The 112,415-nt window shown below is 65.9% G+C and carries 106 protein-coding genes and 5 pseudogenes (2 of these 111 only partly in view); 52 read left to right on the top strand and 59 right to left on the bottom strand.

Annotated elements, in window-relative coordinates:
* Together ABIE41_RS19010 and ABIE41_RS19005 are read left to right on the top strand one after the other, a co-directional pair.
* On the top strand, positions 1-815 hold the final stretch of the coding sequence (locus tag ABIE41_RS19010) for an AAA family ATPase (protein WP_192641820.1). It extends 1,330 nt beyond the left edge of the window; only the last 815 of its 2,145 coding nucleotides appear in the window; its start codon lies off the left edge, out of view; its stop codon occupies positions 813-815.
* A 204-nt stretch (positions 816-1,019) separates the two neighbouring features.
* Entirely contained in the window at positions 1,020-1,328 is a 309-nt protein-coding gene (locus ABIE41_RS19005; RefSeq protein WP_192641819.1) for a site-specific integrase, read from the top strand.
* A 621-nt stretch (positions 1,329-1,949) separates the two neighbouring features.
* Here the strand turns inward: ABIE41_RS19005 and bla are convergent.
* Positions 1,950-2,846 carry a class A beta-lactamase gene (gene bla / locus ABIE41_RS19000; protein ID WP_192641818.1) on the bottom strand — a complete coding sequence of 299 codons (897 nt, stop codon included), beginning with the start codon at positions 2,844-2,846 and terminating at the stop codon, positions 1,950-1,952.
* A 106-nt stretch (positions 2,847-2,952) separates the two neighbouring features.
* On the opposite strand from bla, the gene ABIE41_RS18995 reads away from it, so the two are divergent.
* Both ABIE41_RS18995 and ABIE41_RS18990 read left to right on the top strand, forming a co-directional pair.
* On the top strand, positions 2,953-3,828 hold the full coding sequence (locus ABIE41_RS18995) for a LysR family transcriptional regulator (RefSeq protein WP_192642875.1): 876 nt from the start codon (positions 2,953-2,955) through the stop codon (positions 3,826-3,828).
* 104 nt (positions 3,829-3,932) lie between these two features.
* Positions 3,933-4,532, top strand: a complete 600-nt coding sequence (locus ABIE41_RS18990) for a uridine kinase family protein (protein WP_192641817.1) — start codon at positions 3,933-3,935, stop codon at positions 4,530-4,532.
* Between the two features lie 161 nt (positions 4,533-4,693).
* Here the strand turns inward: ABIE41_RS18990 and ABIE41_RS18985 are convergent.
* A pseudogene (locus ABIE41_RS18985) lies at positions 4,694-5,833 on the bottom strand (IS3 family transposase).
* Positions 5,834-6,273: 440 nt separating this feature from the next.
* Entirely contained in the window at positions 6,274-7,146 is an 873-nt protein-coding gene (locus tag ABIE41_RS18980) for a LysR family transcriptional regulator (protein WP_354192808.1), read from the bottom strand.
* On the opposite strand from ABIE41_RS18980, the gene ABIE41_RS18975 reads away from it, so the two are divergent.
* Positions 7,114-7,881: an NAD(P)H-dependent oxidoreductase gene (locus ABIE41_RS18975; RefSeq protein WP_354192806.1), complete on the top strand. Its 768-nt coding sequence runs from the start codon at positions 7,114-7,116 to the stop codon at positions 7,879-7,881. The two genes, ABIE41_RS18980 and ABIE41_RS18975, sit on opposite strands and share 33 nt — an antisense overlap.
* Before the next feature lie 137 nt (positions 7,882-8,018).
* Here the strand turns inward: ABIE41_RS18975 and ABIE41_RS18970 are convergent, their stop codons facing one another.
* From ABIE41_RS18970 to ABIE41_RS18960, 3 genes and pseudogenes are all read right to left on the bottom strand, one after another.
* A complete protein-coding gene (locus ABIE41_RS18970; protein ID WP_192641815.1) occupies positions 8,019-9,185 on the bottom strand; it encodes a hypothetical protein in 1,167 nt (388 codons plus the stop codon).
* Positions 9,186-9,651: 466 nt separating this feature from the next.
* Positions 9,652-9,871: pseudogene (locus ABIE41_RS18965) on the bottom strand (isochorismatase family protein); the annotation flags it as partial.
* 138 nt (positions 9,872-10,009) lie between these two features.
* Positions 10,010-10,564 (bottom strand): TetR/AcrR family transcriptional regulator, encoded by a 555-nt coding sequence (locus tag ABIE41_RS18960; RefSeq protein WP_192641814.1) that lies wholly within the window; start codon positions 10,562-10,564, stop codon positions 10,010-10,012.
* A 163-nt stretch (positions 10,565-10,727) separates the two neighbouring features.
* Here ABIE41_RS18960 and ABIE41_RS18955 point away from each other — a divergent pair, with 163 nt between their 5' ends.
* From ABIE41_RS18955 to ABIE41_RS18910, 10 genes are all read left to right on the top strand, one after another.
* Entirely contained in the window at positions 10,728-11,585 is an 858-nt protein-coding gene (locus ABIE41_RS18955) for an alpha/beta fold hydrolase (protein ID WP_192641813.1), read from the top strand.
* A 304-nt stretch (positions 11,586-11,889) separates the two neighbouring features.
* Positions 11,890-12,678 carry an alpha/beta fold hydrolase gene (locus tag ABIE41_RS18950; RefSeq protein ID WP_192641812.1) on the top strand — a complete coding sequence of 263 codons (789 nt, stop codon included), beginning with the start codon at positions 11,890-11,892 and terminating at the stop codon, positions 12,676-12,678.
* 38 nt (positions 12,679-12,716) lie between these two features.
* Positions 12,717-13,670 (top strand): AraC family transcriptional regulator, encoded by a 954-nt coding sequence (locus ABIE41_RS18945; RefSeq protein WP_354192802.1) that lies wholly within the window; start codon positions 12,717-12,719, stop codon positions 13,668-13,670.
* A gap of 131 nt (positions 13,671-13,801) precedes the next feature.
* Positions 13,802-14,179 carry a nuclear transport factor 2 family protein gene (locus tag ABIE41_RS18940; protein ID WP_192641811.1) on the top strand — a complete coding sequence of 126 codons (378 nt, stop codon included), beginning with the start codon at positions 13,802-13,804 and terminating at the stop codon, positions 14,177-14,179.
* A 28-nt stretch (positions 14,180-14,207) separates the two neighbouring features.
* The gene (locus tag ABIE41_RS18935) at positions 14,208-14,858 is read left to right on the top strand and encodes a hydrolase (RefSeq protein ID WP_192641810.1); all 651 of its coding nucleotides are present in this window, start codon (positions 14,208-14,210) and stop codon (positions 14,856-14,858) included.
* 6 nt (positions 14,859-14,864) lie between these two features.
* The gene (locus ABIE41_RS18930) at positions 14,865-16,037 is read left to right on the top strand and encodes an amino acid ABC transporter substrate-binding protein (protein WP_192641809.1); all 1,173 of its coding nucleotides are present in this window, start codon (positions 14,865-14,867) and stop codon (positions 16,035-16,037) included.
* Positions 16,003-16,872: a nuclear transport factor 2 family protein gene (locus ABIE41_RS18925; protein WP_210320835.1), complete on the top strand. Its 870-nt coding sequence runs from the start codon at positions 16,003-16,005 to the stop codon at positions 16,870-16,872. The genes ABIE41_RS18930 and ABIE41_RS18925 overlap by 35 nt, the downstream gene beginning before the upstream one ends.
* Positions 16,873-16,876: 4 nt before the next feature.
* Complete coding sequence (locus ABIE41_RS18920; protein ID WP_192641808.1) at positions 16,877-18,652, top strand: monovalent cation:proton antiporter-2 (CPA2) family protein; 1,776 nt, start codon at positions 16,877-16,879, stop codon at positions 18,650-18,652.
* A 39-nt stretch (positions 18,653-18,691) separates the two neighbouring features.
* Entirely contained in the window at positions 18,692-19,312 is a 621-nt protein-coding gene (locus tag ABIE41_RS18915; protein ID WP_192641807.1) for a glutathione S-transferase family protein, read from the top strand.
* Positions 19,313-19,333: 21 nt separating this feature from the next.
* Positions 19,334-20,860, top strand: a complete 1,527-nt coding sequence (locus tag ABIE41_RS18910; protein ID WP_192641806.1) for a VOC family protein — start codon at positions 19,334-19,336, stop codon at positions 20,858-20,860.
* Positions 20,861-21,008: 148 nt separating this feature from the next.
* Here ABIE41_RS18910 and ABIE41_RS18905 read toward each other — a convergent pair whose 3' ends face one another.
* Positions 21,009-21,608 carry a TetR/AcrR family transcriptional regulator gene (locus ABIE41_RS18905; protein WP_192641805.1) on the bottom strand — a complete coding sequence of 200 codons (600 nt, stop codon included), beginning with the start codon at positions 21,606-21,608 and terminating at the stop codon, positions 21,009-21,011.
* 146 nt (positions 21,609-21,754) lie between these two features.
* Between ABIE41_RS18905 and ABIE41_RS18900 the strand changes: the two genes are divergently transcribed.
* Positions 21,755-22,516, top strand: a complete 762-nt coding sequence (locus tag ABIE41_RS18900) for an SDR family NAD(P)-dependent oxidoreductase (protein WP_192641804.1) — start codon at positions 21,755-21,757, stop codon at positions 22,514-22,516.
* A 176-nt stretch (positions 22,517-22,692) separates the two neighbouring features.
* Here the strand turns inward: ABIE41_RS18900 and ABIE41_RS18895 are convergent, their stop codons facing one another.
* Together ABIE41_RS18895 and ABIE41_RS18890 are read right to left on the bottom strand one after the other, a co-directional pair.
* Entirely contained in the window at positions 22,693-23,043 is a 351-nt protein-coding gene (locus tag ABIE41_RS18895) for an ethanolamine utilization protein (protein WP_192641803.1), read from the bottom strand.
* A 409-nt stretch (positions 23,044-23,452) separates the two neighbouring features.
* Positions 23,453-24,349: a LysR family transcriptional regulator gene (locus tag ABIE41_RS18890; RefSeq protein ID WP_192641802.1), complete on the bottom strand. Its 897-nt coding sequence runs from the start codon at positions 24,347-24,349 to the stop codon at positions 23,453-23,455.
* Positions 24,350-24,480: 131 nt separating this feature from the next.
* Here ABIE41_RS18890 and ABIE41_RS18885 point away from each other — a divergent pair, with 131 nt between their 5' ends.
* A complete protein-coding gene (locus ABIE41_RS18885; protein ID WP_192641801.1) occupies positions 24,481-24,888 on the top strand; it encodes a RidA family protein in 408 nt (135 codons plus the stop codon).
* 111 nt (positions 24,889-24,999) lie between these two features.
* On the opposite strand, the gene ABIE41_RS18880 is transcribed toward ABIE41_RS18885, so the two are convergent.
* On the bottom strand, positions 25,000-25,653 hold the full coding sequence (locus ABIE41_RS18880; RefSeq protein ID WP_192641800.1) for a TetR/AcrR family transcriptional regulator: 654 nt from the start codon (positions 25,651-25,653) through the stop codon (positions 25,000-25,002).
* 136 nt (positions 25,654-25,789) lie between these two features.
* On the opposite strand from ABIE41_RS18880, the gene ABIE41_RS18875 reads away from it, so the two are divergent.
* Both ABIE41_RS18875 and map read left to right on the top strand, forming a co-directional pair.
* Entirely contained in the window at positions 25,790-27,868 is a 2,079-nt protein-coding gene (locus ABIE41_RS18875) for a prolyl oligopeptidase family serine peptidase (RefSeq protein ID WP_192641799.1), read from the top strand.
* Between the two features lie 14 nt (positions 27,869-27,882).
* On the top strand, positions 27,883-28,635 hold the full coding sequence (gene map, locus ABIE41_RS18870) for a type I methionyl aminopeptidase (RefSeq protein ID WP_192641798.1): 753 nt from the start codon (positions 27,883-27,885) through the stop codon (positions 28,633-28,635).
* Between the two features lie 114 nt (positions 28,636-28,749).
* Here the strand turns inward: map and ABIE41_RS18865 are convergent, their stop codons facing one another.
* Positions 28,750-29,649 (bottom strand): LysR family transcriptional regulator, encoded by a 900-nt coding sequence (locus tag ABIE41_RS18865; protein WP_192641797.1) that lies wholly within the window; start codon positions 29,647-29,649, stop codon positions 28,750-28,752.
* A gap of 148 nt (positions 29,650-29,797) precedes the next feature.
* Between ABIE41_RS18865 and ABIE41_RS18860 the strand changes: the two genes are divergently transcribed.
* The 5 genes from ABIE41_RS18860 (at position 29,798) to ABIE41_RS18840 (ending at position 34,212) form a co-directional block, all read left to right on the top strand.
* On the top strand, positions 29,798-30,238 hold the full coding sequence (locus ABIE41_RS18860; protein ID WP_465247095.1) for an Atu4866 domain-containing protein: 441 nt from the start codon (positions 29,798-29,800) through the stop codon (positions 30,236-30,238).
* Between the two features lie 1,212 nt (positions 30,239-31,450).
* On the top strand, positions 31,451-32,173 hold the full coding sequence (locus ABIE41_RS18855; protein ID WP_192642871.1) for an SDR family oxidoreductase: 723 nt from the start codon (positions 31,451-31,453) through the stop codon (positions 32,171-32,173).
* A complete protein-coding gene (locus ABIE41_RS18850; RefSeq protein WP_192641795.1) occupies positions 32,173-32,520 on the top strand; it encodes an Atu4866 domain-containing protein in 348 nt (115 codons plus the stop codon). The genes ABIE41_RS18855 and ABIE41_RS18850 overlap by 1 nt, the downstream gene beginning before the upstream one ends.
* A gap of 79 nt (positions 32,521-32,599) precedes the next feature.
* On the top strand, positions 32,600-33,130 hold the full coding sequence (locus ABIE41_RS18845; RefSeq protein ID WP_192641794.1) for a nuclear transport factor 2 family protein: 531 nt from the start codon (positions 32,600-32,602) through the stop codon (positions 33,128-33,130).
* Positions 33,131-33,324: 194 nt separating this feature from the next.
* The gene (locus tag ABIE41_RS18840; protein WP_210320834.1) at positions 33,325-34,212 is read left to right on the top strand and encodes an alpha/beta hydrolase; all 888 of its coding nucleotides are present in this window, start codon (positions 33,325-33,327) and stop codon (positions 34,210-34,212) included.
* Positions 34,213-34,320: 108 nt separating this feature from the next.
* Here ABIE41_RS18840 and ABIE41_RS18835 read toward each other — a convergent pair whose 3' ends face one another.
* Positions 34,321-34,845, bottom strand: a complete 525-nt coding sequence (locus tag ABIE41_RS18835) for a DUF4269 domain-containing protein (protein WP_192641792.1) — start codon at positions 34,843-34,845, stop codon at positions 34,321-34,323.
* Between the two features lie 539 nt (positions 34,846-35,384).
* Complete coding sequence (locus tag ABIE41_RS18830) at positions 35,385-35,999, bottom strand: TetR-like C-terminal domain-containing protein (protein ID WP_192641791.1); 615 nt, start codon at positions 35,997-35,999, stop codon at positions 35,385-35,387.
* A 57-nt stretch (positions 36,000-36,056) separates the two neighbouring features.
* On the opposite strand from ABIE41_RS18830, the gene ABIE41_RS18825 reads away from it, so the two are divergent.
* The gene (locus ABIE41_RS18825) at positions 36,057-36,503 is read left to right on the top strand and encodes a nuclear transport factor 2 family protein (RefSeq protein ID WP_192641790.1); all 447 of its coding nucleotides are present in this window, start codon (positions 36,057-36,059) and stop codon (positions 36,501-36,503) included.
* A complete protein-coding gene (locus tag ABIE41_RS18820) occupies positions 36,496-37,326 on the top strand; it encodes an ergot alkaloid biosynthesis protein (RefSeq protein ID WP_192641789.1) in 831 nt (276 codons plus the stop codon). Before ABIE41_RS18825 ends, ABIE41_RS18820 begins: the two co-directional genes overlap by 8 nt.
* 132 nt (positions 37,327-37,458) lie before the next feature.
* On the opposite strand, the gene ABIE41_RS18815 is transcribed toward ABIE41_RS18820, so the two are convergent.
* The 24 genes from ABIE41_RS18815 to ABIE41_RS18700 form a co-directional block, all read right to left on the bottom strand.
* On the bottom strand, positions 37,459-39,078 hold the full coding sequence (locus ABIE41_RS18815) for an isochorismatase family protein (RefSeq protein WP_192641788.1): 1,620 nt from the start codon (positions 39,076-39,078) through the stop codon (positions 37,459-37,461).
* Positions 39,079-39,089: 11 nt separating this feature from the next.
* Positions 39,090-39,938: an MBL fold metallo-hydrolase gene (locus ABIE41_RS18810; RefSeq protein WP_192641787.1), complete on the bottom strand. Its 849-nt coding sequence runs from the start codon at positions 39,936-39,938 to the stop codon at positions 39,090-39,092.
* A gap of 14 nt (positions 39,939-39,952) precedes the next feature.
* Positions 39,953-40,837, bottom strand: coding sequence for an amidohydrolase family protein (locus ABIE41_RS18805; protein ID WP_192641786.1), 885 nt, complete (start codon positions 40,835-40,837; stop codon positions 39,953-39,955).
* On the bottom strand, positions 40,834-41,946 hold the full coding sequence (locus ABIE41_RS18800) for a vWA domain-containing protein (protein WP_192641785.1): 1,113 nt from the start codon (positions 41,944-41,946) through the stop codon (positions 40,834-40,836). The genes ABIE41_RS18805 and ABIE41_RS18800 overlap by 4 nt, the downstream gene beginning before the upstream one ends.
* Positions 41,943-42,827 (bottom strand): AAA family ATPase, encoded by an 885-nt coding sequence (locus tag ABIE41_RS18795; RefSeq protein ID WP_192641784.1) that lies wholly within the window; start codon positions 42,825-42,827, stop codon positions 41,943-41,945. Before ABIE41_RS18795 ends, ABIE41_RS18800 begins: the two co-directional genes overlap by 4 nt.
* Positions 42,828-42,831: 4 nt before the next feature.
* Positions 42,832-43,875, bottom strand: coding sequence for a xanthine dehydrogenase family protein molybdopterin-binding subunit (locus ABIE41_RS18790; RefSeq protein WP_192641783.1), 1,044 nt, complete (start codon positions 43,873-43,875; stop codon positions 42,832-42,834).
* 1 nt (position 43,876) lies between these two features.
* Positions 43,877-45,655 (bottom strand): xanthine dehydrogenase family protein molybdopterin-binding subunit, encoded by a 1,779-nt coding sequence (locus ABIE41_RS18785; RefSeq protein WP_192641782.1) that lies wholly within the window; start codon positions 45,653-45,655, stop codon positions 43,877-43,879.
* A gap of 11 nt (positions 45,656-45,666) precedes the next feature.
* The gene (locus tag ABIE41_RS18780; RefSeq protein ID WP_192641781.1) at positions 45,667-46,149 is read right to left on the bottom strand and encodes a (2Fe-2S)-binding protein; all 483 of its coding nucleotides are present in this window, start codon (positions 46,147-46,149) and stop codon (positions 45,667-45,669) included.
* A gap of 10 nt (positions 46,150-46,159) precedes the next feature.
* Positions 46,160-46,981 carry an FAD binding domain-containing protein gene (locus tag ABIE41_RS18775; RefSeq protein WP_192641780.1) on the bottom strand — a complete coding sequence of 274 codons (822 nt, stop codon included), beginning with the start codon at positions 46,979-46,981 and terminating at the stop codon, positions 46,160-46,162.
* Between the two features lies 1 nt (position 46,982).
* Positions 46,983-47,435, bottom strand: coding sequence for an SRPBCC family protein (locus tag ABIE41_RS18770; protein WP_192641779.1), 453 nt, complete (start codon positions 47,433-47,435; stop codon positions 46,983-46,985).
* A 4-nt stretch (positions 47,436-47,439) separates the two neighbouring features.
* Positions 47,440-47,877 carry an SRPBCC family protein gene (locus ABIE41_RS18765; protein WP_192641778.1) on the bottom strand — a complete coding sequence of 146 codons (438 nt, stop codon included), beginning with the start codon at positions 47,875-47,877 and terminating at the stop codon, positions 47,440-47,442.
* 13 nt (positions 47,878-47,890) lie between these two features.
* Positions 47,891-50,797 carry a flotillin domain-containing protein gene (locus ABIE41_RS18760; protein WP_192641777.1) on the bottom strand — a complete coding sequence of 969 codons (2,907 nt, stop codon included), beginning with the start codon at positions 50,795-50,797 and terminating at the stop codon, positions 47,891-47,893.
* Positions 50,798-50,825: 28 nt separating this feature from the next.
* Positions 50,826-51,701, bottom strand: a complete 876-nt coding sequence (locus tag ABIE41_RS18755) for a phosphoenolpyruvate hydrolase family protein (RefSeq protein WP_192641776.1) — start codon at positions 51,699-51,701, stop codon at positions 50,826-50,828.
* The gene (locus ABIE41_RS18750) at positions 51,701-53,950 is read right to left on the bottom strand and encodes an ABC transporter permease (protein ID WP_192641775.1); all 2,250 of its coding nucleotides are present in this window, start codon (positions 53,948-53,950) and stop codon (positions 51,701-51,703) included. The genes ABIE41_RS18755 and ABIE41_RS18750 overlap by 1 nt, the downstream gene beginning before the upstream one ends.
* Entirely contained in the window at positions 53,943-54,746 is an 804-nt protein-coding gene (locus tag ABIE41_RS18745; protein WP_192641774.1) for an ABC transporter ATP-binding protein, read from the bottom strand. The genes ABIE41_RS18750 and ABIE41_RS18745 overlap by 8 nt, the downstream gene beginning before the upstream one ends.
* Positions 54,743-55,825, bottom strand: coding sequence for a branched-chain amino acid ABC transporter permease (locus tag ABIE41_RS18740; RefSeq protein ID WP_192641773.1), 1,083 nt, complete (start codon positions 55,823-55,825; stop codon positions 54,743-54,745). The genes ABIE41_RS18745 and ABIE41_RS18740 overlap by 4 nt, the downstream gene beginning before the upstream one ends.
* Positions 55,826-55,827: 2 nt before the next feature.
* A complete protein-coding gene (locus tag ABIE41_RS18735) occupies positions 55,828-56,838 on the bottom strand; it encodes a branched-chain amino acid ABC transporter permease (protein ID WP_192641772.1) in 1,011 nt (336 codons plus the stop codon).
* Complete coding sequence (locus tag ABIE41_RS18730) at positions 56,831-57,685, bottom strand: AraC family transcriptional regulator (protein ID WP_192641771.1); 855 nt, start codon at positions 57,683-57,685, stop codon at positions 56,831-56,833. Before ABIE41_RS18730 ends, ABIE41_RS18735 begins: the two co-directional genes overlap by 8 nt.
* Before the next feature lie 162 nt (positions 57,686-57,847).
* The gene (locus ABIE41_RS18725) at positions 57,848-59,095 is read right to left on the bottom strand and encodes an ABC transporter substrate-binding protein (protein ID WP_192641770.1); all 1,248 of its coding nucleotides are present in this window, start codon (positions 59,093-59,095) and stop codon (positions 57,848-57,850) included.
* Positions 59,096-60,107: 1,012 nt separating this feature from the next.
* Positions 60,108-61,382 (bottom strand): TRAP transporter large permease, encoded by a 1,275-nt coding sequence (locus tag ABIE41_RS18720; protein ID WP_192641769.1) that lies wholly within the window; start codon positions 61,380-61,382, stop codon positions 60,108-60,110.
* Between the two features lie 12 nt (positions 61,383-61,394).
* On the bottom strand, positions 61,395-61,952 hold the full coding sequence (locus ABIE41_RS18715) for a TRAP transporter small permease (protein ID WP_192641768.1): 558 nt from the start codon (positions 61,950-61,952) through the stop codon (positions 61,395-61,397).
* A gap of 130 nt (positions 61,953-62,082) precedes the next feature.
* Complete coding sequence (locus ABIE41_RS18710) at positions 62,083-63,090, bottom strand: TRAP transporter substrate-binding protein (protein ID WP_192641767.1); 1,008 nt, start codon at positions 63,088-63,090, stop codon at positions 62,083-62,085.
* 47 nt (positions 63,091-63,137) lie between these two features.
* Positions 63,138-63,419: an amidohydrolase family protein gene (locus ABIE41_RS18705; RefSeq protein WP_354193504.1), complete on the bottom strand. Its 282-nt coding sequence runs from the start codon at positions 63,417-63,419 to the stop codon at positions 63,138-63,140.
* A gap of 165 nt (positions 63,420-63,584) precedes the next feature.
* Entirely contained in the window at positions 63,585-63,938 is a 354-nt protein-coding gene (locus ABIE41_RS18700) for a Clp protease/crotonase-like domain-containing protein (RefSeq protein WP_354193502.1), read from the bottom strand.
* Between the two features lie 226 nt (positions 63,939-64,164).
* Here ABIE41_RS18700 and ABIE41_RS18695 point away from each other — a divergent pair, with 226 nt between their 5' ends.
* Both ABIE41_RS18695 and ABIE41_RS18690 read left to right on the top strand, forming a co-directional pair.
* Positions 64,165-65,568: a flagellar biosynthesis protein FlgA gene (locus ABIE41_RS18695; RefSeq protein WP_192641766.1), complete on the top strand. Its 1,404-nt coding sequence runs from the start codon at positions 64,165-64,167 to the stop codon at positions 65,566-65,568.
* 49 nt (positions 65,569-65,617) lie between these two features.
* Entirely contained in the window at positions 65,618-65,833 is a 216-nt protein-coding gene (locus tag ABIE41_RS18690) for a hypothetical protein (RefSeq protein ID WP_192641765.1), read from the top strand.
* Positions 65,834-65,960: 127 nt separating this feature from the next.
* On the opposite strand, the gene ABIE41_RS18685 is transcribed toward ABIE41_RS18690, so the two are convergent.
* Positions 65,961-66,632, bottom strand: a complete 672-nt coding sequence (locus ABIE41_RS18685) for a cyclase family protein (RefSeq protein WP_192641764.1) — start codon at positions 66,630-66,632, stop codon at positions 65,961-65,963.
* A gap of 156 nt (positions 66,633-66,788) precedes the next feature.
* Here ABIE41_RS18685 and ABIE41_RS18680 point away from each other — a divergent pair, with 156 nt between their 5' ends.
* The 5 genes from ABIE41_RS18680 to ABIE41_RS18660 all read left to right on the top strand — a co-directional run bounded on the left by ABIE41_RS18680 (position 66,789) and on the right by ABIE41_RS18660 (position 71,408).
* Positions 66,789-67,547 (top strand): GntR family transcriptional regulator, encoded by a 759-nt coding sequence (locus ABIE41_RS18680; RefSeq protein ID WP_192641763.1) that lies wholly within the window; start codon positions 66,789-66,791, stop codon positions 67,545-67,547.
* A gap of 131 nt (positions 67,548-67,678) precedes the next feature.
* A complete protein-coding gene (locus ABIE41_RS18675; protein WP_192641762.1) occupies positions 67,679-68,692 on the top strand; it encodes a TRAP transporter substrate-binding protein in 1,014 nt (337 codons plus the stop codon).
* 117 nt (positions 68,693-68,809) lie between these two features.
* Positions 68,810-70,108 (top strand): TRAP transporter large permease, encoded by a 1,299-nt coding sequence (locus tag ABIE41_RS18670; RefSeq protein WP_192641761.1) that lies wholly within the window; start codon positions 68,810-68,812, stop codon positions 70,106-70,108.
* Between the two features lie 5 nt (positions 70,109-70,113).
* A complete protein-coding gene (locus ABIE41_RS18665) occupies positions 70,114-70,611 on the top strand; it encodes a TRAP transporter small permease (protein ID WP_192641760.1) in 498 nt (165 codons plus the stop codon).
* A 26-nt stretch (positions 70,612-70,637) separates the two neighbouring features.
* Complete coding sequence (locus ABIE41_RS18660) at positions 70,638-71,408, top strand: SDR family NAD(P)-dependent oxidoreductase (RefSeq protein ID WP_192641759.1); 771 nt, start codon at positions 70,638-70,640, stop codon at positions 71,406-71,408.
* Between the two features lie 260 nt (positions 71,409-71,668).
* Here ABIE41_RS18660 and ABIE41_RS18655 read toward each other — a convergent pair.
* Positions 71,669-72,274, bottom strand: a pseudogene (locus tag ABIE41_RS18655) (cysteine hydrolase family protein); the annotation flags it as partial.
* Between the two features lie 363 nt (positions 72,275-72,637).
* The gene (locus ABIE41_RS18650) at positions 72,638-73,291 is read right to left on the bottom strand and encodes a TetR/AcrR family transcriptional regulator (protein ID WP_192641757.1); all 654 of its coding nucleotides are present in this window, start codon (positions 73,289-73,291) and stop codon (positions 72,638-72,640) included.
* Between the two features lie 111 nt (positions 73,292-73,402).
* Between ABIE41_RS18650 and ABIE41_RS18645 the strand changes: the two genes are divergently transcribed.
* Genes ABIE41_RS18645 through ABIE41_RS18630 form a run of 4 tightly spaced genes read left to right on the top strand, consistent with a single transcriptional unit; the run spans position 73,403 to position 79,819 of the window.
* Positions 73,403-74,512, top strand: coding sequence for an efflux RND transporter periplasmic adaptor subunit (locus ABIE41_RS18645; protein WP_354192777.1), 1,110 nt, complete (start codon positions 73,403-73,405; stop codon positions 74,510-74,512).
* Positions 74,509-75,582, top strand: a complete 1,074-nt coding sequence (locus ABIE41_RS18640) for an efflux RND transporter periplasmic adaptor subunit (protein WP_192641756.1) — start codon at positions 74,509-74,511, stop codon at positions 75,580-75,582. Before ABIE41_RS18645 ends, ABIE41_RS18640 begins: the two co-directional genes overlap by 4 nt.
* A complete protein-coding gene (locus ABIE41_RS18635) occupies positions 75,579-78,707 on the top strand; it encodes an efflux RND transporter permease subunit (RefSeq protein WP_192641755.1) in 3,129 nt (1,042 codons plus the stop codon). The genes ABIE41_RS18640 and ABIE41_RS18635 overlap by 4 nt, the downstream gene beginning before the upstream one ends.
* Positions 78,708-78,745: 38 nt before the next feature.
* The gene (locus tag ABIE41_RS18630; RefSeq protein ID WP_192641754.1) at positions 78,746-79,819 is read left to right on the top strand and encodes an alpha/beta hydrolase; all 1,074 of its coding nucleotides are present in this window, start codon (positions 78,746-78,748) and stop codon (positions 79,817-79,819) included.
* A 31-nt stretch (positions 79,820-79,850) separates the two neighbouring features.
* Here the strand turns inward: ABIE41_RS18630 and ABIE41_RS18625 are convergent, their stop codons facing one another.
* The 4 genes from ABIE41_RS18625 to ABIE41_RS18610 are packed head-to-tail and all read right to left on the bottom strand — an operon-like array spanning position 79,851 to position 81,309.
* Positions 79,851-80,099, bottom strand: a complete 249-nt coding sequence (locus tag ABIE41_RS18625) for a hypothetical protein (RefSeq protein WP_192641753.1) — start codon at positions 80,097-80,099, stop codon at positions 79,851-79,853.
* Between the two features lie 19 nt (positions 80,100-80,118).
* The gene (locus ABIE41_RS18620) at positions 80,119-80,586 is read right to left on the bottom strand and encodes a TerB family tellurite resistance protein (protein ID WP_192641752.1); all 468 of its coding nucleotides are present in this window, start codon (positions 80,584-80,586) and stop codon (positions 80,119-80,121) included.
* Positions 80,587-80,589: 3 nt separating this feature from the next.
* Positions 80,590-80,901, bottom strand: a complete 312-nt coding sequence (locus tag ABIE41_RS18615) for a hypothetical protein (protein WP_192641751.1) — start codon at positions 80,899-80,901, stop codon at positions 80,590-80,592.
* A 3-nt stretch (positions 80,902-80,904) separates the two neighbouring features.
* Positions 80,905-81,309, bottom strand: coding sequence for a DUF4112 domain-containing protein (locus ABIE41_RS18610; RefSeq protein WP_192641750.1), 405 nt, complete (start codon positions 81,307-81,309; stop codon positions 80,905-80,907).
* Between the two features lie 294 nt (positions 81,310-81,603).
* Between ABIE41_RS18610 and ABIE41_RS18605 the strand changes: the two genes are divergently transcribed.
* Positions 81,604-82,596, top strand: coding sequence for a TerC family protein (locus tag ABIE41_RS18605; RefSeq protein WP_192641749.1), 993 nt, complete (start codon positions 81,604-81,606; stop codon positions 82,594-82,596).
* Between the two features lie 21 nt (positions 82,597-82,617).
* Here ABIE41_RS18605 and ABIE41_RS18600 read toward each other — a convergent pair whose 3' ends face one another.
* The 4 genes from ABIE41_RS18600 to ABIE41_RS18585 all read right to left on the bottom strand — a co-directional run bounded on the left by ABIE41_RS18600 (position 82,618) and on the right by ABIE41_RS18585 (position 87,027).
* Positions 82,618-83,298 (bottom strand): aspartate/glutamate racemase family protein, encoded by a 681-nt coding sequence (locus ABIE41_RS18600; protein WP_192641748.1) that lies wholly within the window; start codon positions 83,296-83,298, stop codon positions 82,618-82,620.
* Between the two features lie 16 nt (positions 83,299-83,314).
* Complete coding sequence (locus ABIE41_RS18595) at positions 83,315-84,232, bottom strand: 3-hydroxyacyl-CoA dehydrogenase NAD-binding domain-containing protein (protein WP_192641747.1); 918 nt, start codon at positions 84,230-84,232, stop codon at positions 83,315-83,317.
* Positions 84,233-84,251: 19 nt separating this feature from the next.
* Entirely contained in the window at positions 84,252-85,226 is a 975-nt protein-coding gene (locus ABIE41_RS18590; RefSeq protein WP_192641746.1) for a Bug family tripartite tricarboxylate transporter substrate binding protein, read from the bottom strand.
* Positions 85,227-85,302: 76 nt separating this feature from the next.
* Positions 85,303-87,027 carry an IlvD/Edd family dehydratase gene (locus ABIE41_RS18585; RefSeq protein ID WP_192641745.1) on the bottom strand — a complete coding sequence of 575 codons (1,725 nt, stop codon included), beginning with the start codon at positions 87,025-87,027 and terminating at the stop codon, positions 85,303-85,305.
* 62 nt (positions 87,028-87,089) lie between these two features.
* Here ABIE41_RS18585 and ABIE41_RS18580 point away from each other — a divergent pair, with 62 nt between their 5' ends.
* The gene (locus tag ABIE41_RS18580; RefSeq protein WP_192641744.1) at positions 87,090-87,770 is read left to right on the top strand and encodes a GntR family transcriptional regulator; all 681 of its coding nucleotides are present in this window, start codon (positions 87,090-87,092) and stop codon (positions 87,768-87,770) included.
* A gap of 102 nt (positions 87,771-87,872) precedes the next feature.
* Positions 87,873-89,816, top strand: a complete 1,944-nt coding sequence (locus ABIE41_RS18575) for a heavy metal translocating P-type ATPase (RefSeq protein WP_354192769.1) — start codon at positions 87,873-87,875, stop codon at positions 89,814-89,816.
* Between the two features lie 16 nt (positions 89,817-89,832).
* On the opposite strand, the gene ABIE41_RS18570 is transcribed toward ABIE41_RS18575, so the two are convergent.
* From ABIE41_RS18570 to ABIE41_RS18560, 3 genes and pseudogenes are all read right to left on the bottom strand, one after another.
* Positions 89,833-90,555: an endonuclease/exonuclease/phosphatase family protein gene (locus tag ABIE41_RS18570; RefSeq protein ID WP_192641743.1), complete on the bottom strand. Its 723-nt coding sequence runs from the start codon at positions 90,553-90,555 to the stop codon at positions 89,833-89,835.
* Positions 90,556-90,565: 10 nt separating this feature from the next.
* On the bottom strand, positions 90,566-91,987 hold the full coding sequence (locus ABIE41_RS18565) for a phospholipase D-like domain-containing protein (RefSeq protein ID WP_192641742.1): 1,422 nt from the start codon (positions 91,985-91,987) through the stop codon (positions 90,566-90,568).
* 60 nt (positions 91,988-92,047) lie between these two features.
* Positions 92,048-94,422: pseudogene (locus ABIE41_RS18560) on the bottom strand (phosphoketolase family protein).
* A 194-nt stretch (positions 94,423-94,616) separates the two neighbouring features.
* Here ABIE41_RS18560 and ABIE41_RS18555 point away from each other — a divergent pair.
* Positions 94,617-94,829, top strand: coding sequence for a hypothetical protein (locus ABIE41_RS18555; RefSeq protein ID WP_192641741.1), 213 nt, complete (start codon positions 94,617-94,619; stop codon positions 94,827-94,829).
* A 12-nt stretch (positions 94,830-94,841) separates the two neighbouring features.
* On the opposite strand, the gene ABIE41_RS18550 is transcribed toward ABIE41_RS18555, so the two are convergent.
* Complete coding sequence (locus tag ABIE41_RS18550) at positions 94,842-95,561, bottom strand: GntR family transcriptional regulator (protein ID WP_192641740.1); 720 nt, start codon at positions 95,559-95,561, stop codon at positions 94,842-94,844.
* A 98-nt stretch (positions 95,562-95,659) separates the two neighbouring features.
* Between ABIE41_RS18550 and ABIE41_RS18545 the strand changes: the two genes are divergently transcribed.
* The 4 genes from ABIE41_RS18545 (at position 95,660) to uxuA (ending at position 99,729) form a co-directional block, all read left to right on the top strand.
* The gene (locus ABIE41_RS18545; RefSeq protein WP_192641739.1) at positions 95,660-96,640 is read left to right on the top strand and encodes a C4-dicarboxylate TRAP transporter substrate-binding protein; all 981 of its coding nucleotides are present in this window, start codon (positions 95,660-95,662) and stop codon (positions 96,638-96,640) included.
* A gap of 85 nt (positions 96,641-96,725) precedes the next feature.
* Complete coding sequence (locus ABIE41_RS18540; protein ID WP_192641738.1) at positions 96,726-97,232, top strand: TRAP transporter small permease; 507 nt, start codon at positions 96,726-96,728, stop codon at positions 97,230-97,232.
* Positions 97,233-97,242: 10 nt separating this feature from the next.
* Positions 97,243-98,520, top strand: a complete 1,278-nt coding sequence (locus ABIE41_RS18535; protein WP_192641737.1) for a TRAP transporter large permease — start codon at positions 97,243-97,245, stop codon at positions 98,518-98,520.
* A gap of 15 nt (positions 98,521-98,535) precedes the next feature.
* Positions 98,536-99,729 (top strand): mannonate dehydratase, encoded by a 1,194-nt coding sequence (uxuA, locus tag ABIE41_RS18530; RefSeq protein WP_192641736.1) that lies wholly within the window; start codon positions 98,536-98,538, stop codon positions 99,727-99,729.
* Positions 99,730-99,777: 48 nt separating this feature from the next.
* Here the strand turns inward: uxuA and ABIE41_RS18525 are convergent, their stop codons facing one another.
* Positions 99,778-100,443 carry a GntR family transcriptional regulator gene (locus ABIE41_RS18525; protein WP_354192763.1) on the bottom strand — a complete coding sequence of 222 codons (666 nt, stop codon included), beginning with the start codon at positions 100,441-100,443 and terminating at the stop codon, positions 99,778-99,780.
* Positions 100,444-100,498: 55 nt separating this feature from the next.
* Positions 100,499-101,902, bottom strand: coding sequence for an NAD(P)H-dependent oxidoreductase (locus ABIE41_RS18520; RefSeq protein WP_192641734.1), 1,404 nt, complete (start codon positions 101,900-101,902; stop codon positions 100,499-100,501).
* Between the two features lie 155 nt (positions 101,903-102,057).
* On the opposite strand from ABIE41_RS18520, the gene ABIE41_RS18515 reads away from it, so the two are divergent.
* The 7 genes and pseudogenes from ABIE41_RS18515 (at position 102,058) to ABIE41_RS18485 (ending at position 107,870) form a co-directional block, all read left to right on the top strand.
* The gene (locus tag ABIE41_RS18515; protein ID WP_192641733.1) at positions 102,058-103,092 is read left to right on the top strand and encodes a 4-hydroxythreonine-4-phosphate dehydrogenase PdxA; all 1,035 of its coding nucleotides are present in this window, start codon (positions 102,058-102,060) and stop codon (positions 103,090-103,092) included.
* 68 nt (positions 103,093-103,160) lie between these two features.
* Entirely contained in the window at positions 103,161-104,156 is a 996-nt protein-coding gene (locus tag ABIE41_RS18510; protein ID WP_192641732.1) for a tripartite tricarboxylate transporter substrate binding protein, read from the top strand.
* Between the two features lie 106 nt (positions 104,157-104,262).
* Positions 104,263-104,751 carry a tripartite tricarboxylate transporter TctB family protein gene (locus ABIE41_RS18505; RefSeq protein ID WP_192641731.1) on the top strand — a complete coding sequence of 163 codons (489 nt, stop codon included), beginning with the start codon at positions 104,263-104,265 and terminating at the stop codon, positions 104,749-104,751.
* Between the two features lie 30 nt (positions 104,752-104,781).
* On the top strand, positions 104,782-106,299 hold the full coding sequence (locus ABIE41_RS18500) for a tripartite tricarboxylate transporter permease (RefSeq protein WP_192641730.1): 1,518 nt from the start codon (positions 104,782-104,784) through the stop codon (positions 106,297-106,299).
* A 75-nt stretch (positions 106,300-106,374) separates the two neighbouring features.
* Positions 106,375-106,596, top strand: coding sequence for an antitoxin MazE-like protein (locus ABIE41_RS18495; protein WP_354192759.1), 222 nt, complete (start codon positions 106,375-106,377; stop codon positions 106,594-106,596).
* Positions 106,593-106,922, top strand: a complete 330-nt coding sequence (locus ABIE41_RS18490) for a type II toxin-antitoxin system PemK/MazF family toxin (RefSeq protein WP_192641729.1) — start codon at positions 106,593-106,595, stop codon at positions 106,920-106,922. Before ABIE41_RS18495 ends, ABIE41_RS18490 begins: the two co-directional genes overlap by 4 nt.
* A 29-nt stretch (positions 106,923-106,951) precedes the next feature.
* Positions 106,952-107,870, top strand: a pseudogene (locus ABIE41_RS18485) (dihydrodipicolinate synthase family protein).
* A gap of 184 nt (positions 107,871-108,054) precedes the next feature.
* On the opposite strand, the gene ABIE41_RS18480 reads toward ABIE41_RS18485, so the two are convergent.
* The 5 genes from ABIE41_RS18480 to ABIE41_RS18460 form a co-directional block, all read right to left on the bottom strand.
* Positions 108,055-108,708, bottom strand: a complete 654-nt coding sequence (locus tag ABIE41_RS18480) for a ferritin-like domain-containing protein (protein WP_192641727.1) — start codon at positions 108,706-108,708, stop codon at positions 108,055-108,057.
* A gap of 40 nt (positions 108,709-108,748) precedes the next feature.
* On the bottom strand, positions 108,749-109,333 hold the full coding sequence (locus ABIE41_RS18475) for a ferritin-like domain-containing protein (RefSeq protein ID WP_210320832.1): 585 nt from the start codon (positions 109,331-109,333) through the stop codon (positions 108,749-108,751).
* 482 nt (positions 109,334-109,815) lie between these two features.
* Positions 109,816-110,748: a 3,5-dioxohexanoate:acetyl-CoA acetone transferase gene (kce, locus tag ABIE41_RS18470; protein WP_192641725.1), complete on the bottom strand. Its 933-nt coding sequence runs from the start codon at positions 110,746-110,748 to the stop codon at positions 109,816-109,818.
* Positions 110,749-110,794: 46 nt separating this feature from the next.
* Entirely contained in the window at positions 110,795-111,736 is a 942-nt protein-coding gene (locus tag ABIE41_RS18465) for a 3-hydroxyacyl-CoA dehydrogenase (RefSeq protein WP_192641724.1), read from the bottom strand.
* A gap of 163 nt (positions 111,737-111,899) precedes the next feature.
* Positions 111,900-112,415, bottom strand: the 3' portion of a protein-coding gene (locus tag ABIE41_RS18460) for a branched-chain amino acid ABC transporter ATP-binding protein/permease (RefSeq protein WP_192641723.1). Its footprint extends 2,010 nt past the window's final position; only the last 516 of its 2,526 coding nucleotides appear in the window; its start codon lies off the right edge, out of view; it ends in the stop codon at positions 111,900-111,902.

Below are 112,415 nucleotides of genomic sequence, written 5' to 3'. Positions count from 1 at the left end.
GCTTCGAGATCGCTGACGTCGATCACGCCTATCCTGGCGGCCTTGCGACCTGCACCTACCGACTGCGGATCGATAACGTCGAGGTGGCTTTGGGCGACGGCCGGACGAGCGACGATCGTCAGAGCTTCAAGAACACGCTGAGTGCGGGCGACCGGACGACGCTGGCGATGGCCTTCTTCCTCGCGGAGCTGGAACGCGAGGCAGATATCGCCGAGCGCGTGGTCGTCTTCGACGACCCCTTTAACAGTCAGGATTCCTATCGGCGTCGCAACACGATCCATGAGATCATGGCGGTGGCCCGCCGTGGTGCCCAAGTCATCGTGCTCTCACACGACGCAGCCTTCTTGAAGAGCCTGTGGGACAAATCGCCGCCCGCGGAACGGTCAGCCGCGCAGCTGGACTACCATCCGGCGACGGGCACGCGGCTGACAGAGTTCGATCTCGGCAACGCCTGTAGGGGCAGGGCGCAGAGCGAGCTCGACGATCTTCTGGCCTACCGCAACCTCGGGCAGGGTGAGCCGCGCGATATTATCAAGAAACTGCGGGTGGTCTTAGAGACGAAGATGCGTGATCTCTACCCGGCGAGCTTCGCTCCGGCGGACAATCTCGGCGGGATCCTCGGCAAGATCAGAGGAGGGGGAGCCGACCATCCCGCTGCCGCCCGTTACGAGGAACTCGATAGGATCAACGACTACACGCAGGACTATCACCACGGCGAGGATCCACGCGGGATGCAAGAGCCGCCGCTCGATCAGCAGGAGTTGCTCGGCTTCGTCGACCAGACATTGCGTATTGCGAATGCGGTCGTGGGCTAGACAGGCGGCTTCGTCGGACCCGAACCTTGGCGCAACGCCTTCTAACCGCGTTATCGAGCAAGCAGGCCACAGCGGCCAGGAACCGTCAGATAGCGCAGAAGGGCGACTTGCGGGTGCAGTGCTCATGACCGCTCCTGGCGCCAGTCGGCATTGACCGGAGTAGACTGGCGTTCGGCTGGGAGGCGACCTCCCAGGAGGTTAGCCATGCGCCAGTCAGATCTCTTCATCGCGCCAAGACGCCCGTCGAACGCCGGGCGGCTGATCGGACCAAAAGCTCCGCTTAAGCCGAACCGTGTCTGGGCCATTCGTCAGCAGTTGAAGATGTCTAAACGGGTCCGGAACCTCGCCATGTTCAACGGCGCGCTCGATGCGAAGTTGCGAGGGTTTGACCTGGTCAAGACCCGCGTCAGCGATGTCGCGCCGGTTGGATCCCTGCGCAAGCGATCGACGGTCATCCAGCTGAAGACCGGCCGGCCCGTGCCGTTCGAGATAGCGAAGAAGCTGCCGATGTGAGTTGCCAAGCTATGGCGCAAAGGTGTAGCACAACGCTTGGTCGCGATGTGTCAAGCGACAAGTGAAATCAGTGACTTAGCCGAGAACCGCAAATTGGCTGGGGGTCCTAGTGTCCCAGCCAATATCTCATCTACTTGGGCGTATCACGCCAGGCTGGGGGGAGCCTTGCTGACCCAACTTGCCGCGTCAAACCCGGAAGAGAGTAGGGCGGTTCGGGCGCTCACTTGCCCGATATACGCCTACCGGCTTCGCGTCTTCTGCTTCGCCATGTAGGAGCACGAAAGCGAGATCCATTCACCGACAACGACGTTGGTCTGCTTGTAATGGGCTGGCATTAGCCGCTACCGCTAAAAGAGCGGTTTCGATCGCATCGTTCTCACAGGCCTGCGAGATCCCGCGCGTCGGCCCGCCCGACGTTTCCCGAGCTCTCACGGCGCGCGCAAGGGCCTCGCCGCGCCTGCCACAAAGGCGCGGACGTTGAGCTGCGGCGGAGAGTGATCAGAACCTCTCCTTCACCGTGCTGCGCATCCGGGGCCCAACCCCACCGGAAACCTGCTGACCCAGCTCGGCAGTCGCCGGCTGGAGCATCACTCACGTTCCGACCGCCCCTCTCCCGAGTGCTTAGTCGCGCCCAAATCCGAGAGCTGCCACTGCCTGGCGCGTCGCGTTGGCGATTGCGGCATCAACCGTCTCGGGCGAAGCTTCGACTGCCCCTGTGCAGAAGACGCTGATCAACGCCGATGCTCCCTGCGGCGCCCACATGATGCCGATGTCGTTGTGGGTTTTTCTCGCGCCCGTGCCGGTCTTGTGACCGACCGTGTAACCCGCGGGAACACCTGCCTTGATCCGACCCTGGCCAGTTGGGGTCTGCGTGATCCAGCGATTGAGCAAGCTCAGATGTGCTGGAGTGAGGAGGTTACCGCGCAAGACGCGATCGAGATTGGCGACGTACTGCTCCGCCGTCGTGGTGTCGCGCAGATCTCCTGGTAAGGCGCTGTTAAGATCGGTCTCCATCCGATCGACCCGCGTGACCTCATCCCCGATGCTGCGATACCAACGGCCGAAAGCGGCAAGTCCGCCCATCTCCCGAATAAGGATATTGGCTGCCGGGTTATCGCTGATGTCGACGGTCGCCTTGCACAACTCTTCGATCGTCAAAGTTCGGCCCACCGCCGGCTGCGTCACTGGGCCGTGCGGCACCATGTCGGCAGCCGTGATGACAACCGGCCGGTCGAGGCGGTCGCGCCCTTCCTGGACGGACTGCATCACATAGGCTGCAAGGAACAGCTTGAAGGTCGAGCAGAATGCGAACCGTTCGGTGGAGCGCCAACCGACGCGTCGATCCTGGAACGTGGCGAAAACGCCGAGCCGGCATCTAATCCGGGTTTCGAGAGCCCGAAGGTCGAGTGCGTCGGCCGCTGCTGCTAAGTTGCGTCCAGCAGCCAAAACCGAGAATCCGCCGGCGAGCAAAAGAGAACGCCGATCGGGCGCCCACAAGTTCACTTTCGTCAATGTCATCGCTCTCATCCTTGTCAAGAGCTGCAGGGCTATCTAACTGCCAGGCCCTAGCCAAATGATCGCTGCTCAGCTCTGATATGAGCCAAATTGGGCCTTGGGTTTGATCATGGATGTCTCACGATTGCCTCTGAACGCTCTTCGCGCCTTCGAGGCGGCCGCGCGGCTCGGTAGCCTGACCAAGGCCGGCATGGAGCTCCACGTCGGACAGACGGCGATTAGCCATCAAATCAAATTGCTGGAAAAGGACCTGGGCTTTCCCCTCTTCGAACGCCTGCCCCGCGGCATCGCTTTGACCGAGGAGGCGCAGGCGCTGTTGCCGGTGCTGACTGATGCCTTGCGACGCGTCAGTGAGAAGCTGCATCAAATGCGCGCAGGTGGCACCGCGGAGATGATCACCATCGGTGTCCTGGGGAGCTTCGCGCTGGGATGGCTTTTGCCCCGTTTGCAAGAGTTCGCTCAGCTCCATCCGAATATCGACGTCCGGATCAAGACCAACAACAACCGGGCCGACACGCTGCTCGACGGACTTGATCTCTTCATACGGTTCGGGGACGGTGCCTGGCACGGAACCGAAGCAATCGCGCTGACGCAGGCCCCTCTGACGCCTGTCTGCAGCCCGCGGAGCGCTAACTTGATCCGTGAGCCTGCCGATCTGCTGACGCACCACTTGCTGCGCTCATATCGCCAGGACGAATGGCCGCTCTGGTTTCGCGCGGCTGAGCTAACCCCGCCCGTCGCCCGTGGCTGGATCTTCGACAACTCTCTCGCTCTGGTTGATGCCGCTGCACAAGGCCTCGGCGTCGCGCTCGTGCCAGCTGCGATGTTCACCCGCGACATCGCAGCCGGCCGGATTGTCCAACCGTTCGACCTCGGCGTGCTGACGGGCACTTACTGGCTCACGCGCCTCAAATCCCGGACTGAGACCAACGCCATGGCTGCCTTCAAGACCTGGATCACCGCTGAATTCGACAGCACGACATAGGCCCGACTTGGTTCGTGTTACGCGCCTGTCGCTCCGGCATCTGCCATGGCAAACCGTAGCCGACGGCAATACAGCTCACTGATCAACGCCTACCGGGCCCGCCGATGTCGATCCAATTCTCTGATGCTCTCCAACTCGGTAAGTGCCTTGAGCTCTGGGCTTCACAGACACGACGTTCCTATGTCGTGGCGATCGATGGGCGCAGCGGCGTCGGCAAGTCGACCCTGTCCGCGACGATTGCTGAGCCACTCCAAGCGTCCGTTATCGAGAGCGATGACTTTTTCGCCGGCGGCATCGAGATCCGCTCGGACTCGCCGGCACAACGCGCTGCCGACTGTATCGACTGGACCCGCCAGCGCGCCGTTCTGGACGCTGCCCGACAAGGAGACGATGCTGCTTGGCGTGCCTTCGACTGGGACGCCTTCGACGGCCGCTTGCGCTCGACGGCGACCACGCTGGCGCCGCGGCCCATCATCATTCTCGAAGGCGTTTACGCGGCGCGGCCGGAGCTTGCCGACCTGATCGACTGCAAAGTCATGGTCACACTGGCAGACGAGCTGCGCGAAGAGCGCCTGCTGATGAGGGAGGGAGCCATTGGTCCTTGGGAACGCCAATGGCAGGAGGCCGAAGCATACTACTTCGCGGAGGTCATGCCTGCCCGCCGGTTCGAAGTGATTTTCGATGCCTCAGGTCGCAGGCCCTGAAGGCAGCGCATCAGCTCGACCATGACTTTCAACCGAACAGCTATCTCTGCGCCAGGACAAAACGGACGAAAGCTTCGATCATGAACTGCGCCGGGATTCTAGAGCTGGCTCGGTTTATCTGAACAGTTTTGGGGCTGTCGCTAAGTGGATTTCGGCCCTTGTTATGCTGCAACCGGGATTGGCTGCAGCGCATTGAAGTAGGCCTGATCGGGCGTCTGCCGTCCCAGGCTCTGGTGAGGCCTCCGGCCGTTGTAGAAGCCCAGATACCGGCCGATCGAGGCGCGCGCGTCTGACACGCTGGCGTAGGCGCGCAGGTAGACCTCCTCGTATTTGACCGATTTCCAGATGCGCTCGACGAAGACGTTGTCGCGCCAGGCGCCCTTGCCGTCCATGCTGATCCTGATGCCCGCGCCGATCAGCAGGGCGGTGAACTTGCGGCTGGTGAACTGCGAGCCCTGGTCGGTATTGAAGATCTCCGGCTTGCCGAAGCGCGCCATCGCCTCCTCGACGGCCTCAATGCAGAAGGCGACGTCCATGGTGATCGAGAGCCGCCAGGCCAGGACCTTGCGGCTGAACCAGTCGATGACGGCCGTCAGGTAGACAAAGCCCCGCGCCATCGGGATGTAGGTGATGTCCATCGCCCAGACCTGGTTGGGACGCGTCATCGGCAGCTTGCGCAGCAGATAGGGGAAGATCTTGTGCCCTGGCGCCGGCTTCGAGGTGTTCGGCCGGGGATAGAGCGCCTCAATCCCCATGCGCTTCATCAGCGTGGCGACGTGAAGACGTCCAGCCTTATGGCCATCGGCCCGCAGCAGGCCTTGCAGCATGCGGATGCCGGCGAAGGGGTATTCCAGATGCAGCGCGTCGATCGCGCGCATCAGCGCCAGATCGGCGGCAGGAACCGCGCGGGGCAGATAATAGACGCTGCGCGGGCTGATCCCGAGCACCTTCGCCTGCCGGTTCAGGGGCAGATCATGCGCGCGGTCGATCATCGCTTTGCGCTCAGAAGGCCGGCCTTGCCGAGCGCGCCGGACAAAAAATCATTCTCCAGCGCCAGTTCCCCAATCTTCGCATGCAGCGTCTTCACGTCAATCGAGGGCGCGGTGGATTCCGACTTCGCCTCGGCCCCCAAAGACGCCGGCAGTCCCGTCAAGAAGCTTGCTGCGCCACTGTGTGATCTGGTTGGGGTGGACGTCGAACTGCTGCGCCAGGTCGGCCAGCGTCTTCTCGCCCTTGATGGCAGCCAACGCCACCTTCGCCTTGAAAGCCGGGCTGTGGTTCCGGCGCACACGTCTCGTCATATCCGCTCCTGTTCAGAGAACCTTCTCGTCGCGAAAGCGTTGTGCGACATGATGCAACTAAGCGCCGCCTATGCTCACTACCTTGTTTCGATTTCCTGGCGTCTTGAATTCGCAGGACCTTCTCGTCGCCGCAGCCATTCACGCTCGGGTATGGAGCGCTTTGGCCAACACCGCCTACGTGAGGGACAGCGACGAGACAGCCGCAAAGGCGCGCCTAGGTGGCTTCATCGTGCGCCACATGTTGGATCGATCTAGATCGATTGGAGAATTGCAGGCGGCAGTGCTCTCCGCGTTTGGCGACGGTGAGGCAGCCGTGCGGGCTCAGAGACCGCCGCCTGTCGCCACTTGAGCGGAATGTCCGATAATCGGCTGGCAGACGACGTTGCGTCCTGGCGCTTCACGGCCGCCAGGAACGACAAGGCCTAATGAGCATCATATTCTCAGCCCGGCAGGGCCGAGACCAGCTCCTCGATCAGCCTCGCAACATGCTGCACCGCTGGATCCGCCGCGCGGCGCTTGTGCCAGGCGCTGTGCAGTGCAAAGCCTTCGACGGCGATCGGCGGCTCGAAAGCGACAATCTCACTCCTCACGCGCTCCGGCAGGCAGCGGCTTGGCAGCAGCCCGATCATGTCAGACTCGGCCAGCAGTGGCAGCGCCATGATGAAGCTCGGCACCACCATGCCGACCTGGCGGACGCGGTTGATCCGCGCCAGCGCCTCATCCAGCGGGCCATGGGTATCGCCGCGCCCTGAGACCAGCACGTGCGGATAGGCGAGCCAACGGTCGAGATCGAAGGTATCGGCAGCCGGGTGGTCCCGCCGCATCGCGACTCGATAGCGCTCCTGCAAGAGTTCGCGTCGGGTGAAATCCGGATCGACCTTGGGGAAGACCGAAACGGCAAGATCGATGCTCCCGCGCCCGAGCCCGTCCAGCGCCGCGGCTGCGCCATGCCAAGGCATGATCGCGACGGTGATACTGGGCGCCGTCTGTGCCAACCGGCGTTGCAGCGCCGGGCCAGTCGCGACGGCCGGAAGATCGGCCATGACGACACGAACCGTTCGGCGGATAGTGGCCAACTCCGGCTCGCTCCTGTCGAGCAGCGCCGCCATGCCGGCAAGGACTTCCTTGACGGGGGCAGCGAGCGCCTGGGCCTTAGGTGTCAGCACCATCCCGCCGGCTCCGCGCTCCAGCAGCCTGTCCGCAAAGAGATGGCGGCAGCGCTCCAGCGCACTCGACATGGCCGGCTGCGACAAGCCGATCCGCTCGGCTGCGCGCGAGACATGCGCCTCATCAAGAAGGGCATCGAGCACCACGAGCAGGTTGAGATCGATCGACCGCAAATTCATGAAATGAATGATACGTTATATCGAACATCCATTGGAGTGATTTTATCGCAGCCGTCATGCTTCGCTTGTTCCCTGAAGGAGGATGCCGTGACCAAGACCCTGATCCTGCTGTTCCACCCGCATTTCGCCGACTCGCGGGCCAATCGCGCGCTTATCGACGCGGCCGCCACCCTGCCAGAAGCCGAGATCGTCGACATGCAGGCGCTCTACCCGGATGGGCGCTTCGACGCCGATGCGGAGGTCACCAGGCTCGTTGCCGCCGACCGCATCGTGCTGCAGTTCCCGGTGCAGTGGTATTCGACGCCGCCGCTGCTAAAGGCCTGGCAGGACGCTGTCCTGACGCGGATGTTCTACGTCGCCTATGAGGCGGAAGGCGCGAAGCTCGCCGGCAAGCCCCTATTGATCGTGGCAACCGCCGGGAACGTCGAGACAGCCTATGCGCCCGAAGGCGCCAACCGCTTCCCCTTGCGCGAACTGCTGCGCCCGTTGGAGGCTACCGCCTATCGCTGCGACCTAACCTGGGCTGAGCCTTTCCTGGTCTATGACGCCCGGCGAGCTGATGCCGAGGCGCTGCAGGCGGCAGGCGACAACTACGTCTCGCGCCTCGGCCGGCTTTCGGCTGCGGGGCCACTAAGGTCTCGCTATGGGGCTGCAAGAGTCTCAGAGCATTCCACGCAACGCCCGCCTTCCGCTCAGATTTAACGACGAGCATATGGCGCACCGCGAATAACCGCCGCCTCTCAGACAATGATCAGCTTAGGTCGTGAGCGGTCGCTCCGGGGAGGAACTGTGAACGTCCGCCTGCCGGCGATGTCCTCAATGTCCGGACCTAGCGCACTTCAGGCCCGCTGAACACCAGCTTGGTGCTGGACCCGTTGTGCAAGTGACGGAAGGCCCAACGCTCTGAGGTAGGTCGTCAGAGGGGCAATATCGATGACCGCTGACATCGGGTTCTGTCGCAGCAGCGCTCGTAATGTCGCCGACCCGGGCGGATCGCAACATTCTGCGAAACGACCATCAAGTCGACCTGTTCGAACGTTACAGCCACGTTGCACCGCCATCACCTGCAGCACCTCGCGGGTCGTTTCCGACAATCCGCGACCCGATTTTCGGCAGGTAGGCCATGGTGAGATCTGTGTACTGGTCCGGCCAGAACTCGCCTGACTAATCCACCTGAGGCTGAACGAGGCAGGGGCGTTGTCTGACCAGAGCGAGCGGGCGGCAGGATCGGTGCTTATGAGAAGCCGGCCCAATTCGCGCAGTCTGGCTGTCGTGACAAGCATTCGCTTTCCTCGCGCACGATTAGTGGCATGATGCATCAGGCTTTCGCCGAGCGTGAGATACTCGAGGCCGAATTCCCAAATGTGCTTCGAGTTGACTTCGATCTTGTCAACGGTGTGAATTGGAAAGGGCGAGGGGCCAAGGCCCAGCCCTACCTGCACCGCCTGCCAGCATTGGCCGAGCTGCCGTCCACCGAGCTGTAGCGCCAGCGCCTCGCTTCGAGCATGAACTCCACAACGGAACACAAGTCCGCCGTCGGCTGATGAAATTTCGATCTCGTACAGACGTCCATCAGGGCAATCCGCACCGAGAGGCAATGCCTCGTTTGTCGGCGCACCTGGAGTACACGCTGAGGCGAGCAGGATAGTGCGCCGGGTAGTGGCCCTCTCGTCGCAATCATCGAGACTGCGCGCGTGCCATCTGTCGGCCAGCGACTGATGATCAACGAACTGAGGTGCCAGAAGCCGATGCATCAATCGCTTCGGCGCGGTTTCGCCCTGGCTAGCAATGAATGCGCCCATGCCGCGATCAACCCCGTCCCATGCGACTCCCCCGAACTGGTCCAGCTCAACCTGCATCTCCTTGGTCGAACCGAAGCCAAAGCCCAGAGCCAGCGCAGCCGGGATGTCGTGAGGCGCAACGCTCGGGAACCACTGCCTCGCCACCGCCATCACGTCTTCGAGCGATCCACTGTCCATGCGAACGAGAACCGGAAAACTCACCACTGTTCAACTCCCAAAAACCATGCTGCGAACGCGCAGCGCTGATCCCGAGGCTGATTACCGAATCAATCGAGCGCAAGAGCTCCTTCCGGTTTGTCGCAGATTTTCACATCGCGCCGCCGAAGGTTCGCGGTGCCGGCCTCAAGTTCTGATTTTGACCTGCCACGCCGGAGGGTGCGACGCGACGACTGTCTCGACCGTCGCGACAATCGGGAATGGGATCGGGGACGGCAGCATCACGATTAGCTCGGTCCTGACATTGGTGAGGGAGCTTGAAGACGCCGCGAAACGCCAGCGAGCGGATGCCAAGATGCGGGCGGAAGCCGGCCGAAGCCTAGGCTGACGCCAACGCCTATCGTCGAAGACTGTGATAAGCAGTGTCGCGCCCTCCGATCGGATGAGCGCATTGGCAGCGAAAAACTCGTGTGCGGACGCCCAGCGTTTAGAACACCAACTGCGCCCAACCGGCGATGGCGTGCTCATGCGCCTCGTCCGAGACGTCGCCGCAGGCGTCGGCGATGACGTAGACCTTGAAACCTTTGGTCCAGCGCCGAGGGGGCAGGGCCGATGATGCAGACGCTGGTCCAGAGCCCGGCCCTCACGATGCGCGACTTTCCGATGGCGTTGACCCTGGCGATGACGCCGGCATCTTCCCAGGTATTCATCGAGGTTCGGTCGAGCAGCGCCTCGCTTGCTAACGGCAGCAGGTTCGTTCCCACCGAGCTGGACCGGCTTTGAGCGCTTCGCTCGTAAGCGGCGATGAGTCGGCCGCGCAGGAATTGGCACTCTTCGCGTGCCTTTTGGGCATCCAAGACAAGCGCTACGTCTCATTGCGCCGCACGCGCCGCGTCCGTCGCGTCTCTGATCACGGCTCGCGCGGTCCGTTGCATCGACTCGGTATCATCGAAGACCGTGATCAGCAGCGTCGCGCCTTCCAATCGAATGAGCGCATCGGCAGCGACTGTGTCGGCGGTTTCCCGAGGCATGGCTCTGGCCAGAATGTCGCTCAAGAAAGCTCGCAGCGACTGGAAGAAGTCCCGGACAGCCTCCTTCGCAACGGGAGTGTCGTCACCGACGCCATAGGCAAGGTGCAAGCCGACGCAGCGCTTGCCTGTCGAGAGATTGGCAGCAATTCCCCCGATAGCGGCTTCATATGCGACCTGCCAGGGACCCGAAATGAGCTGCTCGTCGGGAAAAGTCTCCCGGAGCGTCAGCGCAAGGACCTCGGGCACGAGCGCCTCCTTGTTCGGAAAGCGCATGTAGAGGGACGCCTTTCGCAAGCCGACGAGACTGGCAAGGTCCTGCATCGAGGCGCCGGCGTATCCCTTCTCGCGAAACAACTGCCGCGCGGCGGCGACGATCTCATCCTTCGTGACCTTCATGATCCTGCCTGGATAACGGGCTGCGCCGTTGCCGCAAGAGCGAGTGCGATACCGTAACAAGCCTAGCAGATTGCTTCCCCCTTTACAAACGACCGATCGGTAGTATTTATGCTCTGAAGTCGTTGGGCCGGACCCATACGGCGCCAATCGGTTGGAGGCGGCGATGACGGTTAGCTACAAGTCCCAGAAGGTCGGGGATGTTGATGTCTTTTACAGAGAGGCCGGTGCTAAGACGGCGCCGACGGTTCTCCTGCTTCACGGCTTTCCGACGTCCAGCCACATGTTCCGCGAGCTCATGCCGCTGCTTGCCGACAGCTACCGCGTGATCGCGCCGGATCTGCCAGGTTTTGGCCGTACGAAGGCTCCCGCGCGTGGCGAATTCGACTACACCTTCGACAATCTGGCCAAAGTTATCGAGGGCTTCACGCAAGCCCTGAAGCTCGACCGCTATGCGCTCTATGTTTTTGACTATGGCGCGCCCGTCGGATACAGGCTGGCGGCCGCGCATCCCGACCGCGTGACGGCGCTGATCAGCCAGAATGGCAACGCCTATCTGGACGGCTTCAGCAACGAGTGGGGACCGTGGCAAGCCTATTGGCACGACGACAGCGCGGAGAACCGCGAGGCCTGCAGGGCATCGCTGTCCGCCGATGTGATCGAGAACTGGCAGTATCGCACCGGCGCCGATCCGCGCCGCCTCGGCCCCGACGGATACACGCTCGACATCGCTTTGATGGCCAGGCCAGGAGCCGAAGACATCCAGCTCGATCTCATACGAGACTATCGCACCAATCTGGAGCGCTATCCCGAGTTCCAGGCGTATTTTCGTGATCATCAACCGCCTCTACTTGCGGTCTGGGGCCGGCACGATCCGGCGTTCATCCCGGCTGGCGCCGAGGCCTATAAGCGCGACCTGCCGGACGCCGAAGTTCATCTGCTCGACACCGGGCACTTTGCGCTTGAGACACATGCCGGTGAGATTGCTCAGCTAATCGGGGTTTTCCTCGGTCGGCACCTCTAGCGCCCAGCATCGACGGTGGCGCGATTTGCCCGGGAGTGGTGACGGCGGACGACGCTGGAGACGAGCCCGATCTGGCCGAGGCACACCAAACCGCAGTACCGATGTTCCCGCAGCAAGATCTGCCACGCAGTCGCGTAGGGCTGCCGCTAGAGTCCAACGACGTAGCCGAGCCGTTCCCATCAACCACAACGCACGAATGGCCGGCGGGACGACCGGCTCGCCGAGACACAACCCGGGCGTTGCAACGTAGACGACTTCAGCCTGACCGCGCCTGAGCGCGTCTATCCCGAGAAAGGAAAAAGTCATGCCCAACCTCGCAGCGACAGTCGCCGTCGCGACCGCGCTTATCTCTGGCGGCGCAATGGCGCAGCCTGCCAAGCCTATGATCGTCCTTGTCCATGGCGCTTTCGCTGACTCGTCAAGCTGGAATGGCGTTATCGCGCATCTTCAGAAGGAAGGTTACCCGACGGTCGCGATCGCCAATCCGCTCCGCAGCCTGTCAGGTGACGCGCGGGTCGTATCCGACGTCATCAAGAGCATCGAGGGTCCAGTGATACTGGTCGGCCATTCCTATGGCGGTCAGGTCATCACAAATGCAGCCAAGGGGCACGAAAACGTCAAGTCACTGGTCTTTGTCGCGGCCTTCGCGCCTGACGCCGGCGAGGCGGCGGCCGATCTCGCGGGCAAGTTCCCCGGCGGGACACTCGGCGAGGCGCTCGTGCCTCCGGTCAAGCTCACCGACGGCGGCGTCGACCTCTATATCGACCAGGCGAAGTTCCACGCCCAGTTCGCTCATGACGTTCCGGCCGGGGCGGCCGCGCTGATGGCGGCAGGCCAGCGCCCGATCACCGAAGGCGCCTTGACCGAGAAATCCGGCCAGCCGGCCTGGAAATCGCTGCCCTCCTTCTTCATCTACGGCGACGGCGACAAGAACATCCCGGCCCAGGCGCTCGGCTTCATGGCCGAGCGTGCCGGCTCGAAGCGAACGGTCGTGATCAAGGGGGCGTCACATGTCGTGATGGTCTCGCAGCCCGAAGCCGTCGCGGAACTGATCAGGGAAGCCGCGCGATCGGCAGCGCTCCAACGTCCCTAATGGGCCGGGGGCGAATGGTGCGGAGGCGTGCGGCAGTGATGATGGCTGCCGCCGTCATGCAACCAACTCGCATGCTAGGATCTTCCGAGCGGGACCGCTCGCGTGAGGAGGTGATCGCGATGCAGCAAAACTCAGAACTGCCCGAGAACGTCGTGAGCGTCTCGGCCCTTCAGAGCCGGTCCAGCGGCGTGCGTCTCGAAGTCACCAGCTTTCATTGCACGGGGCGCGCGATCCACCGGTTCAAGCAAGCCGACGAGACGCGGCTGAGCGTCGTGCTCGACGAGATCGGCGGGCGATGCGAGCCGCGGCTTCATCCCGACAGGCCAAACCCCATCGACCATATGCCGCGCCATATGCACTTCGCCCCCGCGGGGCTGGAGCTGTGGGGCTATAGCGACGATGTCAGGTTCGTGAGAGACGCGATCTTCAGCTTCGACCTCAAGGTGTTGAGCGAGAGCATGGCGGACGCCTTGTCCGAAGACCTGATCAGCTCGCCGCGCCTGCGCTTCGCGGATGATCGCATCTGGAGTCTCGCGCGTCTCTTGGCGGACGCCATCGACGACGACAGCGATCCCGCGACCCAGCTCTATTGCGACGGCCTGACCACCGCCATTGCCGCGAGGTTGTTCTCGCGCCCGTCAGCGCGCGTTGAGCAAGCCAGCGGCCTAGCGCCGTGGCGCCTCCGGCGGGTCATCGATTATCTGGAAGCGAACTTGCCGGAGCGGGTGAATCTCGCCGATCTAGCTGAGCTGGCGGGCCTGTCGCCCGCGCACTTCAGCCGAGCCTTCAAGACTTCCACCGGAATGGCGCCGTATCAATGGCAGTTGGATGCGCGCATCCGGCAAGCGCAGGCGCTGCTGCTCGACACCGACGCATCGCTCGAAGACGTCGCGGAGGCGACGGGTTTCGCTGACGCGGTTCATTTCGGACGGACGTTCCGAAAGCTCGCAGGCGCGACACCCGCGACCTGGCGGCGCGACCTCAAAAGCTGAAGCGATCGTTCGCAGCAGGATCGAACTGCCGACCGCAGGATCCGACAGGGCCTTCGGTCATTCACCACGATACCTAACCGGCACTCGGGACAGCCTGTCCCGTCGACGGAACCGGCTCTTCATGGTGGTGAATGACATTCGACGTAGCTGATGACGACAGCGTCCTGCAAGCCAATCTCAAGCGCGTCTTCGGCGAACGTGACGCAAGCCTGCGCATTGCTGCAATCAGCGACCTCTACGCGCCGGACGCCGTTCTGTACGAGCCTGCCCGTATCGCGACGGGCCATCAGGCTATCGCGCAGGCGGTCGAGGAGCTCCTGGCCAGTCTGCCACCTGCTTTCGACTTCTCGCCGATAGGCCCGGCCGTGGCCCACCACGGACTCGCCCGCCTGCGCTGGCGAGCGGGACCACCGGAGGGACCGGTCGCGGTCACCGGAACGGACGTCGCCCGCATCGAGGCCGGACGCATCGCGAGCCTCCACGTCTTCATCGATCCGCCGGACGCCTGAGGCGTCACATCATCGAAAGGAACTCATCATGGCCGCCAAGAACGGACTCGACGCCCTCCTGCGTCCCGAGGACAGCATTCTCGTCCTGATCGACCATCAGCCCTATCAGTTCGCGAACCTGAACAGCCACGAGCCGATGATGATCGTCAACAACGTCGTCGGGCTTGCCAAGGCGGCGAAGGTTTTCGACGTCCCCACGATCCTGACCACGGTGCTCGAAGAGCGTGGCGGCTACCTCATCAAGGGCCTGCAGGACGTCTTCCCGGACCAGAAGCCGATCGACCGGACCTTCATCAACACTTGGCAGGACCCGGCGGTTACCGACATCGTCAAGAAAAGCGGCCGCAAGCAGCTGATCCTCGCTGCGCTGTGGACAGAAGTCTGCCTGGCCATGCCGACGATCCAGGCGCTCGCCGAGGGCTACGACGTCTTCATCGTCACGGACGCCTCTGGCGGCGTATCGAAGGAAGCCCACGACATGGCCGTGCGCCGCATGGTCGCCGCAGGCGCCGTGCCGATCACCTGGATGGCGGTGGCGTCCGAATGGCAGCGCGACTGGGCGCGCGAGAAGACGGCTTCCGGGCTCTCCAGCGTCGTTCTCGAGCATGGCGGTGCCAGCGGCGTGGCCTTCGCATGGGAGCTCCAGCTCCTCGCGGCGACGCCCCCCGCGCAGGGCTGACCTGGCATGGCTGGATCTCGCCCCGTTCGCATCGGCTACTGCCTGTCGCTGTCGGGTCCGCTCGCGGGCAACAGCAGGTCGGCGCGGCTGGCGCACGAGATCTGGCGCGACGACGTCAACGCTCGGGGCGGCCTGCTGGGCCGCCCCGTGGAACTCGTCTGTCATGATGACGGGGCCGATGCGTCGCGCGTCCCCGAGCTGTATCGGCGACTGATCGATGTCGACGGCGTCGAGCTCGTCATCGGCGGCTACGGCACCAACACCATCCTGCCGGCGATGCCCCTCATCATGGACCGTGGCCGTTTCTTCACTGGGCTGATGGGCCTGGGGGTCAACAACGCGCTGAACTACTCGAACTACTTCGCGATGATCCCGACGGGGCCCGACCCGAATGCGGCGCTGACCGAAGGGTTCTTCGCGCTCGCCGCGCAGCAGACGCCGTGCCCCCGGACGGTGGCCCTGCTCTCGGCCGACGCGGAGTTCTCCCGCAATCCCGTTCTGGGCGCCAAAGCCAATGCCGCGGCACACGGTTTCGACGTGGTCTTCGAGCAGACCTATGCCCTCACGACGGACAATTTCGAGCCCGTCCTCGACGCGGTCGCGCAGAGCCGTTGCGACCTGCTCTGGCTGTGCTCCTATCTGAACGATTCCGTCGGGCTCGTGCGTGCCATCCGGGCCCACGCGTTTCGCCCGAAGATGGTGGGCGGCGCCATGATCGGGCCGCAGAACACCACGGTGAAGACGACGCTCGGCCCGCTTCTCAACGGCTTCGTCAACTACGAATACTGGGCTCCGGCACCGAGCCTGATGTTCGCCGGCGTGGCCGCACTGCTCGAAACCTATCGGGCCCGTACGGCAGCAACGGATGTAGATGCGCTGGGGCACTACATGGCGCCGCTCGCCTATGCCCAGATGCAGGTCGTCGCCCAAGCTGTGGAGGCGACCGGGGGCTTCGACGACGAGCGCCTGGCCGCCCATGCGCGCGAAGCGACGTTCCAGACCGTGATGGGGCCCGTCCGCTTTGGCGCCAAGGGTGAATGGCGGGAGCCGCGCGTCCTCCAAGTGCAGTTCCAAGGCATCGAGGGCAGCGGCGTCGCCCAGTTCGCCGATGGCTCCCGGCAGGTCGTGCTGTCACCGCCCGGATTTGCGGCCGGACGGCTGCGCTATCCCTTTGCCTGAGGCACGCATTGGCGCCGCGCGGCCATCCGTGGCGGATCGCGCCGGCCACGCCTCCACAGAAAGGACGCTGTCGATGTCGCTCGATTGCTTTCCCGTCGGACTCCAAATGGACGTTTCGTATCCCGAATTCCGGGTCAGCCTGACGCTGCTCTCCGCAGCGCGGCTGAGGTTCGAGATCAAGGACGGAACGCTCGCCCGGACGGAGACGGTCGATATCCATGTCGTGCCGCTCGGCAACAGCCTCTTTGCCGTCAGCTGGCAGGAGTTGGATGGCGCAACCGTCACCAACGTCCAGGATTACGACCGCGGCCTGATCCATTCGCATGCGACGCTGCCCGACGGCCGGTTCCTGCAGATGACCGGGACAATCGAGGTCACCCGTCGCGCCGACCGGGCGCTCGACGATCGCCCTCATCGCAACAAAGAACTGGTCCTCGAGGCGATGACCGCGCTGTTCCAGCGGCATGATGCGTCGGCGGTCGACCGGCTCTATGCCCCCCATTACATCCAGCACAATCCCGAAATCCCCCAGGGCCGCGACGCCTTGCGGGCGCTGGTCTCCCGCCTCTCGAAAGACGTCTTCTACGAGCCCGGTCTCATGGTGGCCGAGCGTGATCTCGTCGCCATCCACGGCCGCATCCGCGGCTGGGCGGACCGGCCTCAGATCGTGGTCGACCTGTTCCGGATCAAGGACGGGCGGCTCGCTGAACATTGGGATGTCCTGCAGGACGAAGTGGCTGCTTCCGACGCGGCGGCGGGCACCACGATGTTCGACCCGAGCGAAGCCGGACGCCGGCCGTCTCCCGAAAGCGCTGCCCCGGCGGCGGAAAGGTGATCTGATGGCCGAAGCAAGCCTGGGACAAACGATCGCGCCGGCGATCGTGCTGATGGGAGCGGCGGTGGTCGCCGTGCCGTTGTTTCGGCGGCTCGGCCTCGGCTCTGTCCTTGGCTATTTCGCCGCCGGCCTGCTGGTGGGGCCGTCGGTGTTCGGCCTGTTCACCGACGCGCAGACCATCCTGCATTTCTCCGAGCTCGGCGTGGTGATGTTCCTGTTCGTGATCGGGCTGGAGCTGCGCCCGCCCAAGCTTTGGGCGATGCGCGGCCAGATCTTCGGGCTGGGACTGGTTCAGGTTGCCGTCGCGACTACGGCTCTGGCCCTGACAGGAGCGGTCGTCTTCGGCCTGCCGGCGCAGGTGGCTTTCATCGCGGGGGCGGGCTTCGTCCTGTCCTCGACCGCCGTGATCATGTCAGTGCTGCAGGAGCGCGGCGAGGTGGCGAGCCCGGAGGGGCAGAAGTCGGTCTCGATCCTCCTGTTCGAGGATCTGATGATCGTGCCGCTGCTGGCGGTGGTCGCCCTTTTGTCGCCCTTGTCGCAGGGGCAAGGGGGATGGACGGATGGTCTGATGTCGATCGCCGCCCTTGCTGCGCTGCTTGGCGTGTCGCACTGGGGTCTGAACCAGTTCTTCGCGCTGCTGGCGCGAGCGCGGACACGCGAAGTCCTGACAGCGGGTGCGCTCCTGGTCGTCCTCGGCGCAGCACTGCTTATGGAGGTCGCGGGCTTGTCGATGGCGATGGGTGCCTTCCTTGCCGGCGTGATTTTGTCGAGTTCAAGTTACCGCCACCAGATCGAGAGCGACATCGAGCCGTTTCGCGGCTTGCTGATGGGGCTCTTCTTCCTGGCCGTGGGCATGTCGCTCGACCTCGGTGTGGTCGCGGCCGAATGGTCGCTCCTGCTGGCCATGCTGGGCGCTTTCACGGTCGCGAAGGGTGTCGTGGTCTATGCCGTCGCCCGGCTTTTCGGTGGCTCCAATCACGGGGCGCTGCACCGGACCTCTATGTTTCTGCAGGGCGGCGAGTTCGCGTTCGTGCTCTACGCCGCGGCGGCGACGGGCGGCATGATCGACGCACGGGAGAACGCGCTGTTCTCCACTGTGGTGATCCTGTCGATGGCCCTCACGCCTTTGCTGATGATCGCGACAGACAGGCTATTGCGTAGCCACAAGTCGATGGAAGGCGTCGATGCCGCCCGCGACCTCAAGGGGCGGATCCTCCTCATCGGCTTCGGACGCTTCGGCCAGATCGCGTCGCAGGCGCTACTGTCTAGGGGCGTGGATCTTGCCGTCATCGACAGGGAGCCCGACCGGATCCGCGACGCGGCACGCTATGGCTTCAAGGTCTACTTTGGCGACGGTGCCCGGCTCGACGTCCTGCGCCAGTCCGGTGCGGGAGAGGCCGATGCAATCATGATTTGCATCGATGACGCGAAGGCCGCGCTGCAGATCGTGGAACTGGCGAAGCATGAATTTCCGCAGGCCAAGCTGCTCGTGCGTAGTTACGACCGTGACCACGCCGCGGATCTGATCCGCGCCGGCGTCGACTATCAGATCCGTGAGACGGTGGAGTCCGCCTATCTGATGGGGGTCGAGGGCTTGCGGGCGCTGGGCTTTGCCAATGTGGACATCGACGAGGCCGCCGAGGATATCCGTCGGCGTGATACCGCGCGCCTGGCCGAGCAGGTTCAGGGCGACGCGATGTCTGGCCGCGACCGTCTCCATACTCAGCCCGCCCGGGAGCCACTGAGCGAGGCATCGCGACGCGGCGCCTCCCATGACTGACGACACTGGCAGCAGCAACCCTAAAGGTCGATACCCTTGATGCGCACGCTTTTTTACGTTCCCGGCGCCTGTTCGCTGGCTCCCCACATCACGCTCGAATGGATCGGTCGGCCATACGAGGCCATTAGGGTGCAATACGGCTCCGACAAGTTACTCGCGGTGAACCCCGCAGGCGCGGTGCCGACGCTGCGAGAGGATGACGGCTGGATTCTCACGCAGGCAGGAGCCATCCTGGATTATCTCGCGCACCAACATCCCGAGGCTGGGCTCGCCGGCGGCGACGGCGCAAGGGCCAAGGCCGAAGGGCATCGCTGGTCGGCCTTCTTCACCTCCGACATGCACGCCGCCTTCTGGCCGGTCTTCATGCCTGATCGCTACACGACGGACCAAAGCAAGGCGGCCAAAGCAGCGGTGGTCGAAGCAGGGCATCGGCTGGTCGCCAAGCAACTGGCCGTCCTGGAGCGGCATCTCGACGGGCGGGCGTACATCCTCGATGGAGGGCGCTCGGTCATTGACGCCTACGCCTTCCCGATGATCCGATGGGCGATCAAGCTCCTGCCAGGCGGCCTCGAGAGCTTCCCGACGGTCCAAGCGCTGCATGACCGGCTGGCGGCCGATCCGAACGTGCAGAAGGTTCTGGCCCGCGAGGCGGGCGGCTGACCGTCGAGGGACATCGAGAAAATGACCAGCGGCATCCACCACCTTACCGGCATCACGGCCAGTGTTCAGGCGAATGTCGATTTCTACGTCGGCTTTCTCGGCCTCCGGTTGGTAAAGCAGACCGGAGGTTTTGCCGATGCCGAGCAGTTGCACCTAATCTATGGAGATGGGCTCGGCAGCCCCGGCTCGCTGCTGACCTTTCTCGTCTGGGAGGCCGCCGGCCGTGGCGGCACTGGCATCGGGCAGGTCGCTGAGGTTGCGCTGGCTGTGCCGCCAGGCTCACTTGGCGATTGGCTCACCAGAGCGCTGGCCGCCAGCATTCCGCTCGAGGGACCGACGCGCGAGTTCGGCGAGTCGGTCCTGCGGTTGAAGGACCCGGACGGACTGATCGTGAAGCTGGTCGGCGTCGAGATGTTGACGCCGGCTCCGATCGCCGGCTCACCAGCCCGAATTCGGGGTATCACGCTTCTTACGGACACGGCGGCCGATACCGCGGGCTTTCTGACGCACTTCGGCTATAGGAACGGCCAGCGCGTCGGCCAGACGCAACGCATGGTCTCCGATACCGATATTGTCGACGTCAGGGAGGTGTCGGGCTTCGTGCGGTCCGTCCCGGGGGCGGGCGTGCCGGATCATGTTGCCTTTCGTGCACTGGACGCCAACGCGATCCGTTCGATGCGACTTTCGCTGAAGCAGCACGGATCAACCGAGGTCCACGACCGAAAGTACTTTCTGTCGCTCTACGTCCGCGACCCGGCCGGCATCCTCATGGAGTATGCGACCGATGGGCCGGGCATGACCGTCGACGAGGCTCCCGACGAACTCGGGCGGACCCTGTTTCTGCCACCGCATGAGGCAGGCCGTGCCCAGAACCTGAGAGCAATGCTGCCTCAGTTCGCCTTGCCTGGCGAGGAGAGGTTCCCGGTTCGCGACCTCCCGTTCGTCCATCGCTTCAATCGGCCGGAAGACCCCGACGGCACGACCCTGGTCCTGCTTCATGGCACCGGCGGGAGCGAGGCCGACCTGATGCCGATCGCCCGCCGGGTCGCGCCACGTGCGACACTGCTGGGTGTGCGCGGCCGGGCGACTGAGGAAGGGACCAATCGCTGGTTCCGCCGTCTTGATGCCAAGACCTTCGACCAAGCGGATATCCGCAGCGAAGCTGAGGCGTTCTCGGCCTTCTTCGAAGGCGCTTTGACGGGTTACGGGCTTGACGCGGAGAGGCTCGTTTTTCTGGGCTATTCTAACGGCGCAAACTTCCTGGCGGCGGTCATTCAGCTTCATCCCGGACTAGTGCGCCGCGCCGTGCTGCTGCGCGGCCTACAGACGCTGGAGAGCCCGCCGGACGTAGACCTCTCAGACATCGATGTGCTGGTGCTCGGTGGGCGCGAGGATCCCTATGCCCGCTTTGCACCTCAACTGGAGGGTCCCTTGATCCGCCGTGGCGCCCGCGTGGATGTCCGGGACATTCCAGCGGGTCACGAACTAGGAGACGAAGACGTCGTGGAAACAACCCGTTGGCTTAGAGACATTTTGTCACCAGTATAAGGACACGGAGGTGCGCCCTTCCGTTGGCAGATACCTGAGCCCGAGAGGGTGGATTGGGCCCCGCCGCGCTTGCGGCAACCAACGCCGGCTGGCCGGTTTGGCACTGAATTCCGCTGTTGCGCTGCCCAGCAAGATGAACTCCCTTTTGTTAGGTCAGGGACACGTCGGGCGATGGCCAGGAGATCAGCGCCTGCTCCACAACCTGATGAAGCAGATCGCGACTTAAGCCTGCCTTCGCCTGGACTGCGATCCCTTGGGTGATCGTCATCACGAAGGCAGCGAGCGCTTCAGCGCTAGCCGACGCCGGCAGGTCACCCTCAGCTTTCGCACGTTCCAGGCGCTCGCGTAGCCGTTCGCGACCTGCCGCCCTGAAATCCGCTAACGCCTGCCTGATAGGCTCGGCGCTGTCCGACGCGGCGATTGCGCCGTTGATGCCGAGACATCCCCTTCGTTCCGGGAACCGCGTGTTGTGCTCCACCGCCTCGCGCAAGATACCCGCCGCCACCCCGAGCGCCGTCCGCGCCTTCAGGGCTTCGCGCGTGTATGCGAGGAACTGCTCGTCGTAGCGGACGAGAGCCTTTCGGAAGAGCGATTCCTTGTTGCCGAAGGCGGAGTAGAAGGCGGGCCGCTCGATACCGGCGGCCTCCACAAGATCAGCGTACGTAGTGCCCTCGTAGCCCTTGCGCCAGAATACGCAAAGGGCCGCGTCCAGCACCTTTTCCTCGTCGAACTCACGATGGCGACCCATCAAGGCAGCTCCCTAATTTAATAATGACCGTTCTAAAAAGATTGACACGCGCTGTCGATTTCCATAACAGACGTTATCATAACAATCGTTATGTTATTTCTGCGGCTCAGGCCGATGAAAGCCAAGGCATTCGAAAAGGTGTGAAAATGTCTGATGAACTGAGAGGCAAGGTTGCGCTGGTAACCGGCGGGTCACGAGGCTTAGGGGCCGCGATCGCGCAATCTCTGGCGGCTCGCGGTGCAGACGTGGCGATCAGCTATGTCGCATCCGCGGACAAGGCGGAGCAGGTCGTCGCGAAGCTCGAGGCCGAGGGCGTCCGGGCCGCTGCATTCCGCAGCGACCAGTCCGACCACGCGGCCGCGAAGGCGCTAATAGGCGAGGTCGTCAGCCGCTTCGGCAAGCTCGATATCCTGGTCAACAACGCTGCGATCGTGGTGAGCGGGAAGAAGATCGACGACCCCGATCTCGACACGGCCGCGCTTGACCGGATGTGGCAGGTCAACGTCATGGGTCCGGTGGCCACGACCCGTGCGGCCGCGCCGGTGATGTCGGATGGAGGGCGCATCATCTTCATCGGTTCGCTCAACGGCAGCCACGCCCTGTTCCCTGGGGTGGCCGACTATGCGGGGTCGAAGGCGGCACTCAACGGCTATGCGAGGGGCGTGGCCCGGGACCTGGGCTCGCGCAGCATCACTGTGAACGTGGTGCAGCCGGGCGCCATGCCAACCGATATGATGGTGGACGCTCTCGGCAGCACCGAAGCGCCGGACGCCTTCCTCGACATGCACCCGGTGCGCCGCATCGCACATGTCGACGAAGTCGCCGCCCTGGTCTGCTACCTAGCGGGAGCGGACGCCGGCTACATCACTGGCGGAACGCACGACATCGCCGGCGGCCTCGGCATCTGACAACCGACCGGCGGTCCGCGTTTCACGGCTGTCGGTCGTTTCAACTTAGAGATGATCCTCATGCGCAGATCATTGAGGTCAAAAAAATCGTCAGACAAAGGCGCCTAAATCAGTCGGCCATAGCAACGCTGGAACTCACCGATGGTAGCTGAACCATCCCGCTCTGGAACGCGGCGCTAACTCTCCGCCTCGCGCCAGTGTGGAAAAGTGACATACGCCGTGATTGCTTCCTGTTCGAAGGCACGGATCGTTACCCGCTCGCCCTTCGGCATATAGGCAATCTCGCCCGGGCCGATCTCTAGAGTCTCAGACGCGCTTGAAACCGACAGCCGCCCTGTCAGCACGATCATGATATCGTCGACCGCCATGACCTGCTCGAGCATGGAGTTTGCGCTCCAGCGGCCGTAGCCGACCGTGACAGGCCCGCCATGACGTTCATCGACGAGGTTGCCTGCGAATATCTCGCCCCTTTCGCCGGGTGTGGCTTCCATCTTCGCCTCGCCGAACATGAGTTTCCGGAGTTTCATTGAAGTCTCCTGGGTTGCGTTACCTAGCCGAGGCAGCGCTCGACGCGGGAGAACGGCAAGGTCACACGGATGTTCCCGAAGCCAGCGTCGCCGGCCGTCCTGCTATGGTGGTGGGGGTCACCACCCACACTAACCCCTATAGCCTGGCTCGAAATGACCTCGACTGACATGTCACGGAGGCTGTTTTACTTGCATAAATCCTTGCCAACAGGTCGGGCTTTAAGACCTGCCCGGCGCGGCAGGAGAGGCTTGCCCGTGTCACCTCGGCTCCGCTTGCTGCGGATATATCCATCGTCGCGAATTTCGCCACCCTTCGAAGCAGCGCAACGACGACGGGGCTGATCGTGGACTATGGAGTTTCCGCTACACGGATTTCCTAGCAAGTCGGCGGGCTCGATCGGAAGCGGCACTATTCTGATCTTTTCGCCTTCACCACATCGAGGAAGGCACGCAGTGGCGGAGGAACAGCCCGATGTCCGGGATAATAGATACCGATTTTTTCTGAGGCCGGCGTCCAGGCCAATAGAATTTGGCGCAGTCGGCCATCCTGGAGGGCTGGGTCGGCTGCGGGACTTGCGACATAGGCAATGCCAAGCCCGTTGATTGCGGCATCAACCATCAATTCCTCGTCGTCGAGGATAAGCGAGCTGTTCAGGTCAAGCGTCAGTGTTTGTCCGCCCCGCTCCAACTCCCAGCGGTAGAGCTTGCCGCCGGGTACGCGGTGACCGATGCAGCGATGTCGTCTCAGGTCATCGGGCGTGGCCGGCTCGCCGAAGCGCTCGAGATAGGCAGGCGACGCGACGCAGATGAAGCTGACCGCGCTGGCGAAGGGCAAGGCGATCATGTCCTTGGGAATGGAATCGACCAAGCGCACGCCGGCATCGAACCCTGCCGCCACGATGTCGATCAGCTTGCCTTCAACGACCAGGTCGACGACTACATCAGGGTAGCGCTCGGACATCGCCGGCAGGGTGTCGCGGACGAAAAGCGTCGCCGCCAGCCGCGGCGCGTTGATCCTGACGGTGCCGCTGATAGTGCCGCGGAAAGCCTGAACGGCGTCGAGCGCTTCGTCGAGGCCCGCAATCACCGGTTGAAGACGACCAAGCAGTTCGAAGCCAGCTTCCGTCAGCGCGACGCTGCGCGTTGTGCGGTTAAGCAGGCGGACGCCCAGGCGCTCCTCCAGCGCACGCATCGCATGGCTCAAGGTCGACGGGGCGGTGCCGAGATCGTCTGCCGCGCGCCGAAAACTGCGACGCGTCGCGACAGTCACGAAAGCCTGAAGGTCGTTGAGCGAAGGGCGAGTCATTGCTGGCGATTTTGCACCAGCCTATGCCGATTTCAACGGCTAATCGGATCAATCATCACCCGCTATTTCAAATCGGCCAGAGCGAAGCTTGCGGATCGGCCGCTTGCTTCCAGTCCGTGAGAGGAACCGCCATGACCAAACGCGACGCCATTTTCCCTGCGGACCGGCACGCGCTCTACGACATCCATCAGTATTCTGCCGCGATCCGATCCGGCAATCTGCTCTTCGTTTCCGGGCAAGTGGGCAGCCGCGAGGACGGAACGCCCGAACCTGTTTACGAGGATCAGGTTCGCCGAGCCTTTGCCAATCTGCGCGACGTGCTTGCTGCAGCGGGAGCGACATTCGACGACGTGATCGATGTCATCACCTTCCACACGGATCCGCAGACACAGTTCGAGAGGATGCTCGCCATTCGAGCCGAGGAAATCGGTGAGCCCCCCTATCCGACCTGGACGGCCGTCGGCGTGACCTGGCTCTCTGGGTTCGACTTTGAGATCAAGGTGATCGCCCGGATCCCCGATAAGGCATCAACCAAATGAAGCATCGGGGACTGCGCGTGCGACGCACAAACAAGGCGTAGTGTGCTGGTCGGTTTCAGCAGAGGCACCCGGGCGCTCCCTAATACCTTGGATCTTCCTGCGCCGGCTGGCTCACTCTCGCCCGACCCGGTCGTCCGGCCAAATCCGTGGCGTGACCGGGTCGCAGAAGGGCAGGGTGCTGGCTTGGCGGATGGCCTGAGCCAGATATGCGTTCACCTCCGCGGTCGTCGTCTTCAGCCCATGCTTGACCGCCGCCAGGCTGACAGTCTCATCGACGATCCTGATCGCGGCGGTCACGGTCGCCGCGCACAGGCGCACGTCGAACTCGCCGCTTGGGCGATCGAGGCGTTCGGCGATGATTTCGATCAGATGCTCCTCACTGATGTGGCAGGACATCAGCCAGGCGCTTCTCAGCGCCGGCTCATCCGGCAGCCTGGCGAGGAGCCTGACGACGAGAATGTCGTCCGCGGTGTCTTCAGCGGCCTGCCTGTCGGGCCCGAGATGTGCGGCGAACAGCTCCTCGATCGAGAGGTGCCGGGGCCACCGTCGGAGGATCGCAGCGAAGCGTAGCGACGATTGGGCAAATAGCGGCTCGACCGCGCTTTCCTTGGATCGGAAGTGCCGCCAAAGCGTGCGCGTCGCAACGCCGGCCGCCGCGGCGATCTCGTCGCCGGTCGTATCGGCGACACCCTGAGACAGGAATAGCCGGGCCGCGTGGCGCGCGAGATCAAGCCGTGTGTTCTCTCGGGCAACGCTCCGGCTCATGGCGCTCTCATCTGCTCGTCAGGGACACACCATTCAAGCCGTCATATCAAAGACATTTCAAGTCGCATTATATGTCACATGGTGACAAATCAGTCTGCCGCACGCGAGGCAGTCAGGAGTGTATGAGGCAATGCGAATGAACATTCATCGAGTTCCGAACTATGTCGATTATCCGCACACGCGTCGCGTCGAGGTCAGTGAGAGCCATTTTGGGCGTAAGGTCGAAGATCCGTATCATTGGCTGGAGAACGATGGGCGCTTTGACAGTGAGGTCGCCGCCTGGGTCCGGGAGCAGGACGCGCTAGCGCGCGGCTATCTCGACGGCCTTCCGGCACGGCCTGTGTTTCGCCGGCAGATCGAAGCGCTGTTCGACTTCACCCAGTCCAGCGTTCCCCAGAAGCGCGGCGATCGCTATTTCCACACGCTGCGTCTGCCGGGTCAGCAGCAGGCGCGGCTCTATGTCCGGGAAGGGGTGGACGGGCCGGCCCGGCTCCTGATCGATCCCAACGGCTGGTCGCAGGACGGCGCCGATGCCATGGCCGAGTGGGACGCGTCGCATGACGGCTCGCATGTGGTCTACGCAGTGCAGCGTGGCGGCGTCGACTGGCGCGAGATCAGGGTGCTGGAGGTCGCCACGGGCGAAACGCTCGACGACCGGGTGGAATGGGCCCGCTTCGGCGTCGTCTCCTGGGCCAAGGACGGCATGGGCTTCTTCTATTCGCGCTATCCGGAGCCCGAGCCGGGTACGGCGTCGCAGGCCGCCATCGCCAATCACGCGGTCTACTTCCACCGTTTGGGAACCAGTCAAACCGACGACAGGCTCGTCCATGCCACGCCGCACCGTCCCGATCTGCTCCACATCTCCGGCGTGACCGAGGACGGGCGCTACCTCGTCATCCAGTCGACGCCAGGCTCGTCGATGATGATGCTAAGCGTCGTCGACCTGACGACGGACCACTGGACTGTCCGAACCATCGCCGGCGCGGATTTCACTGCCGAATGGACGGCCTTCGGTAATGCCGGGCAGACCTTGTTCGTCGTGACGAGCCAGGACGCGCCGCGCCGCAGGATCGTCAACTTCGATCTCGCGCAGACCGAGCCGGAGCCGGTCGACCTGCTCGGCGAGGACAGGGCGGTCCTGCAGCATGCCTGGCTCGTCGGCGGTCGTCTTGTGACCAGCTATCTGGTCGACGCCAGCACACAACTGCGCCGCCATGCGCTCGACGGAACGCAGGACGGTAAAATCGAACTTCCCGGCATCGGCAGCGCCGGCATCCGCGGCACGCTGGCCGACGACGAGGCATTTATCGCCTTCACCAGCTTCGACGCACCGTTGACGGTCTACCGCTACGACGTTGCGACGGGGACGCAGTCAGAGTGGGCCAAACCCGAGCTCGGCTTGGACTTCGGCGAGATCGCCGTCGAGCAGCACTTCTATGCCTCGAAGGACGGCACGAGGATCCCGATCTTCGTCATCCGGGGCAAGGGCGTGCAGGCGCCAGCGCCGACCCTGCTCTATGGCTATGGCGGCTATGGCATCAGCCTGACGCCCTATTACGATCCGACGAAACTGGCCTGGGTCGCGCAGGGCGGCACCCTGGCAATCGCCAATATCCGCGGCGGCGGCGAATACGGCCGGGACTGGCACGATGCCGGTCGCCTCGCCAACAAGCAGAAGTCCTATGACGACTTCATCGCCGCTGCCGAGTTCCTGCGCGATTCAGGCATCGCCAAGCACGACGGCATCGCGATCCAGGGCGAGTCCAATGGCGGGCTGCTCGTCGGCGTGGTGACGAACCAGCGCCCGGAGCTGTTCGCGGCCGCCCTGCCGGGCGTCGGCGTCATGGATCTGCTGCGCTTCCACCATTTCACCGGCGGGGGTTTCTGGACATATGATTTCGGCGATCCGCGCGAGGAGCAGGCGTTTAACAACCTGCTGGCGCTCTCGCCCTACCACAACATCGCGTCCGGCAAGCCCTATCCCGCCATTCTCGTCACCACCGCGGATGCCGACGATCGCGTCGTGCCGGCGCACAGCTACAAATACGCCGCCGCGATCCAGGCCGCCGACCTCGGCCCGAAACCGCGCCTGCTGCGCGTCGAGACCCGCGCGGGCCACGGCGCCGGCAAGCCGCTGGACAAGGTCGTCATTGAAGCCGCAGACATGTGGGCCTTTGCAGCCCGTTGGACCGGGCTCGAGACCCTGATGCCCTGAGGACCAGAACCGAGATGACGGTATCAAGTGATGAGGACCTCACGAGGCTGAGGCAGATCGGGCGCATCGTTGCCGATACGCTCGCGTACATGGAGAGGGCAATCGAGCCCGGCATGACCACACGCGAACTCGATCAGATCGGGCGAGCTTTCATGGAAACAGCCGGAGCTCGCCCGGCTCCGGAGTTGGAATACGGCTTTCCCGGAGCGACCTGCATCAGCGTGAACGAGGAGATCGCGCATGGCATCCCCGGTTCTCGCAAGATCAGCCGGGGCGATCTGATAAACATCGACGTTTCGGCGGAGAAGGATGGCTTCTTCGCCGATACCGGAGCGTCGTTTGCCGTGCCGCCAGTCACAAGGGCGGTTGAGCGGCTGTGCCGGGATGGACGCCGGGCGATGTGGATGGGATTGCGCCAGGTTGGCGCCAACAAGCCTCTGGCAGACATCGGGCGCGCTGTGGGCGCGTTTGCGCGGAGGAATGGCTATACGCTCGTGCGCAACCTCGCCAGCCACGGCGTAGGATTGTCCTTGCACGAGGATCCGAAGGAAATCGCGACCTGGCCCGATGCCTCCGAACGGCGGATCATGAGCGAGGGGCTGGTCTTCACCGTCGAGCCCTTCCTGTCGCTGGGCGCCGACTTCGCCGATGATGGCAACGACCCCTGGACCCTCTACAGCCAGCCGCGAGCTCCCACGGTTCAGTTTGAGCACACGGTTGTCGCCACGCGACATGGGCCCTTGGTTCTCACTCTGCCTGGGCAGTAGACGCGCTAAGGGTCGAAAGTTTTTATTGGTCGAATATGGCCGGCGTCCAGGCGCGGCGCCATCGTAGGAAACATATGGACAAGCGAGTTTCGTTTGTGGGCATGAGCCGCGCCGCTAATGCGACAGCTTCATTCGCTGCACATGCTCGACCAGTGCGCGAAGCTTTGGCGAGAGGTTCCGGCGGCTTGGATAGTAAAGGTAAAAGCCGGCGAACGGTGAGAAGTAGTCGCCCAGGATCGGCACCAACTCGCCGCGCGCAACGGCCGGCGCGAATGTCTCCTCCATGCCGAAGGTGATGCCGGCACCGGCGATGGCGAGCTTTATCATCAGAGTCATGTCGTTGGTCGTAATTTCCGGCGCGACCGCGATGTCGAACTCCCTTCCACCTTCTTTGAACTCCCAGCGATAGGGCGCCGCCTTCGGCGCGGGACGCCAGCCGATGCAGCGATGCGCCACGAGATCGCGGGGATGATGCGGCGCCCCGAAGCGCTCCAGATAGGATGGTGCGCAGACGGCGCTTTGGCGCTGCTCGCCGGAGACCGGCACCGCGATCATGTCTTGCTCGATCACCTCCCCCAGCCGCACGCCGGCATCATAGCCTTCGGCAACAATGTCGAATTCGTCATCCGTCACGGTGACGTCAAGCTGGATCTCCGGATAAGAGTTGGCGAAATCCCCGAGGAACGACCCGGCCAGAAACCGTTCTGCGATGGATGTGACGGCGAGCCGCAGCTGCCCGCGCGGACGGCTCTCGAGGCTCCCGACGACCTCGAAGGCCGAGCGCATTTCGGCGATCGCCGGTGCGACGGCGGCCACGAGACGCTGTCCCGCCTCTGTCAGGCCGACGCTGCGCGTCGTGCGCCTGACAAGAGCCACGCCCAAGGACTCCTCCAGCCGCCGGACCGTCTGGCTGACAGCCGAACGCGTCACGCCTAGTCGGTCCGCTACGGCCCGAAAGTTCCTCTCCTCCGCGACGAGCGCAAAGACAGCGAGGGCGTTCAGATCGGGGGGCATTGGTTAGTCAGACTTTCCAGCTTGTCATTTGTGAGACGGCTTATCGCGACAATGCGCCGTGGTTAAGTCCATGCCAAGCCCGAGCGATTGACCCGGTGCGGATCAGCAACGGGTTGGCAGCGATCAAGGTGCCGAACCGCTCGCCGACATGCTGCCTCCAAGGCGGGATGTCGGCGCCTCCCCGAAGGCCCGCCGGCAGCCACGCGCTGCTGTTCAAAGATCAGAGGAACTGGCCATGCAGGAACTCCGACTTCTCGCTTTGTCCCTTGTCGCCGGCACCACGTTGATGGCGATCGAAGAGGCCAGGCCCCAATCCACTGAACCATCCATGACGCGTACTCCGCCTGCTCAATCCCATCCGTATGTCGGCATATGGGTTACTAACGACGGCCATATCCGGCACCAGCTGCTGCCGGACGGCCGCTACGACGAGTCACGCGGCTCTCGCAAGAGCGCGTATCGCGGCCGCTACGAGGTACGGGGCAAGCACATCGACTATTGGGACGACACCGGTTTCACCGCCGATGGCGAGTTCGTCGATGAAAATACCCTCCACCACGGCGGCATGGTGTTTCGGCGAGCCCCCTGAGGGCCATCATGTCGAGCTCGCGCTTCGCTGGCGCGCCGGCCGCGCCAGCCTCTCCCCTCGCAACCCATGAGGGGTGAATACCAAGACAGCTCTCGGCACCGACCAAAGGACGGTTCTCATACCTGCGCGCTGCGAGGCGTCGTTATCGGGACGGAACATGCGACAGCGCTGGCGCATCTCCACCGCCATCCGTCACTACTCAGCATCAGATCACCACCCGGCTGACGATGAACGCGGACGCCGCTGAGTTGACCGCGGATATGCACACGACTCTGCTCGACTGCCTGCATGGCAAACGGCAAGCAATGTTGAGTCTGATGCATTTGCGCTGACAATAGGCATCATTGAGCGTAGACCAGCCTTGCCTGGAGAAGGTCGATCGTCCCGCGGCCGTGTATATGGCATTTGACGAGCTTGAGACGGGTGATCTCGCTTGCGATCCGACTCTTTGGCCACGTGGATCAGATTGCCGCCCGCAGGCGACCAGGGATCGCGGCTGGTGGTCATCAGCCTTGCGATGATCCAGGTCGATTGGCCGCTAGCTTGGCAGCTGGCGTCCATTTTTTGGCACGCCCGTGCGACGTAGGATCTGTGTTATTGGCGTGCCCTCCTTCCAGAGCGTGTGGCCGCGTTTGTCTCCTCGCGCCGACAATATCCGTCATGTTGAGGTTTTCCTGCCGCCGTCAGGAGCGTAGGTCCACGATCATTGCATCGACGATGGTGCGAATCTGGCGCATGCATCAGACGCCGCCTACTGCAGACACGACGCAAAGCGTCTGTGATCGAGGAACCATTGAGGCGCAACGGACCGCGTGGCCCCGAGCCGCGATGGTGGGCGGCCGTCAGCGCCGCGCAGATGTCCGCCAGGCATTCGGCGACATCGACGTCAAGTCGCTCATGCGCTTCCAGGGGTCCCACGCTCCGCTCGGTTCGATGGGCTAAAAGCGACCCCAATCTGGTTATCCACCACTTGATCACTTGACTGACAGGAGAACAGGAAACGCCGAGCCTGTCAGCCGCCACCCGGACATTCCAGTCATTACCGAGGAGGACAAGCGCGGCCCGTGCGTCGAGATCGAGTGCTATTGGTTAGTAAAGCTAACCATCGTGTCGCCAAATGGCCAGCTACCAGCGACGCTGGCCGTCACCCATTGTTCTGTCCATGGGATCCGCACGTCGAAGTGGATCGAACCGAAAGGTTTGAAACAGATGATGGACAAGACAGTATTGATTACGGGCGCGTCGAGCGGCATCGGCGTTGGCATCGCTCGCGAACTGGCAGCCGCCGGTGCTCGTCTTATGCTGGGCGCGCGCCGCACAGACCGGCTGGACGCACTGGCGACCGAGCTCAGGCGGCTGGGTGGGCTGGTCGAGTACCGCGGTCTCGACGTTACGCGTCGCGACGACGTCGCAGCCTTCGCTGAAGCGTCACGCGTGAAGTTTGGCCAGATCGACGCCATCGTCAACAATGCCGGCGTTATGCCGCTCTCGCTTATGGCCTCGCTGAAGGTCGACGAGTGGGACCGTATGGTCGACGTCAATATCAAAGGCGTCTTATACGGCATCGCAGCAGTTCTTCCGGAGATGACGTCCCGCGGCGCAGGCCATATCGTCAACATTGCTTCGATCGGCGCGCTGAGCGTCTCGCCTACAGCAGCCGTCTATTGCGCCACCAAATATGCCGTTCGTGCGATCTCGGACGGGCTGCGCCAGGAACGGACCGACATCAGGGTGACCTGCATCCATCCCGGCGTTGTCGAGAGCGAACTCGCTGGCACGATCACCGATCCCGTGGCGGTCGACGCCATGAAGGCCTACCGGGCGATCGCGCTCCAGCCTGACGCTATCGGGCGCGCGGTGCGCTACGCGCTAGAGCAACCGAAAGACGTTGACGTCAACGAGATCGTCATTCGCCCGACGAAGGCACCGCACTGATGCGGCCGGCACGCCTCATCCTGACGACCAGCCTCATGGCGGCTTTCGCAACTCTCACCTCGGCTGAAACGACAATGCGGCAGGCAAATCATCCTTTTGTCGGCATGTGGGCCACTGCCGACAACGCGGTCCGCCACGAACTCTTGCCCAACGGCCGCTACATCGAGGCCCGCGGCAACCGCGAGGGTGCTTATCGCGGGCGCTATGTCGTGACCGTCACCCACATCGAGTACTGGGACGACACGGGCTTCACGGCCGACGGCGACTTCGTTGAGCCTGACACCCTGCATCACGGCGGCATGGTCCTGCACCGGCGGGCGCGGCCACCGATGCCGACCCCAACCTGATCTTGCCTACCACCTCGCGGCTAGCGTCTTCATGCGGAGCCGCTTCTATTTCCCCTTTTTTCGTAGAAGGAGACTTTCGATGGCACTCAAGACCCTGCACCGCCGTCTGGCGAATGCCGCGTTCTGTGGTGGGCTGCTTGGCCTTGCCGTCGTGACCGTCGTTCCAATGGTCGCGACGCCGTTGCGCGCCGACGCATCCGCCACTGCGCGCAACGAGATGATCGTCCGCGATGCGTTTCAGCGTTGGGCGGCCGGAGAAAATGTGTTCCAACATCTCCTGGCGGCAGACATCGTCTGGACGATTCCGGGCTCAGGCTCCGTCGCCCGTACGTATCGTGGCATGATAGATTTCGTCGAGAATGCCTCCGTTCCACTGGTCAGCCGCCTTGCAACGCCGCTTGTCCCCCAGGTCCAATATATCTGGGCGGTCGACGACCGCGTGATGATCCGTTTCAACGCAGCGGCGACGACGACCGGCGGTCACCCCTATCGCAACCAGTTCGTCTGGTTCTTCCGAATGAAGGACGGAAAGGTCGTGGAGGCCGAGGCGTTCCTTGATCTCGTTGCTTATGAGCAGGTCGTCGCCAACAACATGCCCCGGGCCCGTTGAAGTACCCGCCGTGCAGACGGCGGAAAGCTGCCGGGCGCTTTGGGCGGAGTGATACGCTAATCCGCGTCTTGCGAAATGGTCGTATGTCCTACTTGGGATCATGGATGAAACAGAAGGTAGCATTGTGTATCGTCGCCAGCCTCGTAGCGCCGGCCATTTCTCGCCCGGGGATAGCGCAGATGAGTGACCCCAGGATGATCGAAGCACCCGGTCCCGCCGGGCCGCTTGCGGGAAGCGTACTGGGTCCTTCAGACACCGATGCTCCCGTCGTTCTGATTGTCCCGGGTTCCGGACCGACCGACCGTGATGGCAACAATCCGCTCGGTGTCCGGGCATTCTCGTACCGCTTGATCGCCGAAGGGTTGGCAGCGCGCGGGATAAGGAGCGTCCGTATCGACAAGCGGGGCATGTTCGGGAGCAACCGTGCCATCCCAGACGCCAACGCCGTCACCATTGAGGACTACGCCGAAGACATCCACACTTGGGCTGCCACAATCCGTGAAACGATGCGTGCCCCATGCGTATGGGTGCTCGGCCACAGTGAAGGCGGTCTGTCGGCGCTGGTCGCAGCCCAACAACCCGACGGCATCTGCGGATTGCTGCTGGTGTCGGCGGCGGGACGCCGGCTGGGTGACGTGCTTCGTGAACAGATCGCGGCCAACCCTGCCAACGCACCAGTCCGTGAAGAGGCTGAAGCCATTATTGCCAAGCTGGAGGCAGGCCAGCGGGTGGAAGAAGGAGACATTAATCCGGCGTTGCGCCCACTGTTTCGACCTGAGGTCCAAGGCTTCTTGGCGAGCACGTTTGCACTTGATCCGGCCAAGCTGATCGCGGCGTACGCGGGACCGGTGCTGATCCTCCAAGGGCTGCGCGATATACAAGTGGGACGGGCAGACGCGGAGCGATTGCACCACTCTCGTCCGGACGCGGATCTTGTCCTGCTACCTAACGCCAATCACGTTCTGAAGGCAGTCGCATCCGACGATCGTGCTGCTAACATCGCGACTTACCAAGACCCGGACAGTCCCCTTGCTGAAGGCGTGATAGAAGCTATAGCCGGCTTTGTCCTCGCACGGAGATGAGTCCGCGACAATCACTTCGTCCGCTACTCAAATCCAGAGCTTGATAGGTCGGTGATCCCGCGTATGGCTTAACCCGGCGCGACTTCGGCGTGGCCTGCCAGCAGCGTCTCAAAGTCTCAAAGATGCCGTCATCGACGCGAGTTCGTGGTCAGATAAAGTCTGCAACTCTAGGAGTTTAACGTAGGCATCACCCTTCAGGCCTATCGCAGCGGCGAAAGCCGGCTCCGTCTTCAATCCGGCCAGTCTAAGCTGCATGACGTCACTGCGTAAACCTGGTCCGACCAAGTCGAGCAGACGCCTCTCGATGTCGAAGTGCCGCCAGGCAGGCTGCTCCCTGACCGGCACATGTGCTCCAAAGATCTCTATGTCCCAGTCGAGAATGCGAAACGAGGCGACGACCGGCCTCCCGCCACCAACCCATTGATCGATTGAAAATCGTTCGCATGAGGCGAAGGCCGTCCACACTGCCGATGCGAATGCCAGGGGATCGGGAGCATGGCAGGCGATGTCGATATCGCTACCAGGGATGGCGATGTCGAGCGGCAGTGTCCCAACAATGTGGGGATCATAGGCTGCCAGAACCTCAAGCGCGCCTGACCGGGCGAGGGCAGTCTCGTATGTAACATCTTGCATTCGAGCATCCATCTCGACCCATCTTATGCGATCTGGCCCGAACGGAGCGTGCCGTTGTAGCTGACGGCGTCGATATCGCGATGCCGGAGATGTGCCAGAGGGATGCGCTTCACCTGCAGATTTCGAACGCGCCGTCCCCAGTTCGGGCTCGTCTTGGCGAGCTCTAAGGTCCTGGTAGCCGAACCCGGTTCCTGCGGAAGACGATGCTTTGGCGGTTCCGGCCGTTGACGAGGAAGATCGTAATGGACCGTTCGGCCTTCCCGATCGGAAGTGCGGGCGAGCCGTGTCGGACATGGCATCGATGCCGCCCTGTCCCTCCCGTGGGGTCACGGCTTCCGACCAGGCGAAGGAGGCGCGCGAACGCTCAAGAAAGATCGGCGGCTCCCTCCAGATCGGGACATGGCGGAGCCAAGCTCCCAATCGGCGTGCAAATTGCTCAGCGTCTCGCAGCCGAACTGGCCGGACGCGGCAAAGGAGCCGTCATCGACGAGCTGCGCAGAAATTGGCGCGTACGGTGCCGCTAGGGATAAAGCGACCCTCTACGCCAGCGCGCGCAAACCGGCGGTGATGGCAGAGGCCAACTTGATCACCTCCGCGCGCGAGGGTGTCGCTCCGACGATGACCATCCTCCAGTAGAGCGGCGCCGGGATCAGATCGAGTGCGAGCTCCGTATCGAGTGTCGATGGGAGCTCCCGACGCGCCATCGCGCGCTCCAAGAGGACCAGGCCGTGCGCACGCCTTTGCAGGGCTACGTGCGCGTTCAGCGCTCGCATCTCTGGCGACCGCGCCGCCTCCGCGTGCAAATCCGGCAGGATGCGCCGGATTAGCGGGTGCCTGAGCACGGCACGGAGTCGAAACAGAAAGCCTCTCACGTCGGCATCGAGCGACCCCTGATCCTCGATCGTGGCAATCTGCAGGCTGAGGGCCTCGACCGCCTCCGCGGCGAAGGCGTTGCGAGACGACCACCGCCTATAGATCGCGGCCTTCCCGGCCCCTGCGCGGGCCGCGACCCGTTCGAGGCTGATGGCGGCAAATCCCGTCTCCGCCCACTCAATGAAGAACGCGCGATAGAGCGCATCAGTCAGCTCCGCCCGGGGCACGGCGGCGCCCGACGGAGTTCGTTTTTTTCTTGCGTCGGAACGCTTGTGTTCCATCCGCTATGCCCTCATATGGTCGATACGATGCCGTTCCAACCAATAGAGGAGCCCTCAATGGCTGGCAAGTTCAAGACGTTTGGAGACCTCCTAAAGGGGGCGCTCGGCCCCGCTCTGATCGCGACTGACGACGTTCTCAACCTCTTCGCCGAGGATGTGGCGTTTGAATTCCCCTACGCCCCGGACGGGTTTCCAAAGAGGTTTGACGGGCGCGACCAACTCGCAGCGCATCTAGCGCGGCTCGGCCCGCTGCTAGTGTTCGACAGGTTCGATCTCGAGGCCTCCCATATTGCCGGAGACACAGCGGTGCTGGAATTCACCTGCAAGGGGCGCGGCGTGGACACGGGCATTGCCTACGATCAGACCTACATCTCAGTGGTCACACTCCGGGGAGGACGCATCGCGCGATACAAGGATTACTGGAACCCGCTGGTCGTTCTTGCAGCGCTCGGAGGCATCGAGGCGGCTGCCGCTTTGGCTGGAGGAGATGTAGCCAATGTCTGAGCGCATACTCGTCACTGGCGGGACCGGAACAACAGGAAGCCGCGTTGCCCGGCTTCTGGCGGCACGGGACATTCCCATCGCGGTTGCCACGCGCCGCCCATCCGCGGGCCACGAGGTGCGGTTCGACTGGGCCGATCCCGCGTCGGCCACCGCTTTCGAGAATACGCGAGCCGCCTACCTCATTGCCCCGACGGACCGGACGGATCACCTGTCGCTGATGAAGCCGATCCTCGAGCAGGCGATGGCAAGCGGCACGCGGCGCTTCGTGCTGCTTAGTTCGTCACAGCTCCTGCCCGGCGACCCTATGATGGGCGAGGTTCATGCGTGGCTTGCCGATAACGCGCTCGAATGGGCGGTGCTGCGGCCCTCATGGTTCATGCAGAACTTCTCGGAAGGTCCGCATGGCCACACCATTCGCGATGAGAGGACGATATACAGCGCGACCGCCACCGGACGGGTTGGCTTCATCAGCGCCGATGACATTGCCGAGGTGGCGCTCGCCTTGCTGACCTCCGAGCGCTCTCTGGATGGGGATGTGGTGCTCACCGGCCCCGAGGCCATAAGCTACGACGAAGTCGCGAGCCTTGCCTCCGAGATGCTCTCACTCCCTGTTCGGCACGTGAAGCTCGACACCGAGGAGCTCATCCGGCGCCATATGGCGCTCGGTATGCCGCGGAGCTACGCAGAGGTTCTGGCGCGGCTTGATGAGGTCATCCGCCTCGGGGGCGAGGATCGGACGACGGATCAGGTGACACGGCTGACAGGTCGTGAAGCGACATCATTCCGGCAATTTGCAGAAGCCAACCTGCATTTCTGGCGATAGAGCAAAACTCCACGAGCCAGTTGCGATCGCATCTACAGCCCGATGCAAAGATCGATGGCCGGCCTCGTCAGGCATTGCCATCCGCATCGGCTCATGAAATCGCCGGGCGGTGGCACAGTTTCGTCTGCGCCCTCACGCCCATGCGGCGGTCACGGTATCGACATCCGTGACCACGCAGACGTTCTGCATCGCGTAGTTCACCGAAGCCGTGTGCCATTCGGCGTTCATAGTCGAACAAGCGTCCTCCGGCACCAGCATGAAATAGCCCTTGTCGGCGCCTGTGCGGGCGGTGTGCTCGATCGACATGTTTGTCCAGGCGCCGGTGACGATGACGACGTCGCGGCCCAGCGCCTTCAGCACCGTTTCCAGCCGCGTGCCCTCCCAGGCGCTCATGCGGCATTTCTCGACGATATGGTCGCCGGCCTGGGCCTCCAACCCCGGTACCGGGGCGCAGCCCCAGGTCCCGCGCACCAGCGCCTTCGCGTCGGCAAGCCCCTCAAAGAGCGGGGCGTTCATGGTCACGCCCGGCGCGCCGGGCTCGACCACAAACCAGACGTGGATGACCGGAATGCCGCGGGTGCGCGCCGCCTGCGCCAGCCTGGAGGCGTTGGCGATCGCGTTCTGTTGTCGGCAATGCTCCGGGGATCCCGAGGAGGCGAAGGCGCCGCCCTCCATGACGACGTCGTTCTGCATGTCCTGGATGATCAGGGCGCAGCGGGTCGGGTCGAGACGGTAGCCAGCCGCGGCCTTCTTCGCGCCGCTGGCGGCGACGGTCGCCGCGGGCTTGACGCCCGAAACGGGCTCGGCTGGAGCGCTGCCGTTATGGCCGCGCGCCGCGCCGCCGGCCTTCATATAGGGCTCCATTCGCGGGCCGATCTTGGTCTCGACGGCATAGAGCGAATGAGTCGCGGTAAGGAACAGCGTGCGCCAGTCCGGGCCGCCCCAGGTCAGGTTACCGACAAGTTCGGGCACGCGCAGCCTGCCGATCAGCTCGCCCTTGAGTGTATAGATCCAGACGCCGCCCGGTCCGCACACCCAGAGATTGCCCTGGGCGTCGCATTTCATGCCGTCCGGGACGCCGGGCTCGCTCGCCGAGACGATGCCGGAAGCGAAGACGCGTCCCGGTCCGAGCCGTCCGTCGGAGAGGATCGGGAAGACCCGGATATTGTGCTGCACGGTATCGTTGACGAAGAGCCGATCCTCTGTCGGGCAGAAGCACAGCCCGTTGGGCTGGTCGAAGAGATAGCGATCGACCAGAAGCTGGGGTTCGCCCCCGCCAGGTGGGATGCGGTAGACGCCCTGGAAGCCGAGCTGCCGCGGGCGCTCCACGCCGAAGACCGGCATGCGGCCATACCAGGGATCGGAAAAATAGATCGAGCCGTCGGACTTCACCACGACATCATTGGGGCTGTTGAGCTCCTGCCCCTCGAAATGCGAGGCCAGCACCTCGCGGCGCCCATCCGGCCGCTCACGGATCAAGGAGGAGGTCGCGTGCTCGCAGACGATCAGGTTGAGGTCGGCATCATAGGTCATGCCGTTGCATTTGTTCGCCGGTCGTCTGATCTCGCGCACGCCGGTCTTGTCCCAGCGGCGGCGGACGTCGCCCGGCATGTCGGAGAAGAGCAGGTGCTGCTCGCGCGGATGCCAGACCGGCCCTTCGCAGAATTCGAAGCCCGTGCCGAGCTGCCGGACCGGCGCCCAGGGATCGACGAGATCGGCGAAGGCGGGGCGGACTGCGATGTGCGTGGTCATCGGAGCCCCGCTCAAGCCGCGAACCAGTTGCGCGGCGGTAGCGACTGCACGACGGGTCCGGGTACCGCCATGTCCATCCGGCCGACGACCTGGCCATGGGCGATCTTGGCCGGCTTGTCATGGACCGGCAGCAGGAATTTGCCGACCGAGAGCAGCTTCTTGATGGCGGCCTTTTCCTCGCGCTTGGAGACGCCGTGATTGCCGGTGGTGCGCGGCTCATTGGCGCTGATCTCGTGGAAGGGGCTGACGATCTGGTCGTTGAAGTCGTAGATCACATCGCCGCAGAGGATGGCGCGCCCTTCGATCGTGTCGACATGGACGTTCATCGAGCCCTCGGTATGAGCTCCGGCGGCCTCCAGATAGCAACCCGGGAAGAGCTCGATCATCCCCGACAATTCGAGGTCTTCGAAGCGCAGCGCGTCGCGCGTGTGGAGCCGATCGATCAGATGCTTGATGTCGGGGGCGGGGTATTGCGGGTGCATCAGGCCGGAGACGGAATATTCCAGCTCGCGCCGGTTCACGATCACCGTCGTGTTCATCGGGAAGAGTTCGTCTTTTCCGGCGTGGTCGATATGGAGATGGGTATGCATGACATAGCGCACGTCGCCCATGCGCACGCCGTATTTGGCGAGCTGGTTCTCGATCATGTTCTCGTGGAACTGGAGACCGCGCATACCGAGCGTCTCCATGATCTGGTTGTGGCGATACCCGGTGTCGACGACGACCGGCCAAGGGCCGCCGAGGATCAGGAAGCCATAGGTCGGCACGCGCCGCACGCGGCCGCAATCGCGGCCTAGGACGAGGAAGCTCGACTCCAGCTCGATGTCGCCATAGTCGAGGATTTTGATTTCGAGCGCCATTCTAGGTTCTCCCGTCAGGGCTGGGCGAGGCAGTAGACCCGCCGCGCCGTGTGATTGAAGACATGGTCCGCCGCGCTCGCGGGCACGGCGGCGCGATGGGCGCCGATCAGCTCGGCATAGCTCGTCCAGAGCTTCTCGATCGGGAAATTGGAGCCGAAAAGGCAGCGCTCGGGCCCGAACAGTGCGATCGTTTCCATGGCGACGAAGGCGATGTGCTGCGGGTCGTTCCGGCGCAGGAAGGTGCCGAGGCCCGAGAGCTTGCTCACGATGTTGGGCTGGGCGGCCAGCGCGCTCATGCCCGTCCGCCATTGCTCCACGCCCTCCGGCGACAGGTCCTCCAGCATCCCGGCATGCTGGAGGACGAAACTCACCCGCGGACAGGCGGCGGCGAGTTCAGCCGCTCCCGGCATCTGCGGCGCGAAGACCTGCAGGTCGAAGCTGAAGCCATAATCCGCGAGCCAGCCGAGATTTTCCTGCAGTTGCGGGTCCCGGCAGAGATCGGGGCCGCTCGCGAAGCGGTAGAGCGGGTTGGCGTGCCAGTGCAGCTGCATCCGCACCCCGCGCACCCGCGGATTGAGCGCCAGCGCATCGAGCTGCGGGCGGACGTCCTCGGCCAGCATGTCGGCATAGGCGACGATGGCGATCGGGAAGCCCGTCTCTTCCGACGCCTGCGTGACGAAGGCGACCTCGTCGAGATGGCGCGCCGGCGCCCAGTTCGCCTGGACGTAGACCGCCTCGGTGACGCCGCAGGCCCGGCAGTCTGCGAGGTATTCGGCGACTGGGTAATCGCGCCGGATCGGCTCATAGGGGCCGAAGATGCGCGGCTGCATTGGACCGAGCAGCCAGGGCAGATCAGCCTGGCGCCAGATATGGAAATGCGAGTCGACGATGCCGGTCATGCTGCGGCCGAGCCTCCGAGCAATAGGATGTGGCGGCAAATCCGCGCCGTGCTGCCGCCATTACTCAGGCTCGCGAGCGCAGGCGCGATCAGGCGCAGCGCCTCGGTCTCGGGGCGATAGCCGGGATCGGCGGCGAGCGGCGTCAGCCAGTCGATGCGGTGGGCGCGGGCCGCCAGCCTCGCCACGGCGGAGACCAGCGCCGCGGGGTCGCCACGCTCCAGCCCGTCCGATAGCACGACGACGACGGCGCCGCGCGCATATGAGGCGAAGCGCGGCACCGCGAGAAAGGCCTGGAGCGCATCGCCGATGCGGGTGCCGCCATCCCAGTCGGCGACGAGGCCGGCCGCTTCGCTCAGCGCCTGCTCGCGCCGCCTCAGGCGCAGCGCGCGGGTCACCCGCGTCAGCCTGGTGCCGAAGGTGAAGATTTCGGCGCGCGGCGCCGCCTGCACCACCGCATGGGCGAGGGCGAGATTGGCGTCGCTGCGCTGTTTCATCGAGCCGGAGATGTCGATCAGCAGCAGGATCGGGCGGGGCCGCGTGACGCGCCGGAGTTTCTTCAGGCTCATCACCTCGCCGTCATGCCGGATCGCGGCGCGGAGGCTGCGGGCGAGATCGACGCTCTGGCCACGCCTGGCGCCGCGGTGCCGGTAGCCGCGGCGGCGGGGCAGGGCCGTGGGCAGCACGCGGGCGAAGCGGCGCAGCACCTCGGTTTCGTCGGCAGGCTGCAGCGCCCGCACCGACAGGGCCTCCGCTCCCGTCGCGGCCTGTCCGGTCTCGTTGACTTCTTCGCCGACCAGGATTTCTCGCGAGCCTGCATCCTCCTGGACCGCCATCTCCTCGTCGGGTGCGAAATCCTCGTCGCCCGGCTCGGCGATGGCGCCGAGGAAATGCAGGTCGAACAGCGCGTCGAACAGGATGCGCTGCTCAGGCTGGGGTGCGAGCGTCGCCACGGCTGCCTTGCGCACATGCTCGATGCTACGCGGGCCGAGCAGCTCGACCGCCATCAGGAAACTCGTCGTCTGCTCGGGCGCGACCGAAAATCCATGCCCGCGCAGCAGCGTGGGAAAGGCGACCAACAGGCGCGCGGCGGCGGGGAGGGCAGCGATCATGCCGCCAGCCCCGGGATGATCAACGGCAGGCGGGGGCGCAAGTGGACGAAATCCTCCTCGTCCTTGATCGCCGCGCCGAGCGAGCGGCGGAAGGCCTCCGGCCACGGCGCTCCGGCCTGGGCGAGCGCCGTCGCGGCTTCCGCCCAGTCCACGGCCTCCGCCACGCCCGGCGGCTTGGCCAGCGGCTCCTGCCGCAGCAGCCCGATCGCGTGGACGACGGCGCGGGCAGTCCCTTCCGCGACGGCGGAGGAGCGCATCATGATGATCTGCGCTTCCCGCTCGGGCTCTGGATACGCGATGTAATGGTAGACGCAGCGGCGCCGAAGCGCCTCGTGCAGCTCCCGTGTGCGGTTTGAGGTCAGGACGACGACTGGGCGTTCGGCTGCCCGCAAGGTCCCGCGCTCCGGGATCGATATCGAGAAATCAGAGAGGAATTCGAGCAGGAAGGCCTCGAATTCATGATCCGATCGGTCAATTTCGTCGATCAGCAGCACGGTCGACTCCGGGCGCCGCAGCGCGGTGAGCATCGGCCGCTCGATCAGGAAATCGTCGCGGTAGATGTCGAGCGTCTCGCCCTCGCGCGCCTGGCGGATCGCCAGCATCTGGCGCGGATAGTTCCATTCGTAGAGCGCAGCCGAAGCGTCGATCCCCTCGAAGCATTGCAGCCGGATCAACTGGCGCCCCAGGATCCCGGCGATCGCCTTGGCGGCCTCGGTCTTGCCGACGCCAGGTGCGCCCTCGAGCAGCAGCGGCTTGCCGAGCGCGAGCGAAAGGTAGCCGGCCGTGGCAATGCCGTCATCGGCGAGATACATCGCTCCCGTCAGCGCCCGGGCGAGGTCCTCGGGGCTGGATAGGCCGGCGACGGTGGTCCTGAGGGCCATTCGCTTACCGCCAGTTCACGGGACCGCCGCGGCGCGGGCCGGGTTTGACTCCGCCATTGGACTTGAGACCACGCAGGATTTTCTCGGGCGTGATCGGCAGCTCGTCGACGCGCACGCCGACCGCGTTGTAGACGGCGTTGGCGATGGCCGGCAGGACCGGATTGGCACACATCTCGCCGGGGCCCTTGCCGCCGAAGGGCCCGTCGGGCGCCGGGCGCTCCAACACCGTGACGTGATAGGGCGCGATCTCTCCCGGCCCGGGCATCAGATATTCGTTGAAGTCGCGCGGGCCATGAGCCGGATCGGGATAATAGGGTTCGGGCGTCTCGTAGAGCGCGTGGCTGATGCCCATCCAGGCGCCGCCGACGAGCTGCTGCTCGACCATGCGCGGATTGATCACCCGGCCGAGTTCATAGGCGCTGGTCATCCTAAGCACCTCGACTTCGCCGGTCTCGTCGTCCACCGCGACATCCGCCACCAGGCAGGCATGGGCGAAGGCGGTATTGGGGTTCATCTCGCCGGTCTCGGCATCGACCGCCGAGAGTGGAATCAGGAAGATGCCGCGCCCGGCAATGGTCTTGCCCTGCTTGAACTGCGCGGCCTGGGCGGTGGCCTTGACCGTGATCGAACGGGATGGCGCGCCACGCACATGGATGTTGCCGCGCCCGTCGGTGACGAGGTCGCCGGCGTCGACCTCGAGCTCCTCGGCGGCTGCTTCCAGCAACACGCCGCGTGCCTCGCGGGCCGCAACGATGATCGCGTTGCCCATGCGATGCGTGCCGCGTGACGCGAAGGACCCCATATCGTGCGGCCCGGTATCGCTGTCAGCCGTATCGACATAGACGTCTTCCACGGGCACGCCGAGGGTTTCCGCCGCGATCTGCCGCGAGACCTGCTTCATGCCCTGGCCGAGATCGATCGCCGACAGCGCGACCGTGAACTTGCCGTCGGGATTGGAATGGATCAGCGCCTGGCTGGGATCTCCGCCGAGATTCATTCCGATGGGATAATTGACCGAAGCCATGCCGCGACCTTCGTGACGGGCCATGTCAGCGCCTCCTCGTGCCGAAGACGGATGAAAAGCGCACCGCGCCATGCTGTGTCTGGCTGGGGCCGGATGGAGCGGGTGAGGTCGGCACGGGCGGCGGCTGGTAGGCCGGCGCCTGCTGGCCGGCTACGGGCTCGTAGGGCGAGGGTGGCGCCGGCGGTGCCTGCGCCGGCTGCGCCGCATAGGCTGGCGGTGCCGCCGCGGCCGGCCCAGCGGGTTCGTAGCGGGGCACCTGCGTCGGCGCGGCGCGGCTGTCTCGCGCCCCTTCCATCACGGGCTGCTTGCTGAGGGCGATGCGAGAGGTGCCGGCTGGCAGGGTCTGCGTGGGGCCCGAATTGCGGGTGTCGGGCCGGCCGATCTGGCCGCGCGCATCCAGAACGGTCGCAGGGATCTGGCCGCGCTCGGCGGCACCGCCGCCCACCAAAGACGATTGCCGCTTGCCCTGTTCCGAGATTGGCCAGTTCGCCTTCCCTGCCGCGACCTGGACGCATTCGATCAGCGCCGTGTTGGAGGCCTTCCGGCGATGGGGCTTCATGTCGCCGTCGCGATAGGCGTTGAGGAGGCGGAACTCCATCGGATCCATGGCGGCCGCTTCCGCGAGCCGGTCCATCTGGACCTCGAGTGCGAAATCCACGGCCGTGATGCCGAAGCCGCGCATGGCGGTGGACGGGCAGCGATTGGTGTAGGCGACATGGACGTCGGAGGCGACGTTGGGGATCCAGTACGGCCCCGGCAGATGCGCCGTGCACTTGATGGCGGCATAACTGGAGAGCCGCGTATACGCGCCGGCGTCGAAATAGCTGCGGATGTAGCGGCCGATGATGCGCCCGTCGCGCATCAGCCCATCCTTGATGTAGATGCGCTCGGCACCGCGCGGCGAGCCGTAGAGCATCTCCTCTTCGCGATCGAGCACGAAGCGGACCGGGCGACCCGTCATCATGGCGCCGAGCACGGCCAGCGGCTCGGTCAGCGAATCCACCTTACCGCCGAAGCCGCCGCCGACCGTGCCACCGATGAAATGCAGGCGGTTTGACTCCACCGCGACGATTTTCGCCGTCGTTCCGAGCGAGAAGAACAGTCCTTGCGCGCAGGAATGCACGACGAAACGGCCATTCTGTTCCGGTGCCGCGATCGAGCCGTTGGTCTCGGTTGGCGCATGCTCGATCGGCGACATCTGGTAGCGATGCTCGATCACCATGTCCGCACTGGCGAAAGCGCGCTCGACGTCGCCGAAGCGCAGCTTCTGATGGTCGAAACGCTCATGATATTCGAAATAATTGGCGGGATAGGTCTCGTTGACGACGGGCGAGCCCGGCTTCAGCGCCTCCTCGACATCGAACACAGCCGGCATCGGCTCGTAGTCGATGCGGACCAGCGCCTTCGCGGCCAGCGCCTGGGCCTCGGTCTCGGCGATGATGGCGACCACCGGCTCGCCCTTGTAATGCACCTTGTCGACCGCGAGCGACGGTTCGTCATCCTTGCCGAAGCCGATCAGGCTCAGCAGCGTGTTCTTGTTGACCGGCACGTCGGCGGCGCGCAGCACGCGCTTGACGCCCGGCGCCCGCATCGCCGCCGAGACGTCGATCGACCGGATACGGGCGCTCGCATGGGGGCTGCGCACCACCTTGAGATGCAGCAGCCCATCGAAGGCGTGATCATCGAAATAGCGTGTCAGCCCGGTCACGTGACCCGGCATGTCCTGACGCTGGATGGGTTTGCCGACGACGTTGAGATTGTCGTCGCGCTCGTCGGCGAAGAGGTCCTTGCGCATTTCCAGCATGTCGGCCTCCCTCAGGCGCGGCGCAGGCCGGGCGAACCGGCTGCGGCGAGGATCGCGGCGACGATCGGCTCATAGCCGGTGCAGCGGCAGATATTGCCGCTGATCGCCTCGATGACCTCGTCGCGCGTGGGGTTCGGGTTGTTGTCGAGAAGGGCCCGTGCCGCCGTCAGCATGCCCGGCGTACAGAATCCGCACTGGGCTGCGAAATGCTCCATAAACTGCGCTTGCAACGGATGCAGCTCGGGCCCATCCGCCATCCCGGAGGCCGTTTCGACCTTCCGGCCCTCGCAGGCGATCGAGAGCGTCAGGCAGGACAGATGCGGCTCGCCGTCGATCAGCACGGTGCAGACGCCACATGCGCCCTGGCCGCAGCCATATTTCGGGGCGAAATCACCGAGGCTCCTGCGCAATGTGTTGAGGAGCGTCTCCGGTGCGTCGACGAAGGCGGCGCGGTCGGTGCCGTTGAGGCGGAACTGCACGGGGATCTTGGCCATCGCGCGCTCCTCAGCGGGGTTGACCGGCGAGCAGCCGGCCGAGATGAACGGGCAGGACCTCGCGGCGATACCATTCGCTGGCGATCGCATCGGTCGCGGGGCGGCATCCTTCGAGCGCAGCCTGCTGCGCCGCGGCGATGGCGGCGGCGTCGAGCGCCTTGCCCTCCAGCGTCCGCTCGACGCCGCGCGCCCGGATCGGCGTCGGAGCCATGGCGCCATAGGCCACGCGCGCCTGGCTCACCCGCCCGCCGGCCAGCGGCAGATGCGCGGCAATCGACAGCAGCGAGAGACCCTTCGGCTTCACCCGGCTGATCTTGCGGAAATGAAAATCACCGGGATTGGCCGGCCGCGAGAACTGGATTGCGGTCACCAGCCCGGGGCTCGCGCGATCGCGGGAGGCGAGCAGCTCTTCCAGGGGTGTCGCCCGCCCGGAGCCGAAGCCGGCCTGCACCACGACCTGCGCATCCAGCGCGAGCAGTGCCACGGTGAAATCGCCATAGGGTGCCGGCGCGAAGAGATTGCCTCCGACACTCGCCATGTTGCGCACGGCCGGGCCGCCGATGGCCCGCGCGGGAGCGTGCAGGAAGGCCAGTTCGCGGCTGGCCAGGATCTGGCCCATGGTGACGCCGGCGCCGATCTCGATACGGGCTCCGCCAGCCTCGATGCGCCGAAAGGCGGGATCGGTGACGCGGAGCAGCGTGCCCTCCGTCAGGCGCCCCTCGTTGACGTCACGCATGACCAGCGTCCCACCGCCGAGCAGCACGGCCTGCCTGTCGCCGGACAGCAGACCGGCGGCTTCCGCTAGCGTGGCGCAGCTTCTCACGGCGAGCATGTCAGACCGCCTCCCGCGTCAGTTCGGGGAGGCGACGCACCGCCTCGATGCCGTTCGTGTAGACCTCGTCGCCGACGATTTTTGCGAGCTCCGCCTCGCGGCCGCGCGGCGTGGTAAAGCGGCTTTCCCAGTGCCAGAAGGCGCGGTTTCCGTCGGTGACCGGCAGCAGCCGCACATGAGCGACGTAGTTGAACAGCGGGATAGGCGTATCCAGCAGACAGTAGCTGAAGGTCATTTCGAGGTCCGAAAGCGTGAGGAGTTGCTCGCGCAGCTCGCTGCCGTCCTGCAGCCAGAACCGGCGCACGCAGCCGATCCGGTCCGACGGGTGCCCGCGTTCGATCTCGCTGCGCGCGACGATCGGATGCCAGCGGTCATGGCCATTGAAGTCGCGCAGCACCGACCAGAGCAGGTCGACCGGCGCGTCGATGATCGTGCTGCGGACGACATGGGGCATGGTCTCATCCCCCGAATGCGCGCTTGAGCGCGTCGAAGCCGCCCTGGAAGACGTTGGTGCCGATGCTGTCGACCAATTCGGCCTCGCGCTCCGGCGCACAGTCGAAATCGGCCGACCATTCGATGAAGGTGCGCTCCTGATCGGTGATCGGCGTCAACCGCAGCGTCGCGACGTAGTTGGTCAGCGGCATCGGCGAATCCAGGATCGAATAGGTGCAGAACATGTCGTAGTCCGAGAGGCCGAGCAGCTGCTCGCGCAGCCGGTCGCCGCTGCGCAGCGAGAAGGCGCGGATGCAGCCGACCTTGTCGGCCGGTTCGCCGTTCTCGATCCGGCTTTCCGCGATGCGCGGATGCCAGTTCGGCAAGCCGTTGAAATCGCGCACGCGGGCCCAGACCTTGGCGGCGGGGGCGGAGATGACGCTGGAGACGTAGACACGGGCCATGATGCTGTGCGCCTCAAGAGGTCTTGCCGGGGCCGGCATCGGGGGCAGGCGCTTCGCCGCCGCCGCCGCTCTTGGCATCCCCGCCGCTCTTCGGCTTGGCCGGCTGCGCATCCTTGGCGACGCGCTGCATGTCCGAGGCCTCGCGCATCAGCCCGCCCATCTTAGCAAGGTTCCCGCCCTCGATGCCGATCTCCTTCAACACCTGGTCGATCATCGGCGCCTGGACGCGATAGCGTAGCGCGGACTCGATGACCTCGTCGGTGGGCGAGCGCGCCGCACCTCCCGCTCCGCCCGGGCCCCCGCCACCGGCGAGACCATCGACATGCAGGATCCGGATGCCCTCGATCTTCTCCATCGGTTTGACGCTCTCGCGCACGATGCCCTCGATCTTGTCGAGCAGGCGGCGCCGGAACAGCCCGTAGCGGGCGCCATCGCTGAGGACGTTCTCGGCCTCGTACAGCAGCTTCTGGGCCTCGGCTTCGACCGTGCGGCGCACCTTGTCGGCTGCGGCGGCGATGTTGGATTCCTCGGCTGCCTTCTCGGCAAGCAGGACCTCGACTGTCTTGCGCCGCCGCGCGCCTTCGCTCTCGCGGATCGTCTTGACCTGTTCCTCGGCCTCGACCGCCTTGGCGCGAGCGCTCTCGGCGCTGGCCTGGGCGGCGGATTCCTCGAGCGATTTGGTGTAGAGCGCGATCGCCTTGTCCATGGCCGCTGCCTCGACATCACGCTCGCGGGCGATCTCCAGCTTGCGCAGCTCGCGCTGGCGCCCGACGCGGGCCTCGTCGAGACCGCGATCCGACGAGATCCGCGCCCGCTCGACCTCCTCGTTGGACGCGATCTGCGCCTCCTGCAGGGCCTGTGTCCGGGCGATTTCAAGCTGTTCCAGCGCGCGCCGGCGCTCGATCCGCGCCGCCTCCAGCGCCTGCTCGCGGACGATGTCGACGGACTCCACCTGCTGCTTCGCGGTGATCTCTGCCTGGCGCAGCGCGCTGTCGGCATCGGTGCGCTCGACCCGCTTGGCGGCAAGCACGATGGCGCGGTCCTCCTCGGCCACCTCGACCGCCTTCTTCTGGGCGATTTGCAGCATTTCCCGCGACTTGGCCGAGTTGATGCGCTCCTCGTCGAGTTTCAGCTCGGTTGCGATGCGCTGCCGCTCGACCGCGTCGCGGCGCTTGAGCTCGGCCGTGTCGAGATCGGCGTTGCGGCGGATCTCCAGCTCCTTCGTGGCGAGCTCGGCCGCGATCCGCTCGGCAGCGACGACCTTCTCCTGAGCGATGCGGGCGGCTTCCGTGGCCTCGCGCGCCGCGATCTCGGCCGTGTCGATCGCCTGGTTGCGGGCGATCTCGAGGTTACGGACCTCCTCGTCGCGGCGGATACGGGCGCTGGCGACGACCCGTTCCTGGCTGATGCGGGCCTGTTCGACCGCCTCCCGCGCCGAAATCTCGGCCGCCTCGATCGTTTCGGTCTGCTCGATCTCGAGCAGGCGCTTGCGCTGGTCCAACGCGATCCGCTCGGCGGTCAGCACGTTCTCCTGGGCGATGCGCGCCTTCTCGACGGCTTCACGCGCGGCGATCTCCGCCTCGTCGAGCGCGCGGTTGCGGGCGATCGACAGCGCGCGGACGCGCTCCTCCTGGCCGATGCGCGCGGTGTCCACCGCCTCGCGCGCCGCAATATCCTCCTGGTCGAGAATGCGCGTGCGCTCGATCTCCCGGTTGCGGATCTCCTGCTCGCGGATGATGCGCTCGGCACTGATCGCGGTTTCCTGGAGAATCCGCGCCTTTTCGGTCGCTTCGCGGGCTGCGATCTCGGCCGCCTCCAGCGTCTGCGCGCGCTCGATCTCCTTCTGCCGGATGTCACGCTCGGAGGCGATGCGGGCTGCGCTGATCGCCTGCTCATTGGCGATGCGCGCCTTTTCGATCAGCTCGCGCGAGGCGATCTCCGCCTCCTCGACCGCCTGCGTCCGGGCGATCTCTTGCTGGCGGATGTCCCTGTCCGACGCGATGCGCGCCTCGCTGATCGCCCGTTCATTCGAAATCCGCGACTTCTCGATCGCCTCGCGAGACAGGATCTGCGCCTGTTCAGCCTCGGTATCGCGAGCTGCACGCTCGCGAGCGACCTCCGCCCGCTGCACAGCGCGCTTGATCTCGATCTCGCGCTGCTGTTCGAGCCGGGCCGCCTCGCTCTCGCGCTCCAGGTCGAGCGCCTGGCGCTCCGCCTCGAGATTGCGGGTGCGGATGCGGATCATCGATTCCTGCTCGATGTCGTTGCGCAGCTTCCGCTTGTCCTCGATCTCCTCGATGATCCGCGTCAGACCCGCGGCATCGAAGCGATTGGACGGGTTGAAATATTGCAGGTCCGTCTGGTCGAGATCGGTGAGCGCGACCGATTCAAGCAGCAGGCCATTCTGGTCCAGCGCCTCGGCGGCGGCTTCCTTGACGCGCTGGACATACATGCCGCGCTGCTCATGCATCTCCTCCATCGTCATTTCGGAGGCCACGGTCCGCAGCGCCGAGATGAACTTTCCGGAGAGGAGAGCGTGGAGCTGGTCGGGCTGCAGCGTCCGGCGGCCCAGCGTCGCGGCCGCGATCGCAACCGAATCCCGCTCCGGCTTCACCCGCACATAAAACTCCGCGTCGATGTCGACGCGCATGCGGTCGCGGGTGATCAGCGCGTCGTTGCTGGCACGGGTCACGGCAAGCTGCAGCACGTTCATGTTGACGGGCGTGACATCATGGATGATCGGCAGCACGAAGGCGCCGCCATTGATTACCACTCTTTCGCCGAACAGGCCGGTGCGGACGAAGGACACCTCCTTCGACGAGCGCCGATACAGCCAGTTCACCAGATAGACGACAATGGCGATGATGATCACCGCCACGATCAGCCAGAGGATCAGCGATCCGATCAGCTGTCCCGTCATGTCCTCATCCTCCCACCCGTTGCCCGGGTCACTTCGCCTTGCCAGCCTTCCCGGCCGGCTTTTTGTCCGTGAGATCGCGCCCGATGCGCTTGAAGGCGCGCGTCTGGTCGCGGATCGCGACCTCGACCGGCAGCCGCTCCATCGAGGAGGCGCCGTAGAAGCCGTGGCAGTGCTTGGTGTGCTTCATGATGAAGTCGGCATCCGCCGGCTCGGCCACCGGGCCGCCATGCACGAGGATCAGCGCATCGGGCTTCACCGCCAGCGCGGCGGCGGCCCAGGCATCGACCAGCGCCGGGCAGTCGGCGAGCTTGAGCGCCGTCTCGGCGCCGATCGCCCCGCCGGTCGTCAGCCCGAGATGGCAGACGATGATGTCGGCGCCCGCCTTGGCCATCGCGCGCGCATCGGCCTCACAGAAGATGTAAGGAGTCGTCAGCAGGCCCTTGGCGTTGGCGAGACGGATCATTTCGACCTCGAGGCCGAAGCCCATGCCCGTCTCTTCGAGGTTCTTGCGGAAGACGCCGTCGATCAGCCCGACGGTTGGGAAGTTCTGCACCCCGGCAAAGCCGATCCGCGCGACCTCGTCGAGGAAGACATCCATGCGCCGGAACGGATCGGTGCCGCAGACGCCGGCGATCACCGGCGTGGTCTTCACCACCGGCAGCACCTCGGCCGCCATCTCCATAACGATGGCATTGGCGTCGCCATAGGGCATCATGCCTGACAGCGAGCCGCGGCCGGCCATGCGGTAGCGGCCGGAATTGTAGATGACGATGAGGTCGATCCCGCCGGCCTCCTCGCATTTGGCCGATAGCCCTGTGCCGGCACCACCTCCGACAATCGGTTCGCCGGCCTTCACCATCGCCCGGAAGCGCTTTAGCAGGCTCTTCTTGTCGAAGCTGGCCATCATGCTCCTCCCGCCTTCGCCCGCTCGCGACGACGCCCGGCATGCAGCGTGCGGAACTGCTGCACGAGGGCTGCCGCGAAGGCCGGGTCGTTGATGTGATGCGGGCTGCGGATCAGCTGCCGCGTCGGCGTCGGGCGGACCGTCTGCTCTAGCGCCTGGAACAGGGCGGTATCCGCAGCCGGATCGTAGAAGGGCTGGCCGGGGGCATCGAGCGCCGAGACACCGCGCTCGGGCAGGAGAAAGCGCACTGGCCCCTCCATCAGGTTCAGTCGCTCGCCGATCCAGCGCCCCATCCGCGCATTCTCGTCAGGCGTCGTGCGCATCAGCGTGATCTGCGGGTTGTGCGGGTATAGATTGCGGCTTCGATAGCGCTCCGGCACCGTCTCGGGCGCGAAGAAATTGACCATGTCGAGCGCACCGACCGAGCCGACATAGGGAATGCGCGTGCGGATGATCGCGCCGAACCGGTCCTCCGTCGCCGGCAGGAAACCGCCCATCATCATATCGCAGACTTCGGTGGTCGAGACATCGATGACGGCTCCGACCAGGCCGGACTCGACCAATTTTTCGAGAGAGCGCCCGCCCGTTCCGGTGGCATGGAAGACGAGCGGTTCCCATTCGGCCTCCAGCAGCCGCGAGACCTGCTGGACGCAGGGCGTCGTCACGCCGAACATGGTGAGGCCGACCAGCGGCTTCTCGGGCTCGCCGCGGCGTGCCGTCGCCGGTTTGGTCAACTCGGCCAGGCGCGCCTTGGCCATCGCAGCCACCGCGCGCGCGCCATTGCCGAGCACCAGCCGCGAGACCCGGTTCAGCCCCTGCACATCGGTGACGGCCGGCATCATGGTGATGTCGGAGGATCCGACATAGGCCGCGACATCGCCCGAGGCCATGGTCGAGATCATGATCTTTGGCAGGCCGACGGGCAAAGCCTGCATGGCAGGGGTTACCATCGCGGTCGCGCCCGAACCGCCGGCCGAAATCACGCCGAGCACGCCCTGTTGACGCGGCAGCCACGCCTTGAACGCCTCGGTCATCGCAGCCACTGCCGCGCCGCGGTCGCCGGACGCGATGCCCGCCGGAGCGCGGGGATGGGCGAGGGCAATCTCCTGCGGCGAGACGTCGCCGCCGGCGCTGCGGCCCGAGGTTGAGATGTCCACGAGCCGCACCCTCAGACCTTCGGCCCGGATAAGGTCGCGGATGAACCGCAGTTCCTCGCCCTTGGTGTCGAGCGTTCCGACGACAACGACATGCGGTTCGACGGCGGCGGAGGCGGCGCTGCGCCGCGCCTCGACCACGCTGCGGCCGTCCAGCGTCGCCAGCGTCGGGCGCGAGATCGTCCGCGCCTGCGCCTCGATGCGCTGCGCCGGCACAGGCTGCGACCAGCGCGTCGGGATCACCGGGTTGGCATTGTAGACCCGAATCGGCCCCGCGGCTGCGGGGGCAGGGCGCTCCGGCGTGCCAGCAGAGGTTGAGTCTGCGCCAGCCGTTCCGTCGGTCTCGTCGTGACCATGCCGACCCACACCAAGCAGGCGCTGCTGCAATTCGCGATCGCCGGCCAGCGTCGCCGAGGCGATGATGCGGTTGATCCGGCCATTGACCATGATCGCGACCGGATCGGACATTTCCGTCGCGACGCCGATATTCTGCTCGATGACGAGGATTGCGACGTCGCCCTGCTCGGCGAGCCGCACCAGCATCTCCTCGACATGGGCGACGATGACGGGCGCAAGCCCTTCCGTCGGCTCATCCATGATCAGCAGGCGCGGATTCATCAACAGCGCTCGGCTGATCGCCAGCATCTGCTGCTCGCCCCCCGAAAGCTGTGCGCCGCCATTGTTGCGGCGCTCGGCCAGCCGCGGAAAGGCCTCGTAGATCCGCTCCGGCGTCCAGGCGCCGCGCTTGCCGCGCTGCATCAGGCGCAGATGCTCGTCGACCGTGAGCGAGCGCCAGAGCCGGCGCCCCTGCGGCACATAGCCGATGCCGAGCCGCGCGATTTCGGCCGGGCTGCGACCCGCGATCTCCTCGCCGAAGAAGCGGATCGAGCCTGAGCTGACCGGCACCAGCCCCATGATCGCCTTGCACATGGTCGTCTTGCCCATGCCGTTGCGGCCGACGACCGATAGCACACCGCTCTGCAGTGTGAGGTCGACGCCCTGCAGCGCATGGGAGCGGCCATAGAAGACGTTGAGGCCGGCGATCTGCAGGATCGGTACGCCGACGCCAGCCGGGGCCTTGAAGCGCTCAGCCATGGACGCCTCCGCCATGACCGCCGCCGAGATAAAGCTCTTGGACCTCGGGGTCGGTCTCGATCTCTTGCGGCGCGCCTTCCTTGAAGATGCGGCCGTTATGCATCATCGTGACGCTTTCGACGACGCGCAGCGCCACATCCATGTCGTGCTCGATGATGATGTAGCCGATATGGCTCGGCAGCGAGGTCAGGATGTGGACAAGGTCGCGCCGCTCGGTGGGCGAAAGGCCGGCCGCCGGCTCGTCGAACAGGATGAAGCGCGGCGCGCCCGACAAGGCGAGGGCGATTTCGAGTTGGCGCTGCTGGCCGTAGGCGAGTTCGCCGACCAGCCGATCCTTCACCGCGGTAAGATGCACCGCCTCGACCAGAGTCTCGGCCGCCTGGACCAACGTGTCGTCGCGGCGCGGCCGCAGCAGAGAGAAGCGGTTCCGCGACACGCCCCGGCAGGCGAGATAGACGTTGTCCAGCACTGACAGTCCGGCGAACAGCGAGGAGATCTGATAGGTGCGGCGCAGACCCCGACGGATGCGCTCCTGCGGTGGAAAGGCGGTAACATCCTCGCCGAAGAAGCGGATCACGCCCGAACTCGGCGCAAAATCTCCCGTGATGCAGTTGAACAGCGTCGTCTTGCCGGCCCCGTTCGAGCCGAGCACGGCCCGACGCTCGCCGGGCTTCACCGACAGCGTGATGTCGGTGAGCGCCGCCAGCGCCCCGAAGAGCCGCGACACGCCGCGCAGCTCCAGCGCATTGGCCGAACCCGCCGCTGTCAGCCTTTCGCGGGACACGATGGCGCTCATCGCGCGCCTCCGCCGCCCATGGCGCCGTCGCGGGCTTCGTCGCTGCGGCGATAGCGCTCGCGCAGGCGCTGCCAGATGCCGATCAGCCCGTCGGGCGAGAACAGCACGATGATCAGGAAGCCGAGCCCGATCAGCAGCTGGTAGCGGCGCCCGTCGAGCCCGAGGCCCTCGAGCACGTCGAGCGCGAAGGTCCGCAGCAGGACATACACCAGCGCGCCGATGAAGGGCCCGAGCGGGCGGCTCAGGCCCCCAACCACAGCGATGATCAGCATGTCGACGACAGGGCCGACGCCGGCCGTGCCGGGCGAGATCTGGCGCTGGTACCAGACCAGCAGCACACCCGCGCAAGCCGCGATCAGCGAGGCGAAGCCATAGGCGGCGATGCGGTGCGCCACGACGTCGAAGCCGAGCGCCGCCATGCGGCGAGGATTGTCGCGGGTGCCCTGCAGGGCCAGCCCGAAGGGCGCGCGTGAAACATAGATCACGGCGCCATAGGCAAGGGCTACGCAGCACAAGGTGAGATAGTAGAAGGGGATGCCCTGACCCCAGTCGACGCCGAGGAAGACCGGGGGCAGGATGCCGTTGAAGCCGCTGAAACCGTTGAAGATCGTGTAGTTCTGCAGCGTCAGGTAGTAGAAGGCCGAGGCGATCGCCAGCGTGATCATGATCGTGTAGATGCCCTCGGTGCGCACCGACAGCGCGCCGCACAGCGTGCCGAATACCGTCGCCACGAGGATCGCGATCGGTACCGCTGCCCACCAGGGCCAGTTCAGGCTGATCTGGGTGATGGCGCTGCTGCCGAGGATCGCGACGAGGTAGCCGGCCAGCCCAGCCACCGTCATCTGCACCAGGCTGACGATGCCGCCATAGCCGGCGAGGAACATCAGGCTCAGTGCGATCATGCCGAGGATCAGCGCGTAGGCGATGATCTGCACCAGCCAGAACGGGCTGGCGATCGCCGGCATCAGCACGAGCAGGGCAGCGACCACCCAGAAGGCTGTGCCGCGCCGCGCCACCCACTCGCCGAAGCTCTCGCGAGGCCGCGCGCGCTGCTCGATGTCGAGACCCGCCAGCGCCATGGTCAGCGCCTCGCCGCCAGGCCCTGGGGCCGGATCGCGAGCACCGCGACCATGATGATGAAGGTCAGCATCACCGCATAGGTCGGCATGTAGACCGAGCCGAACTGCTCGGCGAGGCCGACGATCAGTGCTCCGACCGCGGCGCCCGGTATCGAGCCCATGCCGCCGACAATGACGACGACCAGCGAGGAGAGCAGGATGCGCGTGTCCTCACCCGGTTGCAGCGACTGGAAGGTTCCGCCAACGACGCCGGCCAGCCCGGCCAGGCCCGCTCCGAATGCGAAGACCATGACGAAGACGAGCTGCACGCGCACCCCGGTCGCCGAGAGCATGTCGCGGTCGTCGACGCCGGCGCGCACGAGCATGCCGACCCGGGTTCGGTTCAGCGCCAGCCACATCAGCACGCCGACGATGATCGCCCCGCAGAGGATGGCGATGCGAACCAGCGGATAGGTCATCATCACGGCTTCGCCATTGCTGCGAAGCGCGACGGCGAAGGGCAGGGTGACCGGGCCAGAGAGCCAGTCCGGCGCCGTGACCTGGAAGGTGTCGCCGCCATAGCCCCAGAGCAGCAGGTCGGCGAAGATGATCGAGAGGCCGATGGTGACCAGCGTCTGGCGCAGGTCCTGCCCCTCCATCCAGCGGAACAGCAGCACCTGCATCAGAATGCCGACGATCGCGACCACCAGGAAGGCGACGAGCAGGGCCACCAGCCAGGAGCCGGTCCATTCGCCGACGCTGTAGCCGAGATAGCCGCCGAACAGATAGAGCGAGCCATGCGCCAGATTGACGTTGCGCATCAGCCCGAAGATCAGCGTGAAGCCGCTCGCGACGAGGAAGTAGAGCGCACCGAGCGTGATGCCGTTGAACAGGGCGCTCAGGAAGACCCGCTTGCGCCCGAAGCTGGCTTCCATGCCCGGCGTCCAGATCGCGAAGATGAGCCAGACCAGGATGGCCACCGCCAGGATGATGATCAGCGACCAGATCGGCCGGCGCCCGATGAAGTCAGCCATGTCGGACCTGCAAGGGCATCGGGCCGACGCGGCGCAGGACGCGGCGGTAGTCGCGCGGCGCCATGCCCATATGTGAGGTGAAGAAGCGGGTGAAGACGCTCTGACAGGAAAAGCCCAGCACCTGGCTGATCCGCGTGACAGGGTCGCGCGAGGCGACCAGGCGATCCAGCGCAGCGTCGAGCCGGACCGTATTGGCGAAGACGGTGGGCGTGACGCCGACCTGCTCGCGGAAGAGCTTGAAGAAATGCGCGCGCGACAGTCCGGCCTCGCGAGCGACGCGCTCTAGCGCGCCATCATAGGTCGGGTGGGCCTCGATCAGCCGGCGGGCGCGCAGCACGCGACGATCGATGGCGCTCTCGGGGGCGATGTGAATCAGGTCGGAGGCTAGGTTCTGTCCGATCGGCTCGCTCGAGGCTTGCGCCAGCGCCATCAGCACGGGCGCGAGGTTGAGCTCATGATGTTCGGAGAGCAGCATGTCGACGACCTCGTCGCGCCACGCGGCGAGCTCGCGCGTCACGACGAGTTCGGAAGCCGGAAAGACGAGTGCGCCCGGCAATGTCATGGTCTGGGCCGCGAGCCATTCCGGCTTGAGGTAAACGACGAGGAACAGTCCGAGCGAGCCCGGCCGCAGGGGCTGGAAGTTGTGCGGCTCCCAGGGGTTGATGGCGACGCCCATGAAGGGATCGACGACGGTTGTGCGGCCATTGACCGTGACGAGGCCGCGCGAACCTTCGAGGAAGAAGATCAGGTGGGCTTCGCGGTGGGCATGCAGCACCAGCGGGCGGTCGAGATCGTAGATCGCGACGCGGCCGAAGGGACCGTGGCAGACCGCAACTGCGCGACTCATGATGCCTCGCGAAAGTAGGTCCGACGCAGGAAGCTGGGCCTCGTCAGGCAAGCCGCCGGCTTGGCACCGCGAGATCCGCTCGAAGGGGCCGGGAGTCGGGACGTGACGGGAGCGGAGAGGGCACGCGCATCCGCGCGTCCTCTCCATCGGGCGCTCGAGCGCCTATTGCTTGCATTCCGGGTTGGTGCGGGACGGCAGCCCGATGGCCTTGAACGCGTCCAGCGAGAGCCCCAGCGTCTGCGTCACGTCCGGCACGGCGCGCACGAACTTGTTCGTCAGGTCGCCATTGGGCAGTTCCGCGACTTCCGTGATGAAGGTCGTGGCGATCGCCTGCCGGTTGTCGTCGAGCTTGATCTTGCCATTGGGCGCGTCGAGTTCGACCTTGGCGAGCTCCGCCCGCAATTTGGCGCCGCCATCCGAGAGATCGCCATTGACCTTCTCCATCGCCACGGCGAGGGCCTTGACGGCGTTGTAGTAGTTGGTCGCGAAGAGCGAGGGGCTCGCAAAGCGCTTATCGGCCGGGAAGGCCTCCTGATAAGTCTTGACCCAGGCCTTCCAGCGCGGGTCGTCCCAGGCATCGGCGACGCCGCCGGAGGAGGGTGTGCCGACGAGGAGCCGCTTGGCCGCGCCCTTGGACGACAGGACCGTCTGGTCGACCATGATCGAGCCGCCGATGAACTTCGCCTTGCCGCCGGTCTGGCTGTACTGGTTCAGGAAGTTGACCGCGTCGCCGCCGCCGAGCCCGAGGAAGACCGCATCGACATCGTCCGGGATGTTGGCGATCACCGAGCCGAAATCCTTGGTGCCGAGCGGCACCCATTGGCGCTGCGCGATCTGGCCGCCCGCGCGGCAATATCCGATCGCGAAGCCGAAGACCTGCGTGTAGGGGAACGAATAATCCTCCGCGATGACCGAGATCTTCTTGAAGCCCTTGTCCTTCAGCACGTATTCGCCGAGGCCGGCCATCCACATGGCGCCGTCGCTGTTGAACCGGAAGAAATTCGGCGACGGGTTGACGAAGGTGGTCTCGAGCGCGCCCGACGAGCCGTTGATCATCACCAGGTTCGGGACGGTCTTGCTGTAGTCGCGCATCGCGATGCCTTCGGAGCCGGAGAGCGGTCCGATGATGATCTGCACCTTGTCTTGCTCGACGAGCTTGCGCGCGGCCCGCAGGGCGGAATCCGGGCTGGCGTCGGTGGCCGTCACGATCAGCTCGAAATCGCGTCCGCCGAGCTTGTTGCCGAGTTCCTTCGCCGCGATCTGTACGCCGCGGACGCCGTCCTCGCCGCCTGATGTGAGCGCGCCCGAGAGCGTCGCCATCACACCGATCTTGAGTTTCTCTTGGGCATGTGCGGCCGGTGCAGCCGCGACTAGACAGGCCGCGATTGCGGCCGCAAGCGTCTTGCGCATCGTAATCCTCCCTGCGAGTGGCCGCGCCGAAGGTACTGACGGCGAAGCCGGTGGCGGCTTTTCAATCCGCTCTAAACTCACGGTATCATAGCGCAGGGCGCTGCCAAGGCCGCGGATATTGCGCTGGGTCTGCTTTTTCGGATCCGTAGCTCTAGGGTTCAAGGCTCGGCGGCCTTGCCCAATATCTGCTCGCGAACAGTAGCCCCGAAGCCAACACCTCGAGCTCGACCGGTTGCTGCAGCATTTTGCGAGCATCGACCTGTCGAGTTGGGGGCGCCCACATACGTGGCTCGGCCGCGCAGTCAGCTACGAACAGACGCCTAAGGTGGTATCAATTATGGTATGAATGATGGTAACATACAGTGGCAAGAAGCGATGCAACAGACTGATTTAATTAGTATTTTCCCGCGATGACTTAGACTCCCGTAGGTCGCGCCACTCATGTGGCACCAAAAAGATATCAACATGTTCAACGTGTTAGCGCCTCTTGATTCAGGGGTGGGCCCCTCGTAATGGGCAAAGTTGGCCCCCAAGTCTTAGGGGACTTCGCCGGCATGTGGCGGCCATCACGGGCTGCCCGGTCATCTTCCCGTCGGCTCATGGGGCACGGCTTAACGCCGTCCCACTGCGAACAGGCAGATGCAGACTCGAGCAAGAAGGCCTGTGAGGCTGCGCCGCGGCGGTTAGATTACTTGGGCCGGTATAGCTGACGTGACGAAAGCAGGGCGCGCCAGGTCAAGGCCATGGCCGAGGAACTCAGGCGGTTGCGCGCCAAAAGAGCAGCTTGCCGATGGCATATCGATGATTTCGATCAATGCCTCAATGCAACTGCTTTGCCCCGCGGGTGAGCCCGGTCGAGGACGCTGTCGGTGATGGTCAAGGACGGCAACTGTCCTATCCGCCGCTGCGCTGGCCGGAGGCTCCTCCTTCTTCGCAACGAAGTCAGTACCGGTTGCCCCGCCTAGCGCTCTCCAACTGGCAACGGTCGAAGCCCATCGTCTTGTGCTAAAGATCAGCGCAGCATCCGTGGCAGCCACAGCGTCAGATCGGGCCAGAAGGTGATGATCGCCAGCGCGCCGAAGAGCGGGATGTAGAACGGGATCACCGCCTTCAGCACCGAAGGCATCGAGGTCTTGGCGATGTCCGACAACAGGAACAGTGCCAGGCCCATTGGGGGTGTCAGCAGGCCGATCATGAGGTTGAAGACGAAGATGATCCCGAGATGGACCGGGTCAACGCCCGCCAGCACCAGCGGCGCCGTCACCAGCGGGGCCACCAGAAGCGTGGCCGTCGTGCTGTCGAGGAACATTCCCACGATCAAGAGCAGCATATTCACGATGAGCAGCAGCACGATCGGATCGGTCGAGATCGAGAGCAGGCTGCGCGTGAAGGTTTGCGGCAATTGCTCGACGGTCAGGATCCAGCCGAATAACGCCGCAGCCGAGACGATGATCAGCACGGCCGAACTGGTCTTGACCGTATCGAACAACGCGAAGCGCAATCGCTCCCACGTCAAGCCTCCGTAGAACGCCATGGCGATCAGCAGGATATAGGCAACTGTGATCGATGTGGCCTCCGTCGGCGTGAAATAACCGCCCAACATGCCGCCGATCAGCAGGAGAGGCGTCATCAGCGCCGGTGCGGCGGGCCAGAACGTGGTCCACAGTTCGCGGAACGTTGGCCAGCGCTTCGAGCGCGGATGGTTGTGACGCTTGGCTAGCCAGGCCACCGTCAGCATCAGCAAGGCGACGTAGAGCAGCGCCGGCATGATGCCGGCCACCAGCAACTGCACGATCGAGACGCTGGTCGCGGAGCCATAGATGATCAGAGGGATAGAGGGCGGAAAGATCGGTCCGACGACAGCAGATGCGCCGGTGATGGCCGCCGAATAGGCGCGGGTGAAGCCCGCCCGCACCATGGCGCGAATTTCAATCCGACCGAGGCCGCCGATATCGGCAAGCGCTGCGCCGGAGGTTCCCGAGAAGACAAGCGAGCCGATCACATTGACCTGCGCCAGCCCGCCGGGGACGCGCCCGCCCAGCGTATGGGCGAAGCGGTAGATGTGGCTGGTGATGCCGGCCTGGTTCATCAGGCTGCCGACGAAGATAAACACCGGCACGGCCACGAGGGGAAAGGAATCGAGCGCATAGGTCATGCGTTGTGCAACCAGCTCAAGCGGGAAGCCCGACAGCATGACATAGAGCAGGGCCGGCACCGCGATCGCGACCACGACGGGAAGCCCGAAAATGAAGAGCGCCACAAAGGCGAGAATAATCGTAATGGCCATGGATTTTCCGCCTCAGTGCTTCATCTCTTCGGGGAGATCGAGCTCTTCGTCGGGCTCGTGCTCTTGCGGAAATGTGACGTAGAGCGGCCGGTCCTGAATGGCCTTGAGGGCCTGGATGCCGCATTCGAGCGTGCTCATGGCAAAGCTGATGAACGCGGCGCCCAGGAAGACCCAATAGGGGATGCCAAGAGTCGGGGTGGAGTTGTCGAGATTGCCACCGATGGCGACAAAGCTGGCTCCAGTGATCGCTGCGAAGGTCACGGTGGCGGCGATTGCGGCGGTTATTCGCGCGGCTCGCACCACGGAGGCCGGCAGCAGCGCCACGATCTCCTCCATCCGGATATTGGCGCCGGCAGAGATGACATAGGGCAATGCCATAAAGACCGAACAGATGAGCATGAACCGCGCCAGTTCCTCCACGCCAATTATCGGGGTCGCGAAGATTTCGCGCGAGACGACTTGGACGAAGGGCAGCGACACCATCGCAACCAGCATCGCCAGGCTGCCCCAGCGAAAAAACCAGCGCAGAGGTTCGACGGCGCGGTCGATCGCGTAGGTTCTGCTGTCCACGGCGACGGTCGTGACGGGAGCGTCAAAGACGAGATTAGAGCTTTGCAAGACAGCCTCGTTGGAAGCGGACGGCGGCCGCGGATCAGATCGGCAGGGCGGAAAGCCGGGGCGTGACGCCCCGGCTCCGGCCTCACTTGATGGCGCTGATGCGGGCGATGATGGGTGCCCAGGTCGGGAAATCAGCGTTGACCTGCGCGCTCACTGATTTCCGGAACTCTTCCACCTTCAGGCCGTCTTTCTCGGTGACGAAGGTCATGCCCTTCTTTTTGAGCTCGTCGATCAGCTTGACCTCGGCCTCGAGCCCGAGCTTCAGGGTTTCCTCGCCGACTTCCGCCGCGACTGCCGACACCACGGCTCGGTCTTTCTCGGGGATCGACTGCCAGGTCTTCTCATTGATGAAGACCGGCAGCACGTTCTGCATGTGCCCCGTGAGCATCACATGGGTCTGCACCTCATAGAGCTTGTTGGCGTTGATCATGGTGAGAGGGTTTTCCTGGCCGATCACCATGCCCGTCATGAGAGCGGTGGGGAGTTCGGCGACCTCGACAGGCGTCGGCACCGCGCCCATGCCCTTGATCATCGTCGTCCAGAGCTGCAGCGGCACGCCACGGAACCGCTTGTCCTTGAGATCGGCGGGAGAATAGACCGCCATCTTCGCCGTCATCTGGCGGGCGCCGCGATAGAGCCGGCCGATGATGCGGATGTTTGCCTGCTTGACCAGCTGCTCGGACATCTCCTTCATGATTTCGGAGTTGGCCGGGTCCGTGGCGGCCATCGCATGCGTGCCATCGCGATAGATGAAGGGCGCGGCGAAGGCTGCAATCTCCGGCATCAGCCGCGATAGCGAAGCAAATTCGTGGTGGGCCAGCGGGATCGCGCCGCTTCGAACGCCGTCGACCGTCTCCTGCGCACCACCGAGTTGCGAATTCGGGAAGACCTGAACCTTGACGCGGCCTTCGGTGCGCGCCTGGACGCGTTTGGCAAATTCGTCGGCATACCAGTACTGAATGTCGCCCTCGGAGCCGACATGGGCGTAACGAATCGTGACCTGGGCGGCCGCCGGCACGGCGAAACCCGCCGCGAGTGCCAACGCTGCGACCATGCTTTTGAGCGTCTGCCTCTTGTTGATTGTGGTCATCGGTTCCTCCTCCGTTTTTTTATGATGAGCTTGGGTGGTTCGGCGGCTTACAGCCGGTAGATGCGCCGGGCATTGTCGTGAAACAGCCGGTCGCGGTCGCTTCTAGGCAAGGTCGCCGTCGCGGCGAGAAAGCCCGAGAAGATCGTATCGAAATCGCCGACGAGGCTGTCGGCCGGGAAGTTGCTGGCAAACATGGCCCGGTCCAGGCCGAAGATGGCGAGCGCATCGCGAATGACCGGCCCATTGGCCGCGACCCTCCACGGTCGGCCCGACAAACCGGGTCCTGAGATCTTAAGCGCGACATCGGGCTGCGCAGCCGCGCCCTCCAGGCTCGTCGCCAGGCCGCCAGCCCCTCGGGGGAACGATCGGCGGGCAAGCGGGTGTGGTTGATGATCATCTGCGTCGCCGGGAAATCCTTGGCCAGATCAACCGCCGCTTCGAGATGCCGCCAGGGCGTTTGCAGATGAACCCGATGCGGGGCAGGGCGGATGTGCTCATGCGAACACGCTCCCGTCCTGGTTATGGGCGTCGATTGCATGCCAAGGCACTGGCCGAATGCCGGTCTCGCTCATCGTATTTTCTCCTGTTGGCATGGCTCGCGTCGAACCGACAATCTTGCATGCCAGATACGAGATGTCAGTAGGCTGCGCGGCCCAGGGGCTCACATCGGGCGTGGCGATACGGAAGTCGCAAGCAGCCGCGATGTTTAACCGACCGCCGACAGCCCAGCCATCGACGAAAGCGATGGTCGTGACGGGAATGGCGTCGAGCGCGCGCATGCAGTCGTTGATCTCCTGCTCATAAGCGACGCCGTCAGCATCGCCTGAGAAGTTGGCAAAGCCCGAGATATCGGTGCCCGAGACGAAGCCTTGCCGCCCATGCCATGGAGCACCGTGACGCGGGCCGCCGGATCGGCGGCGACAGCAAGTGCGGCGCCGCTGCGACCACGGATCCGTCTGTCCGAAGCCCGAGATGCTTGCATAGATCAGATGGTTCCTATTCAGCGCATCACTCAGGGTTGACTATTCTTGCATGCAAGAATGGCATAGGGCATTCTTAGCCAGAGGAGCCGTCGTGAATTTCCATCAGCACTATGCGCGCATCGCGCGCCCCGTTGAGACCTGCTTGGTCGGCAGCGGCAGCTTCGGTCGCTCCTTCCTGGCCCAGGCAGCTCGCATTCCTCTCGTCAACGCGCGTATCGCGGTGGACAAAACCATGGAGGCGGCGGGAGAGGCTTTCGCTTCAGCCGGGTTCGCGCGTCGGGACATCGCGCTCTGCGCAACGGCGGCCGAGGCGCGGGCGGCCTGGTCTTCTGGCAGGCGGATCGCGGCCGACGCGCTGGCGGCTGTCATCGACTTGCCGTTCGACATTCTGATTGAGGCCACCGGCGCGCCGGTCGCCGCGGCGCGTCACGCGCTGTTTGCCATCGAGGCAGGCCGCCACGTTGCGCTCGTTTCCAAGGAGGCCGACTCGGTCATCGGGCCAGGCCTTGCCCATCTGGCGGCTGAAAGGGGTGTCGTCGTCACTCCTGTCGACGGGGATCAGCCCAGCCTTCTGATCGGGCTCGTGACCTGGGCGGAGTTGCTCGGCTTGGAGGTGATCGGCGCCGGCAAGTCGAGCGAATACGATTTCGTCTTCGATCCGGCGTCGGGCGAGGTCACCTGCAACGGCGTCACTCGGACCCTCCCCGCGCTTGCAGCGCATTGGTCTCTGGGCGGACCTGACGCGGTTGCGCGGTCCTCTGCTCGCGCCGGCGTGCTGGGTACAGCTTTTCCGCTGCGCACCGTGCCCGATCTGTGCGAGATGACGGTCGTCGCCAATGCGACCGGGCTTTGTGCGGACACCGCGCGCTTCCATGCGCCGCCCGCACGCATAGCGGAACTCGGCGACCTGTTTTGCGAGCGAGGGCAGGGCGGCTTGCTGGGCGGTACCCGGCGGGTCGACGTGTTCCATCACCTCCGGCGGGCAGACGAGGCGAGCTTTGCGGGCGGAGTGTTTGTCACGGTTCGTTGCGAGGATCCGGCCAGCTGGGCGCTGCTCGCTGACAAGGGCCATGTCGTGGCATCGGGCGGGCACACGGCCGCACTCTATCTGCCGCGCCATCTTCTCGGTCTGGAGGCGGCGACCTCCATGCTGGATGCCGCCGGCCTTGGACAATCCGGTTATGGCACTGATTACCGCCCGCGGCAGGATCTCGTGGCGGTGGCCGAGGCTGATCTGGCTGTTGGCACCGTGCTGAGCATGGGCGGCCATCATCACAGCATCACCAATGTCGGTGGTGCGATGATTCCTGCAGGTCCGCTGGGCGAGGGTAATCCTGCGCCGTTCTATCTGGTCGCCGACGCGACACTGGTCCGGCCAGTTCGGGCGGGCGAGGCGATCCGGCTCAGCGATGTGGCGCTAGACGGCGCCTCTCCGCTTCTGGCGGCCCGCATGAGGCAAGATACGATGTTTTTCGGCAATTCTCTGTCGCTTTGACAGCGGCTTATGGCAACGGCGCAGCGCCCCATGAAGCAGCTAACAGCTGATGAGCGAGGCTGCCGAGGCCTATCCCCGCATCCCGCGACGCACGCTTCATGAAGAGGTGCTCGAGTGCCTGCGCGACATGATTATCGAGGGCCGGTTGGAGCCGGGTCAGCGGATTAACCAGGGCGCGGTCGGGGTCCGGCGCGACGCCGACGCTCTCGCCGCCGAAATCGCTTGGCTCTTTTCGACTGCGCGCCGCCTCGAACCGCGGCCGTGAATGGGCGAAGGCTTTTCACCATCGCCGTGCCGTCGGGTCGGGAGGGTTATCAGGGTTCTCTCATCGCCAGCTGTACCGGCCCGGAGCTCAGAGAAGCGGCGTGCTTCTTCGGCAGCCCATTCTTCGGTCAGACCGCCAGGCCCTCGATCGCGTAGAACCGAGCCGGAGCGCCGTCGGCATTCGGAATCAGCAACGGCGCGGCGGAAAACAGGTTGCGCGGAGCCGTCAGTCGGCTGGTGTTGACGACGTATTCGATCAACGTGACACCGTTGGAGAGGAGGACGTCATGGGTGACATGCTCGGTCTTTGGCACCTCCTTGCCGTCCAGGAGCAAGCGGATCGGGAAGTCCTGCGGGAAGTCGAAGGCCACCGCGCTGGGCTTGCGGGCGGCCAGCCATTCCGCTGAGGCACGGGTGAGCCACGGCGCCTGCGTCCAGAATTCGCGGGCGTTGTAGTCGCGGCGGTCGGACCAGTGGGCAGCCAGCAGCAAAATCTCGCCCTCAGCACCGCCGGGGTCGGCGGCGGCAAGGTGTTCGGGCTCGATGGCGGCGTCGGCGGGCCGGTGGCTCAGGTTGAGCACGCGGCAGGGCCCGACCACGGCCGAGAGCGGAGTGGTCTCGATCGTTGGACCGTCGGCAACGAAATGCGCCGCCGCATCGACGTGAGAGAAGCCGTGGCAGGTCGCCGACAGCCGCGAAACGCGGAACTGGTCCCCCTGTGAGATGTCCCCCTTGATCGCAAGTTCGACCGGCCAGCGGAAATGTTGCCCGATGGGCATTGAAAGGTCGATAATCTGCATGGCTGAGGGTTCCCAAGACGCGCAGGACTGCTGACGTCACTTGAAGGGGAAAAAATTGCATGCAAGCAGTGACGGCGGTCAAGGTGCCGGACGCAGGTTCGCTAAGACCGACACGCAGCTCCAGACCGACCTCCCTTCGATGATGATCGTCCCGACATGACGCTTCCCCAGACCCCTACGCCTCTCGCCGCGTTGATTGCCCGTACCCAGAGCCTCGATGGCGGTCGTAGGAAGGGCGCGCTGCATGGGGGAGTTGTGACCCAGCTGCGAAATCTGATCGTAACCGGCGTGCTTGCTCCAGGCGCCAAGCTCAACGAACGGGAGATCTGCGAGCAACTGGCAGTCTCGCGCACTCCGGTGCGGGAGGCGATCAAAACACTGATTCAGGACGGTCTGTTGCGCGCGCTGCCGAACCAGTCGGCTGTGGTCGCCGAACTTGATCTCGACCACGTCACCGCGCTGATCGACGTTGTGACCACCATTGAGGGGCTTGCCGGCGAGCTTGCCGCGCGAAACATGACAGAGGAAGCCATCGCCGAAATCGGCTTGCTGCACTACCGCATGCGCCTCCATCACGCGCGCGACGAATTGCCGGGCTATTTTGAGGTCAACACCGCGTTTCATCGCAAGATCGTCGAGCTCGCGGCCAACCCCGTTTTACTCTGGGTTTGGGATCTGCTGGCCTTGCAGGTCGACCGCGCGCGCTACTCCTCCAATCTCTGGCCAACACGCTGGAAGGCGGCGATCCAGGAACATCAGGGCATCCTTGACGCCCTGTCTGCGCGCGATTCCGCCAAGGCTGGTGAAGCGTTGCGTCAGCACGTGCGCAACGGTCTCTCGGGTCTGGTCGCTGCTCTCTCTGGCGAGGAGCCAGCGCCAATGACCGCCAGCGCTGACAATCAACCCATCGATTGACGTCGGCGTTTCTTGCATGCAAGTTTGCGCCAGGCTTCGCAGAAAGCCGGCGGAGCCCGCTCCACGCAGAGGGCAGCTCACGCGCGACTAAGAGGCCGTGCGTCGTGCGGTCGGGAGCGGAGGAAACAGCCATGATCGCCAGCAACGTTACGCGGCGCACGCTTCTTGGCGGGGGCACGGCCCTTGCTGTCAGCGCGCCCTTCATCCGGCCGGCCTTCGCGGCGGTCGAGCTCAAGCTCACCCACCCGGCCGATCAGAGCCATCCGGTCCACATCGAGGCCGATGCGATGGTCAAGCGCATCGCCGAGCGAACCAAGGGCGAGGTCAAGATTACGATCTTCCCCAACAATGCGCTCGGTTCGCCGGTCGAGGCGGCGCAGCAGACTAGGCTCGGCGCCATCGACATGATGCTGCTGAACCCCGCCAATATCGAGGCGCTGTCGAAGACGATCGGCGTCATCAACATCCCCTACCAGTTCGATTCCTACGAGCACGCGCACCGCACGCTCGACGTCACGGGCCGCGACTTCATCGCCGAGCAGCTCAAGGCTGCCGGTTTCACTTGGATCGCTAATTTCGAATGGGGTTTTCGCGCGCTGACCAACAGCCGCCGGCCGATCAACGGCCCCCAGGACGTGCAGGGGCTGAAGCTGCGTGTGCCTCCCGAACTCGCCATCAAGGCCGCCTTCGAGGCGCTGGGCGCCAGCACCCAGACAATCGCCTTCCAGGAGGTCTATCTCGCGCTAGCCAACAACCTCGTCGACGGCCAGGACAACCCCGTCGGGACGACCTTCGCGGCGAAGTTCTTCGAGGTCCAGAAACACATTGCGCTGACCCGGCACATCTATGCCTCGATCATGTTCTGCGCCAATCCGCGCAGCTGGTCGAACAAGCTCAACGAGGCGCAGCGCCAGATCGTCAGCGAGGAGGCGGCAACCGCCGGTGCGGCAGCGCGCAAGGCCGTGCGCGACAGCGAGGAGCGCAATCTCGCCGAGATGCAGAAATCCGGCGTCGCGGTAACACGGCCCGATGTCGGCCCCTTCCGCGACAAGATGGAGCCGGCCTATGCGCAGCTGCGCAAGGCGCTGAGCGACGACACCTGGAACACCTGGACCAAGCTCGTCGCCGCTGCCCGCGTCGCCTGATCCTGCGCAGAACGACCCTGCCACCGTCGATCGAACGGCGGCGGGGGCTCTTGCACAAGCGTCTGATCGCTTCGGGGCGACGACGCATGTGCCCTTTGCCCGAGGATCGTAGCCCATATGCTGGTTTCCGCCGTCCTGATCGGCGTCTGCGTCGTCATCATGCTGGGCGTCCCGATCGCGGTGGCGCTCGGACTCGTGGCCATCGGCACCATGGTCGCCACGGTCGGCCCCGATCTGCTGGTGATCTTCATCCAGCGTACCTATGCAGGGACGACATCGTTCCCGCTGCTGGCGATCCCCTTCTTCGTGCTCGCCGGCAACCTGATGAATGTCGGCGGCACGACCGAGCGCATCTTCCAGGTCGCCCAGCTCTGCATGGGGCGCGTCCGCGGCGGGCTGGCGCATGTGAACGTCATCGGCAGCGTGATCTTCGCCGGCATGTCGGGCTCGGCGGTGGCGGATGCGGCGGGCCTGGGCGTGATCGAGCATCGCGCCATGACCAAGGCCGGCTACACGGGTCGTTTTGCAGCGACCATCACGGCCGTGTCGGCGACGATTGGTCCCGTCATTCCGCCCAGCATCCCCTTCGTGATCTATGGCAGCCTCGCCAATGTCTCGGTCGGCGCGCTGTTCCTGGCCGGCATCGTGCCGGGGCTGCTGATGGCGTTGTCGCTGATGGCGGTGATCGCGCTGGTCGCCAGGAAGATGAACCTGCCGCGCGGCGAGGGGCTGCCGCCGCTGCGCGACATCGGACGCATCGTCCTGCGCGCCATGCCGGCGCTGCTGCTGCCGCCGGCGATCCTGGCCGTCATCTTCACAGGCATCGCGACGCCGACCGAAGCCGCGGTGGTCGCGGCCGGTTACGCCTTCGTGCTCGGGCGCTTCGTCTATCGCGAACTCAGCTGGACCGACACGCTGGCGGTGCTCTGGGACAGTGCGCGTCAGACCGCGCAGGTCATGTTCATCATCGCGCTCGCCGCGCCCTTCGGCTGGGTCCTGGTCCAGCAGCAGATCCCGAACGCGGTGCTCGCCTCGCTGCTGACGCTGTCCTCCGAGCCCTGGGTGATCCTGCTCGTCATCAATCTCGCGCTGCTGCTGTTTGGGATGTTCATCGAGGGCATCGCGATCATGATCATCGCTTATCCGGTGCTGCTGCCGGTGATCACCCAGATCGGCGTCGATCCGGTGCATTTCGGCGTCATCCTGGTGCTCAACATCATGATCGGCCTGGTGACGCCGCCGGTCGGCCTGTGCCTCTACGTGGTCGCGGGCATCGCCAAGATCTCGATCGCCGAGATCACGCGGGAGATCTGGCCCTATGTGCTGGCGCTGATCGGAGTGTTGCTGCTCATCACCTATGTCCCGGCCGTCTCGCTGTGGCTGCCGCACACGCTCGGTTACGGGGTGGCGCGATGATCGGAATGCTGAGTGTCCTCGATCGGTTCGTCGCTGGCTTCTGCAAGGCCGCCGCGATCGCCTGCCTGCTTGGCCTGTTCGTGCTGCTGGCGCTTGCCATCGTGCTCAGGCTGCTGCCGCTCTTCACCATCCCCGGCTACGACGAACTGGTCGAGCTTTTGTTCATCTGGCTGGTGATGCTGACTTCGCTGGCCCTGTGGCGCGAGGGCATCCTTTACCGCGTCATGCTGTTTGAGGATCTGCTTCCGGCCGCCGCCAAACGGCTGGTCGAGATCGGCATCAACCTGGCGATGTTCGGCTTCGCGGTGGTGCTGAGCGTTTACGGGTTGGATTTCACGCAAAATTCCGGTGAGACGACGCCGTTCCTGCGCCTCGACAAGGCCTGGTTCTACGGCGCGATCCCGGCCTGTGCCGCCTTGATGGCGGTCTACAGCCTCGTCTGGCTCTGGCGTGTCGCCACCGGCCGGGGCGCGCTGGAATCGAGTGCGACGCTCGCCGGCTGACGGCAACATCTCGAAAGGGTAAGACCATGGCCCGTCTCAGCGGCAAGAGCGCGATCATCACCGGAGCGGCGGGGGGCATCGGCGCCGCCACGGCCCAACTCTTCGCGGAGGAGGGCGCACGCCTTGCCCTCGTCGACATCGACGAAGCCGTCCTCGCCGAGGTCGAGGCCATGGTGCAGGCGGCCGTGCCCGGCGTTGAGGTGATCGCGATCCCCGCTGATGTCGGCCAGGAGAGTGCGGCGGCCGAGATCGTCGCGCGCACACTCGAGGCCTTCGGCGGCGTCGATGTGCTCGTCAACAATGCCGGCATCCGCTCCTACGAGCCGCTCGACGCGGCCAAGGCTGAGACCTGGCAAAAGATCCTTTCGGTCAATCTGCTGAGCTATGCCTATCTGGCGCGCGAGGCGCTGCCTGAGCTGCGGCGCTCCGGCAAGGGCGCCATCGTCAACATTTCCTCGACCCACGCCTTCAACCCGCGCGGCGGGATGGGACAGTACGACGTCGCCAAGGCCGGCATCATCTCGATGACCAAGACGCTCGCCTTCGAGGAGGTTGGGCACGGGGTCCGCGTCAATGCGGTCTGCCCCGGACTGACCCTGACGCCCTTCCATGTCCGGCGCTTCGCGCCCCAGGGCAAGAGCGAGCAGGATCTGCGGACCGAGAAGGTCGACCACAACATCATGCAGCGCTGGGCCGATCCGCGCGAAGTTGCTTGGCCGATCCTTTGGCTCGCTTCCGACGAGGCATCGTTTTGCACAGCCTCGGTGATCATGGCTGATGGAGGCACACGTGTCTGACCTGCATGTTGCGACGTTTAGACCATGCTTTGTCTCATGGTGGAAGGCTAAGATTTAAAGCTAGAGATCAAGCCAGGGGCAGTCACGACTTTCCTGGACCGCAGTCATCGGTGAAAAGGTCATCTGTGAAAAGGAGAGGGAGCAGCAGGCGCTACTTGGGAACCAAGTCCTCCGCCTGCGTGGTTGCCCATGCGAGCAATCTTCGTAGCAGAAAACGCCGCATACACGATCGCGACGTCTAGCGAAGGCCGCGCCACGTTTCACTCGACGGCGGCAATGACCGCATCGACATCTGTGACGATGCAGACGTTCTGCAGCGCGTAATTGACCGAGGCCGCGTGCCATTCGGCGTTCATGGTCGAGCAGGCATCTTCCGGCACCAGCATGAAATAGCCCTTGTCGGCGCCGCTGCGCGCCGTGTGCTCGATCGACATGTTGGTCCAGGCGCCGGTGACGATGACGACGTCGCGGCCCAGCGCCTTGAGCACGGTCTCCAGCCTCGTCCCCTCCCAGGCGCTCATGCGACACTTCTCGACGACATGGTCGCCGGCTTGAGCCTCCAGCCCGGGCACGGGGGCGCAACACCAGGTCCCGCGCACCAGCGCCTTGGCGTCGGCCAGCCCCTCGAACAGCGGTGCGTTCATGGTGACGCCCGGCGCGCCGGGCTCGACCACGAACCAGACATGGATCACCGGGATGCCGCGGGCACGCGCCGCCTGCGCCAGACGGGCCGCGTTAGCGATCGCGTTCTGCTGCTTGCAGTGCTCCGGCGATCCCGAGGACGCGAAGGCGCCGCCCTCCATCACGACATCGTTCTGCATGTCCTGAATGATCAGCGCGCAGCGCGCCGGATCAAGGCGGTAGCCGGCGGCGGCTTTCTTCGCGCCGCCGGTGGCGGCTTTTGGATCCGCTCTAAACGCACGGTAACATAGCGCAGGGCGCTGCCAAGGCCGCGGATATTGCGCTGGGTCTGCTTTTTAGGGCGTCTTCAGCGACGTGGCATCTGTCTGCCACCGAGCCTTGCGAGCCTGACCGGCGGCGCCAGGGGCAGGCTAAGCGACGCGCCCGGGCCTCGCGGCAAGAATCCTACGGCAGGGGTGCGTCCACGAACGTCGACAAGGCGGGGTGAAGGTCGAGCGTCAGTAACGCGCTCCATCCCACTGCTAGATCTCGGCATATGTCAGTAACGCCGAGACCGCGTGCGGCTCTGGCGCATTTCCGCCGTGCCTTCAGCGCCTCGCCTCCACCCTGCGATAGCGCGCGAAGAACATCGCGATCGCCTCCTCGATGACGTGGTCGATCTCCGCATCGGAGAGGGCCGGGGCGGGCAGGACGCCGCCGAATTCGAAATCGCCGCAGACGAGATTCAGGAACTGGCGCGCGGCGAGATTGGGATCGGGGATCGCGAGACCCTCCGCCGCTCCGCGTTCGGTCAGATGTTGCGCCAGCGTCGCGATGGTCTGGCCCGGCCCCGCGCGGAAGATCACCTCCGCCAGCTCGGGAAAATGCGCGATCGCGCCGATGGCGGCCCGCTTCAGCTTGACCATCCGCTCGCTGACGAAGAAGGCGGCGAGGTGATGGGCGATCGCGCGCAGCGCCGAGGCGATGTCGGGCGCATCGGTCAACCGGATGAAGGTCAGCCGCCGCACCGCCTCGACCTCGCGCAGGATGACGCCGGTGAAGAGTTCCTGTTTGGTCCTGAAATGGACGTAGAGCGTCGCCTTGGAGACGCCGGCCGCCTGGGTCACCCGATCCATCGACACGCTGTCGAAGCCTTCGCCGAGGAACAGCTCGGTCGCGGCGTCGAGAATTTGCAGCGCCTTGCGGCTCGGTGGGGCGGCGCTGGTCTGGGCGTGGGGGAGGGCGACGGCAGGCTCGGACAACGGCATGGAACTCCTTTGGGCGGCGATTTGAACTGAACGGTACAGTTTGATCTTGACAGCCGAAGGCGACTGCGTCAACTGAACTGAACGGTTCAGTCGGAAATCTGCCCTGTGGTCATTCATGGTGTGCCTCCCGCCGCGAGACGGGCCTCGGTCCTCGCATTCGCCCTCATCGCCGCGGCGGCACCGCTTGCCGCGCAGGAGGGTGCGCTGGGCCCTCGTGCGGTGGAGACGGTCGAGGCGGCCCGCAGCGAGCAGGCACCGGTGGTCGCCCTGACAGGGGAGCTCGCGGCGCGCGTCCAGAGCGATCTTGGCTTCCGCATCCAGGGGCGGATCGCCGAGCGCAGCGTCGAGGTCGGCGACCGTGTCGTGGCCGGTCAGGTCCTCGCCAGGCTGGAGAATTCACAGCAACTCGCCGAGGTTGCCTCGCAGCAGGCGGGACTGGCCGCCGCGGAGGCGACGCTCAAGAACGCCAGCGCAACCTTCGACCGCCAGAAGGCGCTGCTGGCGCAGGGCTTCACCACGCAGAGCAGCTTCGACGGTGCCAGGCAGGCCTATGAGAGCGCGCGATCCTCCCTGTCGGGGGCGAAGGCTGCGCTGCAGACGGCCGAGGACGCGCTCTCCTTCACCGATCTCAAGGCCGATGCCGACGGTATCGTCACCGCCCGGGGTGCCGAGGTCGGGCAGGTCGTGGCGGTCGCGCAATCGGTCTTCACCGTCGCGCAGGACGGGCCCCGCGACGCCATCTTCGACGTGCCCGAGAGCGTGATCGCGCAGAGCCCCCAGGACAAGGGGGCGGGCGACATCGAGATCGTTCTGGTGTCGGACCGCAGCGTCACGGCCCGGGGTCGCGTTCGCGAAATCTCGCCCGCGATCGATCTCGCCAAGGGCACGGTCAGGGTCAAGGTCTCGCTCGAGGCGACGCCGCCCGCGATGCGGCTGGGCGCGCCCGTCATCGGCCGTGCCCGGATGATGCCGCGGCCGGTCGTGGTGCTGCCCTGGCAGGCCTTCTTTTCGCGCGGGACGACGCCCGCCGTCTGGGTCGTCGACCGCGCCACCCGCGCCGTCTCGCTCCGCCCCATCCAGGTCGACAGCTACCGCACCGGCGAGATCGTGGTCGGGGGCGGCATCGAGCCGGGCGAACTCGTCGTCTCCGCGGGTGCGCAGTTCCTGAGGCAGGGCGAGGTCGTCGCCCCCGTGGCGGGGAGGGGCTCCCGATGAACCGCAGCACGATGATCGGGCTGGCCACGCTCGGGCTGGCGCTCGCCGCCTGCAAGGAGACGGCCGAGGCGCCCAAGCCGCCCCGTCCGGTCGAGACGACCGTGGCGCGCCGGATGGTACAGGCCGACAACGACTTCGCCGGGGTGATTGCCGCGCGCTACACGGTCGACCGCGCCTTCCTGGTGCTCGGCCGTATCACCGCCCGCGACGTCAATGTCGGCGACGTGGTCCGCACCGGGCAGCGCCTGGCACAGAGCGATCCGACGGCGCTGGCGCTGGCGGTGGTCTCGGCCGAGGCGACTCTGGCCTCGGCGCAGGCGCAGCAGGAGCGTGCCGTGGCGGCGCGCGGCCGCATCGAGACGCTCTTCAACAACAGGATCTCGTCCCAGTCCGAGCTGGACCAGGCCGACCAGAGCCAGAAGGCCGCCGTCGCCTCGGTCGAGCAGGCCCAGGCTGCGCTCGCCAAGGCGCGCGACCAGCTCGGCTACGCGACGCTGCGGGCCGATGCCGACGGCGTCGTCACCGCCGTCAGCGCCGAGGTCGGCCAGATGACGGTGCCCGGCAACACGGTCGTCACGCTGGCGCGCACGGACATCCGCGAGGCGGTGATCGACCTGCCCGATCCGGTGGTGGCGCTGATCACGGTCGGCGCCCGCTTCCGCGTGCTGCTCCAGGCCGATCCGCGCGTTGCGGCCGACGGCACGGTGCGCGAGATCGCACCCGCCGCGGATGCCGTGACCCGGCTTCGCCGCGTCAAGGTCGCGCTCGAGGCCCCGCCCGAGGCGATGCGGCTGGGCTCCACCATCCGTGCGCGGCCGGCGGAAGCCCGCAGCGCCGGCCTGATCGAGCTGCCGGCCGCCGCGGTGTTCCGCCGTGGCGAAGAGGAGCGCGTCTGGATCGTCGGCGGGCAGGGGCCCGCGGTCCGGTCGGTTCGGGTCAAGGTCGCCGAGCGCGACGAGAAGTCGGTGCGTGTCGCAGAGGGTGTGGCGGAGGGCGACAGGGTCGTCATCGCCGGCGCCAACCGGCTCGCTGAAGGACAGATTGTAAAGGGCGGGGAGACCAGCCGATGAGCACGTCTGGGCATGAGGCGCCGCATCAGCGCGCCCGCTTCAATCTCTCCGGCTGGGCGCTCGGACACCGCTCGCTGGTCTGGTATTTCATGATCGTCTGCGCGGTGGCGGGGCTGGCCTCCTATTTCAATTTGGGCCGCGCCGAGGATCCGGACTTCACGATCAAGACGATGATCATCCAGGCGAACTGGCCGGGCGCCACGCTGGAGGACACGCTCAACCAGGTCACGGATCGCATCGAGAAGAAGCTCGAGGAACTGCCTGCCTTCGATTATGCGCGCAGTCTCAACAAGCCCGGCCAGACCACCATCTTCGTCAACCTGAAGGACACGACGCAGGGTCCGCAGGTCAGGGCGACCTGGACACGGGTCCGCCAGATCATGGCCGATCTCCAGCCGCAGCTGCCGCAGGGCGTTCAGGGCCCGTTCTTCAACGATGATTTCGGCGACGTCTTCGGCAATATCTACGCCTTCACGGCCGATGGTTTCACGCCCCGCCAGGTGCGCGATCACGTCGAGCGGGCCCGCGCCCGGCTGCTCACCCTTCCTGACGCCGGCAAGGTCGAGCTCGTCGGCGCCCAGGACGAGGTGATCTATCTGGAGTTCTCGACGCGCGAGATCGCGGCGCTCGGGCTCACCCAGACCATGGTCGTCGACGCGCTGCGCGGCCAGAACGCGATCACGCCCTCCGGCGTGCTGGAAGCCGCCGGCGAACGCGTCAGCGTCCGCGTCAGCGGCCAGCTCGCCTCGGAGCAGGCGCTGCGTGACATCAACCTGCGCATCAACGACCGCTTCTTCCGCCTCTCGGACGTGGCCACGATCACGCGCGGCTACGAGGACCCGCCGACGGCGCTGTTCCGCTACAAGGGCGAGCCGGCGATCGGCCTGGCCGTCGGCATGAAGCCCGGTTCCAATTTGAACGCCTTCGGCGAGGAGCTCGAGACGATGCTGGCCGCGATCGAGCGCGACCTGCCGATCGGCATCGATGTCCATCTCGTCGCCGACCAGCCGAAGATCGTCGAGGAAGCGGTCGGTGGCTTCGTCAAGGCGCTGATCGAGGCCGTCGTCATCGTGCTCGCCGTCAGCTTCATCAGCCTCGGCTTCCGCGCCGGGCTGGTCGTGGCGGTGACGATCCCGCTCGTGCTGGCCATCACCTTCCTCGCCATGGAGCTCTATGGCGTCTCGCTCCAGCGCATCTCGCTGGGGGCGCTGATCATCGCGCTCGGCCTGCTGGTCGACGACGCCATGATCGCGGTCGAGATGATGGTGGCCAGGCTCGAGGCGGGTGATCCGCTGCCGACGGCGGCGAGCTATGTCTACACCCACACCGCCTTCCCGATGCTGACCGGCACGCTGGTGACGGTGGCGAGCTTCTTCCCCGTCGCGTTCAACAACGGCTCGGCCGGCGAGTTCACCTTCACGCTGTTCGTCGTCATCGCCGTGTCGCTGATCGTCTCCTGGGTCGTGGCGGTGCTGTTCGTGCCGCTGCTCGGCGTCACCATGCTGCCGGAGCGCCTGCCGAAGCACGACACGCAGGGCGGCCGGTTCGGACGGCTCTTCGACCGGCTGCTGCTCGGCTGCATGCGCCGTCGCTGGACGACCATCGCCGCCACCGTGGCGATCTTCGCCCTGTCGGTCTTTGGCATGCGGTTCGTGCAGCAGCAGTTCTTCCCGCTCTCGGACCGCGTCGAGGTCGTCGTCGACTGGACGGCGCGCCAGAACGCCTCGATTACGACCACCAAGGCGGAGATGGACCATTTCGAGAAGACGGTTCTCGCGGGCGATCCCGACATCGAGCGCTGGAGCTCCTATGTCGGCCAGGGCGCGGTGCGCTTCATGCTGTCCTTCGACGTGCAGCCGGCCAGTCCAAATTTCGGCCAGATCGTCATCATTACCAAGGATCTGAAGGCGCGAGACCGCGTGCTGGCCCGGCTGAACAAGGTGGTCGAGAAGGACTATCTCGGCTCCGACGTCTTCGTGCATCTGCTCGAGATCGGCCCGCCGGTGGGCCGCGCCATCCAGTACCGCATCAGCGGGCCGGACCTGCAGGGCGTGCGCGACCAGGCGCAGCGCGTGGCGCAAGTCATGGCCGGCAATCCCCAGGTCGGCCGGATCATCAGCGACTGGAACGAGCCTGCTCGGGTGGTGAAGGTCGATGTCCTCCAGGACAAGGCGGCCCAGCTCGGCGTCACCTCGGAATCGATCGCGACCGTGCTCAACACCGTCGTCGGCGGCGTCACGGCCACCCAGATCCGCGACTCGATCTATCTGATCGACGTCATCGGCCGGGCCCGCGACATCGACCGCAACTCGGTCGAGTCCCTGCAGAACCTCCAGATCCAGACCAAGGACGGCAAGACCGTGCCGCTCGCCGCGGTGGCCGCGCTCTCCTACACGCTGGAACAGCCTGCGGTCTGGCGTCGTGCCCGGGCGGCGACGATTACGCTCAAGGCCGCCCCGCTCGGGGCCGTCCAGCCAGCGACGGTCGTCGAGCAGCTCACGCCGAAGATCGCGGAGGTCGTGAACGGCCTGCCGGCGGGCTACCGCATCGATGTCGGCGGCGCGGTCGAGGAGAGCGGCAAGGGCCAGGCTCCGATCATCAAGGTCGTGCCCTTCATGCTCCTGACGATGCTGACGATCCTGATGATCCAGCTGCAAAGCTTCCAGCGCCTCGTCATGGTCGTGGTGGTGGCGCCGCTGGGGCTGATCGGCGTCGTCGCGGCGCTGCTGCCGAGCGGGGCGCCGCTGGGCTTCGTCGCCATCCTCGGCGTGCTCGCGCTGATCGGCATCCTGATCCGCAACTCCGTGATCCTCGTCCACGAGATCGAGGAGCTGCAGGAGGGGGGAATGGACGGCTGGACCGCCGTGCTGGAGGCCAGCCGCCACCGCATGCGGCCGATCATGCTGACGGCGGCGGCGGCGAGCCTCGCTCTGATCCCGATTGCCTTCGAGGTCTTCTGGGGCCCCATGGCCTTCGCGATGATGGGCGGCATCATCGTCGGCACGGTGCTGACGCTGCTCTTCCTGCCGGCGCTCTACGTCGCCTGGTTCCGGCTGAAGGAGCCTCCGCCGTCCGAGGCCGCGCCAGAGGGCGAAGCCCGGCCGCTCGCGCCGGCGATCGCCTGACGCGGCAGCATCGGATGGGCCCGCAGGGACGACACATCATGCCCTTCGATCCTCGCTCCGGGTTGCTGGCGCTCGTGCTGCTGGCCCTCCCGCTGGCCGGCTGCGCCTCCCGGCAGGATGTGATGATGCCGGTCGCGCTCGCGGCCGGCACGGCGGGGGCACAGACCGTCGACATGATGGTCGCGACCACGCGGGCGCCCGCCTCGGACCCGGCGCTGATGTTCACCGGCGAGCGGGGCGACGACCTCTCACTCTCGAACGTGGTCGTCTCGATCCCGCCCGACGACGCGCGCCAGAAAGGCACGATCCAGTGGCCGTCGCCCGGCCGCGCCGATCCGCGCACCAGCTTCCTGACGCTGAAGGCACAGCCGATGGCCGAGAGCGCCATCATGCCCTGGTTCCGGCGCAACGCCGGCGACACCCGCCGCGTGCTGTTCTTCGTCCACGGCTTCAACAACGGCTATGCGGACGCGATCTACCGCTTCGCCCAGGTCGCCCATGACCTGAAGTTCAAGGCGGCGCCGATTCTCTTCACCTGGCCCTCGCGCGCCAGCGCCCTCGACTATCCCTATGACCGCGAGAGCGCGACCTATTCGCGCTTCGGCCTGCTGCTCGGGCTGGAAAAGGCGATCGAGAGCCCCGATGTGGCGGAGATCACCATCGTCGCCCATTCGATGGGGGCCTGGCTGACGGCAGAGGCGTTGCGCGATCTCGGCCTGAAGCACGGCGCCGTCTCGCCCAAGATCCGCACCGTCGTGCTGGCCTCGCCCGATATCGACGTCGATGTCTTCAAGCGCCAGGTCATTGAGATGGGCAAGACGCGGCCGCGTTTCATCGTCGTGACCTCGCGCAACGACCTGGCCCTGCGTCTGTCGCGTTGGATCGCGGGCGATGTCGACCGGTTGGGCGGGGCCGATCTGCGCCGTCACATCCCCTTCCTTCAGTCGCTGGGGATCGAGGTGATCGACGCCACCGACACGAAGACGGACGATCCCTCCGGCCACAACACCTACGCCGCCTCCGACGAGGTGCTCCGGAGGCTCGCGGAGGATATGGGCAAACGCGCGCCGCTGCGCCTCCTGCCGCCGATCCGGCGCATCGCGTCGCGCTGAGGGGGCGCCGCGGACGAAGTCGCGGCGGTGGTCAGACGTCGCGCACGGCCTGGATGCCGATGCGCAGCGCGGCGAGCCCAGCCGTCGCGGAGGCCAGCAGCGCCGCCCGCGCATTCAGGATCTGGGTGCGGTTGAGCACCGTCACCAGCCGGTTCATGTCGGCCGCGTCCAGTTCCTCCAGCCGGCTGATACGGCGCAGGCGCTGGCGGCTCGCGAGCCACCAGACATAGGACGAGGCGAGGGCGCAGAGCCCGATCAGTCCGTCGAGCAGAACGATCAAGGAAAGTCGGCTCCGAACCTCAGGCCCTCGCCAGCGCGGCGAAGGCCCCGGCCGCGACCGGGTCGACGCCGAGCTGGCGACAGATCTTCACCAGCGCCGACTGCTCCTCGACGATGTAGTGGCCGTCGGCCTCACCGATCAGCCGGCAGGTCTCGATCAGCGCCTGGGCGAAGCGCGCCTTGCCCTGGAGCCGTGCGATCGTCGAGAGCGCGGCGCGCTCGCCGGCCGCCGGGTCGATTTCGAACCGGGCGGTGGCATGCTCGAACTCGGCCAGCAGCTCGGTGCGCGAGTGCTCGTCGAGCAGGCCGAAGCGGGAGAGGGAAGTCGCCATGCTGTCATGCTCGGCCGGGCGCACGATCCCGTCGGCATAGGCGATCAGCGCGCAGGCGGCAGCGATGGTCTCGATCTGAAGGCTGGCTTCCTCGTCATGCCAGAGGTCGAGGTCGCGCTTCAGATCCCGTTGGCTGCGTTGGGTCCGGGTCGGCATGGCTCAGGCCCTCCAGTTGCGGGGGTGGGACAGGGACGGGCGGCGCCGGCCCAGGAAACGGTTGGCAAGGCCGACAAGGCCCAGGATGAGCACCGCGCCCAGCGCCCAGACGATCACCACGATGATCTCGCTCGCATTGCCGAGGCTGCGGAAAGCCCAGGACACCGTCTCGACGATCTCGGGCACGCCGGAGACCTGGTCGGCATTCGCCGCGGCCCAGTTGCTGGTCCAGTCGAGCAGGGCGTGGCCGCCCCAGGCGACGAGGCTCCAGAGCCCCAGGACGACGAGGCCGCCCAGCCAGATGAGATTGCGCATCGCTCAGACCCTCCCGCCGAAGCCGGAAGGCGGCGCCCCGTCGATGGCGCGCAGATGGCGGCGCAACTCGTCGATATTCTTGAGATTGGCGCGGTAGAAGGCGTCGCCGAACCAGCCGACCACGGGGATGGCGCTGATCGCGAGGTCGATTCCGACGCGCCCCGCCATCCGGCAGACCGTCAGTGTCGGCAGCCCATGGCGCCTCGCCTCGTAGACGAGATAGGCCGAGACGCCCTTGGCGATGACGGTGCCGACACCGGGGATGACGTTCAGCAGCGCGTCAGCGCCGACACGGAAATTGGTGCCGGGCACGCGGATGGCCGAATCGAGCAGCCTCGCGATGGCGTCCAGACGTTCGAGGGTTTCGGCCCGCGAGCGGGCGGGTGACAGGTCATAGGCAATCGACATGGCGTCGGTGCTCCCAAGATCGGAGCGCAGCAGCGCTCGTCAGGTGGAAGAGTCCGACATCGCAGCGTCGCTGCCAGAGGGGCCCGGACCCGGGTTCCCGCTGGAGATTGGGAGTGATGCCTCATGCGTCAAGGGCGGGGCCGATCCAATATTTTTGCATGACGGTTCTTGACGGCCGCCGGATCCGCTCCCACCTCGGGCGCACCCGTTGATCCGGGCCCCTCTGGCGAGCGCTGCCGGCGCGTTCGCGATGTCGGATCGTTTCCCGATGTCGCGCCCGGCTAACGGTCGATCATGGATTTCGCTTTCTTCGCCGCCGACTGGCTCGGCAAGCCCGCTTGGATGTGGCTGGCCTTCATCGGCATCGTCGCGGCCCTGCTCGCCTTCGATCTCGGCGTGCTCCACAAGGAGCACCGGCCGATCGAGGTGAAAGAGAGCCTTGTCCTCTCGGGCACCTATATCGGCCTGGGCCTCGCCTTCGGCGCCTGGGTCTGGTGGTATCTCGGCGCCGAGCCGGGCATGAACTACCTGACCGGCTTCGTCGTCGAGAAGACGCTGGCGCTCGACAACGTCTTCGTCATCGCACTGATCTTCGCCTTCTTCGCGGTGCCCGCGCATTATCAGCATCGCGTGCTGTTCTGGGGCATCCTCGGTGTCATCGTGCTGCGCGCGATCATGATCGGGCTCGGCGCGACGCTCGTCTCCCAGTTCGGCTGGGTACTCTACATCTTCGCGGTCTTCCTGATCGTCACCGGCGTGAAGATGCTGGTGATGGGCGACAAGCCGCCCGCGCTCGAGAACAATGCCCTGATCCGGTTGATGCGGCGGCGCTTCAACGTCACCGACGAGCACCATGGCGAGCGCTTCTTCGTGAAGCAGCCCGATCCGGCGACCGGCAAGCCGGCCTGGTTCGTCACGCCGCTCTTCATGGCGCTGATTGCGATCGAGATCGCCGACCTGATCTTCGCGGTCGACTCGGTGCCGGCGATCTTCGCGATCACGACCGACCCGTTCATCGTCTACACCTCGAACATCTTTGCGATCCTCGGCCTGCGCGCGCTCTATTTCGCGCTGGCCGCCGTGATCGAGCGCTTCCGCTATCTCAAGCCCGCGCTGGCGATCGTACTGGTGTTTATCGGCTCGAAGATCTTCATCGCCGACCTGCTCGGGCTGGAGAAGTTCCCGCCGGCCGTCTCGCTGAGCGTCACGCTCGCCATCATCGCCGCCGGCATTGTCTGGAGCCTGTTCAAGACGCGCGGCGGCGCCGCTCGCACAGGCGAGGCCTGAGCCGCCGGACGGGCGCGGCGCCTAAGCGCCGATCGCCCGCTTCAGCCCACGGATCGCGGCTTCCGGCGTCGTCACGACGCGAAGCCCGGTCGCCGCCTCGATGGCGGGGCGGGCGCGGGCCAGCGAGAACTGCCCCAGGATCAGCGTATCGATGCCTGAGAGCTTGGCGGCCGCCTCGGCCGCCAGCCGGTCATGGGTTGGGCCGTCGCCGGCCTTCAATGCCGCAAGCGCCCCCTCGACCATGACGCCGGTGACCTCGACGGGGCCGCCTGCCATCTCGCGGATCTCCTGGGTCAGCGAGGGCAGGGAGGGGGCGAAGGTCACCATCAGCCCGATCCGCCCGCCCAGCGCCAAGGCTTCGGCGAAGGCGGATTCATTGGGCCGCAGGACCGGGATCGGCAGCGCCCGCTTCACCGCGTCGATGGCCGGGCCGAAGGCGGAGCAGGTGAAGAGGATAGCCCTGGCCGGTCCGGTGGTGGCTTCCGTCGCCGCAGCATAGCGTCCCAGCGTCAGGAAGCGCTCGGTCATCGCCGCGTCGAGGCGCCCGCGCGCGGCGAGGTCGGTGGCGAGCGAGGTGTCGAGCAGGTCGAAGGCCTTCGCCTCCGGCCAATGCCCGGCGAAGGCGGTCCGCGCCGGCAGCACGGATTCCTCCAGCGCGTGGATGAGCGCGATGCGCGGGGCGGCGTTGGGGATCGGGGTCATCGGGTCGTCTGCCTCGTCACTCGCTGACCAGCGTGCGGGCCTTCAGCACGGCCAGCAGACCTTCGTCGCGGCGCGCTTCCAGTTCGGCGATGCTGCGCCCCTGCGCCTCCTCGGCGACGCCGGCGACGATCTTCGCCTGCGTCTCGGCATCGAGCGACGGATCGCCGAGCGACTGCCAGCGCCGCACCTGGCTCGGGCCTAGATGGGCGAGATAGCCCGCGATGCCGCCCTCGCCGCCGCCGAGATGATAGGTCATATGCGGCCCCATCAGCGACCAGCGCAGCCCCGGCCCGTTGCACAGCGCCGCGTCGATGTCGGCGACGCTGGCGACGCCCTGCTCGACCAGGTAGACCGCCTCGCGATAGAGCGCCGAGGCCAGCCGGTTGGCGATATGGCCGGGCATTTCGCGGTTGAGCACCACGGGCCTGCGCCCGAGCGCGCGATAGAAGGCGGCGGCCCGTTCGACGACGCCTTCATCCGCGCCGACGATCTCGACCAGCGGCACGAGATGCGGCGGATTAAACGGATGGGCCACGACGACCCGCTCCGGCCTCGCGCAATCGGCGACGATGGTGCTGCGCACCAGCGCCGAGGTCGAACTGGCGATGATCGCGTCCGGCGGCAGAGCCGCGTCGATCTGCGCGAGGAGCGCGCGCTTGACCGCCTCGTTCTCGGGCCCGTTCTCTTGGACGAAGCCCGCGCCGGCCAGCGCTGCCGCGAGATCGGTCGAGAACGAGACCGAGCCGGTCCCCGTCAGGCCGAGTTCGGTCAGTTGGGCGCGGGCCCGCGCGACATGGCCGAGGAAGCGCTCGCGCGCCGCCTCATGCGGATCATATGCGCTGACGGTCAGGCCATGGGCGCTGGCGAGGGCCGCCCAGCTGGCGCCGATCATGCCGGCGCCGACGATGGCGAGATGCTGGACGGGCTGGCTCATGACGGACGGACCTGGCGGCTCACTCGGCCTTGATGCCGCTGGTCTTGATCAGATCGCCCCATTTGGCAATCTCGCTGTCGATGCGCGCGGCGGCTTCCGCCGGCGTGCTCGGCTTGGGCACCACGCCCTGCAGCGCGAAGGCCTCCTTCAGCTTCGGGCTCTGCAGCGCCTTGTTGAGTTCGGCATTGAGCCGGTCGAGGATCGGCTGCGGCGTGCCGGCCGGCGCGAGCAGGCCAAACCAGGACGAGACCTCGAAGCCGGCCAGCCCCTGCGAGATCGCCGTAGGCGTCTCCGGCATGAAGGGCGAGATTTCGGTGCCCGTGGTGGCGATCGCCCGCAGCGTCCCGCCCTTCACATGCTGGAGCACGGCGGGAATGGTGTCGAACATGATCTTGACCTGGCCGGCGACCATGTCGGTCATGGCCGGGCCGGAGCCACGATAGGGCACGACCGGCATCTTGGTGCCGGCCTTGAGGTTAAACAGCTCACCCGAGAGATGCTGCGGCGAGCCCTGACCGGAGGAGGCGTAGGAATAAGCCTCCGGATTGGCCTTGATCAGGGCGATCAGCTCGGGGACCGTCTTGGCGGTCACGGAGGGGTGGACGACGAGGGCGAGGCCGACATTGCCGGCAAGCCCGATCGGCACGAGGTCCTTCTTGAGGTCGAAGCCCGACTTGGCCTGCAGCCCGACATTGATCGAATGGCTGGTGAGCGCGCCCATGAGCAGGGTGTAGCCATCGGGCTGGGACCGGGCCGCCGCCGCGGCGCCGACGCTGCCGCCCGCGCCGGCGCGGTTCTCGACGACGACGCGCTGGCCGAGCCCGTTCGACATCTCCTCGGCGACGACGCGGCCGATGATGTCGGTGGCGCCGCCCGGCGCATAGGGCACGACCGGCGTGATCGGCTTCTGCGGATAGGCCTGGGCGAAGGCGCCGCCGGGGAGGGTGAGCGACAGGCCGGCGATGAGGCCGACGAGATGGCGGCGGTCGAGCATGGGAGTATCCTCCGAAGGGGTCGCAAAGGGCCGGTTGGTCCGGTCTCGTTCGAGAAGCTTGGGCCGGGCTGGCCGGTCAGCAGAAATCGAAGTCGCAGCCTTCGTCCGCCTGCAGGACGGTGGTGAGGTAGAGATGGCGGTAGCCGCGGCTCTCCTGCGTGAGATGGGCCGGCGGCTGCCATTCGCTTTTGCGCCGCTCCAACTCCGCATCGTCGACCAGAAGCGCAATCTCGCGCGCCTCGACGTCGAGCCGGATCATGTCGCCGTCGCGAACGAGTCCGAGCGGGCCGCCGACGGCCGATTCCGGCGTGATGTGCAGCACGATGGTGCCAAACGCCGTGCCGCTCATCCGGGCGTCGGAGATGCGGACCATATCCTTGACGCCGGCCTGGGCCAGCTTCTTGGGGATCGGGATGTAGCCGGCCTCGGGCATGCCGGGCGCGCCCTTCGGCCCCGCATTGGTCAGGACCAGTACGTCGTCGGCCGTCACGTCGAGGTCGGGGTCGTCCATGCGGCGGACCATGTCCTCGACGGACGAGAACACCACGGCGCGACCGGTATGCGTCAGCAGGGCCGGCGAGGCGGCCGAATGCTTGATCACCGCGCCGCCGGGCGCGAGGTTGCCGCGCAGCACGGCCATGCCGCCGGTCGGCTTCACCGGGCTCGCGGCGGTGCGGATGATCGTCTGGTTCGGGATGTCCTCGGCCGCGTCGGCGATCTCGCCGATGGTGCGCCCGTCGATCGTCGGCGCCGAGCGGTCGAGATGGTCTCCGAGCTCCTTCATCAGCTTGGGCACGCCGCCGGCCCAATGGAAATGCTCCATGTAGTGGTCGCCGGACGGCTTCAGGTCGATCAGCACCGGCACCTTCCGACCGATGGCGTCGAACTCCTCGAGATCGATCGAGAGACCGGCCCGCCGCGCGATGGCGGCGAGATGCACCAGCCCGTTGGTCGAGCCGCCGATCGCCTGCAGCACGGTCAGCGCGTTGCGGAAGGCGGTTTTCGTCAGCAGTTCGCTGGGCTTCGGCCCGCCCTGGGCCAAGCGCACAGCCTCGCGACCGCTCGCCTCCGCGGCGCGGATGCGGTCGGCATGGGTGGCGGGGATGGTGCCCGAGCCGGGCAGCGCGATGCCGAGCGCCTCGACCAGGCAGCCCATCGTGCTCGCCGTGCCCATCACCATGCAGGTGCCTTGCGTCGGCGCGAGCCGCCCGCTCAGCACCTCGATCTCGGCCTCGTCGATCTGGCCGGCGCGGTGCTGGCCCCAGAGGCGGCGGCAGTCGGTGCAGGCGCCGAGGATCTCGCCCTTGTGGTGGCCGACGAGCATCGGTCCCGTGATCAGCTGGATCGCCGGGACGTCGGCGCTGACGGCGCCCATGAGCTGGGCCGGAACGGTCTTGTCGCAGCCGCCGATCAGCACCACGGAATCGCAGGGCTGGGCGCGGATCATCTCCTCGGTGTCGATCGCCATCAGGTTGCGAAGGAACATCGAGGTCGGGTTGGCGAAGGATTCGTGGATGGAGATCGTCGGGAACTCCATCGGCAGGCCGCCCGCCAGCATCACGCCGCGCTTCACCGCCTCGATCAGCCGCGGCACGTTGCCATGGCAGGGATTGAAGTCGCTGAAGGTGTTGGTGATGCCGATGATCGGCCGGTCGAGCGCATCGTCGGAGAAGCCGGCGGCCTTGATGAAGGCCTTGCGCAGGAACAGCGAGAAGCCCGGGTCGCCATAGGTCGCCAGATTGCGGCGCAGACCGCGTGCCGCCGGAGCCGCGGATGGGGTATCGTCGTCGGAAGCGCTCATAGAGGCAGCATTAGAGCTGTCGCCATGATTGTCAACAATCCTGGCGAAGGTTACGATCGCGCATGCCAGAGACCACTTTGAAGGCCCAGACCGCCGATCGAGTCCGCTCCGTCGCTGCCATGCTGGAGGAGGAGATCGTCCTCGGCTGGCTCCTGCCGCGCGAGCGCCTCGTCGAGGAGGAGCTCGCGGAACGGCTCGGGGTGAAGCGTCATGTCGTGCGCGAGGCGCTGGCCGAGCTCGAGCGGGTCGGCCTGGTCGAGCGCATCCCCAACCGCAGCGCCGTGGTCCGGCTGCTCGACCCCGCCGAGGTGCGTCAGATCTATTCCGTACGCGAGGTGTTGGAGACGCTCGCCGCCGAGCAGATTCCGCTGCCCATTGCACCGGACGTCCTGGGCCCGCTGCGCGCGTTGCAGCAGCTCCATGCCGAGGCGGTCGCGGCGGGCGATGCGCGCGGCGCCTTCCGGGCCAACATCCGCTTCCACGAGACGCTGTTTCGCGCCTGCGGCAACCCTCATCTGGTCGAGCTGATCCAGGGGCTCGCCCAGAAGGTCCATGGCGCCCGCTCGATCACCGCCGCCAGCCCCGAGCATCTGGCGCTGGCGCGCGACGAGCATGCCGCGATGGTCGAGGCTCTGGCCGGCGGCGACCGCGGCCGCCTCGTCGCGCTCTGTCGCCAGCATCTCGGCCCCTCGCGCGACGCGTATATTGCCGCCGTAGAGGCGCGTTTCGCGCGGCGGCCTTGATCCGCCGCAAGGCGGCGATCGTCCTGCAGGCCTAGCTCTCCCGTGGGCAGCAGCGACCGGCAGGAGCCGACCGCCGCACAGCTGCCGAGCGGGAGAACGCCCATGACGATGGTCGACGAGAAGGCCGCCGTCCTGGAGCGTAAAGCGACGGGTGCGCGGCTCCATGCCCGCGACGACGTTCACCAGCACGCGCCCTTCGAGGCCCTGGCGGTCGTCCGCATCGCCGTCGCGGCCCTAGGCGCTGCGGCCGTCTGGTTGCAACTCTACGAGCCCGTGGCCCAGATCAGCGTCATCGGCCTTCTGGCGCTGGGCTTCAGCGTCTGGCCGGTGTTGCGGGAGGCCCTGGCCAATCTGCTCGCGCGACGCATGACCATGGAACTCTCCATGCTCATCGCGATCGCCGCCGCCGCCGCGATCGCGGAAATCTTCACGGCGCTGGTCGTCACCCTCTTCGTCCTCGTCGCGGAGGAACTCGAGCATCTCACGATTGCCCGCGGCCGCCGCGCCATCGGCGATCTCGTCGCCTTCATCCCGCGCGAGGCCCGCATCCGGCGTGGCGACGGGACGGTGACGGTGCCCGTCGATGCGGTCGCGATCGGCGACGTCGTGCTGGTCAATCCGGGTGAGAAACTCCCCGTCGACGGCGTGGTCCTGGCCGGTCATTCGCTGGTCGACCAGTCCCGCATCACCGGCGAGTCCATGCCCGTCGAAAGAGCGGTGGGCGACGCCGCCTATGCCGGCTCCATCAACCATATGGGCGCGCTGGAGATCGCGGTCGAACGCGTCGGGCGCGACACCAGCTATGGCCAGATCATCGAGGCGGTGGAGGCTGCCGAGCAAAGCCGGGCCCCCGTGCAGAAGCTGGCCGACCGGATGGCGGGCTATCTCGTCTATGCCGCCGCCTTCGCCGCGGTCCTGACCTGGCTGATCACACGCGACCTGCGCGACACGATTTCGGTCATCATCGTCGCCGGTGCCTGCGGCATCGCGGCGGGCACGCCGATCGCCATCCTCGGCGGCATTGGTCGCGCGGCGCGCCTGGGCGCGATCATCAAGGGCGGCGTCCATCTCGAGACGCTGGGGCGGGTGGATACGCTGGTCCTCGACAAGACCGGCACGCTGACGCTGGGCCAGCCGGGCGTCGAGCAGATCCTGCCGGCGGGGGGCGTCGATCCGCTCGAATTGCTGCGGCTGACGGCAGCGGCGGAAATGCGCTCCGAACATCCGCTGGCCCGCGCCGTCGTCGAGGAAGCGAGCGCGCGGCGTCTGTCGGTGCCGGAGCCGACATCGGCCGAGTTCAAGGTGGCGCGCGGCATCACCGCCATGGTCGAGGGGCGCATCGTGCTGGTCGGCAATCGCGCGCTGCTGGAGGAAGCCGGTATCGCGGTGCCCACCCGTGACCATCCGGTGGTCGGCTCGGATATCGTCGTCGCGGCGGATGGGCGCTTTCTCGGCGAGATCATCGTCGCGGACGCGCTTCGTCCGGAGGCTGCCGCAGCGATGGCGGCGCTGGCCGATATCGGCGTCAGGACGCTGCTGTTCTCGGGAGATACGGCTGCGGTGGCGACGAGCGTCGCCCGTCAGATCGGCATTGCCGAGGCCGTCGGCGACATGCAGCCCCAGGACAAGCTGGCGCGGGTGCGCAGGCTGGTCGGGGAAGGGCGCGTCGTCGGGATGGTCGGCGACGGCGTCAACGATGCGCCGGCGCTCACGGCCGCCAGTCTCGGCATCGCCATGGGCGCGGGCACCGACATTGCCAAGGACAGCGCCGACATCATCCTGATCGGCAACGACCTGCTCAAGCTCGTCGAGACGCTGCGGATCGCGCGACAGACGCGCCGCGTGATCTGGCAGAACTTCGCGGGAACGCTGATCGTCGATGCGGTCGGCATCGCGCTGGCGGCGACCGGCCATCTCGACCCCGTCATCGCCGCCTTCATCCATGTCGGCTCGGAACTGCTCTTCCTCGCCAATGCGGCGCGGATGCTGCCGAGGGGAGAGGAGCAGCCGGCGCCGGCTGCGGCGTCGGCCGTGCCCGCGACCTGAGGCCGGGCGATCGCGCTCAGGCGGCGCTGACCATCGCGGCCTGCAGCCGCGACACGTTGATCCGGGCCGTCAGCGGCAGATGGTCGGAGGCCTTCCGCGACAGCGCCGTGTCATGGATCGCAAGTTCGGAGATCAGCCCGTCCGGCCACGCCAGGATGCGGTCGAGCGGCAGCATCGGCCGGCGCGAGGGAAAGCTCGGCGGGTGCTTTATGTCGGCGAAATGCGGGACGAGCACGTCGAGCGCCGAGCGCCGCCCGCGCCGCCACTCGTTGAAGTCGCCGAGCAGGATGGTCGGCATCGGCGTGAGTTCGAGGAAGGCGTGCAGCAGCGTCGTCGCCTGGTCGATGCGCGAGCGCCGCAGCAGGCCGAGATGCGCCGCGATCACGCGGAAGCGCCCCTCGCCGAGGTCGAGCTCCGCCACCACCGCGCCCCTGGGCTCGACGCCGGGAAGTTTCAGCCGGAAGCGCCGGTAGGAGAGGGGCTCGCCGCGCACCAGCAGCGCATTGCCATGCCAGCCATGCCCGTCGACGACATCGGATTGGACCAGCAGGTGCAGGCCCGTCTCCCGCAGGATCGCAGCAGGGTCGAGCAGGCCCGTGCGCTGCCCGAAACGTCGATCGACCTCCTGCAGCGCTACCAGATCGGCCCCGATCTCGGCCAGAACGGAGACGATGCGATCGGGGCGGACGCGACGGTCGGTGCCGCGGCATTTGTGGATGTTGTAGGATGCGACCTTCACGCGACCTCGCTCACAGATAGGGCATCAGCAGCCGCGCCGCGGCGTCGCGGATTTTTACGATCGGCCAGCGCGCATCGATCTGCTCCAGCGTCACGGCCTCGCCGCGCTTGCCGTCGATCAGCGCCGCGATGCGAACCGCCAGCTCCGGGGCATACAACTCCACTGTGATTTCGAAGTTCAGTCGCAGGCTGCGCGCATCCCAGTTGGCGCTGCCGATCAGGCTCCAGCCGTCGTCGATCGTCGCCAGCTTGGAATGGTCGAACGGATCGGGCGAATGCCAGATCCGGCAGCCGGCCTTGAGCAGGGGACGGATATGGGCCTGCATCGCCCATCCCATCAACCGGTGGTTGTTGCGCCGGGGGATGACGATGTGAACCTCGACGCCGCGCAGCGCCGCAAGCTGCAGCGCCGTGATGATCTGCTCGTCCGGCAGGAAATAGGGCGTGGCGATCCGCAGGCTGGAAGAGGCCGTGTTGATCGCGGCGAGCAGCACCAGCATGAGCTGGTCGACGCTCTGGTCGGGACCCGACGAGATGACGCGGGCCGGCGCTCCGCCCTCGGCCGGCATTGAGGGGAACCAGGCCTCGCCCTCCAGCGATTCGCCCGTCGAGAAGGTCCAGTCGTCCTGGAAGCTCTCCGTGATCTGCCGCACCACTGGCCCCTCGACCAGGAAATGCACGTCGCGCACCGGCTCGGGCGGCCGGTCCGCCACGCAATTCTCGCCGCCGATGTTCAGCCCGCCGACGAAGGCCATGCGGCCGTCGATCAGCAGGATCTTCTTGTGCAGGCGCAGGTCCAGCAGCGGCATCTTCCATGGCAGCAGCGAATGCAGATAGCGTGCCGCCGGAACGCCCTCCCGCCGCAGGGCGTGATAGGCGCGCGAGAACAGGAATCCGCCGCCGAAGCCGTCGATCAGCACGCGAACGGCGACGCCGCGGCGATGCGCCCGCACCAGGGCCGCGACGAACTTCAGGCCGAGTTCGTCCGTGCGGAAGATGAAGGTCGAGAGCGCCACGCTGGTGGTGGCGGCGTCGATCGCGGCCAGCATCCGTGGATAGGCCTGGTCGCCGCATTCTAGCACGGCGGAAACCGTGCCGGCCTCGGGCCGGGCCCGCGTGATGCGGCCGACCGCGCGTTGGAGGCTGCCCGTCGGCCCCGCCGCCACGGTGCCGCGCTGGCTGCGGGCATGCTCCTCGGCACCACGCAGGCGCCGCGCCCGGCGCTTTACCCGGTTGATGCCGAAGCCGAAATAGAGCAGCGGCCCGAAGAAGGGCGACAGCCACGCCAGCCCGATCCAGCCGATTGCGGCCGGCACGTCGCGTTTGCGCATGAGGGCGTGGATGGTCACCATCCCTGCCGTCGCGACATGGATCGCCGTCAGCAGCAGCGGGCCTTGGCTGGCGAGGCTCGTAATCAGGGCGGCGGCGTCCATGGCGCTCTGCCCATACTATGAAGCGCCGCGCTTGGACATCGCCCAAGGCGCCGCGCGTCCTCAGCGGGCCACCGTCTCGCTGCCCCAGCGCCAGTCGCGGATCTCCGGCATGTCCTCGCCATGCTCGCGGATATGAGCCGCATGAGCGATCAGCCGGTCCTCGAAGCGCCGGCGGGCGCGCTCTGCCTCCGGGCCCGGCTTCGTCAGCCGTTCGATGGCTGCGATGGCGAGGTGGAACCGGTCGAGCCCGTTCATCACCAGCATGTCGAAGGGCGTCGTCGTCGTGCCTTCCTCGCGATAGCCGTGGACATGCAGGCCGGCATGGTTGGGCCGGTCATAGGTCAGCCGGTGGATCAGCTGCGGATAGCCATGGAAGGCGAAGATCACCGGCTTGTCGGCCGTGAACAGTGCCTCGAAATCCGCGTCGCTCAGACCGTGCGGATGCTGCCTGCGGCTCTGCAGCGTCATCAGATCGACCACGTTGACGACACGCAGGGCGAGTTCCGGCAGCGCCTCGCGTAGCAGGGCTGCCGCGGCCAGCGTCTCGATCGTCGGCACGTCGCCGGCACAGGCGAGGACGATGTCGGGCTCGCGGCCCGCGCGCTCGCTCCCGGCCCAGGACCAGATGCCGATCCCGGCTTCGGCATGGTCAGCCATTGCGGCGCCGGGGCCTTGCCGGCGACGATGACGTTGATGCGGTCATAGGTCCGCAGGCAGTGGTCGGTGACCCAAAGCAGGGTGTTGGCGTCCGGCGGCAGATAGATCCGCGCCGTATCGGCCTTCTTGTTGGCGATCAGGTCGAGGAAGCCCGGATCCTGATGGCTGAAGCCGTTATGGTCCTGCTGCCAGACATGCGAGGTCAGGAGGTAGTTCAGCGAGGCGATCGGTGCCCGCCAGGGGATCTCGCGCGAGACCTTCAGCCATTTCGCATGCTGGTTCACCATCGAAACGACGATGTGGATGAAAGCCTCGTAGCAGGAGAACAGGCCGTGCCGGCCGGTGAGCAGATAGCCCTCGAGCCAGCCCTGGCAGAGATGCTCGCTCAGCACCTCCATGACGCGGCCCTCCGGCGCGAGATGCACGTCCTCTGGCAGGATCGTCTCACGCCAGACACGCTCGGTCACGTCGAACACCGCATCGAGCCGGTTCGAGGCCGTCTCGTCGGGGCCCATGATCCGGAAATTGCGGGCCTCCGCATTGAGGGAGACGACCTCCTTCAGGAAGCGGCCCATCGTGCGCGTCGCCTCGGCGACCGCGCCGCCGGGGCCGGGCAGGGCGATGGCGAAGCGGCGATAATCGGGCAGCTTCAGCTCGCGCTTCATATGCCCGCCATTGGCGTGGGGGTTGGCGCCCATCCGACGTGTCCCCGACGGCGCCAGCGCCTGCAACTCCGGCTTCAAGCGGCCGTCCTCGTCGAACAGCGTCTCGGGCGCGTAACCGCGCATCCAGTCTTCGAGCAGCTTGAGATGGCCGGCATCGCCGCGCGCATTGGCGATCGGCACCTGATGCGAGCGCCAGAAGCCCTCGACCTTCTTGCCGTCGACGGTCTTCGGCCCGGTCCAGCCCTTGGGGCTGCGCAGCACGATCATCGGCCAGCGCGGCCGCCCCGTGACCTCGCCGCCATTGCGGGCCTGCTGCTGGATCGCGCGGATGCGGTCGCAGACGAGGTCGAGCGTCCCGGCCATTTGCTGGTGCATCAGGTCCGGCTCGCTGCCCTCGACGAAGAAGGGTTCGTAGCCGTAGCCGACGAGCAGGCTGCGCAATTCGTCGGCCGGCATGCGGGCCAGGATCGTCGGGTTGGCGATCTTGTAGCCGTTGAGATGCAGGATCGGCAGGACGGCGCCGTCATGTACCGGATCGAGGAACCTGCTCGAATGCCAGGCCGCCGCGAGCGGCCCGGTCTCGGCCTCGCCATCGCCGACGACGCAGGCGACGATCAAAGCGGGATTGTCGAAGGCGGCGCCGAAGGCATGGACCAGCGCATAGCCGAGTTCGCCGCCCTCATGGATCGAGCCCGGCGTCTCGGGCGCGGCATGGCTGGGGATGCCGCCGGGAAAGGAGAACTGCCGGAACAGCTTGCGCAGGCCCTCCGCATCCCGCGTGATCTCGGGATAGGTCTCGCTGTAGGAGCCTTCCAGATAGGTGTTGGCGACCATGCCCGGCCCGCCATGCCCCGGGCCGCAGACATAGAGCATATCGAGGTCGCGCGCCGCGATCACCCGGTTGAGATGCGCGTAGATGAAGTTCAGCCCCGGCGTCGTGCCCCAATGGCCAAGCAGGCGCGGCTTGACGTGCTCGGGTCTCAGTGGCTCGCGCAACAGGGGATTGGCGAGCAGGTAGATCTGGCCGACCGAGAGATAATTCGCCGCGGTCCAGTAGCGGTGGAGGAGCGAGAGTTCGGCCGGGCTCAGAGGGCTCGGCGTTGCGTGGCTCATCGAGACGTCCTTCGCGGTTGCCGGCGGAAGGGACCACGCCGTCTGGCCGCGCGCCCTGATCGAGCGCAAGAGGTCCGAAAAGAAGCGGGACAGGTGGCGCCGCAGGCGGGACCGTGCTGGGCGCAGCGGTGCCGGTCCACAGAACGGCGCATCCGTCCTATAGCTGACGAACTTCAGCGAATCGCGAGAGTTCCATGGCCAAGCTCTGCCAGTTCACCTCGCCGGCCGACGGCAAGCCGGTTTACGTCAATCCCGACCGGGTCAGCGTCGTCTACAGCTTCAAGGGCGAGCCGCCGGACACGATCATCGCCTTCGGCAAGGACTTCATGCTCGGCGTCGCCGAAAGCCTGGAGGAGACGGTCGCCCGGCTCGATGCCGCCAGAGCGACACCTTCCTCCACAGGCTGAACCCGGCCGGCCTCAGCCCGAAATCGGACGGGCGTGCGGGGGGACGTCGCTGCGGTCGAACACGTCCGGGAAGCGCTCCGCCAGTCGGGGCAGGGCGCTCAGAATTTCGCGCAGATGGGTCCGCATCGCCGCCTCGGCCCGCTCAGGATCGCGCGCCTTGATGGCGTCGAGAATGGCCTCGTGCTGGGCGATCAGCAGCGCCAGCGGCGAGGCGTCCGGCAGGCTGAGATAGCGCACCCGGTCGGTCTGGGCGCGCGCGCTTTCGACGACGCGCAGCGCCGGTTCGCACTCGACGCAGTCGGCGATGGCGCGATGGAAGGCTTCGTCGAGGGCATAGAAGCGCGCTGAATCGCCGGCCTCCGCTGCCAACTTCTGTTCATCGACCAGATGCTCGATCCGCGCGACGCCGGCAGCATCGATCAACTCCGCGGCGCTGCGCACCAGCGCGCATTCGATCGCCTCGCGCACGAAGCGGGCGTTGAGCACCTCGCGCACCGAGATCTTGACGACATAGGTGCCCCGGCTCGGCAGCACCTGGAGCAGGCCCGCTTCCGCCAGCTTGATGAAAGCCTCGCGCACGGGCTGGCGACTTACGCCATAGCGCAGCGCGACCTCTTTCTCCGAAAGCGCTTCGCCGGGCTTCAGGTGCATCTCGATGATCGCCTGCCGCAGGATCTGGATGATCTGCGGGACGATGGGGTCCGCCAGCTTGAGCGAAACGGGGCTGTGCATACGGCTTGCCTTCTCCCAAGGTAGGGCTATCATACCGGTATGGTGCCATACATCAATGCGTCCCAAGACGCGTCGAGCACCGCAAGGGAGGGTATCAGATGTTTACCGTGAACAGGCGCACGCTGTGCGCGCTCGCATTGGGGGCTGTCGCCCTCGCACTGCCCGCCGCCGCCCAGGCGCAGGCCCAGCTCAACGTCAACACTGCGCTGACCCGTGACGACCCGCTCTACAAGGGGCTGGAGCGAATGCGCGATCGGATCGCCGAGCGCTCCAAGAATCAGCTCACTGTCCGCATCTTCCCGGGCTCGCAGCTCGGCAAGGACGAGGACGTGCTGGAACAGGCCCGCGCCGGTGCTAATGTCGCCGTCGTCGTCGATGGCGGCCGTCTCGCCGTATTCGTGAAGGAGTTCGGCGTGCTCAGCGCGCCCTACCTCGCAGACGGCTTCCAGGGCGTGCGCAAGGTCGTGACCTCGCCGCTGTTCGAGACCTGGGTCGCCAAACTCAGGACGACGTCGGGCCACCAGGTCCTGTCGTTCAACTGGTGGCAGGGCGACCGGCATCTGATCACCAACAAGCCGGTCAAGGTCCCTGCCGACCTCGCCGGTGTCCGCATGCGCACGCCGGGCGCGCCGGTCTGGATGGAGACGATCCGGGCCATGGGCGCGACCCCGACGCCGATGGGCTGGGGCGAGGTGTACCCCGCCATGCAGCAGAAGGTGATCGACGCGGTCGAGGCGCAGCACCCCGCTACCGTCGGCTCGAAGCTCTATGAGGTCGCCAAGCACGTCACCAAGACGAGCCATTTCAACCTGATCACCGGCATCGTCACCAGCGCCGCCTGGTTCGACAAGCTGACGCCCGAGCTGCAGACCATCCTGCGCGAGGAATCGCTGGCGGCCGGCGACTACGCCTCCAAGCTGACCGAGGAGTCGCTCGCCGGCTTCGAGGAGACGATGAAGAAGAACGGCATGACCATTGCCGAGGTCGACAAGAAGCCCTTCGTCGACGCGACCCAGGGAGTCTACGAGAAGCTCGGCTACACCGAACTGCGCGCCGAGGTCGTGAAGCTCCTGAAGTAACCGGGCCCGTTTGCCCCATGCCATCCGGTGGCGCGCGCCCAGCGCGCCGCCGCCCTTCCGCGCGAACCGAGTAGGCCACGCCGCCATGTCGCACTTCCTGATCTCGGCCGAATTCCTGGTAGCCAAGGTGCTGCTGGCGGCGATCGTGGTCCTCGTCTTTCTGGCCGCGCTTGGCCGCAGTTTCGGCTACCCGCTGATCTGGTCGATCGACGTGGCGCAGTTGCTGTTCATCTGGGTCTGCTTCCTCGGCGCAAACCGGGCCATGCGGCTGAAGGCGCATATCGGCGTCGATCTCTTCGTCCGAAAGCTGCCGCGCACGCCGCGCTGGTTCATCGAAATCGGGCTCGCCTTGCTGGCGCTCGCCTTCCTCGGCGCGCTCGCGGTCTCCGGCTATCGTCTCACGTTGCTGAACTGGCAGCGCGTCTATGGCGACAGCGGCATCTCCTATGCCTGGGTCACCGCGGCCGTTCCGGTCGGGGCCGCTTTGCTGGCGCTCACCATCACAATCAACCTGGTCCATGCGCTGCGGACACGCTCGCTGGTCTTCTATGCCGATCGGGGCCTCGACCGCTCCGACAGCCAGCTCGGGTAAGGCGCAACCGATGTTGATGCTCTGGGGTCTCTTCTTCCTCCTGATGTTCCTCGGCCTGCCTGTGGCGCTGGCCATCGGCATGTCCGGCTTCTCCTTCTTCGTCCTCTCCGGCTCGATTCCGCTCGGCATCGGCGTGCAGCAGATCGCCACGGCGTCGCAGAGCTTCCCGCTGCTGGCCGTGCCGTTCTTCGTGCTGGCAGGGCACATGATGAACAAGACCGGCATCACCACGCGGCTGGTCGCTTGCTCGAACGTGCTGGTGTCCTGGATGGCCGGCGGCATGGCCCAGGTCTGCATCCTCCTCTCGACGCTGATGGGCGGCGTCTCCGGCTCGGCCGTCGCCGACGCCGCGATGGAGGCGCGCATTCTTGGCCCGGACATGATCCGGCGTGGCTATTCGAAGGGCTTTACTTGCGCGGCGATCGCCGTCGGCTCGCTGATCACGGCGACGATTCCGCCGAGCCTGGGCCTGATCCTCTACGGCTTCGTCGGCAACGTCTCGATCGGTCGGCTCTTCCTTGCCGGCGTCATTCCCGGCCTGCTGATGATGGTGGCGCTGATGACGGTCGTCTGGCTGGTCGCCCGCAAGCGCGGCTACCATTCCGCGACCAAGGAACTGCCCACCCGGCAGGCGGTCTGGCGCGCTGTCGTCGATGCCAAATGGGCGCTGCTCTTCCCCGTCGCGCTGCTGCTCGGCATCCGCGCCGGCATCTTCACGCCCTCCGAGATCGGCGCTTTTGCCGTCGTCTATGCCGTGGTCGTGGGCATCTTCCTGCACAAGGAGCTGACCTTCGAGAGCTTCATGGAGGCGCTGGGCGAGGGCGTCCTCGATGTCGGCGTGATCATGCTGATCATCCTGCTCTCGGGCATGGTCGGCTATGCGCTGATCTTCGAGCAGGCGCCGCAGGAGGTCGCCGAATGGATGCTGGGCCTGTCCCAGAACCCGCTGGCGATCGTGATCCTGATCCTGATTTCGCTGCTGATCGCCGGCTGCTTCGTCGAGAGCACGGTGCTGGTCCTGCTGCTGACGCCGATCTTCGTTCCGATCGTCACCAAGCTCGGCGTCGATCCCGTGCATTTCGGCATCCTGATGATGTCGATCGTAACGCTCGGCTCGATGACGCCGCCGGTCGGCGTGGCGATGTACACGGTCTGCTCGATCCTGGACTGCTCGATCGAGGAGTACTTCATCGAATCGCTGCCCTTCATCGCGGCGATCCTCGCCGTGGTGCTTTTTCTGGCCCTGTTCCCAAGCGTCGTGCTCTTCCTCCCCAACCTGCTGATGTGAGCCGAGGCCGATCCGATGAAACAGACCTGGCGCTGGTTCGGCCCTGACGACGCCGTCACGCTCGCCGCCGCACGGCAGGCCGGTGCGAGCGGCATCGTCACCGCGCTGCACCACATCCCCTATGGCGAAGTCTGGAGCGTCGCCGAGATCGAGAAACGCAAGGCCGAGATCGCGGCGCCGGGCTTCGGGCTCGACTGGTCGGTGGTGGAGAGCCTGCCGATCCATGAGCGCGTGAAGCTGGGGGAGGGTGATCTCGAGCCGATCTTCGCCAACTACCGGCAGTCGCTGGCGAACCTCGCCGCCTGCGGCCTGAAGACGATCTGCTACAACTTCATGCCGGTGCTGGACTGGACACGCACCGAGCTCGACCACCCGCTCCCGGCCGGCGCGCGCGCGCTGCGCTTCAACGCCCATCAATATCTCGCCTTCGACTGGCTTATCCTCGAGCGTCCCGGCGCCGAGGAGGGGCATCCGCCCGAGCTGCTCGACAGGGCGCGGGCCTGGTTCGAGGCCTCGACGCAGGCCGACCGTGACCGCCTGCTCGCCAACATCATGGCCGGCCTGCCGGGCGCCTATGACCGCTACGACGTGCCGAGCCTGCGGGGCATGCTGGCGCGCTATGCCGGTATCGACGCCGATGCGCTCCGGGCGAACTTCGCCCGCTTCCTGCGCGCTGTGATCCCCGCCGCGCAGGACCTCGGCATGCGCCTGTGCGTGCATCCGGACGACCCGCCACGCCCGCTCTTCGGCCTGCCGCGCATCGTCTCGACGGAGGCGAACATCGCGACCGTTCTTGACATGGTCGATCTGCCGGCGAACGGGCTGACGTTGTGCTCTGGCTCGCTCGGCGCCCATCCCGACAACGACGTGCCGGCCATCGCGCGTCGCTTCGCCGACCGGATCTGGTTTGCGCATCTGCGCAATGTCGCCAAGGACCCGGATGGCTCCTTCATGGAAGCTGAGCATCTCGGTGGCGACACCGACATGGTCGCGCTGATCGCGGCGCTGCTCGACGAGGAGGCCCGGCGCCGTGCCGAAGGGCGCGCCGATTGGGAGATCCCGATGCGGCCCGACCATGGCCACGAGATTCTCGACGATATTGGCCGCGGCAGCTTCCCCGGCTATCCGGCGATCGGCCGCCTGCGTGGGCTGGCGGAACTGCGGGGCGTCATGACGGCGCTCGCGCATCCCGCGCGCCGGCAGGGCTGATCCGGCTCCGCTTGCGGGCCCGCCTCGGGGCTGCAAGCGACGCTGCGACTAGAGAACCTCGCGCACCCGCAGCAGTGTCGAGTCCATGTGCTGGCCGATGATGCGGCTGAGTTCGGTCGCGTCGCGCTTGAGCAGGGCCGCCATCATCTCCTCGTGCTCGGCGACCGCACCGGCCCATTTCATCGGCCCCTCATTGCCGACGAAGCGCAGCCGCTTGATCCGCGACTGCAGCGTGCCGTGCATCTCCACCAGCACGGCATTGCCGGAGGCCGCGACGATGGCGCTGTGGATCGCCTGGTTGAGCTTGAAATACTCCAGCCGGTTGCGCGTCTCGTAGAGCGCCAGCATCTGCCGGTGCAGGCTGTGAATCTCTTCGATCGTTGCGTCGGAGGCTGTCTCGCAGGCGATGCGCCCGGCCAGCTGTTCGAGTGTCTTCAGCACCTCGAGCACATCGGCGAGGTCGCGCGCCGAGAAGCGCCTGACGATCGCGCCCTTGGCCGGCAGGATCTCGACCAGCCCCTCGCTGGCGAGTGTCTTGATCGCCTCGCGCAGGGGTGTCCGCGAGACGCCGAGCTGCGCGCCCACCAGCCCTTCATTGATGCGCTGGCCGGGCTCGAGCCGCCCCTCGATGATCATGTCCCGGACCCGTTCCAGAACCTCGTCATGAAGGGTCCGCCGCGTGATCCTTGGGTAGTCGATTGCAGGCTCGCTCATCGCCGTTTCACCGATCCTGTCATTGTGCCGGTTACGGCATGGGAACCCGATGCTGTCAAACGCCGGCGCCGGTCTCGCTTGCGAAGAGTGCATCCTGCCGCCGGCGCATCGCCAGCAGGCCGGAGCCGCCGTCGATCTCGACATCGCCGAGGCGGATGGCTTCGCCCGCCCGCACCGGGCGCATGAGGCGCCGATCGGCGACGAGGTAGAACGGGGCGGGGCGCTCATCGGCGAGCGGCGCTGCGGGGCGGACCTCGGCGCCGACATTCTGGATGCTGTGATGATGGCCGCCCATGGTCAGAACCGTCCCGGCCGCGAGATCGGCCTGCGCCACCGCCACCAGATCATGCCGCGGACGGTAATCCTCGCCATAGCCGGAGCGGCCGAGCCCGGCAGCGTCGAGCACCGAGGTCGCGACCTCGACGCCGAGCAGATGCCGCGGCAGATACAGCATCGCGGTTGCGCCCGAGCGCGAGACGACATGGCCCTTGCCGGCCAGCATCTCCCAGGTCTCGGCATTGTCGCAGGTGACGACGATGAAGACGCCGCCCGCGAAGCTCGCCTCTTCGGCCAGCCGCAGATGGTGGAAAACGTCGATGCGCCGCGTGCCGGTCATCAGCCCGCCCTGGCTCTGCAGGGCAAACAGATCTGCCAGCTCCGGAATCCGCGCTGGCGGCGCATGGAAATCCGGCCGGTCGGCCTGGAAACCGAGCGAATTGGCGACCAGCGTCATCTCGCAGAGATCAGGGACGGCGCGCAGCGGAAACGCTTCGCCCAGGATGCGCGCCCGCGCGGCGGCGGCCTCGACCGGCGATCCACCGCCCAGCCAGTGATCGCGCAACGCCGGGAGCGAGCGTGTCACGCCGTTGCAGGTCACCGCACCCGTGCCGGGATCGAAGACGAAATCATATTCGCTCGACTTGCCGACGGCGATGATCTCGAGCCCGAGCACCTCGGCCCAGCTCGCCAGGCCGATCAGCAGGCTCGGCTGGTCGCCATCGACCGGCGTCACCACCACGCCGGCATCGCGTGCCAGCCGGGCGAGGCCTGGCCCGACGACGCTGTCGGCCTCCTTCGAGACCAGCGCGACATGGCGCCTGGCCTCGATCGCCAGCAGGCTGTGCCGGGTCGCGGCCTCCGGGCTGCCGGTCGCCTCGGCGAGCAGCTGGAAGGGCAGGGCGATGACCGTCTCCAGGCGCCCGGCGGCGACGCAGCGGCCGGCATCCCAGGCGGCCCGGGCCTCGGCCGGCGTCTCGCAGAGCGCGATCTCGCGCTTGTCGTAGCCCGCCGCCTCGAACGCACGGCCAGCGGCCTCCGCCGTCACGTCGACCGCGACGCGCGCATTGACGAGCGGGATCCTGCGGGCCTGGGCGAGGTAGCTGCGGCCAAAGCCGCCGCTGCCGACAAGGCAGGTCTCGATCGGCTGCATGATGCCGGCATAATGGGCGTGAAAATTCATTGGCTCCTCCCGGGCGGCTCGTTGCGCGAGAAGGCCGCCTCTTGATCCTGTCTACCGCAAAGGAGATATGCTGCATACAGCATACTTGTGACCGCGGGGTGGCTGTGTTAGCCAGAGGACCACGCCAGACGAGAGCAGGACAGGGGAGCCGTAAGATGGATGAGCGCAGGACGGCCGAACTGCCGGTAATCGCAGTCGCGATGGGCGACCCCTCGGGCATCAGCCCGGAACTCGCAGCACGCATCCTGGCCGAGCCCGATCTGCGCGCCGCGGCCCGCTATGTCGTCTTCGGCGACGCGCGCCTGCTCGCCCTCGGCATCGCCGATTCCGGTGTCGATCCGCAGGTCCGCATCGTCCGTGACGGCGAGGCTCTGCCGCTCGGTGAGCGCCCGGTCTTCATCGATCTCGCCAACCACGATCCCGCCGATCTGGAGCGGGGCAAGGCCACGCTCGCCGGCGGCAAGGCCGCAACCGAGAACTTCCGCCGCGCGCTCCAGTTCGCAGCCGCTGGCCAGGCCGACGCGGTCTTCTTCACGCCGTTCAACAAGGCGGCGATGCGCTTCGCCTATCCAGGCTATGACGACGAGATCCGCTTCGTGCGCGACGCGATCGGCTTCGAAGGCCCTGCCAGCGAATTCAACATCCTCGGCAAGCTTTGGAATGCCCGCGTCACCTCGCACATCCCGCTCTCCGAAGTCGCCGCCAACATCACCCAGGACCGCATCCTGCGGGCGCTGACGCTGGCCGACGCCAATCTGCGCCTGGCCGGCTTTGACCCGCCGCGCATCGCGGTTGCGGGCATCAATCCCCATGCCGGCGATGGCGGCAATTTCGGCCGCGACGAGATCGATACGATCGAGCCCGCTGTGCAGGCCGCCAAGGCGAAGGGCTTCACCGTCGAGGGGCCGTTCCCCTCCGATACGGTCTTCCTGCGCGCCCGCAACGGCGATTTCGACGCCGTCCTCACCATGTATCACGACCAGGGCCAGATCGCGATGAAGCTGATCGGCTTCGACAGCGGCGTCACCCTGATCGGCGGCTTCCCCTTCCCGATCTGCACCCCCGCCCATGGCACGGCCTATGAGATCGCCGGCAAGGGCATCGCCAATCTCGGCGCCACGCGCGCCGCGCTCGCGCTCGCCGTCAAAATGGCACAGGACGGCAAGGCGAGGGCCAAGGCCGCCGCCTGACACCCCACTTCGTTCCAAGGCCGCCGCTCAAGAGTGGCCATGAAACCGATCATTCAGGGAGACAACGCATGAAGAGCTTCAGCATCACAGCCGCACTTGTCGGCGCCATCGCCATCGGCGCGGCGGGCAACGCCCAGGCCTGGCAGCCGACCAAGCCGGTCGAGTTCGTCGTCACCTCGGGTGCCGGCGGCGGCACCGACAACTTCGCCCGCATGATCCAGTCGATCATCAGCAAGCACAAGCTGTTCGACCAGCCGATCGTGGTGGTGAACAAGGGCGGTGGCTCGGGCGCCGAGGGCTATATCCACGGCAAGGCCGGCAAGGGCGACGCGCATCGCGTCGTCTTCGGCACCAACAACGCCTATCTGCTGCCCTATGTCGCCAAGCTCGGCTACAAGGTCTCCGACCTGACGCCGGTCGCGGCGCTGGCGCTCGACGAATTCCTGCTCTGGGTCAAGGGCGATGCGCCCTATGCCGACGCCAAGAGCTACATCGAGGCGATCAAGGCCAAGCCGATGGGCTTCAAGATGGGCGGCAGCCAGTCCAAGGACACCGACCAGACGCTGACGATGATGATCCAGGACGCCACCGGCGCCAAGATGATCTACGTCCCGTTCCAGGGCGGCAGCGCCGCGGCCGTGCAGCTCGCCGGCGGCCACATCGACTCCAACGTCAACAATCCCAATGAGAACATCGGCCAGTGGAAGGCCGGCCAGGTGAAGCCGCTCTGCGTTTTCTCGCCGGTGCGCCTCGCCAAGGGCGAGCCGGTCTTCGAGGGCAAGGGCTGGGGCGACATCGCGACCTGCAAGGAAGCCGGCCTGCCGATCGAGACCTTCCAGATGCCCCGCACCGTCTGGCTCCCGGCCGAGGTGCCTGCCGACGCGGTCGCCTTCTACGAAGGCGTGCTGGAGAAGGTCTCGAAGACGCCGGAATGGCAGGAGTTCGTCACCCGCACGGCCCAGACCGCCCGGTTCATGAAGGGCAAGGAACTGGCCGATTTCGTCGCCAGGGACGACGCCGCCAACAAGAAGGTCTTCCAGGCCGAGGGCTGGGTCGTCAACTGACGCAGCCTGGCTGATGCCTCTCCGGACGGCCTCCCGGCCGTCCGGCTTGTCTTCGAACGCTCCCTGCCAGTTTCGAGCGGCCGTCCCGGCCGGGAGGAAACGCTCCATGATCACGCGCTTCTGGGCGGAAACCGCGACCGCGCTCGTCACGCTCGCCTTCGGGCTGATCGTCGTCCGGGGCGCTCTCGAATTCGGGATCGGCTGGGATACGTCGGGTCCGCAGCCCGGCGCCTTTCCCTTCTACACCGGCGCTTTGGTGGCCCTCGCCAGTGTCGGGACGCTGGTGGTCACCTTCGCCCAGCGTCTGCGCGGCGCGGCCATCGTCGAGGAGATCTTCCTCGATCGCGAGCGGGCGGGCCGCGTCATCTCCTTCTTCGCCCCGCTCGTCGCCTTCGTGCTGATCACGGCCTTCGCGGGCATGTATGTCGCCACCATCGCCTACCTCTTCTACGCGATGCGCTTCCAGGGCGGCTACGGTTGGCTCGTCTCGGCCGCCAGTGCGCTGGCTGCCGCAGTCGTCTTCTACGCCGTGTTCGAGCGCTTCTTCCAGATCGGCCTGCTCAAGGGCCCGGTCGAGCGCCTGATCGGGCTTTAAGGCCTGCCGGACGCCAACGAGGACGCTGCCATGGATAACGTCGCCTCGCTGATGCACGGCTTTTCGGTCGCGCTCACCACCCACCATGTCCTGCTGATGATGGCGGGCGTGCTGCTGGGCATCCTCGTCGGCGTGCTGCCCGGCCTCGGCGCGCCCAACGGCGTCTCGCTGATGCTGCCGCTGACCTTCACCATGGAGCCGGTCTCGGCGATCATCCTTCTGACCTCGCTCTACTGGGGCGCGCTGTTCGGCGGCTCGACCACCTCGATCCTGTTCAACATCCCCGGCGAACCTTCCTCGGTGGCGACGACCTTCGACGGCCACCCCATGGCCAAGCAGGGCAGGGCGACCGAAGCGCTCTCCTTCGCCTTCCTCTCGGCGGGGTTCGGGGCGCTGGCCGGCGTCATCCTGATCACGCTGCTGTCCGGCTGGGTCGCGAAATTCGCGCTGCGCTTCTCCTCGCCCGAATATTTCGCTGTCTATTTCATGACCTTCGCCAGCTTCATCGGCCTGGGCGGCGCTTCTCCCTTCAAGGCGGTCGTCTCGATGGGCGTCGGTTTCGCGCTGGCCTCGGTCGGCATGGACTCGGTTTCGGGCAATATCCGCCTGACCTATGAATTCGATATCCTGCTCGGTGGCATCTCCTTCCTGATCGCGGTGATCGGCCTGTTCGGCATCGGCGAACTGCTGCTGACGATGGAGGAGGGGCTGCGCTTCGAGGGCGTCGCCGCCAAGGTCCGCGTCCGCGACGTGCTGCTGACCGCCGCCAAGCTGCCGCGCTACTGGGTCGCTCTGTTGCGCTCGAGCGCCATCGGCATCTGGATGGGCATCACGCCCGGCGGGCCGACAGCGGCCTCCTTCATGAGCTACGCCATGGCCAAGCGCTCCTCGCGCAACCCGGAGAAGTTCGGCAAGGGCGAGCCCGAGGGCGTGATCGCGCCCGAGACGGCCGACCATGCCGCCGGCTCCGCCGCGATGCTGCCGATGCTGGCGCTTGGCATCCCCGGCTCTGCGACCGCCGCCGTGATGATGGGCGGACTGATGATCTGGGGCCTCAACCCCGGCCCGATGCTCTTCATCGAGCGGCCGGACTTCGTCTGGGGGCTGATTGCCTCGATGTATCTCGGCAACGTCGTCGCGGTGGTCGTCGTGCTTGCGACGGTCCCGCTCTTCGCCTCGATCCTGCGCATTCCCTTCTCGATCGTTGCGCCGCTGATCGTGATGATCTGCTTCATCGGCGCCTACACGGTTGCCAGCAAGGAGTTCGACATCTGGGTCGCGCTCGCCTTCGGCATCGTCGGCTATGTCTTCAAGAAGCTCGACTATCCGATCGCGCCGCTGATCCTGGCCATGGTCATCGGCGACAAGGCCGAGGATGCCTTCCGCCAGTCGATGATCTTCAGCCAGGGCTCGCTCTCGATCTTCTGGTCGAACGCGCTGGTCTCGACGCTGATGGGCATCGGGCTGGCCCTGCTGCTGCTGCCGCTGATCGGCTCGGCCGTCCGCACCCTGCGCGGCCGGTCCGTGACGGTCGCGGCCAAGGGCTAAGCCGGCCATGCTGCCGCCGATTGCGGGTCCTGGCGTAACGCGTTACGCTCTTTGCTCGAAACGGGAGGCCGTCTCATGTCCGCGGTCGCAGAACGGATGCGCGAAATGCGCCGGCGACGGCGCGAGCAGGGATTGCGCGAAGTGCGGTTGCTGCTGCCCGACATGCGGTCCGCTGAAGTGCGGGAGCGGATCGCTCGCCAGTCCGCCGCGCTCGATCCTGCCGACGAGGCCGACGCCCTCGCCTGGATCGAAGCAGTCTCCGAGTTCGACAACCCCGACCCGTCGGAAAAGTGGTGAAACGCGGCGACATCGTCATCGTCGCGGCCTCCGGGGACTACAGCAAGCCGAGGCCGGCCGTCGTCGTTCAGTCCGACGGCATGCCTGCCAACCATCCCTCCATCGTGGTCTGTCAAATGACCTCGCTGCTGAGCGAGGCCTCGGACTTTCGCATCACGCTCGAGCCGACCATCGCAAATGGTCTGCGGTTGCGGTGCCAGATCATGGTGGACAAGCCGACCACGGTGAAGACCGAGCGCATTTCCCGTTCGATCGGTCGCCTGACCACCGACGAACTGTCGCGCTTGGACAAATCCCTGGGCGCTGTCCTGGGCTTCGCTGACTGATCACACCGCCTCCACGAAGGACCACCAACATGACCGAACCCTACAAGGGCATCCTGCCGATCGCGCCGACCATCTTCCACGACAATGGCGACGTCGATCTCGACGGCAACCGCCGCGTCATGGACCTGATGGTCGATCAGGGCGTCGACGGCATCTGCATCCTCGCGAACTTCTCCGAGCAGTTCCTGCTCACCGACGCCGAGCGCGAGCAGGTGATGCATCTCTCGCTGGAGCAGGTCGCCGGGCGCGTGCCGGTCATCGTCACCACCTCGCATTTCTCGACCCGCATCGCCGCCCAGCGCGCCAAGGCCGCGGCCGATGCCGGCGCGAAGATGCTGATGATGATGCCGCCCTATCACGGTGCCCTCCTCAAGGCCGACGAGCAGGGCATGGTCGAGCATTTCAAGCAGGTGGCCGACGCTTGCGGCATCCCGATCATCCTGCAGGATGCGCCGCTCTCGGGCGTGACGCTGACCGTGCCCTTCATGATCCGGTTGGCGGAAAGAGGTGCCGCTCGTCCGCTACTTCAAGATCGAGGTGCCCGGCACGGCCAACAAGCTGCGTGCGCTGATCGAGGCTGGCGGCGATGCAGTGGTGGGCCCCTTCGACGGCGAGGAGGCGATCACGCTGATGGCCGATCTTGACGCCGGCGCGACCGGCACGATGACCAGCGCCATGATCCCCGATCTGATCAAGCCGATCCTGGCCGCCCATGCCGCGGGCGACCGCAAGCAGGCCGCCGCGCTCTATGCGAAGGTGCTGCCGATCATCAACTACGAGAACCGCCAGTGCGGCCTGCGCTCGGCCAAGGCGGTGATGAAGGAGGGCGGCGTCATCAAGTCGGAAGCCGTGCGCCATCCGCTGACGCCGCTGCATCCCAAGACCCGCGAGGGGCTGATCGAACTGGCGCGGGAACTCGATCCGCTCGCGCTGCGCTGGGGCAAGTGATCAGCGCTGGGCGCGGCGCTCTCCCGCAGCAGCGCATCAGCGCGATACCGACACGCTTGAAGCGCCGCTCCGGCGGCGCTGTCTGAGCTGGGCCGAGGACAAGGCCGTGACGCCGCCTCAACCCGCTTCATGTTTGTGGCGCCATGTCTGGATCTGACATGGCGCCCGTTTTGGAGATGGCCGATCAGGCGTCGATGAAGGGGCTGACGGCAGCCAGGACCTGCTGCTTGGTCATCGGCTTGTCGGTGGCGCCCTTCCACGGCCTCACCCCACGAACCAGCCGAACCTCGGCGGCATGGCGCGCCTCGACCGAGTGGATGCGCAGCGCCGTCGTCAAGGCTGCGTCCGCGCCCATCAGTGCCGGAGCCTGGCCCGCATAGGCGGCGACGCCGGTGTCCTCCAGGGTCTGCGCCACGCTGGCGAACGTCTTGAAATCGCGGAAGACATTGGCGTACCTGCCGCCCGCCGTGAAATCGAACCGCGGCTTGGCCACGGCGCCCGCGCCGAGCGTCGAGCTCAGCAGGGTGACGTGAGCGGCCTCATGCGAGCTGATCTGCCGAAAGACCACCCCGAAGCGATCCGGCACGACGCCAGCGCGCAGCCCTTCGCTGTAGAATTCGTCTTCGAGGTATTCGAGTGTCAGCGCGAAGTTCAGGACCGCGGCGACCTGCGCGGGCATGCCCTGGCCGAAGGCCTGGCTGGAGACCGCCGCCAGCACGACGGGTGCCGAGGCGACCGCGCCGAGCCGTTTGGCGGTCGAGACGAAGAGGTCCCGTCGCGACGCCAGGGCGCCCGCGAGATCGGGGTCGAGCGTGGAGAGTAGTGTTTGATGGGTCATATCGATGCCTTTCGGATGAGAATGCGGATCGAGATCGCGCTCAGGGGAGCTGCGACGCGGTGACCGGCGTGGCGATGAACGGACCTGCGGCGCGCAGGACGGCCGAGGGCGGGTTGGAGACGTCGACACCGCCGCGCGAGATCACGTCGTCCCCGGCGAAGTATTCGGTGAAGGGCCGCAGCATGTCGCGAACCGTGGCGGCATGGCGGGCCTCGACCGAGACGATCGAGCCCGCAGCCGCGAGATAGGCGGGCGTCCTGATCGCCGCGCCGCCGCCATTGTAGGCCGACACGCCAAGGTCCTCGAAGGTCATCGCCGTCTTCAGGACGCTCATCCGATCGCCGAAGTTCACCGCCGAGAAGTTCACGGCGAGGTCCGGAATCCGGTTCGCGCCGAGCGCCTTCTTGAAGAACGCGCGATGCGAGATCTCATGATTGCGGATGTCGGTCAGCAGCGCGCGCTCGTAGGCGGTCATGCCTGCATAGGGGCTGGCGATGACCTGCGTGTAGAAGGCCGCCTCCAGTTGCTCCAGCGCATAGGCGTAGTTGAGGACACCCAGATCGCCGCCACCGAGATCCACGGCGCGGGACTGGGCGAAGGCCTCGCCGAGCTTGAGGCTGGGCACGTCCACCCCGAATGAGACGGCGGCCGCGGCAGCGACGCCCGACCAGCGAAGGAACGCGCGGCGCCCCTGGACTGGCCTATCCTTCGCAAGGGAAGTGATCTGTTGAACAGTCATCGTCTATCTCCATGGTTGGGATATCGATGAGCTCAACAATTGATCGAATAAAACGTTCCAATATTTAATAACAAAGAACGAATATTGTCGCGATCTAATCTTGTTATCTCAAGATAAAATCCGCCGCACGAAAAGTGCTGCGCAAATTCCAAAAGCTCTCAATGCGGTTACGCGGGGCCTCGCATTCTGGATGCACACAGAATACCGATCGGCAGCCGGACGCCTCGCTCCGGTCCGTTCTCAAATGCTGACGATGACCGGACAGGCCACAGGCCCGAGTCAGGGCCACCCTCCGACGACGGGCTCGAAAGAGCCCGTCGTGCGGCATCCCGGGCCGCCGCGGTGGTTCCGTGACAACCCGGTCGGCGCTAGAAATTGACCTTGTCGGCCCCCTTGAGCTGCAGCATCTCCCGCGCATCGGCCGGGGTCGCCACATCGAGCCCGAGTCCCTCGATGATCATGCGGGCCGCCCGGACCTGGTCGGCGTTCGACTTGGCGAACTGCCCCGGCCCGAGCCAGAGCGAATCCTCCAGGCCAACGCGCAGATTGGCGCCCATGGCGACCGACATGGCGGCGATCGGCAGCTGGTGACGGCCCGCGCCGAGCACGGACCAGTGATACTGGTCGCCGAACAGCCGGTCGGCCGTGCGCTTCATATGGACGACATCCTCGGGATGGGGCCCGATGCCGCCGAGAATGCCGAAGACCGACTGCACGAAGAAGGGCGGCTTCACCAGCCCGCGATCGACGAAATGGGCCAGCGTGTAGAGATGGCCGATGTCGTAGCACTCGATCTCGAAACGGGTGTTGTTCTCCGCGCAGGTGGTCAGGATGTTCTCGATGTCCTGGAAGGTATTCTTGAAGATCCGGTCCTTCGAGCCTTCGAGATAGGGCCTCTCCCAATCGTGCTTGAAGTCCTTGAACCGGGCCAGCATCGGGTAGAGCCCGAAATTCATCGAGCCCATGTTGAGCGAGGCGACCTCGGGCTTGAAATGCGCGCAGGGGCCGAGCCGCTCCTCGACGCCCATCGTCGGGGCGCCGCCGGTGGTGATGTTGATCACGCAGTCCGAGCGCTGCTTGATCACCTTCAGGAAGGGCTCAAAGGCCTCGGGCGACTGGTCGGGCTGGCCGGTGACCGGGTTCCGGGCATGGACATGCACCAGCGCCGCACCCGCCTCCGCCGCCCCGACGGCGGCCTCGATGATCTCGTCCGGCGTCACCGGCAGATGCGGCGACATCGAAGGCGTATGGATCGCGCCGGTGACCGCGCAGGTGATGATGACTTTGCGGTTCTTGGCCATGGCGGAGGTGTCCTTTCAGGCTTGATGGCGGTTCGAAGGGCCGGCGTCAGTCCGGCTTGGCACCCGAAGCGCGCTTATGCGCCTGCAGCGCGGCCAGCCGCGTGTCGCGCCAGTCGCTCAGGCGCTTGACGCGATCGGGCGACTGGGCGCCGCGCCATTCGCTCATTACGGTCTCGACCGTCGCAGCGTCGAACGGATTGCCGAGCCCCTCAGAGGACTTCACCATGCGGTCGAGCGAGGCGGAATAGCGCGCGCAGTAATCGGGGATGCCGCCAGGCGCGTTGAGTTCGATCGTCTCGAACGGCCCCATGAAGGACCAGCGCAGACCCAGGCCGTCGCGGATCGTCTTGTCGACATCCTCGGCGCTGGCGACACCCTCGCCGACGATGCGGAAGGCCTCGGCCAGCAGCACGGCCTGCAGGCGGTTCAGCACGAAGCCGGGCTTTTCCTTGCGCAGCACGATCGGCACCTGGCCGGCCTGCTCGTAGATCGCTTTGGCCCGCTCGACCATAGCCGGATCGGTCCAGGGCGCCGGCGCCAGCTCGACGATCGGCACGAGATGGGGCGGGTTGACCGGATGCGCGACGAGGCAGCGCGCCCGGCCCGCCAGGGTCTCGCTGAACACCGAGGCCATGATGAAGGAGGTCGAGGACGCCAGGATCGTCGAGGGCGGACAGAGCGCGTCCATCTCGGCGAAGAGCTGCTGCTTGGCCGCGACGGTTTCCGGCCCGTTCTCCTGCACGAGGTCGGCGCCGGTCAGGACATCGGCGAGGTCGCTGGCGACGCGGATGCGGGCCAGCGATCCCTTGGGGTCGGCGACCAGCCCATGGCCCGCGAGCTCCTCGAGATTGGTGCCGATATGGGCGCGCGCCGCCTCCGCCGCGCCGGGCGCGACGTCATGCAGCGCGACAGCACAGCCATGGCTGGCGAAGACGGTGGCCCAGGCGCGGCCGATCAGGCCCGAGCCGACGATGGCGATGTGGGTCATGGGAAATGATTCCGAAGGGGGGCGTCGCGAAGCGAAGAAGGTTCGTCATTCTCGGGCGGAGCGAAGCGCAGACCCGAGAATCTCGTGAAGCAAGAGGCTCTTCTGGACGAGATGCTCGGGTCGAGCCCGTGCATGACGGAAGGGTTCGGCAGGCGGACAACCATCACAGCCACAACACCTGCCGCCGGAGCGCGAGATCTTGGCTCAGCGCCCGTGAGGGGCCGGTATGGACGACGCTGCCGCGCTCCAGCACGACGGTGCGGTCCGAGAGCGCCAGCGCGAGGTCGAGATGGTGGTCGACGATGACGATGCCGATCTCCTGGCGGAGCTTGTCGAAGGCCTCGAACAGCTCCTCGACGACGGCCGGCGCCAGCCCCTCGAAGGGCTCATCGAGCAGCAGCACGCGGGTGTCGCCCGAGAGCGCGCGCGCCACCGCCACCATCTGCTGCTCGCCACCCGACAGATAGTCGGCCGGCGAATGCCAGCGCTGCTTGATGCGCGGGAAGAAGGCGAAGATCTTGTCATCGTCCCAATGCGTGCCGTTGCCGGTGACCCGCTTGAGCCGGCCGAGCTCCATATTGTCCTTGACGCTCATGCCGGCGAAAAGCCCGCGGCCCTGCGGCACATAGGCGATGCCGGCGCGCGCGATCGCGGCGGGCGGCTGCCCGGCGATGTCCTG

It is taken from the genome of Bosea sp. OAE506, from assembly GCF_040546595.1.
Lineage (GTDB): Bacteria > Pseudomonadota > Alphaproteobacteria > Rhizobiales > Beijerinckiaceae > Allobosea.
This window is presented reverse-complemented; position numbering and strand designations above follow the sequence as displayed.

Excerpts from the sequence above, each read along its gene's own strand:
- ABIE41_RS18960 (WP_192641814.1), bottom strand. The coding sequence starts at position 10,564 with ATGAAGGTCACGAAGGATGAGATCGTCGCCGCCGCGCGGCAGTTGTTT.
- ABIE41_RS18955 (WP_192641813.1), top strand. The coding sequence starts at position 10,728 with ATGACGGTTAGCTACAAGTCCCAGAAGGTCGGGGATGTTGATGTCTTT.
- ABIE41_RS18685 (WP_192641764.1), bottom strand. The coding sequence starts at position 66,632 with ATGCAGATTATCGACCTTTCAATGCCCATCGGGCAACATTTCCGCTGG.
- ABIE41_RS18610 (WP_192641750.1), bottom strand. The coding sequence starts at position 81,309 with ATGTCGATTGCCTATGACCTGTCACCCGCCCGCTCGCGGGCCGAAACC.
- ABIE41_RS18615 (WP_192641751.1), bottom strand. The coding sequence starts at position 80,901 with ATGCGCAATCTCATCTGGCTGGGCGGCCTCGTCGTCCTGGGGCTCTGG.
- ABIE41_RS18800 (WP_192641785.1), bottom strand. The coding sequence starts at position 41,946 with ATGATCGCTGCCCTCCCCGCCGCCGCGCGCCTGTTGGTCGCCTTTCCC.
- ABIE41_RS18815 (WP_192641788.1), bottom strand. The coding sequence starts at position 39,078 with ATGACCACGCACATCGCAGTCCGCCCCGCCTTCGCCGATCTCGTCGAT.
- ABIE41_RS18630 (WP_192641754.1), top strand. The coding sequence starts at position 78,746 with ATGCCCTTCGATCCTCGCTCCGGGTTGCTGGCGCTCGTGCTGCTGGCC.
- ABIE41_RS18515 (WP_192641733.1), top strand. The coding sequence starts at position 102,058 with ATGGATGAGCGCAGGACGGCCGAACTGCCGGTAATCGCAGTCGCGATG.
- ABIE41_RS18805 (WP_192641786.1), bottom strand. The coding sequence starts at position 40,837 with ATGACCGGCATCGTCGACTCGCATTTCCATATCTGGCGCCAGGCTGAT.
- ABIE41_RS18690 (WP_192641765.1), top strand. The coding sequence starts at position 65,618 with ATGAGCGAGGCTGCCGAGGCCTATCCCCGCATCCCGCGACGCACGCTT.
- ABIE41_RS18920 (WP_192641808.1), top strand. The coding sequence starts at position 16,877 with ATGGCCGAAGCAAGCCTGGGACAAACGATCGCGCCGGCGATCGTGCTG.
- ABIE41_RS18585 (WP_192641745.1), bottom strand. The coding sequence starts at position 87,027 with ATGAGCGCTTCCGACGACGATACCCCATCCGCGGCTCCGGCGGCACGC.
- ABIE41_RS18760 (WP_192641777.1), bottom strand. The coding sequence starts at position 50,797 with ATGACGGGACAGCTGATCGGATCGCTGATCCTCTGGCTGATCGTGGCG.
- ABIE41_RS18600 (WP_192641748.1), bottom strand. The coding sequence starts at position 83,298 with ATGACCCCGATCCCCAACGCCGCCCCGCGCATCGCGCTCATCCACGCG.
- ABIE41_RS19005 (WP_192641819.1), top strand. The coding sequence starts at position 1,020 with ATGCGCCAGTCAGATCTCTTCATCGCGCCAAGACGCCCGTCGAACGCC.
- ABIE41_RS18785 (WP_192641782.1), bottom strand. The coding sequence starts at position 45,655 with ATGCTGGAAATGCGCAAGGACCTCTTCGCCGACGAGCGCGACGACAAT.
- ABIE41_RS18595 (WP_192641747.1), bottom strand. The coding sequence starts at position 84,232 with ATGAGCCAGCCCGTCCAGCATCTCGCCATCGTCGGCGCCGGCATGATC.
- ABIE41_RS18720 (WP_192641769.1), bottom strand. The coding sequence starts at position 61,382 with ATGGCCATTACGATTATTCTCGCCTTTGTGGCGCTCTTCATTTTCGGG.
- ABIE41_RS18860 (WP_465247095.1), top strand. The coding sequence starts at position 29,798 with ATGCTGCCTCCAAGGCGGGATGTCGGCGCCTCCCCGAAGGCCCGCCGG.
- ABIE41_RS18580 (WP_192641744.1), top strand. The coding sequence starts at position 87,090 with ATGCCAGAGACCACTTTGAAGGCCCAGACCGCCGATCGAGTCCGCTCC.
- ABIE41_RS18930 (WP_192641809.1), top strand. The coding sequence starts at position 14,865 with ATGGCTGGATCTCGCCCCGTTCGCATCGGCTACTGCCTGTCGCTGTCG.
- ABIE41_RS18495 (WP_354192759.1), top strand. The coding sequence starts at position 106,375 with ATGTCCGCGGTCGCAGAACGGATGCGCGAAATGCGCCGGCGACGGCGC.
- ABIE41_RS18890 (WP_192641802.1), bottom strand. The coding sequence starts at position 24,349 with ATGACTCGCCCTTCGCTCAACGACCTTCAGGCTTTCGTGACTGTCGCG.
- ABIE41_RS18520 (WP_192641734.1), bottom strand. The coding sequence starts at position 101,902 with ATGAATTTTCACGCCCATTATGCCGGCATCATGCAGCCGATCGAGACC.
- ABIE41_RS18840 (WP_210320834.1), top strand. The coding sequence starts at position 33,325 with ATGATCGAAGCACCCGGTCCCGCCGGGCCGCTTGCGGGAAGCGTACTG.
- ABIE41_RS18795 (WP_192641784.1), bottom strand. The coding sequence starts at position 42,827 with ATGGCCCTCAGGACCACCGTCGCCGGCCTATCCAGCCCCGAGGACCTC.
- ABIE41_RS18850 (WP_192641795.1), top strand. The coding sequence starts at position 32,173 with ATGCGGCCGGCACGCCTCATCCTGACGACCAGCCTCATGGCGGCTTTC.
- ABIE41_RS18940 (WP_192641811.1), top strand. The coding sequence starts at position 13,802 with ATGACATTCGACGTAGCTGATGACGACAGCGTCCTGCAAGCCAATCTC.
- bla (WP_192641818.1), bottom strand. The coding sequence starts at position 2,846 with ATGACATTGACGAAAGTGAACTTGTGGGCGCCCGATCGGCGTTCTCTT.
- ABIE41_RS18990 (WP_192641817.1), top strand. The coding sequence starts at position 3,933 with ATGTCGATCCAATTCTCTGATGCTCTCCAACTCGGTAAGTGCCTTGAG.
- ABIE41_RS18995 (WP_192642875.1), top strand. The coding sequence starts at position 2,953 with ATGGATGTCTCACGATTGCCTCTGAACGCTCTTCGCGCCTTCGAGGCG.
- ABIE41_RS18845 (WP_192641794.1), top strand. The coding sequence starts at position 32,600 with ATGGCACTCAAGACCCTGCACCGCCGTCTGGCGAATGCCGCGTTCTGT.
- ABIE41_RS18640 (WP_192641756.1), top strand. The coding sequence starts at position 74,509 with ATGAACCGCAGCACGATGATCGGGCTGGCCACGCTCGGGCTGGCGCTC.
- ABIE41_RS18735 (WP_192641772.1), bottom strand. The coding sequence starts at position 56,838 with ATGGCTGACTTCATCGGGCGCCGGCCGATCTGGTCGCTGATCATCATC.
- ABIE41_RS18565 (WP_192641742.1), bottom strand. The coding sequence starts at position 91,987 with ATGGACGCCGCCGCCCTGATTACGAGCCTCGCCAGCCAAGGCCCGCTG.
- ABIE41_RS18830 (WP_192641791.1), bottom strand. The coding sequence starts at position 35,999 with ATGGAACACAAGCGTTCCGACGCAAGAAAAAAACGAACTCCGTCGGGC.
- ABIE41_RS18790 (WP_192641783.1), bottom strand. The coding sequence starts at position 43,875 with ATGGCCCGTCACGAAGGTCGCGGCATGGCTTCGGTCAATTATCCCATC.
- ABIE41_RS18895 (WP_192641803.1), bottom strand. The coding sequence starts at position 23,043 with ATGAAACTCCGGAAACTCATGTTCGGCGAGGCGAAGATGGAAGCCACA.
- ABIE41_RS18540 (WP_192641738.1), top strand. The coding sequence starts at position 96,726 with ATGTCGCACTTCCTGATCTCGGCCGAATTCCTGGTAGCCAAGGTGCTG.
- ABIE41_RS18765 (WP_192641778.1), bottom strand. The coding sequence starts at position 47,877 with ATGGCCCGTGTCTACGTCTCCAGCGTCATCTCCGCCCCCGCCGCCAAG.
- ABIE41_RS18820 (WP_192641789.1), top strand. The coding sequence starts at position 36,496 with ATGTCTGAGCGCATACTCGTCACTGGCGGGACCGGAACAACAGGAAGC.
- ABIE41_RS18710 (WP_192641767.1), bottom strand. The coding sequence starts at position 63,090 with ATGACCACAATCAACAAGAGGCAGACGCTCAAAAGCATGGTCGCAGCG.
- ABIE41_RS18810 (WP_192641787.1), bottom strand. The coding sequence starts at position 39,938 with ATGGCGCTCGAAATCAAAATCCTCGACTATGGCGACATCGAGCTGGAG.
- ABIE41_RS18590 (WP_192641746.1), bottom strand. The coding sequence starts at position 85,226 with ATGCTCGACCGCCGCCATCTCGTCGGCCTCATCGCCGGCCTGTCGCTC.
- ABIE41_RS18885 (WP_192641801.1), top strand. The coding sequence starts at position 24,481 with ATGACCAAACGCGACGCCATTTTCCCTGCGGACCGGCACGCGCTCTAC.
- ABIE41_RS18465 (WP_192641724.1), bottom strand. The coding sequence starts at position 111,736 with ATGACCCACATCGCCATCGTCGGCTCGGGCCTGATCGGCCGCGCCTGG.
- ABIE41_RS18680 (WP_192641763.1), top strand. The coding sequence starts at position 66,789 with ATGACGCTTCCCCAGACCCCTACGCCTCTCGCCGCGTTGATTGCCCGT.
- ABIE41_RS18875 (WP_192641799.1), top strand. The coding sequence starts at position 25,790 with ATGAACATTCATCGAGTTCCGAACTATGTCGATTATCCGCACACGCGT.
- ABIE41_RS18755 (WP_192641776.1), bottom strand. The coding sequence starts at position 51,701 with ATGGCCAGCTTCGACAAGAAGAGCCTGCTAAAGCGCTTCCGGGCGATG.
- ABIE41_RS18545 (WP_192641739.1), top strand. The coding sequence starts at position 95,660 with ATGTTTACCGTGAACAGGCGCACGCTGTGCGCGCTCGCATTGGGGGCT.
- ABIE41_RS18865 (WP_192641797.1), bottom strand. The coding sequence starts at position 29,649 with ATGCCCCCCGATCTGAACGCCCTCGCTGTCTTTGCGCTCGTCGCGGAG.
- ABIE41_RS18550 (WP_192641740.1), bottom strand. The coding sequence starts at position 95,561 with ATGCACAGCCCCGTTTCGCTCAAGCTGGCGGACCCCATCGTCCCGCAG.
- ABIE41_RS18675 (WP_192641762.1), top strand. The coding sequence starts at position 67,679 with ATGATCGCCAGCAACGTTACGCGGCGCACGCTTCTTGGCGGGGGCACG.
- ABIE41_RS18510 (WP_192641732.1), top strand. The coding sequence starts at position 103,161 with ATGAAGAGCTTCAGCATCACAGCCGCACTTGTCGGCGCCATCGCCATC.
- ABIE41_RS18725 (WP_192641770.1), bottom strand. The coding sequence starts at position 59,095 with ATGCGCAAGACGCTTGCGGCCGCAATCGCGGCCTGTCTAGTCGCGGCT.
- ABIE41_RS18480 (WP_192641727.1), bottom strand. The coding sequence starts at position 108,708 with ATGACCCATCAAACACTACTCTCCACGCTCGACCCCGATCTCGCGGGC.
- ABIE41_RS18730 (WP_192641771.1), bottom strand. The coding sequence starts at position 57,685 with ATGAGTCGCGCAGTTGCGGTCTGCCACGGTCCCTTCGGCCGCGTCGCG.
- ABIE41_RS18575 (WP_354192769.1), top strand. The coding sequence starts at position 87,873 with ATGACGATGGTCGACGAGAAGGCCGCCGTCCTGGAGCGTAAAGCGACG.
- ABIE41_RS18745 (WP_192641774.1), bottom strand. The coding sequence starts at position 54,746 with ATGAGCGCCATCGTGTCCCGCGAAAGGCTGACAGCGGCGGGTTCGGCC.
- ABIE41_RS18670 (WP_192641761.1), top strand. The coding sequence starts at position 68,810 with ATGCTGGTTTCCGCCGTCCTGATCGGCGTCTGCGTCGTCATCATGCTG.
- map (WP_192641798.1), top strand. The coding sequence starts at position 27,883 with ATGACGGTATCAAGTGATGAGGACCTCACGAGGCTGAGGCAGATCGGG.
- ABIE41_RS18525 (WP_354192763.1), bottom strand. The coding sequence starts at position 100,443 with ATGAGCGAGCCTGCAATCGACTACCCAAGGATCACGCGGCGGACCCTT.
- ABIE41_RS18975 (WP_354192806.1), top strand. The coding sequence starts at position 7,114 with ATGCGCCTCATCAAGAAGGGCATCGAGCACCACGAGCAGGTTGAGATC.
- ABIE41_RS18665 (WP_192641760.1), top strand. The coding sequence starts at position 70,114 with ATGCTGAGTGTCCTCGATCGGTTCGTCGCTGGCTTCTGCAAGGCCGCC.
- ABIE41_RS18500 (WP_192641730.1), top strand. The coding sequence starts at position 104,782 with ATGGATAACGTCGCCTCGCTGATGCACGGCTTTTCGGTCGCGCTCACC.
- ABIE41_RS18555 (WP_192641741.1), top strand. The coding sequence starts at position 94,617 with ATGGCCAAGCTCTGCCAGTTCACCTCGCCGGCCGACGGCAAGCCGGTT.
- ABIE41_RS18505 (WP_192641731.1), top strand. The coding sequence starts at position 104,263 with ATGATCACGCGCTTCTGGGCGGAAACCGCGACCGCGCTCGTCACGCTC.
- ABIE41_RS18910 (WP_192641806.1), top strand. The coding sequence starts at position 19,334 with ATGACCAGCGGCATCCACCACCTTACCGGCATCACGGCCAGTGTTCAG.
- ABIE41_RS18635 (WP_192641755.1), top strand. The coding sequence starts at position 75,579 with ATGAGCACGTCTGGGCATGAGGCGCCGCATCAGCGCGCCCGCTTCAAT.
- ABIE41_RS18950 (WP_192641812.1), top strand. The coding sequence starts at position 11,890 with ATGCCCAACCTCGCAGCGACAGTCGCCGTCGCGACCGCGCTTATCTCT.
- ABIE41_RS18775 (WP_192641780.1), bottom strand. The coding sequence starts at position 46,981 with ATGCTCGCCGTGAGAAGCTGCGCCACGCTAGCGGAAGCCGCCGGTCTG.
- ABIE41_RS18620 (WP_192641752.1), bottom strand. The coding sequence starts at position 80,586 with ATGCCGACCCGGACCCAACGCAGCCAACGGGATCTGAAGCGCGACCTC.
- ABIE41_RS18750 (WP_192641775.1), bottom strand. The coding sequence starts at position 53,950 with ATGGCTGAGCGCTTCAAGGCCCCGGCTGGCGTCGGCGTACCGATCCTG.
- uxuA (WP_192641736.1), top strand. The coding sequence starts at position 98,536 with ATGAAACAGACCTGGCGCTGGTTCGGCCCTGACGACGCCGTCACGCTC.
- ABIE41_RS18835 (WP_192641792.1), bottom strand. The coding sequence starts at position 34,845 with ATGCAAGATGTTACATACGAGACTGCCCTCGCCCGGTCAGGCGCGCTT.
- ABIE41_RS18880 (WP_192641800.1), bottom strand. The coding sequence starts at position 25,653 with ATGAGCCGGAGCGTTGCCCGAGAGAACACACGGCTTGATCTCGCGCGC.
- ABIE41_RS18740 (WP_192641773.1), bottom strand. The coding sequence starts at position 55,825 with ATGGCGCTGGCGGGTCTCGACATCGAGCAGCGCGCGCGGCCTCGCGAG.
- ABIE41_RS18605 (WP_192641749.1), top strand. The coding sequence starts at position 81,604 with ATGGATTTCGCTTTCTTCGCCGCCGACTGGCTCGGCAAGCCCGCTTGG.
- ABIE41_RS18535 (WP_192641737.1), top strand. The coding sequence starts at position 97,243 with ATGTTGATGCTCTGGGGTCTCTTCTTCCTCCTGATGTTCCTCGGCCTG.
- ABIE41_RS18855 (WP_192642871.1), top strand. The coding sequence starts at position 31,451 with ATGGACAAGACAGTATTGATTACGGGCGCGTCGAGCGGCATCGGCGTT.
- ABIE41_RS18915 (WP_192641807.1), top strand. The coding sequence starts at position 18,692 with ATGCGCACGCTTTTTTACGTTCCCGGCGCCTGTTCGCTGGCTCCCCAC.
- ABIE41_RS18780 (WP_192641781.1), bottom strand. The coding sequence starts at position 46,149 with ATGGCCAAGATCCCCGTGCAGTTCCGCCTCAACGGCACCGACCGCGCC.
- ABIE41_RS18945 (WP_354192802.1), top strand. The coding sequence starts at position 12,717 with ATGATGGCTGCCGCCGTCATGCAACCAACTCGCATGCTAGGATCTTCC.
- kce (WP_192641725.1), bottom strand. The coding sequence starts at position 110,748 with ATGGCCAAGAACCGCAAAGTCATCATCACCTGCGCGGTCACCGGCGCG.
- ABIE41_RS18825 (WP_192641790.1), top strand. The coding sequence starts at position 36,057 with ATGGCTGGCAAGTTCAAGACGTTTGGAGACCTCCTAAAGGGGGCGCTC.
- ABIE41_RS18770 (WP_192641779.1), bottom strand. The coding sequence starts at position 47,435 with ATGCCCCATGTCGTCCGCAGCACGATCATCGACGCGCCGGTCGACCTG.
- ABIE41_RS18935 (WP_192641810.1), top strand. The coding sequence starts at position 14,208 with ATGGCCGCCAAGAACGGACTCGACGCCCTCCTGCGTCCCGAGGACAGC.
- ABIE41_RS18905 (WP_192641805.1), bottom strand. The coding sequence starts at position 21,608 with ATGGGTCGCCATCGTGAGTTCGACGAGGAAAAGGTGCTGGACGCGGCC.
- ABIE41_RS18660 (WP_192641759.1), top strand. The coding sequence starts at position 70,638 with ATGGCCCGTCTCAGCGGCAAGAGCGCGATCATCACCGGAGCGGCGGGG.
- ABIE41_RS18900 (WP_192641804.1), top strand. The coding sequence starts at position 21,755 with ATGTCTGATGAACTGAGAGGCAAGGTTGCGCTGGTAACCGGCGGGTCA.